This is a genomic window from Pseudarthrobacter sp. NPDC055928 (assembly GCF_042270935.1).
GTDB lineage: Bacteria > Actinomycetota > Actinomycetes > Actinomycetales > Micrococcaceae > Arthrobacter.
Map to the genome: position 1 here is coordinate 146,463 of NZ_JBHJZH010000006.1, position 86,229 is coordinate 232,691.

76 protein-coding genes, 3 pseudogenes and 1 riboswitch are annotated in these 86,229 nt (G+C 61.9%); of the genes and pseudogenes, 39 read left to right on the forward strand and 40 right to left on the reverse strand.

Annotation, left to right across the window (positions count from 1 at the left end):
- Positions 1-35: 35 nt before the first annotated feature.
- From ACFC25_RS10240 to ACFC25_RS10290, 11 genes are all read right to left on the reverse strand, one after another.
- Complete coding sequence (locus ACFC25_RS10240; RefSeq protein WP_376045042.1) at positions 36-599, reverse strand: gluconokinase; 564 nt, start codon at positions 597-599, stop codon at positions 36-38.
- On the reverse strand, positions 596-1,663 hold the full coding sequence (locus tag ACFC25_RS10245; protein ID WP_376045043.1) for an L-idonate 5-dehydrogenase: 1,068 nt from the start codon (positions 1,661-1,663) through the stop codon (positions 596-598). Before ACFC25_RS10245 ends, ACFC25_RS10240 begins: the two co-directional genes overlap by 4 nt.
- Complete coding sequence (locus tag ACFC25_RS10250; protein WP_376045044.1) at positions 1,663-2,433, reverse strand: SDR family oxidoreductase; 771 nt, start codon at positions 2,431-2,433, stop codon at positions 1,663-1,665. Before ACFC25_RS10250 ends, ACFC25_RS10245 begins: the two co-directional genes overlap by 1 nt.
- A complete protein-coding gene (locus ACFC25_RS10255) occupies positions 2,430-3,353 on the reverse strand; it encodes an NAD(P)-dependent oxidoreductase (RefSeq protein WP_376045045.1) in 924 nt (307 codons plus the stop codon). The genes ACFC25_RS10250 and ACFC25_RS10255 overlap by 4 nt, the downstream gene beginning before the upstream one ends.
- A 13-nt stretch (positions 3,354-3,366) precedes the next feature.
- Complete coding sequence (locus tag ACFC25_RS10260; protein ID WP_376045046.1) at positions 3,367-4,539, reverse strand: MmgE/PrpD family protein; 1,173 nt, start codon at positions 4,537-4,539, stop codon at positions 3,367-3,369.
- A complete protein-coding gene (locus ACFC25_RS10265) occupies positions 4,536-5,378 on the reverse strand; it encodes an ABC transporter ATP-binding protein (RefSeq protein WP_376045047.1) in 843 nt (280 codons plus the stop codon). The genes ACFC25_RS10260 and ACFC25_RS10265 overlap by 4 nt, the downstream gene beginning before the upstream one ends.
- Positions 5,375-7,171, reverse strand: coding sequence for a dipeptide/oligopeptide/nickel ABC transporter permease/ATP-binding protein (locus ACFC25_RS10270; RefSeq protein ID WP_376045048.1), 1,797 nt, complete (start codon positions 7,169-7,171; stop codon positions 5,375-5,377). The genes ACFC25_RS10265 and ACFC25_RS10270 overlap by 4 nt, the downstream gene beginning before the upstream one ends.
- Positions 7,171-8,112: an ABC transporter permease gene (locus tag ACFC25_RS10275; protein WP_376045049.1), complete on the reverse strand. Its 942-nt coding sequence runs from the start codon at positions 8,110-8,112 to the stop codon at positions 7,171-7,173. Before ACFC25_RS10275 ends, ACFC25_RS10270 begins: the two co-directional genes overlap by 1 nt.
- Before the next feature lie 37 nt (positions 8,113-8,149).
- The gene (locus ACFC25_RS10280; RefSeq protein WP_376045050.1) at positions 8,150-9,787 is read right to left on the reverse strand and encodes an ABC transporter substrate-binding protein; all 1,638 of its coding nucleotides are present in this window, start codon (positions 9,785-9,787) and stop codon (positions 8,150-8,152) included.
- 69 nt (positions 9,788-9,856) lie between these two features.
- Positions 9,857-10,564 (reverse strand): enoyl-CoA hydratase/isomerase family protein, encoded by a 708-nt coding sequence (locus tag ACFC25_RS10285; protein ID WP_376045051.1) that lies wholly within the window; start codon positions 10,562-10,564, stop codon positions 9,857-9,859.
- A gap of 201 nt (positions 10,565-10,765) precedes the next feature.
- Entirely contained in the window at positions 10,766-11,557 is a 792-nt protein-coding gene (locus ACFC25_RS10290; RefSeq protein ID WP_376045052.1) for an IclR family transcriptional regulator, read from the reverse strand.
- A 111-nt stretch (positions 11,558-11,668) separates the two neighbouring features.
- On the opposite strand from ACFC25_RS10290, the gene ACFC25_RS10295 reads away from it, so the two are divergent.
- The 4 genes from ACFC25_RS10295 (at position 11,669) to ACFC25_RS10310 (ending at position 16,866) form a co-directional block, all read left to right on the forward strand.
- Positions 11,669-12,772: a 2-hydroxyacid dehydrogenase gene (locus ACFC25_RS10295; protein WP_376045053.1), complete on the forward strand. Its 1,104-nt coding sequence runs from the start codon at positions 11,669-11,671 to the stop codon at positions 12,770-12,772.
- A 20-nt stretch (positions 12,773-12,792) separates the two neighbouring features.
- Positions 12,793-13,668, forward strand: coding sequence for an oxaloacetate decarboxylase (locus ACFC25_RS10300; RefSeq protein ID WP_376045054.1), 876 nt, complete (start codon positions 12,793-12,795; stop codon positions 13,666-13,668).
- A gap of 282 nt (positions 13,669-13,950) precedes the next feature.
- A complete protein-coding gene (locus ACFC25_RS10305) occupies positions 13,951-15,378 on the forward strand; it encodes an MFS transporter (RefSeq protein WP_376045055.1) in 1,428 nt (475 codons plus the stop codon).
- A gap of 1,254 nt (positions 15,379-16,632) precedes the next feature.
- Positions 16,633-16,866, forward strand: a complete 234-nt coding sequence (locus tag ACFC25_RS10310; protein ID WP_376045056.1) for a hypothetical protein — start codon at positions 16,633-16,635, stop codon at positions 16,864-16,866.
- 82 nt (positions 16,867-16,948) lie between these two features.
- On the opposite strand, the gene ACFC25_RS10315 is transcribed toward ACFC25_RS10310, so the two are convergent.
- Both ACFC25_RS10315 and ACFC25_RS10320 read right to left on the reverse strand, forming a co-directional pair.
- Entirely contained in the window at positions 16,949-17,236 is a 288-nt protein-coding gene (locus tag ACFC25_RS10315) for a hypothetical protein (RefSeq protein ID WP_376045057.1), read from the reverse strand.
- Between the two features lie 6 nt (positions 17,237-17,242).
- On the reverse strand, positions 17,243-17,536 hold the full coding sequence (locus ACFC25_RS10320; protein WP_376045058.1) for a hypothetical protein: 294 nt from the start codon (positions 17,534-17,536) through the stop codon (positions 17,243-17,245).
- Positions 17,537-17,737: 201 nt separating this feature from the next.
- Here ACFC25_RS10320 and ACFC25_RS10325 point away from each other — a divergent pair, with 201 nt between their 5' ends.
- The gene (locus ACFC25_RS10325) at positions 17,738-18,106 is read left to right on the forward strand and encodes a hypothetical protein (protein WP_376045059.1); all 369 of its coding nucleotides are present in this window, start codon (positions 17,738-17,740) and stop codon (positions 18,104-18,106) included.
- A gap of 471 nt (positions 18,107-18,577) precedes the next feature.
- Here ACFC25_RS10325 and ACFC25_RS10330 read toward each other — a convergent pair whose 3' ends face one another.
- Both ACFC25_RS10330 and ACFC25_RS10335 read right to left on the reverse strand, forming a co-directional pair.
- Positions 18,578-18,895: a hypothetical protein gene (locus ACFC25_RS10330; RefSeq protein WP_376045060.1), complete on the reverse strand. Its 318-nt coding sequence runs from the start codon at positions 18,893-18,895 to the stop codon at positions 18,578-18,580.
- 187 nt (positions 18,896-19,082) lie between these two features.
- Positions 19,083-19,511 (reverse strand): hypothetical protein, encoded by a 429-nt coding sequence (locus ACFC25_RS10335; protein ID WP_376045061.1) that lies wholly within the window; start codon positions 19,509-19,511, stop codon positions 19,083-19,085.
- Between the two features lie 83 nt (positions 19,512-19,594).
- Between ACFC25_RS10335 and ACFC25_RS10340 the strand changes: the two genes are divergently transcribed.
- From ACFC25_RS10340 to ACFC25_RS10385, 10 genes are all read left to right on the forward strand, one after another.
- Positions 19,595-20,266 carry a helix-turn-helix transcriptional regulator gene (locus ACFC25_RS10340; RefSeq protein WP_376045062.1) on the forward strand — a complete coding sequence of 224 codons (672 nt, stop codon included), beginning with the start codon at positions 19,595-19,597 and terminating at the stop codon, positions 20,264-20,266.
- Between the two features lie 1,243 nt (positions 20,267-21,509).
- Positions 21,510-22,520, forward strand: coding sequence for a nucleotidyltransferase (locus tag ACFC25_RS10345; protein ID WP_376045063.1), 1,011 nt, complete (start codon positions 21,510-21,512; stop codon positions 22,518-22,520).
- Positions 22,517-23,989, forward strand: a complete 1,473-nt coding sequence (locus ACFC25_RS10350) for a ThiF family adenylyltransferase (protein ID WP_376045064.1) — start codon at positions 22,517-22,519, stop codon at positions 23,987-23,989. The genes ACFC25_RS10345 and ACFC25_RS10350 overlap by 4 nt, the downstream gene beginning before the upstream one ends.
- Positions 23,989-25,782 carry an SAVED domain-containing protein gene (locus ACFC25_RS10355; RefSeq protein WP_376045065.1) on the forward strand — a complete coding sequence of 598 codons (1,794 nt, stop codon included), beginning with the start codon at positions 23,989-23,991 and terminating at the stop codon, positions 25,780-25,782. Before ACFC25_RS10350 ends, ACFC25_RS10355 begins: the two co-directional genes overlap by 1 nt.
- Positions 25,783-25,986: 204 nt before the next feature.
- A complete protein-coding gene (locus tag ACFC25_RS10360) occupies positions 25,987-26,727 on the forward strand; it encodes a DUF6602 domain-containing protein (protein WP_376045066.1) in 741 nt (246 codons plus the stop codon).
- Between the two features lie 164 nt (positions 26,728-26,891).
- Positions 26,892-27,458: a recombinase family protein gene (locus ACFC25_RS10365; RefSeq protein WP_376045067.1), complete on the forward strand. Its 567-nt coding sequence runs from the start codon at positions 26,892-26,894 to the stop codon at positions 27,456-27,458.
- Between the two features lie 156 nt (positions 27,459-27,614).
- The gene (locus ACFC25_RS10370) at positions 27,615-28,007 is read left to right on the forward strand and encodes a hypothetical protein (RefSeq protein WP_234760184.1); all 393 of its coding nucleotides are present in this window, start codon (positions 27,615-27,617) and stop codon (positions 28,005-28,007) included.
- 3 nt (positions 28,008-28,010) lie between these two features.
- Positions 28,011-28,715, forward strand: coding sequence for an RES domain-containing protein (locus tag ACFC25_RS10375; RefSeq protein ID WP_376045068.1), 705 nt, complete (start codon positions 28,011-28,013; stop codon positions 28,713-28,715).
- 560 nt (positions 28,716-29,275) lie between these two features.
- A complete protein-coding gene (locus ACFC25_RS10380) occupies positions 29,276-29,554 on the forward strand; it encodes a hypothetical protein (protein WP_376045069.1) in 279 nt (92 codons plus the stop codon).
- A gap of 78 nt (positions 29,555-29,632) precedes the next feature.
- A complete protein-coding gene (locus tag ACFC25_RS10385) occupies positions 29,633-30,040 on the forward strand; it encodes an STAS/SEC14 domain-containing protein (RefSeq protein ID WP_376045070.1) in 408 nt (135 codons plus the stop codon).
- Between the two features lie 353 nt (positions 30,041-30,393).
- Here the strand turns inward: ACFC25_RS10385 and ACFC25_RS10390 are convergent, their stop codons facing one another.
- The 5 genes and pseudogenes from ACFC25_RS10390 to ACFC25_RS10410 all read right to left on the reverse strand — a co-directional run bounded on the left by ACFC25_RS10390 (position 30,394) and on the right by ACFC25_RS10410 (position 33,665).
- On the reverse strand, positions 30,394-30,738 hold the full coding sequence (locus ACFC25_RS10390) for a hypothetical protein (protein ID WP_376045071.1): 345 nt from the start codon (positions 30,736-30,738) through the stop codon (positions 30,394-30,396).
- Positions 30,738-31,058, reverse strand: coding sequence for a hypothetical protein (locus tag ACFC25_RS10395; RefSeq protein WP_376045072.1), 321 nt, complete (start codon positions 31,056-31,058; stop codon positions 30,738-30,740). Before ACFC25_RS10395 ends, ACFC25_RS10390 begins: the two co-directional genes overlap by 1 nt.
- A gap of 116 nt (positions 31,059-31,174) precedes the next feature.
- Entirely contained in the window at positions 31,175-32,485 is a 1,311-nt protein-coding gene (locus ACFC25_RS10400) for an ISL3 family transposase (protein ID WP_376045073.1), read from the reverse strand.
- 268 nt (positions 32,486-32,753) lie between these two features.
- Positions 32,754-32,870, reverse strand: a pseudogene (locus ACFC25_RS10405) (glyoxalase); the annotation flags it as partial.
- A 69-nt stretch (positions 32,871-32,939) separates the two neighbouring features.
- Complete coding sequence (locus tag ACFC25_RS10410; protein WP_376045074.1) at positions 32,940-33,665, reverse strand: sulfite exporter TauE/SafE family protein; 726 nt, start codon at positions 33,663-33,665, stop codon at positions 32,940-32,942.
- Positions 33,666-34,351: 686 nt separating this feature from the next.
- Here ACFC25_RS10410 and ACFC25_RS10415 point away from each other — a divergent pair.
- From ACFC25_RS10415 to ACFC25_RS10450, 8 genes are all read left to right on the forward strand, one after another.
- Complete coding sequence (locus ACFC25_RS10415; RefSeq protein WP_376045075.1) at positions 34,352-35,251, forward strand: transporter substrate-binding domain-containing protein; 900 nt, start codon at positions 34,352-34,354, stop codon at positions 35,249-35,251.
- Between the two features lie 62 nt (positions 35,252-35,313).
- Positions 35,314-36,171 carry an amino acid ABC transporter permease gene (locus ACFC25_RS10420; RefSeq protein ID WP_376045076.1) on the forward strand — a complete coding sequence of 286 codons (858 nt, stop codon included), beginning with the start codon at positions 35,314-35,316 and terminating at the stop codon, positions 36,169-36,171.
- Entirely contained in the window at positions 36,164-37,000 is an 837-nt protein-coding gene (locus ACFC25_RS10425) for an amino acid ABC transporter ATP-binding protein (RefSeq protein ID WP_376045077.1), read from the forward strand. Before ACFC25_RS10420 ends, ACFC25_RS10425 begins: the two co-directional genes overlap by 8 nt.
- Before the next feature lie 1,014 nt (positions 37,001-38,014).
- Positions 38,015-39,400 (forward strand): MFS transporter, encoded by a 1,386-nt coding sequence (locus ACFC25_RS10430; protein ID WP_376045078.1) that lies wholly within the window; start codon positions 38,015-38,017, stop codon positions 39,398-39,400.
- Positions 39,401-39,406: 6 nt separating this feature from the next.
- On the forward strand, positions 39,407-40,108 hold the full coding sequence (locus tag ACFC25_RS10435) for a hypothetical protein (protein WP_376045079.1): 702 nt from the start codon (positions 39,407-39,409) through the stop codon (positions 40,106-40,108).
- A 284-nt stretch (positions 40,109-40,392) separates the two neighbouring features.
- Entirely contained in the window at positions 40,393-41,793 is a 1,401-nt protein-coding gene (locus ACFC25_RS10440) for a DUF6421 family protein (protein ID WP_376045080.1), read from the forward strand.
- The gene (locus ACFC25_RS10445; RefSeq protein ID WP_376045081.1) at positions 41,790-42,551 is read left to right on the forward strand and encodes an SDR family NAD(P)-dependent oxidoreductase; all 762 of its coding nucleotides are present in this window, start codon (positions 41,790-41,792) and stop codon (positions 42,549-42,551) included. Before ACFC25_RS10440 ends, ACFC25_RS10445 begins: the two co-directional genes overlap by 4 nt.
- Positions 42,548-43,639, forward strand: a complete 1,092-nt coding sequence (locus ACFC25_RS10450; RefSeq protein WP_376045082.1) for a threonine aldolase family protein — start codon at positions 42,548-42,550, stop codon at positions 43,637-43,639. The genes ACFC25_RS10445 and ACFC25_RS10450 overlap by 4 nt, the downstream gene beginning before the upstream one ends.
- Before the next feature lie 1,155 nt (positions 43,640-44,794).
- Here ACFC25_RS10450 and ACFC25_RS10455 read toward each other — a convergent pair.
- From ACFC25_RS10455 to ACFC25_RS10485, 7 genes are all read right to left on the reverse strand, one after another.
- Positions 44,795-45,775, reverse strand: a complete 981-nt coding sequence (locus ACFC25_RS10455) for a LysR family transcriptional regulator (protein ID WP_376045083.1) — start codon at positions 45,773-45,775, stop codon at positions 44,795-44,797.
- Between the two features lie 63 nt (positions 45,776-45,838).
- Complete coding sequence (gene dapE, locus ACFC25_RS10460; RefSeq protein WP_376045084.1) at positions 45,839-46,918, reverse strand: succinyl-diaminopimelate desuccinylase; 1,080 nt, start codon at positions 46,916-46,918, stop codon at positions 45,839-45,841.
- Positions 46,919-46,928: 10 nt separating this feature from the next.
- Positions 46,929-48,359, reverse strand: a complete 1,431-nt coding sequence (locus tag ACFC25_RS10465) for an aminobutyraldehyde dehydrogenase (protein ID WP_376045085.1) — start codon at positions 48,357-48,359, stop codon at positions 46,929-46,931.
- Between the two features lie 113 nt (positions 48,360-48,472).
- Positions 48,473-49,702: an NAD(P)/FAD-dependent oxidoreductase gene (locus tag ACFC25_RS10470; RefSeq protein ID WP_376045086.1), complete on the reverse strand. Its 1,230-nt coding sequence runs from the start codon at positions 49,700-49,702 to the stop codon at positions 48,473-48,475.
- Positions 49,699-50,958: an NAD(P)/FAD-dependent oxidoreductase gene (locus ACFC25_RS10475; RefSeq protein ID WP_376045087.1), complete on the reverse strand. Its 1,260-nt coding sequence runs from the start codon at positions 50,956-50,958 to the stop codon at positions 49,699-49,701. The genes ACFC25_RS10470 and ACFC25_RS10475 overlap by 4 nt, the downstream gene beginning before the upstream one ends.
- Positions 50,912-51,259, reverse strand: a complete 348-nt coding sequence (locus ACFC25_RS10480; RefSeq protein ID WP_376045088.1) for a (2Fe-2S)-binding protein — start codon at positions 51,257-51,259, stop codon at positions 50,912-50,914. Before ACFC25_RS10480 ends, ACFC25_RS10475 begins: the two co-directional genes overlap by 47 nt.
- Positions 51,216-51,527, reverse strand: a complete 312-nt coding sequence (locus ACFC25_RS10485; RefSeq protein WP_376045089.1) for a (2Fe-2S)-binding protein — start codon at positions 51,525-51,527, stop codon at positions 51,216-51,218. The genes ACFC25_RS10480 and ACFC25_RS10485 overlap by 44 nt, the downstream gene beginning before the upstream one ends.
- A 184-nt stretch (positions 51,528-51,711) precedes the next feature.
- On the opposite strand from ACFC25_RS10485, the gene dapD reads away from it, so the two are divergent.
- Positions 51,712-52,707: a 2,3,4,5-tetrahydropyridine-2,6-dicarboxylate N-succinyltransferase gene (gene dapD, locus ACFC25_RS10490; protein ID WP_376045090.1), complete on the forward strand. Its 996-nt coding sequence runs from the start codon at positions 51,712-51,714 to the stop codon at positions 52,705-52,707.
- 317 nt (positions 52,708-53,024) lie between these two features.
- The gene (locus tag ACFC25_RS10495; RefSeq protein WP_376045091.1) at positions 53,025-55,181 is read left to right on the forward strand and encodes a glycogen debranching N-terminal domain-containing protein; all 2,157 of its coding nucleotides are present in this window, start codon (positions 53,025-53,027) and stop codon (positions 55,179-55,181) included.
- A gap of 150 nt (positions 55,182-55,331) precedes the next feature.
- Here ACFC25_RS10495 and dapC read toward each other — a convergent pair whose 3' ends face one another.
- Genes dapC through lysA form a run of 3 tightly spaced genes read right to left on the reverse strand, consistent with a single transcriptional unit; the run spans position 55,332 to position 59,035 of the window.
- Complete coding sequence (gene dapC / locus ACFC25_RS10500) at positions 55,332-56,519, reverse strand: succinyldiaminopimelate transaminase (RefSeq protein WP_376045092.1); 1,188 nt, start codon at positions 56,517-56,519, stop codon at positions 55,332-55,334.
- Positions 56,516-57,532, reverse strand: a complete 1,017-nt coding sequence (dapF, locus tag ACFC25_RS10505; protein ID WP_376045093.1) for a diaminopimelate epimerase — start codon at positions 57,530-57,532, stop codon at positions 56,516-56,518. The genes dapC and dapF overlap by 4 nt, the downstream gene beginning before the upstream one ends.
- Before the next feature lie 60 nt (positions 57,533-57,592).
- Positions 57,593-59,035 carry a diaminopimelate decarboxylase gene (gene lysA, locus ACFC25_RS10510; protein ID WP_376045094.1) on the reverse strand — a complete coding sequence of 481 codons (1,443 nt, stop codon included), beginning with the start codon at positions 59,033-59,035 and terminating at the stop codon, positions 57,593-57,595.
- 230 nt (positions 59,036-59,265) lie between these two features.
- Positions 59,266-59,364: riboswitch (glycine riboswitch) on the forward strand.
- A 147-nt stretch (positions 59,365-59,511) separates the two neighbouring features.
- Here lysA and gcvP point away from each other — a divergent pair.
- From gcvP to ACFC25_RS10555, 9 genes and pseudogenes are all read left to right on the forward strand, one after another.
- Positions 59,512-62,364: an aminomethyl-transferring glycine dehydrogenase gene (gene gcvP, locus ACFC25_RS10515; protein WP_376045095.1), complete on the forward strand. Its 2,853-nt coding sequence runs from the start codon at positions 59,512-59,514 to the stop codon at positions 62,362-62,364.
- A 12-nt stretch (positions 62,365-62,376) separates the two neighbouring features.
- A pseudogene (gene gcvT / locus ACFC25_RS10520) lies at positions 62,377-63,514 on the forward strand (glycine cleavage system aminomethyltransferase GcvT).
- 52 nt (positions 63,515-63,566) lie between these two features.
- A complete protein-coding gene (gene gcvH / locus ACFC25_RS10525) occupies positions 63,567-63,950 on the forward strand; it encodes a glycine cleavage system protein GcvH (RefSeq protein ID WP_376045096.1) in 384 nt (127 codons plus the stop codon).
- The gene (gene glyA / locus ACFC25_RS10530) at positions 63,947-65,281 is read left to right on the forward strand and encodes a serine hydroxymethyltransferase (RefSeq protein WP_376045097.1); all 1,335 of its coding nucleotides are present in this window, start codon (positions 63,947-63,949) and stop codon (positions 65,279-65,281) included. The genes gcvH and glyA overlap by 4 nt, the downstream gene beginning before the upstream one ends.
- A gap of 88 nt (positions 65,282-65,369) precedes the next feature.
- On the forward strand, positions 65,370-66,797 hold the full coding sequence (locus ACFC25_RS10535) for an L-serine ammonia-lyase (protein WP_376045098.1): 1,428 nt from the start codon (positions 65,370-65,372) through the stop codon (positions 66,795-66,797).
- Between the two features lie 13 nt (positions 66,798-66,810).
- Positions 66,811-67,851: a lipoyl synthase gene (gene lipA / locus ACFC25_RS10540; protein ID WP_376045099.1), complete on the forward strand. Its 1,041-nt coding sequence runs from the start codon at positions 66,811-66,813 to the stop codon at positions 67,849-67,851.
- A complete protein-coding gene (locus ACFC25_RS10545; protein WP_376045100.1) occupies positions 67,832-68,620 on the forward strand; it encodes a methylenetetrahydrofolate reductase in 789 nt (262 codons plus the stop codon). Before lipA ends, ACFC25_RS10545 begins: the two co-directional genes overlap by 20 nt.
- Positions 68,617-69,519: a pyridoxal 5'-phosphate synthase lyase subunit PdxS gene (gene pdxS / locus ACFC25_RS10550; RefSeq protein ID WP_376045101.1), complete on the forward strand. Its 903-nt coding sequence runs from the start codon at positions 68,617-68,619 to the stop codon at positions 69,517-69,519. Before ACFC25_RS10545 ends, pdxS begins: the two co-directional genes overlap by 4 nt.
- A gap of 7 nt (positions 69,520-69,526) precedes the next feature.
- A complete protein-coding gene (locus ACFC25_RS10555; protein ID WP_376045102.1) occupies positions 69,527-69,793 on the forward strand; it encodes a hypothetical protein in 267 nt (88 codons plus the stop codon).
- Between the two features lie 669 nt (positions 69,794-70,462).
- Here the strand turns inward: ACFC25_RS10555 and ACFC25_RS10560 are convergent.
- Positions 70,463-70,599 (reverse strand): annotated as a pseudogene (locus ACFC25_RS10560) (TraM recognition domain-containing protein); the annotation flags it as partial.
- Between the two features lie 85 nt (positions 70,600-70,684).
- Between ACFC25_RS10560 and ACFC25_RS10565 the strand changes: the two are divergent.
- The gene (locus ACFC25_RS10565) at positions 70,685-71,794 is read left to right on the forward strand and encodes an ATP-binding protein (RefSeq protein ID WP_376045103.1); all 1,110 of its coding nucleotides are present in this window, start codon (positions 70,685-70,687) and stop codon (positions 71,792-71,794) included.
- A 458-nt stretch (positions 71,795-72,252) separates the two neighbouring features.
- On the opposite strand, the gene mobF is transcribed toward ACFC25_RS10565, so the two are convergent.
- A complete protein-coding gene (gene mobF, locus ACFC25_RS10570) occupies positions 72,253-76,710 on the reverse strand; it encodes a MobF family relaxase (RefSeq protein WP_376045104.1) in 4,458 nt (1,485 codons plus the stop codon).
- 413 nt (positions 76,711-77,123) lie between these two features.
- Between mobF and ACFC25_RS10575 the strand changes: the two genes are divergently transcribed.
- Entirely contained in the window at positions 77,124-77,540 is a 417-nt protein-coding gene (locus ACFC25_RS10575; protein WP_376045105.1) for a hypothetical protein, read from the forward strand.
- A 478-nt stretch (positions 77,541-78,018) separates the two neighbouring features.
- On the opposite strand, the gene ACFC25_RS10580 is transcribed toward ACFC25_RS10575, so the two are convergent.
- The 4 genes from ACFC25_RS10580 to ACFC25_RS10595 all read right to left on the reverse strand — a co-directional run bounded on the left by ACFC25_RS10580 (position 78,019) and on the right by ACFC25_RS10595 (position 79,402).
- Positions 78,019-78,240 carry a chemotaxis protein gene (locus ACFC25_RS10580; RefSeq protein WP_376045106.1) on the reverse strand — a complete coding sequence of 74 codons (222 nt, stop codon included), beginning with the start codon at positions 78,238-78,240 and terminating at the stop codon, positions 78,019-78,021.
- A complete protein-coding gene (locus tag ACFC25_RS10585) occupies positions 78,237-78,446 on the reverse strand; it encodes a helix-turn-helix domain-containing protein (protein ID WP_376045119.1) in 210 nt (69 codons plus the stop codon). The genes ACFC25_RS10580 and ACFC25_RS10585 overlap by 4 nt, the downstream gene beginning before the upstream one ends.
- Before the next feature lie 88 nt (positions 78,447-78,534).
- Complete coding sequence (locus ACFC25_RS10590; RefSeq protein ID WP_376045107.1) at positions 78,535-78,801, reverse strand: hypothetical protein; 267 nt, start codon at positions 78,799-78,801, stop codon at positions 78,535-78,537.
- A complete protein-coding gene (locus ACFC25_RS10595) occupies positions 78,794-79,402 on the reverse strand; it encodes a DNA-binding protein (protein WP_376045108.1) in 609 nt (202 codons plus the stop codon). Before ACFC25_RS10595 ends, ACFC25_RS10590 begins: the two co-directional genes overlap by 8 nt.
- A gap of 319 nt (positions 79,403-79,721) precedes the next feature.
- On the opposite strand from ACFC25_RS10595, the gene ACFC25_RS10600 reads away from it, so the two are divergent.
- Positions 79,722-80,132, forward strand: coding sequence for a hypothetical protein (locus ACFC25_RS10600; protein ID WP_376045109.1), 411 nt, complete (start codon positions 79,722-79,724; stop codon positions 80,130-80,132).
- 170 nt (positions 80,133-80,302) lie between these two features.
- On the opposite strand, the gene ACFC25_RS10605 is transcribed toward ACFC25_RS10600, so the two are convergent.
- Entirely contained in the window at positions 80,303-80,821 is a 519-nt protein-coding gene (locus ACFC25_RS10605; protein ID WP_376045110.1) for a single-stranded DNA-binding protein, read from the reverse strand.
- Positions 80,822-80,903: 82 nt separating this feature from the next.
- Positions 80,904-81,185, reverse strand: a complete 282-nt coding sequence (locus tag ACFC25_RS10610) for a glutaredoxin family protein (protein WP_376045111.1) — start codon at positions 81,183-81,185, stop codon at positions 80,904-80,906.
- A gap of 464 nt (positions 81,186-81,649) precedes the next feature.
- On the opposite strand from ACFC25_RS10610, the gene ACFC25_RS10615 reads away from it, so the two are divergent.
- Positions 81,650-81,877, forward strand: coding sequence for a DUF2188 domain-containing protein (locus tag ACFC25_RS10615; protein ID WP_376045112.1), 228 nt, complete (start codon positions 81,650-81,652; stop codon positions 81,875-81,877).
- Positions 81,878-82,210: 333 nt separating this feature from the next.
- On the opposite strand, the gene ACFC25_RS10620 is transcribed toward ACFC25_RS10615, so the two are convergent.
- Positions 82,211-83,557, reverse strand: coding sequence for a ParB/RepB/Spo0J family partition protein (locus tag ACFC25_RS10620; protein ID WP_376045113.1), 1,347 nt, complete (start codon positions 83,555-83,557; stop codon positions 82,211-82,213).
- Positions 83,558-84,157: 600 nt separating this feature from the next.
- On the reverse strand, positions 84,158-85,066 hold the full coding sequence (gene dprA, locus ACFC25_RS10625; RefSeq protein WP_376045114.1) for a DNA-processing protein DprA: 909 nt from the start codon (positions 85,064-85,066) through the stop codon (positions 84,158-84,160).
- A 440-nt stretch (positions 85,067-85,506) separates the two neighbouring features.
- Between dprA and ACFC25_RS10630 the strand changes: the two genes are divergently transcribed.
- Complete coding sequence (locus ACFC25_RS10630; RefSeq protein WP_376045115.1) at positions 85,507-86,106, forward strand: hypothetical protein; 600 nt, start codon at positions 85,507-85,509, stop codon at positions 86,104-86,106.
- Positions 86,107-86,229: the final 123 nt, after the last annotated feature.

The window sequence follows — 86,229 nt, forward strand, 5'->3', positions numbered from 1 at the left end:
GGCAGCCTGCAAGTCCACCTCAGGGCACCTTTGACTCATTGGAAGATGGACTTTGTAGGGCCTGGCTCCCCGCTGGGAGGGTCTTCCTCGGCCGACGGTTTCAGTGCCTTTTCGATCCTGCGGATCATCGACTCCGGATCCTGTTGGATGTCCACGAGAACGTGGGCCTCGTCGGAAGCGAGCGGTTCAAGAGTGGCCAGCTGGGAGGCGAGCAGGCTTCCGGGCATATACTCGTGCACCCTGCTGCTGAGCCGGGCGGAGATTGTTGTTGCATCCCCGGATAAGTGGATGAACACAGTGTCTGGGACGAAGCTCCGGAGAAGGTCCCGGTAGCTGCGCTTCAGCGCGGAACAGGCGATGATGCAGGTGTTCGCTCCTCCAGCCGGTTTCGCCAGAGCTGCGCCGATCTCGGCTAGCCATGGTGCCCTGTCATCGTCGTTCAGGGGTACACCGGATGCCATCTTGACCTTGTTCGCTGCAGGGTGGAAGTCGTCGCCGTCGAAAAAGGGCACGCTTAGCCGCTTCCCGAGCAGGGAGCCAACTGTGGACTTCCCGCACCCGGAAACACCCATCACCACCAGCGGCGGCAGCGGCCTCACGACCCGCTCCCGGCGCCGAAGCTCAGCAGGACCTTTCCGGATTCAGCGGAATTCCGTGCCGTCTCAAAGGCTTCCAGCGCGTTGTCCACGGTGTATTCGTGGGTGATGACGGGCCCGATGTGGAGTGAACCGTCGGCGAGGGCGGCGATGACGTCGTCGATCTCGTCGTTGAACCGGAACGAGCCCTTCAGCTCCAGCTCGCGGGTGATCGCCAGTGAGATCAGCACCGGCTGCGGCCCGGTGGGCAGCAGCCCCACCATCACCACGGTGCCGCCGCGGGTTGCACCCTGGATGGCGGACGCCAGGCCGTGGTGGTTTCCGGAGGACTCAATCACGACGTCGGCCTCCACGGCCGCGATAGCCTCGGCATCTCCGGCCATGATCACCTGGTCCGCCCCCACGGCTTGGGCGATGTCCAGCGGCTTGGTGTGCACGTCGACAGCGGTGATGCGGCTTGCGCCGGCCCGCTTCAGGACCGCGACGGCAAGGGCGCCGATGGGGCCGCTGCCGATCACCAGCGCAGACTTCCCGGCCACGTCCCCCGCCCGCGCCACCGCGTGCCACGCCACGGAGGCGGGCTCGATCAGCGCCGCGGTGCGAAGGTCGATGCTGTCCGGCAGGACCCGGAGCATCCGGGTAGGGAGGTTCACGTACCGGCTGAACGCGCCGTCCTTGTGCGGGAACCGCGCCGCGCTGCCCAGGTAGGTGCAGCCCGGGGAGAGGTTAGGCCGATCCACCGGGTAACGGGCCGCACCGGGACCGGGAGTGGCCGGGTGGACCGCCACAGGGGTGCCGGCTGCGGGGCCGGTCCCGTCAGCCGCCGCACGGACCACTTTCCCGGAAATTTCATGTCCGAGCACCAGCGGAGCCTTCAGGATGGATTCACCCGCGGCTCCGTGCAACCAGTAGTGCAGGTCGGAACCGCAGATGCCGCCGTAGTGCACCTCGATCACGGCCTCGTCGGAGGCAGGGGCCGCGAGGGTCAGTTCGTCGATCCGGAGGTCGTTGGCGGCGTGGGCCACCACCGCCGGGCCGGTAATAGGGAGAGCTGTATCCAGGGTCATTAGACCACCACCGTCATTCCGCCGTCGATAAAAATGGTCTGGCCGTTCACGAAGTCGGACCCGCTGGAAGCCAGCCACACGGCCGGTCCGGCGAGGTCCTGCACCGTCCCCCACCGGTTGGCCGGGGTGCGGCCCAGGATCCAGGAGTTGAACTGTTCATCATCCACCAGGTTCTGCGTCATCTCCGTATGGATGTACCCCGGCGCGATCCCGTTGATCTGCAAACCCGATGCCGCCCACTCGGCCGTCATGGCCCGGGTCAGGTTCCGCAGCCCGCCCTTGGCCGCAATATACGGGGCGATGGTGGGTCGGGCCAGGTCCGTCTGGACCGAGCAGATATTGATGATCTTCCCGTGCCCACGCCGAATCATGAACCGCGCCGCCTCCCGGCCCACCAGGAACGCGCTGGTCAGGTCCGTAGAGATCACCCGTTCCCAGTCCTTCACATCCAGGTCCAACATGGGCACCCGGTGCTGGATCCCGGCGTTGTTCACCAGGATCTCCAGCGGCCCCACCTGCTCCTCCACCCAGGCGATACCGCGGGCGGCTTCGGCGTCGCTGGTGACATCAAAGACGACACTATTGATGAGTCCGGGGGCATAGTCGCCAGCCATCGCGGCAGCGGCATCCTTGAGCCGGTCCCCGTTGACGCCGTTCAACACCACGGTTGCACCGGCGTCGGCCAATGCCCGGGCAAGCGCGTTTCCGATTCCTCGGCTGGAACCGGTGACCAAAGCTACCCGTCCCGTCAGATCGAAAAGTGAACTCATGATGTCGCTGTTCCTTCCGCCACGGGGGCGTGGCTGAGTTGTGAGATCGTTTGACGGACCACCGCAAGATCCTGGTCACCCAGTCCTTGCCGGATGAGTTCGGCATAGAGCTCGATGCTGGCGCTTGTCATCGGCGTTGCGGCGCCGTGCTGCCGGGCCGACTCGAGGACGAACGAAAGGTCTTTGTGCATGAATTTCGCCGGCCCGGTGGGTGTGTAGTCTTTCCGGATCAGGCGGGGTCCGACGACTTCAAGGACTCGGCTGCCTGCCAAGCCGCCGGAGAGGACGTCAAAGAGTGCACCGGCGTCCATGCCCGAGTGTTCGGCTAGTTCGGCGGCCTCCGCCAGTGCTGCCGTGGTGGCTCCCACGATCAACTGGTTACAGGCCTTGGCAAGTGACCCTGTACCCAGGCTGCCCATGTGGCGCACGGTCGTGCCCATGGCGTCAAAGAGCGATTCAAGTCGACGGACATCACTTGCTGCGCCGCCGGCCATGATGGCCAGGGTGCCGTTCTCGGCGCCAACGGTACCGCCGCTGACAGGAGCGTCGACCACGGTAGCGTTACCCTGGCTGGCACGCTGCACCTGAAGGCCGAAGGCTTGCACGCCCGTCGGTGAAACACTGCTCATAACGACGACCGTGGTGCCCGGTGCCGGAGGGTTGTTCCACCAGCTCTCCAGAAGACGGGCTGAAGCCTCTTTGATAAAGGGCAGATCCGGCAGCATGAAAATGATCACCGGGAGGTCTCTCATATCCGCTACCTCTTGGACCCGGGTTCCACCCAGCCGCTCGAAATCGTCTAGGGCGCCGGCGGAACGGTTCCAGGCCGTCACGTGCCAGCTGCTGCGCAGAAGGTTCGCGGCCATCGGCGCGCCCATCAGCCCCAGCCCTACAAAACCGGCAGTCCTTTGCTGACCCACTAATATTCCTCCCTCAATTCATGTGTGGTGTTGAAACTTCAGATTGCGCGGCAGCGGCCCGGTCCTGCAGTTCAACGAGGGTCATTGACTCGGGGTCTTTGCACACAGCCACGGCACCAGACGCCGTGCTGACCACGGCCTGCAAGCCACTCAGGGAGGGGTCTGAAACAAGTTGGATCTTCGTTGCGACACCGATGATGGCGTCAGTCTGTGCCGGATCGATGAAGCCGGTCCAATGGACAGCCCGGCAGAGTTCGGCCGCAACGGCAAACTGGATGCTGAGGATCCTTCTCTGGCTCGATGCAAGAAGACCCGGGTCGTTGCAATTGCAGCCGGGATACTCAGCGATCCAGGGCGCTACTCTCACTGTGACTGGGAAGTGGTCGTCACCGCCGTCGTGGGCCGCCGAGATCTCCCGCGCGGCCTGTGCAGCCGACTGCGCAAAGAGACAGGCCTGGACGCGTTTATGGAAGAGGGAAAGAATAACCGGATGCCTCCCGGTTGGAACAGCATGGCCGCTGCTTAGACCGAACCCTCGTATGCCCTCGAGGAGGGTAGCAGATCCGAGAAATCCGGATTCGGCATAACGGATTCCGTCGCGGGCGGCCGTGAGAGCCGCACCGGCGTGCACGATTTCGTCGTCTGTCCCTTCCAGCGCCCATTGATTTCTGCCGTTTGCGGCTTGAATGGCGAAACTCATCGCGCTGGCAGTCTGCTCCAGGTGGAGTCCAAGCACTGTACCGATGGCGGCGGCGGCGCCAGCCGCTCCGGCGATGGAGGTCATCCTCATTGCGGCCGGCAATTGGGGTCGTGCAAGTTCACCAAGCCGGCCGCACACTTCGTATCCGACTATCAAGGCGCGGCGCGCGAGATCGGCATCTGTGCTCAGCTGCTGCTGCTGCGCCCACGTCACGGCCGGACTAATAACGGTGCCTGGGTGGGTACCGCTGGGTGTGTGGGTATCTGCCAATGAGGTTACCGCTATGGACAAAGCTGCCGCGACTGGCTGATCGCCGGTTGCCTCCAAAAAGGCCCGGACGCGTTTGTCCCGTAATCCAAATTCAGCCAATGCTGAAGCATCCGCGATCGCGAGGTCGGCGCGGCGAAGCAGGTCTGAAGAAGCGGTCCAGGCAACTTCACGCCCGCTCGACAGCAGACGCTGCAGGGTTGGCCGTGACGAGGTCACGCAGTCTTTCCTGCAAGCTGTTCGGCCATGACGACTTTGCGCCATTCGCGCCGGCGGTGGGCCTGAAGAGTGGGGTCAGCGACTGGCGCTGCCGCTGCCAGCTTGCGTGTGTAGGCGTGGGAAGGATTGCCGGTGACCGCTGCCCCGGGGCCGAACTCGACAATGTCTCCCCTGTAGATCACGGCGACCCGGTGGCTGATCTTGCGTACAACCGAAAGGTCGTGTGAAACGAAGAGGTAGGAGACTCCCGTCTTCCGCTGGATGTCAATCAGCAGATCCAGGACGCGCGCCTGGGTTGTCAGGTCCAGCGCAGAGACGGGTTCGTCGCAAATGATCAGCTTAGGGTCGAGGGCCAGCGCACGGGCAATGGCGATCCTCTGCCGCTGGCCGCCGGAAAACTCCCTGGGCATGCGATGTTCGCTTCCGGCCGGCAGCCCGACTTCGGACAGGAGGTACCGGATCCTTTCATGTGCGGTCTTCTTGTCCACGCCGTGGATCCGCATCGGTTCGGCAATGGTGTCTTCGATGGTCCGCGTTGGATTGAGCGAAGAGTACGGATCCTGAAAAACGACCTGGATCTCGGAACCCAGGTTGCGTCGTTCCTTCTTCCCCAGGTGGGTGATATCTCTGCCGTTGTAGGTGATGGTCCCTGCCGAAACGGGCGTCAGGCCGAGGACGGTCCGGCCGATGGTTGTCTTACCTGAGCCTGATTCACCGATCAGGCCGACGGTTTCGCCTTCTTTGATATCCAGTGACACACCATGCAGGACTTCCAGGGACCGCCTTCCGGCACCCCGGTAGCTCACCCTTAGGTTGTCGATTTGAAGGAGTGATGTCATTTCTGGGCCACCTTCTGGTCTGATGCGGATGGGTGGTCAAGGACCTCTCGGGGTTCGCAGTTGTCAAGCCCTGCGGCCAGCAGGTCGCGGGTGTAGGGGTGCTGCGGGGATTCGAACAGCGTGACTACATCTGCCCGTTCGACAACTTCGCCGCTCTTCATGACCACTACCCGATCGCAGAGGTCCGCGACGACTCCGAAGTTGTGCGTGACCATCAGAATGGTCAAATCGTGCTCGTCCCGCAGTGCCCGGAGCAGTTCCAGGATCTCGGCCTGGACTGTTACGTCCAGTGCTGTCGTTGGCTCGTCGGCGATCAGGAGTGACGGATTGCCCGCCAGAGCCATCGCAATGACAACGCGCTGGGCCATCCCACCAGAGAGCTCGTGTGGATATTTACGGAACACGGCCTCCGGGTTGGGCAGCCGGACATCGGCCAGTAGTTGCAGAACAATGTCACGGGCGGCGCTTCGGCCAAGCCTTCGGTGTCGGCGGACCAGTTCACTGAGCTGGTTGCCAACGGTATAAGCCGGATCGAGGCTGACGAGCGGCTCCTGCGATACGAGGGCGATCTCCTTGCCCCTTAAGGCGGCCAGTTGCTGGAGCGACATCTGCGTCAGTTCTTCGCCGCGGAACCGGATCGACCCGGAGGCGAGGTGTGTTGACGGGGGAAGAAGACCGAGGATCGCCGATGCTGTCATCGACTTTCCGGAACCGGATTCGCCGACGATTCCTAGGATTTCGCCCTTCCGGACTGACAAACTCACATTGCGGGTAATGAAGGCGTCGGGATTGGCGTCGCGTGAGACGGACACGCCCGAAACCTCAAGAAGGCTCTCCTGGCCGGCTGGGCCGGTTTGTTCCGCCGGCATTGAAGGGCTTGACGCTTTGCGCTTGGTCGGAGCCGTATGGGCGACCGACCAGCCGCCGACCGTTGCGTCACGAACCGCATCGCCCATAAGGGAAAGCGCCAGGACGGTGAGGCCAATCGTGGCGCCGGAGGGGACCAGAAGCCAGGGCTGTTGGGAAACGAGCGTCCCGGCCTCAGCCACCATACCGCCCCAGCTGGGGGCCGGTGGTGTCTGGCCCAAGCCCAGGTAGGCCAGTCCGGTGACTGTGATGACCGCAGATGCGGCGACGAGGGCCGATTGGACGATCACGGGCCCGATGACGCGGGGGAGGATGTGGCGGAACACGATGCGGGGGTCACCGAAGCCGGCCACCTTGGCAGCGTCGATGTATAGCTCATGTCGCACCGCGATGGTTGCCGAGCGTACCACCCGCAGCAAGCGGGGGGCGAGGAGCATGCCCAGGACTACCATCGCGACGAAGACATTGTTCGAGAAAACGGCCAAGACAACGAGAACAATGACGAGCATGGGCATGGAGAGAACGATGTCAACGATGCGCATCGTGGTGCTGTCGAGCCATCCGCTTCGATATCCGGCGACCAGGCCGAAGGGGACACCGACGACCATGGCGACCAGGGTCGCAAGCCCGACAGCACCCAGCGTTGCCAGGCCGCCGAACATCAGCCGCGAGAGAACATCGCGCCCCAGACCGTCGGTGCCAAGAAGATGGGACGCGCTCGGGCCGGAGAGGACGTTCAACAGGTCGGAATCGGCGATGGGGTCGTACGGAGCCAAAACGGGTGCGAAGAGCGAGCCGAGCAGCACCAGAAGCAGCCAGGACATCGCAGTGATCGCGAGCGGATTGTGCAGCAGGACTTTGAGAGGAGATTTCCCTTGGCTGACCTCAGGGGCAGTGTTCCCCGGGATCTGGATGACCTCGGACATCAGGACTTCCTTTCCTTAGGGTTGAGCCAGCCGTAGGCAAGGTCGACGGCAAGGTTGACAACGATGACGATGAGGGTGAAATACACAACGACGCCGGTGATGACCGGGAGGTCGTGTCTGGTCGTTGCGCTCACGGCCAGGCTGCCGAGGCCGGGAAGGACGAAGACCTGCTCCACCACGACGGCACCGGCCGTAAGCCCCACCGAGATAAGGCCGATAACGGTGATGACAGGAGCCGCGGCATTTTTCAGGGCGTGCTTCCAAACAATTGACCGTTCTGACGCGCCGTTGGCGCGAAGCACTTTGATGTAGTCCCGGCCCATGGCATCGAGCATCGATTCGCGGGTCTGCTTAGCGATGTTGGCAACGACCGGCCCTCCGAGCGTCAGAACGGGGAGCACCAGTGACCTGAACCATTCGCCGGGCGATGCTGCGAAATCCACATATCCTGTCGCGGGGAAGAGCGGGATGCTGACTGCAAAAGCAGCGATAAGCACAAGCCCCAGCCAAAAGTTGGGGATCGCGTAGCCTACGAGCGATATCACGTCCGCGAGCCGGGCGATCCGGCCCCGGCCGACGGCGCTGAGTACGCCGAAGGCGACACCCACCACCGATGAGAAAAGGATCGTGAGTCCAACCAGGGAAATCGTTACGGGCAACTGGCCGCTGAGCGCCTGGCTGACGCTCGAGCCGTCATAAATCGAGGCGCCCAAGTTGCCGCTGAGCGCGCTTGTAAGCCAGTTCCAGTACTGCGTTGTGATCGGCAGATTCAGCCCAAGCTGGTCCCTAAGGGCATCGATCTGTTCCGGTGAGGCCTGGGGGCCCAGCAGCTCGGCTGCCGGGTCCCCAGGGATGAGGTTCACCAAGAGGAAGGTGAGGAACGACACCACGAAGAGGAGAGGTATCGCGAGAAGCAATCGTGAAAGGACTATTCGGTACATAGGTTCTCCACTGCGTACTGGTCAGCCGGTGGCGCGGTCACTTCGTTGCGGCGGGCTGCCAGCCGCCGTCCTTCGTGGGTGCAACAGGGTTCGGCAGGTTGTTGTGCTCGCTGATCCTGACGTTGGCGACTTTCGGTCCGACGTACAGCAGCTCCTGGGACCAGTAGACGGGGGCGAACCAGGCGAGGTCCAGAACCCGTTCCTGGGCCCGCTTCAAGGCCGCGTCACGGGCGGCCGGGTCTGTGGTCGCGGCTGCCTCGTTGAGCGCGGACGTGACCTGCTCGTCCTTTGCGCCAAAGGGGTTGAACGTCGTGTTCGGTGCCATGTAGGTGGATGCGAACTGGGCCATGCCGATGCCGGCCAGCGGGGACCACACGGTTGCTGCGTATTTCTTGTTCATGAGATCGCCCCGGAACTGCTGAATGGTCGGAGCGTTGTCAATGGTGATCTTAATTCCGATTTTTCCGAGCTGGGTGGCAAGCGCCTGGCCCAGGGCAGTGTTCGGGTCAAGGAGAGTGGTGTCAGACACGGTCAGCGCGAAGCCGTCTGCATAGCCGGCTTCCTGCATGAGGGATTTTGCCTTGTCAAGATCGAATGAATAGGTCATGTCGTCCAGCGAGCCGGGCATCGAGGGGGAGAGCACTTGATCCGTGGTGCCGCCGTACTCGCCGATAATTGCTTTGCGGATCGCGTCGCGGTCGATGGCGTAGTTGATTGCCTGGCGGACCCGCTGGTCTCCGAGCTGGGGGGCCAGCGTGCCGTCACGATCGAGGAGCAGCAGACCGCTCCAGGTGTATGGGGCCGCGACCACTTCAAGGCCTGCGCTTTTCGCAGCGGCAGCTGTGGTGCTGGTTCCTGACAGCGCCACGTCGATCTGACCGGTGCGTGCTGCCGAAAGGATGGCGTTGGGTTCTGCGATGCTTTGGATTACGACGTGCTTGTAGTGGATGGCTTCCTGGTTCCAGTACTTGGGGTTCGCGTCGAACACGTACTTTTGTCCGTTGACTGTCGTAGAGGTGTTCAAAACGTACTGGCCCGCGCCGGCTGTTGAGGACTCGAGCGACTTCGGGTTCGTAAGGGCGCTGGGGTTGATGATTTGGCCCGCGAGTCCCACCTGGCTGAAGACCTGCTCGAGATTCGGTGTGGGCGCTGAGAACTTCAGGCTGATCTTGTTGGCTTCAGCCGTGTCGATGGACGTGAGTGCTGCCAAGTCGCCTGACTGGGGACCTTTGGCATCCTTGAAGTACTGGATCGATTTAGCCACTGCCTGGTTGTCCAGTGGAGTTCCGTCCGCGAACGTTACCCCTTCGCGGAGGGTAAGGCTGAAGCCCGTGTTGGTCGAGTCGGTGTATTTCCACTCGGTCGCAAGGTCCGGCTGGTATTTGCCGTCAGGATCCTTAAAGATCAGGGGCTCGTAGGCGAGATCAACGAAAATCTGGCCGGGCCCGATGCCGGTCTTTGCAGGATCCATGCTGATGGGTGAGCTCAGGAACTGGACGGTAAGAGTTTCTCCAACTTCGCCGCTGGGTGTCTTGGCCGAGCCGGTCGTCGTTGTGGCTGATGGTGCACCACCTCCGCATGCGCTGAGCGTAAATGCGATGGTCGCCAGGACGCCAATGAGCGCAGCCCGCCCTGTCTTGCGTCCCCGACTCCTTGTTGAGGCACTGGTCTTCATGTCACTCCTTTGTGTGAAGCCGTCGTCCGACGGTAAATGATGCGATCTCTCTGATGTATGGTGTGGCAGCTATTTCCGAAGAACGCTTTGCAGGATTTCCTTGCCGTACTTAAGACGGGACTCCGCTGACATTGGCTCCATGCCGTAAAAGGCTCGCCGGCCCAGCGCCATCACTTCGGGCGGCCGGGACGTAATTGTCTCTATGTACTCCTTGACCGTGGTTTCCAACGATCCGCGGGGGACGATGCTGGAAACCAGGCCCAACTGGTGGGCCTCCTGGGCAGTCATGTCCCTGCCGGAGTAGTAGAGGTCAAAGGCGATCTTCGGTGGCAGCAACGGCATCGTGCTCGCCATAGCCATCACCGGGAATCCACCGTGAGTAATCTCTGGAAAGCCGAAATTGACGTCGTCTGCCGCTATCGCAACATCTGTTGCAGCCAGGATGGCCATGCCGCCTGCCCGGCAGTGACCGGAGACTACTGCAATCACGGGCGGGCGGACCTGGGCAAGCTTCTCGTGCAGGTGGGTGATCGCCCGCCCATAACGAGCCTTCTCCAATTCGGTGGACGCGGTATCCACACGGCCCCCGGAGCAAAAATACTCATCGGAGCCGGTGATGATGACCACCGCAATCTCCGGGTCTTCGTCGATTCGGTCCAGGGACTCCGTCAGGATCTCCATCGAATTGCGGTCGATCCGGTTCTGGTCGTCAGGACGGTTGAACCTGATCCACAGTTCCTTGCCCTGCTTCTCTGTAAGCACTGGTTGCTCTGTCACGTCCTAGGCCCTTCGTGGGTATCTGGGTGCTTTGAATATCGGTTCGAAAAATGCGGCCGCCGAGGGACGTTTACCGAACTACTGGCGTGGGCTGGGGCTTCATCGCACTCGAGCCCCGAAACCCCCGTCGACCAATATTCTGTCCTAAAACCAACTGGCTGGTCAATAGGTCAGGCAAACGCTTTCGTCGGGGTGAGGCTTTTACAGTGAACTGGCGCTGAGTGGGTTGGCCAAGGCCCGGGCAATGTTCTGGAGTTCGTTTACAATTTCTGTTTTGTCGACTTCATCCGCCTTAGCTTTGAGCATGGTCGCACTCACGGCAAACTTTGCGGGCTCCCCGGGAATATTGATGACTGGCACCGCAAAGCAGACGACACCCACATTGGTTTCCTCGTCATCCATGGTGTAGCCGCGGAGCCGCGATTCCTCCAGGTCCGCCATCAGCTCGGTGGCGCTCTTGAGGGATTTGGCCGTAAACGAAACAAAGGACTTACCCCGGTAGCGGTCCTCGACCACGGCATCGGGCAGCGTGGAGAGAATCGCCTTGCCTGTCGCGGTCACATGGGCTGGAAAGCGGTCCCCGATATTTGCCGTAAGCCGGATCGGATTGCTGCCCTCGTAGCGGGCCAGATAAAGCACATCCGTGCCGTCGAGCAAGGCGAGGCGGGCCGCCTCGCGGGAGATGAGCCGTGCTTTGCGGCACAGATCGTAGAACTCCGCCAGCTGGTCGGCGGAGCGGAGATAGTCGCCCGCCAGGGACAAAATTCTACGACCCAGCGCAAGCCGGCCCTCGGAGCGCCTGAGCATTCCCTCAGCCTCCAGGGTGGCGCAAATGTTGGCCGTAGACGACTTTGCAAGATCCATCGACTTAGCAATCTCGGGCACGCTCAATCCGGCCTGACCTGCGGCAGCAACCAGGTCCAGAACGGCCATGGCCCTGGTAATCGCGGGGACGGGGCTATGGGCATTGTGATTGGGTTCTGCGAACGACATAATCTACTCCTAGTCCAAAGGGTTGACTTTAAACCAGTATATTGGCTTACGATGATCGCACCAGACTGGACAGCATGTTGATTCCTGTGCTGTATGAAGAACAGGCGGACGATGAAGATCAATAGCAACTACCGCATCGGGTTCAGCGGGGACCTTCGCGATGATCTTGGCGGAATTACGTGGGGAGATATCTCCACGGGCCTGCTGGAGGATGCGAGAGCACCATGGTCCTTCATGGAGGGGCCCAGCGATGCACTAACAATTAAACAGCTTGAATCATTCGATGCGATGCTGATCGCAGCCCCACATGTAAGTGGGGATGCTGTCTTGAAGGCCTCGAACACTCCCTCAATAATCGCCCGCTTTGGAGTAGGCGTCGACGCGATCGACCTTGATGCGTGCACCGAGCGGGGAATTATTGTCACAAATACCCCCGACGGAGCACGGCAGCCCGTCGCCCAGGCGGCCCTGGCGCTCACCCTCGCCACAGTGCATCATTTGTCCGCTAAGGATCTGATGGTCCGGTTGGGAAACTGGCAAGAGAAGCTCTTGTGGAACGGCCGTTCGCTGAACGGGGCAGTTGTTGGCTTGATAGGCCTCGGGAATGTCGGTACCGAGTTCGCTCGTCTCGTCACGGTTTTCGACGTTACGTTGCAGGCCTACGATCCGTACCAAAAACCAGAGGTCTTTGCAGAGGTAGGTGCGGCACGCTCCGGACTTGAAGAACTGCTGCGCACATCGGACGTCATCGTTGTTTTCACGCCGTTGACGTCCGAGACCCACCACCTTCTCAACGGGTCGAACATCGGGATGATCAAGCATGGCGCGTACCTCGTGAACATCTCCCGTGGAGAGGTCATAGAACACGGTGCACTCGTCCGTGCACTCAAAGAACGTCGGCTCGCCGGCGCGGGCCTGGATGTTTTCGAAGTGGAACCTCTTCCCATAACCGACCCACTCATTAATATGCCGAACGTTGTACTGGCGCCCCATGCCCTGTCATGGACCGATGAGATGGCCCGCGGCAACGGAGGGAGCGCGATCAGGGCCATCCTCGATGTCCGCGACGGATATCAACCAAAGTTCGTGGTCAACCGTGCAGTACTTAGTCACCCCCGAACCGCCCACCTGCGACCTCGCGAGGAAAAAGCTGTCACAGCTACTGCTCCTGTGACCGCAGAAACATCAACTGTCACTCACGCCCTGCAGGCGTGAAACTAGGAAGGAAGCTCCCAATGGATAACAATGTGCTGCTAACAGACCTGCTCGATCAAGGCCAAGTCGTCATGGGTGGTGCCTACGACTGCATCTCAGCTGCCGTATGCGAAAGCGCCGGGTTCCCCGTTCTGATGCTGGGAGGCGCCGGCCTTTCGGCGTCATTCCTTGGACTGCCTGACGTCGGCCTGCTCTCCTTGGGCGACCTCATCCCCATCGTGAGCAATATTGTCTCCAGCGTAAACATTCCCGTCGTCGTGGACATCGACACCGGGTACGGAAACGAACTGAACGTCACCCGCACCTGCGAGCGGCTGGCCCTCACCGGCGTAGCCGCCGTCCACCTTGAAGACCAGACCTTCCCCAAAAGGTGCGGACACATGGCCGGCAAGACCGTCATTGAACGCACTCCATATCTGAGCAAGGTCCGCGCCGCGGTCAAAGCCCTCGAAGGGACCAAGACCCAGCTCATCGCGCGGACAGACAGCTACGGAACCCACGGACTCGAAGAGGCTATTGCCCGTTGCAACGGCGCACTGGATGTCGGCGCCCACATCACATTCGCTGAGGCTCCCACCAACCGAGAAGATATCGAAAAGCTGGGACGAACAGTCCCGGGCCACAAGATGTTTAACCTGGCAACCGGAGGCAACAGTCCCTCCCTCACACTGGCCGAACTCGCAGAACTCGACTTCAACCTTGTATCCGTGCCAGGTGTGACCTTCATGCCTGCAATCGCCGCCATGAAAGAAACTGCAGCCGCGGTTCTCCGTGAGGGAAGCGATGCTGCGGTGGCAAAGTTCAACATGGGACCACGCGATCTCTTCGAAACCGTCGGCCTGAAGCGGTGGCTCGCCATCGAAGAGGACGTCGCCGCCTGGACCGCCTCTCACTAAATATCCGGCGGGAGCGGCGCCCTGGCAGCACCCCGGCGGCGTGGTCACATAATTGCTCCATTTTCAGGTCCTTGGGCGTTGCCGAGCGCGCTCAAGGGCCTGATCTGGGTCCGTCCGCAGTGGGTCTTCGCTGGACATCTCATGACCTACAGGAATGCCCATGTCGCGCGTTGATGAAATATCCGGCCGGGCTCCTTCTGTTCGACACAACAGGAGCCTCAGTCAGATGGCAGGCGCGCTCCCCATGTCCTTTTCACCGTTGATTGGCCGTGCAGCTGGTGCATGACCGACAGCTGCGAGGCCGTCGCTCCACGGAAGGGGATTGTAATTCCGGTTCATTCACCATCCGCCAGAGGTGTTTTGACTGCGGCCGTTCTTGCAGTCTTCGCATTTTCAGCTTCTCAAATGGCTGTCGCGCCACTGCTCTCCCGTATCCAGAGTGACTTTGATGTCACCGCCTCCACTGCCGGCTGGACGCTTTCTGCCTTTAGTCTCGCCGCCGTGGTTACCACCCTTGTTGGGGGTAGATCAGGGGACGAGATCGGACATGCGCGCGTCCTCGTCTTTTCGTTGACAGTCTTCGTGGTCGGCGCTGTCATTTGTGCCGTTGCAGTCAATGCAGGCATCCTGATTGCGGGCCGGGCCGTCATGGGCTGCGGCGGGGCCATATTTCCGCTGGCTTTAACTGTGGCCGCGAAGCGTCTTCCTCCTGGGCGCCGAACATCCGGCATAGCTCTAGTGAGCGGTACGCTTGGCTTAGGGTCCACGGTCGGGGCTCCGGCGGGCGGCGTTCTCGCAGACGTTGCAGGAATCCCTGCCGTATTCATAGGCTGCGCCATAGTGGCGGCCGTTGCCCTGATTGCCGTCGTCAAGGTGATCGGTTTTGAGCCTCGGAGCGGTCCGTTCCAATTCGACTCTGCAGGCATCACCGTCTATGGGACAGGCATCACGTGCCTTCTTGTCGCGTTGAGCTCGGCCGGCAATGGGGGATTCGCCCAGCCCCTTACGCTTTGCACCTTCGCAGTCGGAATCGTGCTTCTGATTTCACTGGGTTGGGTGGAATCCCGGGTCGCGTTTCCCGCCCTCAACTTTAAGTTGCTCACAGCCAAGCCAATTGCGGTTGCGAATGTTACCAGCGCTCTCCTGAGCACCGGTATCTCAGGAATGCTCGCCCTTTTGCCGATGGCGGCCCAGGATGCGCATTTCGGGGGTCAGACACTGCTGTCCGTTGGGCAGAGCGGGGCCCTTTTGGTACCCCATACCATAGCGGTGGTCGCGGCTTCCTGGCTTGCCGGGCGTGGGTTCATGCGTTCAAAGTCTTGCATCATACTGGGGTGCCTGATGAGTGGCTTCGGCCTTGTCGTTATGGGCCTCATGGGCAGCACGTGGTGGGCGGTTGCCGCAGGAGGCGTGGTTGCCGGAATAGGGAGCGGCTTCGCCTTTACAGCAATACCTATTGCCCTCGAGAACGTTGCACCAAGAAACCACCTCGGTCAGGCGAATTCCCTGACGTCTATACATCGGATGTTGGGAGCAGCCTTCGGTACACAAATCGGAATGCTGATGGTCTCGGTTATCGGCTCACATCCCCTGAACTTAGTGACCCCCAATCCCTTTCTGCTTCTGTATTTGCCACTTGCCGCCAGTTGTTTTGTGGCTTCAGCTGTGGCTCTGAATCTTCAAGGTGGAACCAGCCCCCGTCAGGACTGAAATCTCCCGGACCCACCGGACCAGCTCCTACTTATCTGGCTGGCTACCTCAAGATTCCGTGTCATCGCGCATGGATATCCATGGGGAAGGCAATGATCTGCAGTTCCGCTTGTCAACTGGTGCATGGATGAGCGGGCTCCTGGGTATGTTCCGGTGCCACTCAGATCGCGGTCATATATGTTCTGACCGCTGGAACTCGCTGGCCAGTGACCGGCACCATTGTGAGTTGAGTGCGACCGCGGTGGACGTTGACTGGCTTGGTGCTGTTCATCGAGGCGTCCCCAGTGCGGTGCAGCCGGGGCATCTTTCAAGGGACCGAATGCGGGTCGTCGGCGCCTCAAGCTCGAACGGCCGCATAATGCGGTACCTCTGTGCCCGGCGTGGAGGGTTCGGTGCACCTATGTGACTTTGATGAGTAGTTTAGGGGCACGGATATTCCCGGCCTCGATGATCCGGCTTTGGTCCCGGGTTGGCCGGAGAATTTCTCGCTTGGACCAGACCAGTATTGCAGCTGGTCGATGGAGCGCTGAAGAGAGTGCAGCCCGATCGTAAGGCCAGTCCTTGGGCATTCGTGAGCTGACGTCATTCACCGGTGCGTAGTGCAGGGCCGCCGCTGTACGCGGCTGCCGGCGCATCTACGATGCTCACCAAGTGTGCGGACTGGTCGAAGTGCTCGGGTTAGGAGTCTTCCTCGTACCAGCCAACCCATGCCGATGAAGTAAGTATGACTTTGGGGGCGGAGAGTTCCTTCTCCCAGGCCGCGAAGTCCCAAATATGCTAGTAGAGCAAGAGGGCCAGGTTTTTTGGCAGGTTCAACATGGCTGGCTTCCTTTCAGGTTATGCGTCAGTATCATTTATTTCGGTCCCAGAATGTTTGGGACCGACCGACACGCGTGCGGCACTTGACGGGGCACGGTTTCGGCAGTTCGGTCCCGAAGTGAGACATAGATTCTGCGATGAATCTCGAAATGCGGCGCGGGGCTTCCTAAAGCTTGAGCCCGAGTGGGTCCTTCGAGTTCTGCGATCGCGGCCACTGTTTCCTGTGGCCGCAGACGCTCGATGAAATCAAGTGCCGGATCCAGATTCTTCCCTAGGAACGGCACCCAGGTACCGGGCGAGGACGCCAAAGACGAACTCAATCCGGTGGGAATCCACAGTGAAAAATCGGATGGGATGATCGCCTTGGTTTAGGCCGGAATCAGCGGCCACCGCCCCGGCGTCCGCTAGCTTGTTAAGGCATTGCGATGTGTAGCCGTGACTAAGGCCGAGGCCGAGGCTGTCGGCGACGTGGTGCCGGGTGGACGGGCCGTTAGTCCGGAGGAACCGGATGATCTGAATCTGCGCAGCCTGACCAAGGACGCGGACGCCGTTTTGAGCTCATCTGACCACGCGGCATCCAAGCGGCCCCTCTTCCTTGTAGCCAAATTCATCGGTGGTGGTCCTTTGCTGTCCTGCCGTTTCTCGGCCGCGACGTTCTGGTTGGCTTGATTTTGATGCCCAGTTGAGGCGTTGAGGATGAGGGGCTGCCCGGACTTGCCCGGCCAGCCCCTCCAGGTCGAAAAACGTCCCGCTAGAAGGCCATCAGATTTTCCCTAAACGTCGGGTGGTCATATTCCGTCCGGGTGAGTCCCTTCCGCTGCAGTGCCGGCACGAGGCCGTCTGTAATCTGCGAGACATATACCCGGCTCAGAGGGCCGTTGATCAGGAAGCCGTCCCCGCCGATTTGATCCATGGCGTCGCCCATCTGGCCGGCGACTTGTTCGGGTGTGCCGATCAGGTCCAGGCATGACACCGTCCAGCTTGCGGCGGCTTCGCGCAGGGTCTTGCCACCGTCGCCCCGCTTCACGAAGTTGTTCAAGGCACTTTAGTGGCCGTTGGTTGTCAGCCCATCGGGGATTCGCTCATCCAGATCAAACCTGGAGAAGTCGATCTCAGTGAATGCTGAAAGGTGTGCGAGGGCTTCTTCGGCGCGCCAATCTGTAGCCGCGTGCGTCCGATCAAAGAGCGACTGGGCCTCTTCCCGGGTGTCTCCGACGTAGGGCGTGACGACAAACAGGACCTTGCAGGAGTCCGGATCCCGTCCGATCCGTTCAAGCGTTCCCGGATGGCGTTGCGGTAGTCCCGCATCGCGGGAATCCCGCCACGGACGATGGTGCATCGTTGATAACGCTTTCGCTACAGCTGCTCTTGTGCCTTGCTCGGCCGATAGTCAGCAGGCTTACTATAGGCGTAGTCGATCGGAACGGCTGCGAACGGGGAGAGATCGAAGAGGGTGCGCTCAGCGAACGGGGCGCACCTTTTTCGTGCCCTCGGATGGGCAAACGTCAAGGAGTTGAGTAGGTAAGTGCAGCAGGGAGCCATGCGGACGAAAAGGAGGCGCGCGAGGGAGCGCGAGTCAGGGACGGGCTACATCGTTTCTGGTGTCATCCTCCTTTGCGCCACGGTGGCCTTCGTCGTCTTCGGACGCCTTGCTGCGCCGTGGCCTGCGTTCGTCGCCCTGGGTGCCGGGGCAACATTGGGAGTCTGGCTGTTCCGCTCTGGTTCCCGTCGCGTGTGGGTGTCGCAGATATGTTTGTTCGGGGCACTGGCCGTCTGCGTGGCACTTTTTATGGCTGCTAACACCGTGGGATCTGCTGGAATCGCCTGGATTGGATCCTTTGTCGCCGGAACGAACCTTGGTACTGGCTGGAGGCTCGAGGCCACCCGCCGGGCCCCCTCTCACGCCTGAGGACCAGCTAGACACCTTACAGCCGGGATGCTTGAAGGGGCTGTCAGCCATCGCCGGGAAGACGCGTCCTTCTGGTCGGGGTGTCATGCCCCGGACGGGCCCGCCCACGCACTGAAGTCGCCCCTTCGCCCCTTCCCACGTTCGTCGTCATCCTTGCCACACCGACGGCACCGCCTATACACCGCGCCGTCCTCAGCGTGTTCAAGATGCCAATCGTGCCGGATATTCAGCTTGCATAGCAGGGCCCGAAACATGGCAGCCTCCGATCAAAATCGCAAGACTCTGCAACCTCAATAATGCTCCTCATGACCCCCGGAAGAAACCGGCAAGTGGTGGTGATACGGCTACCCCAGGAACCTCTGGACCCACCAAGTGCAACGCGGAATACAACGGGTACAGGATGCCATCGGGAGCTATCTCGGTTCCATCGCCCGCGACGATGGTGCAGGGTTGTCGGCAGATGGTTCAGGCTCATGGCCCCACCAGTAGCCCCAGGACTGTGCCGTACGCGAAGTGGGAAACCACGGCTACCAGGGGAGTCTGGGTCCCGTAGCTGAGCCCGAGCAGGCCCGGAGGTTCCAGGGCCGCGGTGGAGGCCAGGCCGGCCCTCGCGGAAGCCATCCGGGGATGAACGCCAGGCAGCAACGGAAGGATGACGGTCATCGCTACACCGGCGTGCAGCAGCCCCAGAAGGGCTCCGGCCCACCACGTGGCCTGGCCCAGAAGGGCGAAGGTGGCGGCATAGCCCAGGGCGAAGGCCGGCGGCGATGTGAATGAAGAACCCGGCAATACGTGCCTTGTCCGGGTCGGGGGTGATCATGGTGCCAAGCACCAGTGGCAGGTCCAGGCGGGTAAGTCCCGCCATCTGCGCCCCGATCATGACCAGTGTCAAAACAGAGGTTGCCAGCAGGCCGAACAGGGCCCACCCCTGCCAGTTCATCTCGCACCTCCTGCCGCCGCCGGCGGTTAGCGGTTCTTACTTCCGAGATGCCCGGGGCCCGGCGGGGGAGAGCCGGTTCAGGGCGAGGGCGCTGATCAACAGCCCGAAGTCACGAAGCGCGACATCGTAAAAGCTGCCCAGAACCAGCAGGTTGATGATGATCCCCAGAAGCCAGGCAGCAACCAGCAGGGAACCGAAGCGCGGCCGTACGGCAACGGCGACCCCGGCGATGATTTCCACTACCCCCACGGCGTACATGAAACTCTGCGCCGGCACCGGCACCACGGAGGTGGCAACCGGGGCGAGGTACACGGTCCAGTCGGCGAGGAAGTTGGTGAACTTATCCAGGCCGAAGAGGATCGGTGCAACGGTAAACACTGTGCGCAGCAGCATGAACGCCTGATGAGTTCCTGCCCGGTCCGGCACCTGAAGGGGAAGTCCCGCTGCGCTTGCTGTTGTTTTCATGGTGCGCTCCTTCTAAAAGTAGGTATAGTAATTTTAGAAGGAGCTGCAGGGTTAAACAAGGTTTTTGTTTTTAGAAAGGCGGGTTGATCTTGATCAGGCTTCCGTGGGCGCAGCGCCTTACAGCCGTCGCATCGCTCGGCGATGCCAAACGCCGGGACTTGTACGACTACGTTTCGTCGTCGACGGCTGCTGTGGGCCGGGATGCTGCGGCCGAGGCGCTGGGTATGGCGCGGAGCACCGCGTCCTTCCATCTGGACAAGCTCGTCGAGGACGGGCTGCTGGCGGTCGAGTTTCACAAGCCGGCCGGAAAAACCGGCCCCGGCTCGGGCCGGCCGGCAAAAATGTACCGGGCCGTGATTGGGGAAGTCGGAGCCTCCGTCCCTGACAGGAATTACGACCTGGCCGGAGAACTGCTGGCGACAGCTATCGAGGAGGCAGCGCAGTCCGGCACCGAGGTCCGCCAGGTCCTTCTGACATCGTCCTACCAAAGGGGCAAGGAACTGGCCTCGGGCGATTCAACCCTGGAAGCGTTCCTGGTGAACCAAGGGTACGCCCCCCGGTCCGACGGACAGGGCGGGTTCGTGCTGCCAAACTGCCCCTTCCACCGGCTCTCGGCACGGCACCCGGGCGTTGTCTGCGCAATGAACGGCGCCTTCCTCCGCGGAGCAGCAGCCGGCTGCGGCGAAGCAGAGAAAAGAATCACCGGAAACCAAACAGCCGGACAATGCTGCGCCCACATCACAGCGGCGCCATAACTAGGGACCCCGACGCCAGCCACGCACCCCCAGCCTCCATTGGCGGTTCGGCCTACAGTGCTGTGAGCGGGCCAGCCTGCTACGAGCCCTGCGTCCACTGGCAAAAGGCGGCTGGTTATGTATCTGCGCAAGGTTCTGCGGTGATAATCGCTCGTCCCTTAGATTTTCGGGACTTCAGCGGCGGCCGGAGGAGTGGTGCCGGTAACTTCCACCCACCGCAATGACGATCCTGGTCAGCACGACATGCGAGAGGCCCCGTGGCATTGGGGGTTGCCGCGGAGCCTCTCTATGACGCACTCCCCAATTGGGGGAACTGGAAAGCCGCCTCACCAAAGTTACTGGCAGGTAGCGGCGCCGGCAACAAGCATTTTCGCAGGTATGGCCTGCATCCACGCACAGTGGATTCCGTCTCATGGCGGAGCATTCATGAAACGCCGCCACGCAACGGCCCCGCGTCTTGCGACATCTACCGGAGATGGCGAAACTCCGGCCAAATAGCGGTGGCCGAAGTTCCACCCACATCCTGCACGCTGAACCTTGAAGTTGGCTGGGAAGCAGTGGCCGGCTTTCCCCGGGCAGCGTCCGGCGTCTCCCTGTCGGGGGTTTCCAGGCAATGCGGGCGGATTACACCCGGGCCAGCACGCGGTCGTTTCCGGCGCACTATGACCAATCGACGCGGCCGCAGACCGAGCTTGTCCGGCCTCTAGGAACCCGTCGGCGGCGTTCATTGACGACGACCCGGTGGGGTCCCGCTGCCGGCCGACAGAACTTTAATCGGCAGGTAGAAAGAGGGCTTTTAGGCCTCTCCCCCACGGATCGAAAACGCCGATAACCTATGTTACGTAAAGTAAGCAGGCTGATAGTTGCAGACGACTCCTATTTCAGGTGTAGCTGGCATGCTTGATCGACACCCCACTGCGTGGATCCAACGAGGCTCTTGCGTGAGCCGAAGCAGCGCGCCCGGTTATAAGGGGATCCGCGCGCGCACCCGCCGCCCTCCCACGACATTTATCGCCGAGAAGCCAATCCCTTACTCTTACCGCAGGACTTCTTGAGTCAATCTTGAGCCGATTCGTGAGAGCTATTGAGAAACGTTTGCAAGTATGGAATAACACGGATGTAACACATCATGTGGTGTTCAAGCGCCAACGCGAATACTACATGTAGTATCAGCTCGAATGTCGGTCGTATATGAAAGGCTCGACAGCATCCATCGCTCCTACCGAGATCGGAGGGCCTCTTCGTGGCTCACCTCATACAGCAGTTCAAGGATGCCCTGAGCTCAATCGAGCCCGGCGACGATAAGGCGAACGCCCCAGAAGCTCACCACCTCGTACGCCAGGCTCTGGGGACGGATGCCAAGCTGGCCGGGTACGGAGTCGACCCGGTCCTCATTGGTTCGTATAAGCGCAGCGTGTCCATCAAACGTGTCAAAGACGTCGATGTGTTTATCCGGCTGCCAGACCTTCCGAGCGACGTGACGTCCAAGGACATCCTCGACCGGTTCTTCAAAGTGCTCCACGCTGAATTTGGTGTGGATGCCAATGGTCGCCGTCGCACAGTGCGCCAGGACCGGAGCCTCAAAATTGCGTTCCCTGAATACGACCTTGATGTGGACGCTGTGCCGGCACGTCCACACTGGGACGGGACGACATGGGAAATCCCTCAAAAAGGCCAGGAAGACAAATGGGTGCAAACCAACCCTGAAGCTTTGACCAGCCTTTCCAGCGAAATGAACGCTACCCACGGCGGCTACTACGTCCCTACCGTCAAACTTCTCCGACAAACTCGCCGCGCTCTGCTTCGCAGCGGTGCGAAGCCCGGAGGCTTTTTCATCGAAGTGGCAACCTACCAGGCCTTCAAATCCGGCCTTGTTTCAGGAAATGACCACGCAGAGTACTACGTGTCAGCCCTTGAAGAGGTCACCAAAATCATCAGCAACTACGTCGTTTACGGTATCGGCGTGACCGACCCAACTCTCTGGGGAAAAACCATCAGCATCCGCGCAACCGAGGACGAGCTTGAGACCGCGAGGGTCCGATTTGCTGACGCGGCTGCCTCAGCCCGCTCAGCTCTCAACGAAGAGGACGCGGGTAAGTCTGCCCTGGCATTCCAAAGCCTGCTCGGCAAAAACGGCGACGATGACACCGTGTTCAAAATGCCGCCCGGGTTCAACGAAGACGGCACCAAACGCGCAACCGCAATTTCTGCAGGCGCACGAACCGTCCCCGCCGGAACACGGACATTTGGGTGAACCTTGACGCATACACCGACTCTGTAGCCCACGCCCGCCAGCACTTCGAGGAAGGCCTCATCCGAGCTGGCTATAAGGAGACAAAAGAGGGGTGGACAGGGGTGACTGGAAACCCTGAGGACCCGACCGAGGTCCTGATTTCCCTCCCGGAACGCTTTCCCTTTAAGCCCCCAAGGGTAGCCCCGGTTGCAGAGGATGCAGTGCCCTGGTCTTGGCACCGCGAGTTGGACGGCGCCCTCTGTTTGATCGCCGAGGACGATCACGAGGGGCTCTGGTGGAGTGAGGCCTCGGCATTCCTTGAACATGTCACGGAATGGTTGGCGCAAGCAGCAGCCGGCTGGCCGGACGATCGCCCTGATCTGGATCTAGACCGGTATTTCCACCGTTCAGAGGAAGACACCAGGATTTACCTCTACGACGAGCTTGATTCGCTGCGTGAGGGCTTAATTCGGTTCCGACCAGCCAAAAACAACATCATGCGGGCAAGCAAGGGTGCAATTCCGAAGAAACTGGTGAAAGCCGGCAACGACCGGTCGGCGTATGTGGTCGACGCCGGTGAAATCGACGTACCGCCACGGACCTGGGCAGACATCAGCGTCCGAATCCGGCCCGAGAACAAGCTCGATGCCAGAATCCTGCGCCAGGAGATCTCGGTGGTGCTGCTGAAGTACCGTCGCGGCAATCACGATGGCGCCATCGCGCTGGAAGTTTGGCCAACAGTCGGCGGCGACATCAGCGTACGGCGACTGATATCGGCAGCCGATACGACAGCGGCCCGAACCGCCCGCGCCGGTGTCCAAAAGGCAGAACTCATGAACAGTAGCGTGGCTATCATCGGGCTAGGCGCGCTCGGTTCCTTCGTCGCAGACATGCTGGGGCGCGCAGGAATCGGACGGATGACATTAGTGGACGGAGACCTGGTCCTCCCCGGCAACATCGTCCGGCATCTCGTGGGACCCGACACAATCGGGTTGCCAAAGAGTGAAGCTGTAAAACGTCACCTCGTCGCCAGAAACGAACTCACGCATGAGGACATCGGCCTGAGTACGCAGCCACTCACGTCCGCCGCGGAGGCAGCCGTTCTCATCAGCAGTCACGACCTGGTCGTGAACGCCACCGGCGACTTCAACACGACAGCCCTTCTCCACGTCGTGGCCGAGTCCATGGGCACGAGGATTCTCTCGGTTTCACTACATCATGACGGAACCGCCTATCGTGTCGACATCCTCCCCCCTGCCAACGACGCCTCCCCCGTGCCGCCTTTGGCGACGTCACCGGGTACCGGCGTTCAAGCCCCAGAGTTGTTCGAGGCTGGATGTGGAAGCCCAATCTCCCCAACTCCGCCGCACGCTGTGATCGAAGCAGCAGCCGCCGCCGTACGGCACAGTATCGGTCTGCTTACCGGGCGTATCCTCCATCCAGCGGGAGAATCACGAGACCTCACTGCTGTTCCTGAAAGGCATCACTAGTGACCCGGCAACCTACCCGTATCGAACTACGACATGAGGCACATGAAGTCATCGATGCCGAAACAGCGAAAAGCCTGCCGACGGAAATCGGAGGTATCCTTCTCGGCTACCACGAATCCAATACCATCGTGGTCACAAATGCACTGACCATCGGCAGCGACCAGGCAACAACGAACCAGTACGTCCGCGACGACCTCAAAGCCAACAAGCTGCTCAAAGACTTCCTCGCGGATCGGGCCATCGATGATCCGACAGGATACGTCGGGGAATGGCACAGCCACCCGGCTCCAGCAGGACCGAGCCCCATAGACGTCAGCTCACTTCGTGCAATTGCGAAAACCAGCGACGGTCCGATTGCCTTGATCGTGCGCTCCACGTCGCACTCGACACCGTTCCACGGAGTCACCGCACAGCGTCAACAGTTTGGTCGCGTCACCAGCGGAAATGTCCCAGTCATATCGCCCGAGCCCAAATTCCAGCCCCTGGGCCCCCTGCCTCTAACCGCTGTACGAGGCGACGGGCCTGTCTTCATCTCCTACCGCCAAACAGACGGAACCGACCAAGCCGCACGGCTGGAACACCTACTCAGAGCAACCGGCCTCGTGGTCTGGCGTGACTACCGCGATCTGCGCGCCGGCACAACGATAGACAGACTCGAGCAAGCCCTGACCCAAGGCCTCTCGGCGGCAGTGCTCATCGTAACTCCCGACATCGTCCACAGCGAGATCGTCCGGGAGCGTGAACTCCCACGCCTACTTCAACTCGACGAAGACCGTGACTTCAGCCTCAGCATCGCGAATACAGTCCCTAGGCGCGGGAGCTCTTCCAAATGTGATTATGACGCCCCTGACCGGCTCCTGCGCCTCACACCACAGCGCACACTTGCTGATAAGAAGCAGAGCAACATGCTCGACAGCACGGGTGACCTTGACATAGCACGTGACTTGCTCATGCACCGCATCGAGCAACGCAAGCCATCACTCCGGGCAGAAAATCGAGCTTTCACCATTCGTGTGCAGAGCCGGCCGACATCATTCGCCATCGACGCGGACGACGAGGACCTGCACATCCGGGTCAACGCCGCCGAGAACGGACGCCTTCCCTCAGCCGAAGGACTCCATCTCCTCCAAGAAACGCTGCCCCTCATTAGCGACGCCATTTACGCAGCACGGGCACCGCGCGTACAGATCTTAGGCGGAGCCCACCTTTCAATCGCTCTGGCACTGGGCGCAGCGCTACCCGAGACCAAACTCGGAACAGTCGAAGCAATGGACACGCGCAATGCGGCCTGGGCCTCGGAGGCGTGCGAAGATGACCCGCTCGATAACGTCATTAGCGTGGAAGAAATTGCCTTCCCAGCCCAACAATCCGCCGTTACCCAAAACAAGATCGCAATCTTCGTCAGTCTCACGCACGGAGCAGATTCCACCGCCTTCCAACAACTCATCAGCACGTCCCCCCACACATTCGCTAAGGCGGCAATGCTTACCACAACCACCACTCAGATTGACGCTCGTGAAGCCGGACGCCTCAGTTCATTGATCGGCCAGCACATCAAACAACTCGCGGCCGACAGTGGACGCGCTGAGGTCCATCTTGCCTTCCACGGCCCGTACACAATGGCCGTATTGATTGGACGCCATTTGAACACGCTCCGAACGGTGGCCTATGAATGGGAAGACGACGCCGACAACGGTCCCAAGTACCGTCCGACCCTCGTTCTCGACCCCGGCCGTGCCAGCGGACCTATAGCCGAAGTGCTGCTTGAAATTGAGGATTCAAAAGGTGCCTAAAACCTCGGATACTCTGTGCCCGGCGAGTAACGAAGTGGGGCCAGATATAACCGTCCTACCGGGGCCATCCAAACCTGTCACAGCCAGGGGTACATCCAGCTTCGACACGGCCCGCAACATGCTTATAGACAAATAGAGTGATCACACCTGACACGCAGGTCCCATTGGCCCACCGATGGAACCCGAGAGCGGAGCAGCTGCACCATGAGCACCTCGTTTGACTTGAGAGAGGCATTTGCGGCCAAGCAAAAACATATGCTGTCCGGGCTCGGCCTCATGCCCAATTTCACCAATCATCCAACAGCCAAGGGCGACGCAACGGAGGAACACTGGATACGCATGCTCAGCGATTTCCTCCCCCGGCGCTACGGAGTAGGCAGCGTCTTCGCGATCGATTCGTACGGAAAGCAGAGCCAACAGATAGATGTGGCTGTCTACGACCGCCAGTACTCACCCCTGTTCTTCGAGCAAGGCGACATGACATTTGTCCCCGTCGAGAGCATCTACGCGATATTCGAGGCCAAACCGGAGTTGAGCAAGGGCTACGTTGACTATGCACGGGAGAAGATTGCCAGCGTCCGCAGCCTTCGTAGGACCTCCGTAGGCATCCGGCACGCCGGGGGAACGTATCCACCTCAAGAGCCAGCGAACAAGCCCATACTGGGAGGCCTCCTTGCCACCGAGACATCCTGGACGGACATCCAGGGAAAGGCCGCACGTAATGCCCTTCTGACCGGAAATCAATCCGACCGGCTGGACTTCGCGATAGCCGTCAGAGACGGTGCGGTCGAAAGAGTCGGGGACGAACTTGTCTTCGCACCATCGGACCAGCAGCTCATTTGGTTTGCAATGCGGCTGTACAAGAGGCTGTCCATGCTGGGCACTGTACTAGCACTCGATTTGGACGCATATGGGCACTACATCGAGGACGTCCAAGAGAGCTGAACTACCAGGCGAGGCGTAGGCACGGCTGTGCCGTCATAGCTAGCAGGTCACGAGTACGTCCACTCAGGGCAGCCCAAACCTCACGGATAGGACCCCGCGTGTCTTGACTTTCTTCTGGAAGGAGCCTAGAACTCAACCTGACAGCACGAGGGTTGGAGGCGCAGGTGGCTGGACAGCGGATCGGGTACGTGCGCGTGAGCACGTTGGACCAGAACGAGAAACGCCAGCTCGACGGCCAGGTTCTGGACCGGGTCTTCACGGACACGGCCTCCGGCAGGGACACCGCCAGGCCACAGCTCACGGAACTGCTGCGGTTCGCCCGCGAAGGGGACACCGTGGTGGTGCACAGCATGGACCGGCTGGCCCGCAACCTGGATGATCTTCGGGCTCTGGTCCAGGGCCTGACCCGGAAGGGCGTGCGCGTGGAGTTCGTCAAAGAAAGCCTGGTCTTTACCGGCGAGGACTCCCCCATGGCCAACCTCATGCTCTCCGTCATGGGTGCCTTCGCCGAGTTCGAACGCTCCCTCATCAGAGAACGCCAAAGAGAAGGCATCGCCCTGGCCAAACAACGCGGCGCCTACAAAGGAAGGAAAAAGACCCTCACCCCGGACCGAGCCGCCGAACTTGTCCAGCGCGCCGGCACCGGTGTTCCAAAAGCCCTCCTTGCCCGTGACTACGGGATCAGCAGGGAAACCGTCTATCAGTACCTGCGCCAGGCCAAGCTGGAGTGAACCGCTCCCCTGCCGGCGCCGTCGACGGGCAATAGTCTGCGCGGCCATAGCTTGACGGAATATCCGTTATCGGCTTTTCATGCATGTGATTTCGGGTGTGATCAGTGGCGTGTTCTAGCCGTTGAAACAAAGTGTCATTCGTGACAGCATGGAGGCATGACAGCAGTTGCAGGAGCCCGGGGAGGGCTGAAGGCCCATCAGGATTCCATCCGGCTGCCCGAGGCCGAGCTAGTCCGCGACCTCAGGGACATCCTGGGCGCAAAACTTGTCGCCTACATCGGCTCGGTCAAGGAAACCCGCGCGGTACGCCAATGGGCAGACGGTGAACGGAAACCCTCCGCAGAAGTCATGACCCGGCTGCGGCACGCTTACCATGTCGCTGCCTTACTGGCCGAGCGCGACTCCAGGGCCGTTGTCCAGGCATGGTTCCAAGGCATGAACCCGCAGCTGGACGATGTCCCGCCGGCCAGGCTCTTGCGTGAAGGCCATGTCGACGAGGCCGCACAATCCGTCCTTGCCGCTGCCCGGGCCTTCGCGGCCGCCGGCTGACGGATGGACCAGAACGCACTAGCCATCATCCCAGCGGCCGGCACTGTATGGCGCATCGGGTTCCGCCCCGAACCCTGGGCGTGGAGCGGCTGGGAATGGGCCACGGACGGCCGTTTCCCCGGACGCTGGGATGACCTGCACGGCAACTTCCGCACCGTCTACGCCGGCTCAAGCTTGAAGGCATGCCTCCTGGAAGTCCTGGCCGGCTTCCGCCGCGACGCCAGGCTGGCCGCGGAACTGGACGAAATCGTCGAAGACGATGAAGACCAGGCGCTGCACCCAACCATCCCGCCAGGAGAAGTTCCACGTGAATGGCTGGAGCCACGCGCCGCGACCCGCGCCGAACTCTCCGGGCACTACTGCGCCGTCACCGCCTCCCAAACCATCGCCGCCCTCTATCCGAACTTCATCGCTATTGCCTTGAGTCTCGGACTGGCCGATTTCGACGCGGCGGCGTTGAAAGACGCCCGCCCCAGGCAACTGACTCAAGGGGTCGCCGCCTGGCTATATGAAACAACCACCGTCGATGGTGTCACCTTCAACTCCCGGCACGGCGACGAGCTCCGGTTGTGGGCTATCTTCGAGCGGCCCGGGAATCCCCCGATCAGCCCCAAGCTTGACCGGACCCAAGTGGTTGACCTCCACTACGATGCTGCGGCCATCAAGGAAGCATTCGAAATCCTCAAGCTCAAGTGGCAAGAAGAGTAGAGCCCTCCTCAAGAAGCCTCTGCAGTCGGCTCCAGCTACCGGCTAGCTGACGAAAGGTCCATTATCGGCGTTCGGTCTTGAGCGGGGGAGTGGCCCGTCAGACGGGGAAATCAGCTCCAACAGGGTCACCGGCTTGCCCGACGTCGCGAGTACCAACTTCCTCCAGGAAACGCACTATCCAGAATCGCCCCCTGCCCGCGCCATGAATCGGGCGTCGAAAGAGATCCCTGAATAGTCGGCCAGTACGTGGTCACACCATTCCGTTCACCACCGATCCTTAGGGTTCTTTCCAACCCGCGGCTCTTCCCTTACGCTGTGATTGTTGCCCCGGACCCTGGCAGCGCCATCTTTTCGGCGCAGTTGTCCAGGGAGGAACTCCTCACATCGAAGGCACCCGAACACTCAACGCCTTGAGGCGTTGGGGCATCCCTGCACATCGCAGCCATCTGCGGCGACTTCCGCCTCATAACCTCGTGGTCCCGTGCCGGACACGACTGCCTTGGAACTCACGTATGTCGAGACCGCCATCCCCCACCTGCCCGGCGGGCGGAAGGCTGACCATGATTGCTTCAACCTATTCACTTTTCCTTGCCGATTCCATCGCCCCTGCCGAACCAAACCACGGTCTAAGCGACGACGAACTGTACGGGGTGTACACCAGCTGGTGTCTGCTCCGCCGGGAATTTCCCACAGCCTCACCGGCCTTCTGGACCGCCATGCGCGAGAGGGGAATCCCCGATCGGTGCAGGATCGCCAAAAGAGTCATCCGCCCGGGACTGCGCATGACAGGGCCAGCTGCGGTTGACTACATCCTCACCAGCCAACCCAGCATGCTCTGACGCCTTCGTCCGGTTGCCGTGGAGACGGGAACCGGGCTAAAGCCAGCCGATTAGACGTGAAAAAGTTAGGTGCGGAACATGACATTGGCGGAAACAGGTAGCGTGCTCACCCCCATTGAAGGCGGCAAGGGTGTGGTTCGCCTTGAAGCCGGCACGGTTTTGCACCTGGTGTGGGACGCGGGGGTGAGAATTGAGGTCGCAGATGCTCGGGCCGCCATGGAAGCTGTGAATCTTGTCGCCGCCGGCTCCTCATATCCTTTGCTCGTTGACATGGCCGGTACGGAGTACGTCAGCAGACAAGCGCGTACGGTCTTTGCCGCACCGTGCGCTGCCTCCAGAATTGCCCTGCTTGGCGCAAGCCCGGTCGACCGCGTGCTTGTCGATTTTCAACTCGGCAGCCAGGAGCCGCCGTGCCCTACCCGCTTTTTCATATCAAGGGTTGAAGCGACGGCTTGGCTTCACGAAGCTTTGGACCGGCCGGCCTGAATTCTGGAGCCCGGCGGTCGTCTGCCCGTGCCGGTGCTAAGGGCCAGCGGGGTGGTCTTCCTGCGCGGCTGAAGGTACGCACCTGCGGAGCAGGTCACGGTCCGCCAGGCCGGCCTCTCAATATCCCGGTTCATACAGGTCCCTTGAATCGCACCGGGTCCGATCCGACCAAGAATCAGGTTTACGGGATATCCGTTATCGGCTGCCAGTCCGGAATGGGCGGGGCGCCCCAGCCGCCTTGGAAAGCTGCTTCAAATAGTGGTGCGGGCCACACCTATCTGGGGCACGACGAGCTGCGGCCCTTCGATGCTGCCCGAGGCGGAATTTGTCAAGGTGAATGAGGCCAGCGGGAGTTAGGCTGCTGCTTTTGTGTCGTTGTTCTCGGCTGGTTTGTTGATCCAGGCGGTGTCGGGGATGGCGAGGATTTTGGGGTCGTTGTTGGTGGTGAATCGTTCGGGTGTTTTTGCCCGTGCGATTGCGAGGGTTTTGGTGCGTTCAAGGGCTTTGCCGGAGTTCACGGTCGCCAGGATGTGGGCACGCTCTGCCGTTGAGAGCTTGTTTGCCGGTGCCGGGGCAGGCAGCGGGTCTTCCGCCGGGGTTCGGACTTTGCGGGTCGCCGTGGCCCTGGGGACCCCCGCAATCACGGCCGCTTCCCTGGTTGAGATGTCCGCCTGGGTGAGAGCGGTGTAGGCGGACATCAGGGTTTCTTGTACCAGGGCTGCTGCTCCGCGCTTTCGGAGATATCCTCCAAAAGTAGTCGTGCTTTTTCCATTATCGACAACGCAGCTTCAGTCCGTGCCAGCTTGCGTTCACTCACCTCAAGCTGCCGACGTAGACGCCCGATTTCTGCCTGTTCAGCAGTGGGTTTGCCGATCTTTTCCCCAGGTTTCTTGCCGTCCAGGACACCGGCGTCGCGGAGCTTGCGCCATTCGGTGATTTGGGATGAATACAGGCCCTCGCGGCGCAGGTAAGCCCCGTCGCCGGTACCGTCGTCACAGGCCTGCTGATACGCATCCAAGTACGCCAATTTTTGTGCCGGCGTGAACGACCTTCGAGAGGACGGCCCACCGGCGCGGGGGCCAGCATTGCTCATGGACCCATCTTCCCGCACAGGGGAAATCGGGCCCTTCGCATTTAGGCATGGTTGGTCTGTTTGATCCGGTAGGGCCGGTGGCCGCCGGCACTGAGTAGGCATCTGAGTCGGTAGTTGGTGAAGTTTCGGAAGCCTCTGGCGATGCGGCGTGTGGTTTCGATGACGCCATTGATCGCTTCGGTAGGCCCGTTGGAGGCGCCGTCTGTGTCGAAGTAGGCCAGGACCGCGCTCTTCCATTGTTTGAGGGTCCGGCCGAGGCGGGCGACTTCCGGGACGGGGCAGGTTGGGAATGACGCGATCACTTCCTTGACCAGTTCCCTGCCCCGTTCAGGCCGGGCATGATAGATGTTCCGGAGCTTCTGATAGCACTGCCAGGCCAGGGTGACTTCGTGGTCAGGGTCCCCAAGGGCGAGTTTGGCATCGAGCCTGGAGGCTTGTCTGTCGGTAAGGTGTTCGGCGCCGATCTGCAGGGTCCTTCGGATCCCGTAGAGCGGGTCTCCCTTGCGTCCGCGGTGTCCGAGGGTGTCCTGCTGGACCCGGCGGCGGACCTCGTCAACCATGGACGATCCGAGCTTCACGACTTGAAAAGCGTCCAGGACGGTGATGGCTTCGGGGAGCTCATCACGAATCGCGTTGGCGTAGCCGCGGAACGGATCCAGCGCGGCGGTCTTGATCCCCGCGGTGAAGTCAGGGCCGCGGGTTTTGAGCCAGTCCGCGTAGGCCTTCCCGGACCGGCCCGGAACGAGGTCCAGCAACCGTGCATGCACCACGCCGTTCTCGTCACGGGTGTGGTCCACGATCCCGGTGACCATCCCGGTGCCGGGCGGACCGGTGTGGGACCAGACATGTTCATCCACGCCGAGCGCGTCCACACCTGCCAGCCTGCCGGACGCTGAGATCCGCCCAGTGGCCTCACTCTTCACCGCGTCCCAGACCGTGTGCCAGGAGACGCCGAGCTGGTGGGCCAAGGCCGAGACCGAGGTATCGAAATGTTGCAGCGCGTCCGTCGCCCAAGCCGCAGCGCGGGCAGTGAGTTTCGCCCTCGGACCGGCCAGTGCATGATCCTCGGTGAAGGTCGTTCTCGGGCAGTCGCGGTCCGGGCAGCGCCAGACACGCTTGGCCCACAACAGCATCACGGGCTTGCCGAAACATGGGATGTCATGAAGCCGAACCCGCCGGCGTCCATGGCCCACGGCAACGACTCCGCAGTCCGGACAACCGGTGATGTCCTCGCCGGTCTCGACGCCCAGGACCAGGCCCCTTCCGGTCGCCATAACAGAGCTGACGTGAATGCCCGCGACGCCGAGCAGCGCGTCCGCGCGCGTGCACCACCGGCCATCGGAACAAGACATAGAGTTATTCATGTCGGGGTCTCTTTGGTTATTGGTTTGCTTGGTCGCTACCAATTCAAAGAGGCCCTGGCCTCATTCCTCCCGCACCACGCCGCACTATAAGCGGCAGCAACTACGGCGTCAGCCTCAGACGGCCCTAACCATGCTCATCTGCGAAGGGCCGGAAATCGTGGAGACAGACATCGGTGATGTTCCTGATTCTCGCCCTACGGATTAGCGAAGTTGCTACGAGCCGCTGGCCTCATCCAACCCTGACATGTAGGGAGGTCATCGACGTCATGCCGGTGCCGATGACGATTGATGCGGCAGAACCGGGCGGGGTGAGCTGGACGACGCGCATGCCCGGGATGTGCTCAACGTCGTGGTCAACAATGAACCCGAAGCGCGGCAAGTGCTGCCAGGTTCGTTGATACGGAGGGTTGTAGCGTGGCCAGAACGCGCACCGCATGAGCCTCTAAAGCAAGAGCAAAAGCTGTTGAGTTACCAGCAATGTGAGTCCCAGAGACGAAGCTGCGAAAGCCACAGCGCGTGTTCTCCGTGGGCTAAGTATTCGGTTGACGTAGCGCGATAGAACATAGCCACCCGCGACAGCGGGAAGCATAACGAGGGACAGCTGCAACGCCTCCTTGTTAATTGCACCTGCCACAGCCAGTGCAACTATCGACATACAGGAGCCAACTAAAAAGAAGGCGCTCATCGTTCCACGTAGCTCAGCACCGACGGAGCGTTGCCAGATGATGGCCATTGGCGTGCCACCTATCGACGTAGTCGTTCCCAGGACGCCGGACGCAGCGCCGGCCACTATCAAGTTACGTTTGACAGGCAGAGGCGCCCAGCCGTTTAAAGCCGCGGCCAGACCAACGAGGACTGCGATGGCTACTAACCAGACAAGGGCGGTTCCTGGCAGAACGACGACGAGCCACGCCCCAAAAATGCTGCCCGGTATCCTTCCTACGAGGGCCCAGCTGGCACCGCGAAGATCCAGATGCTCACGTTCACGTATCGTGACGACGAGAGTGAGTAGGGCAGCTAATAGAACAACCAAGGCGGGCAATAATGAGGGGTTAATTACCGCAACGACAGGGGCAGCAATCATTCCCATGCCGAACCCCACAGATCCCTGAAGACAGGCTGCCGCGCACAAGGCGGCAGCAATTATGCCGAATTCGAAGTAGTTCACTTATTACTCTCTAGTCCTGCCGCGGATCATGTGGTGGTTGCAACAAGTCTCATGCGGTTGATTGTTCCAGAATTTGTTGGAGGGCTTGTGCGGGTGTTTTCCGCCCAAGGGTTTTACGAAGCCGGCCTTTGAGCCCGTCAGCGGCGTAGTCGAGGTCTTGACGGGTCACCGTGGTGAGATCCATGGCTATGGGGAAGTAGGGAGCTCCGCGCCACCTCGCTGGAATACTTCCCCGGCTCTCGAGCGCACGTTCGACTATTCGCCACGATGGCCGAAAGGGCACTGATGGCAGCGAACTCCTAGCACGCCGTCCTGCCTACAGGCCACAAGCCCTGCCCTGGTCATACGGCTGGCCGAGCAAATCAGCACTTTCGATGCAGAGATTGCTGACGTCGACGTGCAGATTACCGAGCTGTTTCGGCAGCATCACAGCGCCGATGTTCTGCGTAGCTCCGTGGCCTCACGGCTCTGTTCCAAGTGATGTTGAGCTTAAATCATGTTCGACCTAGTGTCCCCAAATGCTGCTGCTTAATTTATTGGCCGGCACCCCTCGTCATGGTGACATAAGTCATAGGCCTACGGCTCGGCGTGTAGGACGCGGACAAGGTCCTCTGAGCTGAACATTAGCGACATACCGCACCGACTGGTGCATCAAGTAAATTCCACGAAAGCAGAAGGTGTATATGATGCAGAATCTTCACTTTGGAAGCGGCCTTGCAATGGCTGCGTTGCTCACCCTCACGCTCACAGGGTGTAACACAAGTGGCGCTACAGAGCCGGCCGCTTCCGGCAAGGCTTCGGCGGGAGCAACCTCCGAGATGTATAGCGCGAAGCTACATGATTCTCTCCCCGCCGATATCCGAGATCGAGGCACTGTACTGATGACGGCGGACGCATCGAGGCCACCGAAGGCTTTCCATGATGAGACCGGGGCGCTTGTTGGGTATGTGCCCGACCTCAGTGCGGCTCTCAGCGACGTTCTCGGAGTCGAGTTCGTCTTTCCCGAGCTCGCCAAATTCGACGCAATCCTGGTGGGAGTCGACTCCGGACGGTTCGATTCCGCCGCCTTCGATAACACTGTCGAGCGCCGCGCCAAGTATGACTTTGTAGATGTGATGGACACGGGCTTCGGGATCGGAGTCGCGAAAGGCAACCCCAAGAACCTCAGCATTGACAACCTCTGTGGTGCGTCAGTTGCCAGTGGCAAGGGTGACATAATGACCACAGTAATTTTGCCTGAAACGAGCGGCAAGTGCGAGGCTGCCGGCAAGCAGCCGATTACTATCCTCACCTTCGACGACGCCAGCCAGGCGACGCTCTCAGTGCATGCGGGTCGCGCCGATGCTTTCGCTCAGGACGCGGTGACCGTCGGATATATGGCGCAGGCGGATGCCGATAAATACGAGGCTCTAAATGGCTCCATCAACACACACACTTGGGGCTTCGCCTTTAAGAAGGGGTCTGATATAGCTCCTCAGGTATACGAGGCGATGAAGATTCTGAAAGAGAATGGGACTCTCACCAAGATCCTCGGCAAATATGGGGTCGAAGACCTCGCGATCGACGAGATCCAACTCTATAACTAGATCCTTATAGGGCCGCTCTCTGCAGACAAGCGCGAGCGGCCCGATCGATATCGGAGAAGCCCTTGATAAACGTTGAAACGACTAAGGTCGCCCTGCTCCAGCTCCCGGACAAGCCGCGTCGAGAACCCTTCAAGCATACGATCGGTGTAGCGTTCGGACTCGTCCTCGCCATGGTTGGTATTCAAACCTTTCTAAACCCGAATTTCCAGTGGGATGTGGTTGCGAAGTACTTATTTTCACCGTTGGTGTTTCATGGACTGGGTAACACGATTGCACTGACGGTGATTTCGATGGTAATTGGCACGATCCTCGGACTTATCAGTGCATCGATGCAGCAATCAAGAATCCTCGCGTTCCGAGCAGCTGCCGGCCTCTACATCTGGTTCTTCCGCGGAACACCGCTACTTGTCCAATTAATTTTTTGGTATAACCTGGCCATTGTCGTACCCCAAGTGTTGGTGTGGAGTGCCGGCGGTGGGTTCGAGATGGTCTCAACCAACACTGTCATTACACCTTTCCTCGCAGCAGTTCTCGGTCTGAGCCTCAACGAGGGGGCGTACATGAGCGAGGTCATCAGAGGCGGATTGCTCTCAGTATCGAAGGGACAGCGCGAAGCCGGGTACGTCCTTGGGATGAGTTCGCGAACATCGTTCGTGCGAATCATTCTGCCCCAGGCCATGCGAATCATCATCCCCCCAACCGGCAATCAGCTGATCGGGATGCTCAAGACGACATCCCTCGTAAGCGTCATCTCCACACCCGACCTCCTGTACAGTGTGCAGGCGATCTATGGGAGGACGTTCGAAACCATTCCACTTCTCTTGGTCGCATCCATTTGGTATCTCGTCGTAACGACGGTGCTTACGGCCGGACAGCACGTTCTCGAGAAGCGGCTATCTCGCGGGAGTACCCATGCATAACACTATTGAATCAAACGATCCGCAACCTACCACCGCCCTCACGTCGATCGTCGACAAAGCGACAGCAGCGTCAGTCGAAATCGTGGATGTCCATAAATCCTTTGGTGACAATGCCGTCTTGCAAGGCGTATCGCTGTCGATCGACGCGGGTTCGGTGGTGTGCGTCCTCGGTCCATCCGGCTCCGGTAAGTCGACACTATTGCGCTGCATCAATCGTCTCGAGAAGCCCGACCACGGCCATGTGTACATAGGTGGTGAACGCGTCGGATACCTGAAGGAGGGCGACCACTATCGAGAGATGAAAGAGTCGCAGGCGATTCTTCAGGTACAGAAGTTCGGGATGGTTTTCCAGCACTTCAATCTCTTTCCGCACCTCTCCTCCTTGGAAAACGTCACCATCTCACCGCGCCTTGTCAAACGCGAGTCGAAACGCGAATCCAGAGAGAGGGCCATCGAACTGCTGGAGCGCGTCGGTCTCGGAGATAAAATCGACAGCTACCCCGCTCAGTTGTCGGGCGGTCAGCAGCAGCGGCTCGCGATCGCCCGCGCTCTCGCGATGAAGCCTAGCGTCATGCTCTTCGATGAGCCGACGAGCGCACTGGACCCTGAACTCGTACACGAGGTCTTGGACGTGATGCGGTCGCTCGCTCGAACCGGAATGACGATGGTCGTTGTGACGCACGAAATGGGCTTCGCACGGCAAGTCGCGGATAAAGTCGTTTTCATGGATTCGGGGCGCATCATCGAATCCGGATCTCCGAAGGAGATCTTCGGCGCGCCCCGCAACGACCGCACCCGTGAGTTTCTTGGAAAGATCCTACAGGCGTGATTCCTTATTGGCGTAGCCAGATCAGGACCGAGTAGAGGATGACCCGGAGCGGTACGTGATGGCGAGTTTGTCGTGCTCCGCCATTGCTTGAAGAGGTTGAAGGACTGCTCGACCGACGGACCTGCCTTTGTAGGCCTCGCTGTCGAAGGCCACCGGTCGGCCCCCGCCGTGTTACGCGTCGCGGTCTTTGGCAGTAGGCGCGTCTCTGGCGATGACGATGCAGGGTTTTGCCGTGCTGTCTTGATTTAGTGCCGTCGGCGGCGCCAGGCTGACGACGTCCGGATCAGGCGAACGGCCGGCGTGGGCGTTCGAAGCACCATGCCGGCCGTTCTGACGCGTACAGGCCGCTGATTGCTCACGGTGAGTCGTGAGGCTGTCTCTGTCGAGTTGGATCTGGCTGGCGGGCGGTTGGTCTGTCCGGGGTGCAGGGGCCAGCTGCGGCCGTGGGGCTGGGAGCGGGAATGGCTGATCCGGCACGGCGCCGGCGCGGATATGGCCGTGGTGCGCGGGCGTCCGCCCCGGGGGGCGATGTGCGGATTGTTCGGCCACGCATATGCTGTTGGGCGTGGATCTGGCGGCCAGACGGGCCGATACGGCCGAAGGTTGAACCGGGTCGCCGCCGGGCTCGGCGACGCGGACCAACCACCCAAGTCGATCTATGGCCAAATTTTGAACAGGTTCAGTCCCCGGCGCGATAGTCAGTTCCCCTGTGTTGGCGGGGAGTCTTGCGGCGGAGCTTCGCTGTGTGGTCAAAAGCGTTACCAGACTAAATAGCGGGAGTAGGCGTGGTCCGTCAGCTTCCGCCATCCCTTATGTCCCGTTCCCGGGAGAGCCAATATGGTTCCGGAAGGAATGAGCTTCAATGATGCTGAAACTAACGTCCCCAAGTGCTGAGGCTTGGTTCCTTGCTCGCACCCGCCGAGCCGTGGTGATCTGAGTCATAGACGTCTTGGCAATAGAAGGATGGCCGGACAGCATCCCCGGGAGTACTCCCCGATGAGGGTTCCCGCTGAGATGACTGACTACTATATTTCCCGTTTCATCACCCGAAGGGACTCCGTGATGGCATCAACTCAAGAGCAAAGTGGCTCCACACCTGTCGGTGTTGTGCCACCGAGCATTGACCGGAAAACAGCCATGCAGGTTGCACGCGCCAGCTTCACCGGCACTGCAATTGAATGGTACGACTACTTCTTGTACGGAAGCGCGGCAGCTCTTGTCTTCCCTCAAGTCTTCTTCTCCGGTCTGGGCACAACCGCGGCCCTGCTGGCTTCTTTCGCAACCTTCGGTGTTGCGTTCCTTTTCCGTCCGCTCGGTGGAATCATATTTGGCCACTTCGGTGACAAGATGAGCCGCAAGCAGGCTCTTGTCATCACCCTGCTGATTATGGGAATAGGTACTTTTGCGATTGGCCTTCTTCCGACGACAAGCCAGGTTGGTATTCTTGCTCCGATCCTGCTGGTCATTCTGAGGCTGGTCCAGGGCATTGGGCTCGGCGGTGAATGGGGTGGCGCCGCGTTGATGGTTGTGGAGCACGCTCCAGCGGGTAAGCGAGGCATTTATGGCGTGGCTTGTCAGCTGGGTGTACCGGCAGGACAGCTTGCCTCTGCCGGTATCCTCGCGCTCATGGCGGCGATCCTGCCCAGCGAAGATTTCCTGTCTTGGGGCTGGCGCGTTCCCTTCCTGTTCAGCGGCGCGCTCGTCCTGGTAGGCCTTTACATCCGCGCCAAAGTTCCGGAGTCTCCGAAATTCCTCGCTATTAAGGCCGCCAACAAGCAGCCGAAACTTCCGATCTCAGAAGTATTCCGGTACGCAAAGAAGACGACTTTGCTGCTCATTTTTGTACAGGCAGCTTCGACGGTGGGCTACTACCTTTTTACCGTTTACTCTCTGTCCTATGTCGCCACAGATCTGAAGCTTCCCCGTGAATGGGCTCTTACCGGCGTGCTAGTCGGTGCCGGCTTGCTTCTGGTCGCGATGCCCCTCTATGCCCTCTTGTCTGACAAAATCGGACGGCGCCCAGTCTATGCAGCCGGAACTCTTTTCATAGGTCTGTACGCTGTGCCATTCTTCTGGCTCCTTGACACGCGAAACAGCGTCCTCGTTATCGTTGGCATTGCGGCGGCGATCGTGTTCGGTTACGGACCCACTGGTGCCCTCCACGGGCCGCTGTACGCGGAACAGTATCCAACTCGCTACCGCTACACTGGCGCCTCAGTGGCATACCAGTTCTCGAGTATGGTGGCAGGGGCGCCGGCCGCACTCGTCGCAGGAGCCTTGGTGGCTGCCACCGGAACCACCATGGCAGTCTCGTGGTACGTCATTGGAGCCGCCGTGATTTCGCTCCTCTGCGTATTCTTCCTAAAGGAAACATATCGCGCTGACCTGACGAAGGAGTAGCATCCCGTGTGCCCTTCAGAAATAGGAATTGTGATGCTGGACAACGAAATTCCACGCGTTGTTGGTGATGTCGGGAATCCTGCCAGCTTCCCGTTCCCAGTATCCCTGGCGGTGTGCGAGGGCGCCCGTACTGATCAGGTACTGGAACACGCGGCTGAGGGGTTGCTCCCAGCAATAACAGAAACAGCCCAATCCCTTGTGAATGAAGGTGCTTTAGGTCTCTCCACATGCTGTGGTTTCCTCGCCATCCACCAACAGGAGCTGGCGGCCTCACTCCCGGTTCCGGTCGCCACCTCAAGTCTGCTCCAAGTGCCCCTGGTGCTTCAGCTGTTGCAACCCCATCAATCAATAGGGATTATGACCGCTAACGGAAGTACACTGACGTCGACCCACTTGGGCGCTGTCGGAATCGATACCCACCTCCAACAGCGTGTGAAAGTGATTGGAATCGAGCACACTGCGCACCTCTACGGTGTCCTCACTTCGAATGGCGCGAAACTAGATCAGAGTGTTGCCCAAGCCGAGGTTGTAGGCGTTGCCAAGCAAGCGGTCGAAACTAACCCTGATATCGGAGCATTCGTCTTAGAGTGCACGAACCTGCCTCCTTACTCCGAAGCCATCAAGGAATCGACGGGTAGACCCGTGTGGGATGCGATTAGTCTCATTCGCTGGCTTCAGCTCGGGGTCACAGGTTCCCAACCCGAATAAGCATTATGCCCGGTGGTGCCGCCAATTACGGCACTACCGGGCATAGCCCTGCGGCCCGCTGACTGGACGCGTCTGAACGAAGGTTTACTGATTTCTTCTGGAACCTCAATTGATGGCCCTTTACTAAGGCCAACCCTGTAGTGCCGACCTCCAGTTGTTATCCCATATGACCAGGCAAAAGTTTTCTAAAAGCAGCATCAGAAATGCCGCTGCTCGTGCCCTGTCGCTGGAGTCGGGGCGCTTTGTAGTCTCATGGCACCCACCCCACTGGAAGGACAAAAGCAATGTCATTGAAAGCGCAAGAGGAAGTGCAGCTTCAGGCTGCAGACATCAGGTCGCTGCCTGCATGGAAGAACTTGAAGGAGTCAGTCATTGACTTGCAGCAGGTTCAGGTCGAGGACGGTTCCGTCTCCGATAGCGCGAACCACGCCCGTTCCAACGCGGACATCGACAACATCATTTCGTCGATCCAGCAGATTCAGCCACACCTGCCGCACGACCACGAATACCTTGAGCGTGTAGTGCAGGATTTCCGGAAATGGCAGTCTGCAGGCTTGGGCGTACCCGATTTCCTGGACTCTCTGCTGGCCTTCCAGCCCCAGCAGTGGCGAATCAACGGGCTGCCCCATCTGGTGGTGTTCCCCATGTACACGCAGAACGGAAGCACCAACCGGTTCGTAGAGGCAGTTCTGATCGATGTGATCTGGCCGGAGTTCATCGATGAGTTGGAATCGACCAGGTACTCGAACAAGCTCTTCGTGCCCGTACATTTCTGGGACTTCACGCCCGGCTACGACACCAATTCAGCTGTCCTCTTCCCGGAAAGCGTCGCTGTCCGTTCCACCCCCAAATTCACATGGGGCGCCATCTTCGCCGACCGCGAGGCGGCCCGCTTCCGGCGCGTTCTCAAAGCCGCCGCGGAGATCACTTCCCTTGAACTCCCGGATGATGCTGCGGCGCTCATTGACGACCAGACGCTGTGCCAGGAAACGTTTGTCATGTGGGACCTTATCCACGACCGTACCCACATGCGGGGGGATCTGCCTTTCGATCCGTTCATGATCAAGCAGCGCATGCCTTTCTTCCTTTATTCACTGGAAGAACTGCGGTGCGACCTCACGGCATTCAAAGAGTCCGTCCTCATCGAGAGGGATGAAACGTCGTCTGAAGAAGCCCGCAGGCACGCGAAACTCGTTCAGTACGCCGTCATTTTTGACAGGATCTTCCGGTTCGCCATCACCGGTAGCCGCGTCCGTAATTATGACGCCCTCGGCGGCCAGCTACTCTTCGCATGGATGCACCAGCACCGGGTCCTTCACTGGACCGACGGAAAGCTGAGCATCGACTGGAAGGACGTCGCCAAAGTTGTTGTAGAGCTCGCGCTGCGTGTCGAGGAACTCTACTGGCGCTCGATCGACCGCCCCAAGACGGCGCACTGGCTGGCTGCCTACGACCTCATCTCCGAGACGCTGACGCCCAACCCTGCTTCTGTATGGGCAAAGGGTCCGGATGCCCTTCCGCTTGACGGACCGCCAAAGGGACTCACGGACCAGGTCCTCGACGATGAATTCCCGCTTTCCATGTTTTACGAGGCTCTCGAAAAGAAGATGCGGACCGTCATCGAGTCAACGGCCGGCATTACCGGAGAAGCCTCCGCTAAATTCGCAAATGAGGTGGCTGAATGACCGACGCATTGGCAGGACGAACTGTAGTCGTGGCCGGATCCACGAGTGCCGCGGGCGCGGCAGTTGTCAGCGCCCTCTCCAAGGCTGGCGCCCGTGTAGCAGCCGTCGACATTCTTGAGGACCGGGTCCGTGAGCTTGCTGCTGCTCACGACAACGTCACCGGCTACACGTGCAACCTTGCAGATATGGATTCGGTCGACAAGCTCGCCGCTACCGTGAGAAGCGAACTCGGTCCTGTAGACGGACTGATCCACCTCGTCGGAGGTTGGCGGGGCGGAAAGGGTATAGCGGGCCAGTCGGATGAAGACTGGGATTTCCTCCATACAGGGATTATGACCACTCTGAGGAACACCAGCAGGGCCTTCTTCGATGATCTGGCCGAGTCTCCGGTCGGTCGGCTAGCAATTGTGTCAGCAGAATCCGTGGCAAGCCCCACGGCTGATAATGCCGCCTACGCCGCCGTAAAGTCTGCGGCCGAAGCATGGACGCTGGCAGTGGCAGACGGGTTCGAGAAGGAGCCGGAGGGTGCGGTTACTTCGGCGGCCCTGGTGTTTGTGGTCAAGGCGCTGCTCGACGAACGCATGCGTGCAGCCCAGCCGGAGCGCAAGTTCCCCGGTTTCACCCATGTCGATGTAGTGGCCGAGGCCGTACTCGAGATTTTCGCCACGGACGCCGGAGAGCTGAACGGCAGGCGGATCCGCCTGGGAACTTCGTCGAAGGCCAAAGCGGACGAAGCTCTCAGCGGGGCCCAGCGATGAGTGGGCCCCTCCACAATCCCGGGGTGAGGGGGTTTGCCTCTGACAACTACGCTGGAGCCCACCCGGAAATTATCGAGGCCATCCGCTCGGCCAATTCCGGTCACGTGGTGGCATATGGCGAGGACGAGTACACGGAACGGTTGCAGGAAGTCATAAAGGCACACTTTGGGCCTGGTGCAGCCGCCTACCCTGTTTTCAATGGCACCGGTGCCAACGTGTTGTCGCTGCAGACGTTGCTCCCCCGCTGGGGAGCAGTGGTCTGCGCTGACACGGCCCATATCAACACGGATGAGAACGCAGCGCCCGAACGGGTTGCCGGAATCAAGCTTCTTCCCGTGTCTACACCGGACGGCAAACTTACTCCTGAGCTGATCGACAAGGAAGCCTGGGGCTGGGGCGACGAGCACAGGGCGCAACCGCTGGCCGTGTCCATAACCCAGACAACAGAGGTCGGAACCTGCTACTCCCCCGAGGAGGTCCACCGCATAGCCGAACATGTTCACTCCCTCGGAATGAAGCTTCACATGGACGGCGCCAGGCTCGCTAATGCCGCGGCCCACCTCGGAGTTCCGTTGAAGACGTTCACGACGGACGCCGGTGTGGATATTCTTTCCTTCGGGGGAACCAAAAACGGGCTCCTGTATGGGGAAGCGGTTATCGTTCTGGATCCTGAGACAGGCACCGGAATGAAGCACCTGCGCAAGATGGACATGCAGCTGGCGTCAAAGATGCGTTTCGTCTCCGCACAACTGATCGCGCTTTTGGAGTCGGACCTCTGGCTACGCTCGGCCGCGCACGCAAACAAAATGGCATCCCGTCTACGGCAGGGCGTTGAGGCCATCGACGGTCTCCAGGTAACCAGGGAAACCCAATCGAACGGCGTCTTTGCGTCGTTGCCGCCCGAAGCAGCCGATATCGTCCGCCGGGCATTCAGGTTCTACGACTGGGACAGGGCAAACGGCGAGGTGCGGTGGATGTGTTCATTCGACACCACTGATGAAGATGTTGACGGACTCGTGTCCGCCGTCAAGGAAGCAGTCTCCGAAGTCAGCCTCTCGCTCTCCCTTGAGACCGCTGGCGGGCTTTGAGCCATCGCGGAGTGGTGACTTCATCGAAGTGCCCTTAGAGCTAGTCGACAAATCAAGGCTGCTGGCTGCGCAGCTGATCTCAAAGGCGTCCGTAGTCCAAACGATGAAGTCACCACTCCGCTAGCAAGGAAAAGTCCCACGAGCGGATTTTAGGCCCCGCAAAAGTACTAGATAAACCTAGAAGCACAATTCCGTGCAGCGTTTCTGTAAGTGCCGGTCCTGGCTTACATTCCCGCCACCGGGACTTGTCATCATGCACAGAATTACCGGTGGACGGACTCTTTACGGGCATCACTAGGAGTGCTGATGTTGGACAGGGTTTTCCCATGGCTCCCCTGGCGGCATCGGCAACGCTTACCTGGCCCTTCCCGGTGCGATACAAGATCGTAGAGTGCCGGCGGACTGATCGGATGATGGGACCCAGTCCCGACCTGGCATGCTGGAGCCTTTCATCGTCGCGTGCGAAGGAGCTTAGGGCACAAGGCGTCCGCGCCATCACCACGAGCTGCGGATTTGCTCGCGGCTTTTCAGCGGGAGCTCGCCGAAGCGGTATCAGTTCCTGTCCTGACCTCAGCTCTTTTGCAGGTGCCCATGGTGTCCCAGAAGTTAGGACCCTCCAGCAGCGTAGGAATTCTGACTGAACGGCCAAATCTAACGGAGAGCACTTCAGTGCTCAGGCTGGAGTTCGGATCAGTTTTGGGTCCATGTGAACGCGCTGCCGCCGGATGCGGTCTTCCCGACCGTGTTCATCGACGGCGCCCAGGAGGCAGATGTGGACGTACTCCGCTCGGAGATGGCCCACGCAGCGCATGATCTTGTCCAGCGGGCGTCCCGACGGGAGCGATCGTTTTGGAGTGCACTAATTTCGTACCCTTCAGCGCTGCGACCCGGGAAGCATCTGGCTTGCCGGTGCACGCATCTACACGCGCTCGTCATGCAGCCCTATCTGGCGACCGTCGGGCGGTCTTTTCCTGTCCATCTGGGATGGCCACAGACAGGTGGAGCGCCGGCGACGCGCTTCCACCGGCACTTTCCGGCATGGCTTTTGCCACGTACAAAAGCTCACTCGGAGGTCGGGTCAGGTTCCTCGTTCCAGGCGAGGACCTTTGGAAAGGATCATTGTGGAGCCCGGGCTGGGCCAAGTAGCCCTACGGGCTAGTTGGAAACGATGGATGCAACGGGGCTGTCCAGGTGGACTTCAAAGGCGTCGGTGGTCCAGTCAATAAAGTCCTCGGCGGCTTCGCGTAGAGCGGCGATGGTTACGGCGAGGAGGGGATTAACGTCTGAGGCACGGTGTGCGACATGGATGGTTCGCCGTGGCGGGTCGAGAAGCCGGTGAAAAGCAATGCCCCGGTCGATACCCAACGCCAGGGCCGGCACGAGGGCAACACCTATCGTCTCCTTGACCAGGCCCCTGATGACATCAAAATCGTTGCTGTGGAATCCGATGTTCGGTTCAAAGCCTGCCTCTTGGCACATTTGAATGAAATTTTCTGCGCCCGCAGACCCGGCCTCGTTCGTAATCCAGTTCTCGTGTGCGAAGTCCGCCAGTGGGACCTTGTCGCCTGTCTTCCCTGCTGCGTGCGCTGCGCTGAGGACCACTAGCTCTTCATCGAGAATGGGTTGGAGTATCAAGCCTTCCGGACGTGGAATCGGCACCCGGGCGTACTCATAGATGATGCCAAGATCCGTGAGTCCCTCTAATACGGAGTTTGCCAGTCCCTTTTGGAGACTAATGTCCTCAAGCGAGATGTCGGCGGTCGAATAACGCATCGCCAGGCGTGATAAAGCCCTGGGCACAAGCTGGGCGGCCGCTGTCCCGGACGCGCCGATTCGGAGGCTCCCCTGAGACCCGGAGGCAAATGCATCCATCTCGTCTTCGGCCCGGGCCACCTGTCTCAGGATCGCGTCAGCGTGCGCGCTCATGGCCAGACCGGCAGGTGTCGGCCACAGGCTCCTGGGGCCGCGCTCGAAGAGGTCCACACCGAGAGCTTTCTCCAGAGCGGCTATTTGCTGGGACACAGCTGATGTGGTGTAGCCGAGTTTCTTCGCCGCCGCGGTGTGCGAGCCGGTATTGATCACCATCTGCAAGGTTCGCAGGTTGATGATATTCAGGTTTCCTTTGACCCACCGCATGATTTTCTCCTTGCATCAACCCGGTGTCGGCGGGCCTGCTAATTCTATTTGGCCACATGCCTGTTACGTCAGCCAGTCGAGCAGTGCGCCCAGGCACTTCCTGACGTCTGATGCTAGGACATGCTCATCATCGGTGTGTGCCAGAAGGGCATTACCCGGTCCAAAGTTGACGGCGGGGATGCCCATCTGGGCGAATCTGGCCACATCCGTCCAGCCGTACTTCGGTTGTGGAGCACCGCCGACTGCGGCGATAAGGCTTTGGACGGCAGGGGTTCCCAGCCCCGGCCGCGCGCCGGCAGCGGCATCCGTGCGCACCAGATGGTACCCGTTCAGGAGCCGGCGAACGTGGTCTTCGGCCTCGTCCACGGACTTGTCAGGGGCGAAGCGGTAATTGATGTCGACGTAAGCAGCATCCGGGATGACGTTGCCCGCGATGCCTCCTCCGATTCCGACGGCGTTCAGCCCTTCACGGTATTCCAGCCCGTCCACGTAAATGGTGCCCGGTTCGTAGTCACGCAGAGTCGCCAGCAATGCAGCCAGCTTGTGGATGGCATTGTCTCCCATCCACGCTCGGGCGGAGTGCGCGGCCGTTCCTTCAACTGTTGCCCGCAGGCGCAGGGTTCCGTTGCAGCCGGCTTCTATCAGGCCGTTTGTCGGTTCCAGGAGAACCGCCAAATCTGCGCTCAGGAGATCCCTTGCCTGCGTGGCCACTCTTAGGAGTCCGCTCTTGGCTGCCTCCACCTCCTCATGATCGTAGAAGACGAACGTGAGGTCCTTCTCCGGGAGGGTCAGGGCATTGGCCAATGCAAGCTGAACGGCGACCCCGCTTTTCATATCTGTGGCGCCGCGCCCGTAGAGGGTCTCTCCTAACCATCGGCTTGGGACAGTGCCCCGCGCCTCGCCGGCGCTCGGAAGTGGAACGGTGTCGAGATGCCCTGCAAGCAGGATACGTTCTGACCGTCCCAGTTCAGTACGGGCGACGATCGAATCACCGAAGCGGGTCACATTCAGGTGCGGTTGCCTTTTCAAGGACTCCTCGATGACATCCGCAATGGTCTTTTCACAACCGGAAACACTGGGAACGTCGATAAGGTCAGCGGTCAACTCGGCCACATCCTTGCTCAAATCAAAAAACTTAGTCATACCATCACCTTCATGCCTCGAGCGCGGACATGACGTGCTTGATGCGCGTGTAGTCCTCGACGCCGTACAAGGAAAGATCTTTGCCGTAGCCGGACTGCTTGAAGCCGCCGTGGGGCATTTCGGCGGTAAGCAGGATGTGCGTGTTGATCCATACCGCCCCGAAGTCCAGGTCCCGGCTTAGGCGCATGGCAGTGCCGTGGTCGGACGTCCAGACGCTGGAGGCCAGGGCGTAGTCCACGTCGTTGGCCAGTTCCACCGCTTCTTCCTCGGTGCTGAACTTCTGCACGGTGATGACCGGGCCGAATGTTTCCTGCTGGACGATGCTGTCGGTCTGCTTCGCGCCCGTGATGATGGTGGGCTCGAAGAAGAAGCCCTTCTCCCCCGCACGCTGCCCCCCGGTTTCAATCTTGCAGTGGATAGGGAGGTTATCGACGACCGACCTGATGGCGTTGAAGTGGTTCACGTTGTTCAGCGGACCGAAGTAGTTGTCTTCGTCGTTCTGGGAGCCGGTGTGCAGCGTCTTGGTGTGTTCCACCATGGCGTTCACCAGATCGTCGTGCACGGTTTCCTCCACCAGCACCCGGGTGATGGCGGTGCAGTCCTGGCCGGCGTTGAAGAAGGCGAACTCCGCGATGGCGGCGGCGCTCTTCTTGATGTCGGCGTCCTTGAACACGATGGCAGGCGCCTTGCCGCCGAGTTCCAGGTGCGCGCGTTTGAGGCTCTTCGCGGCACCGGAGGCGACGGCGATGCCGGCGCGCACGGAGCCGGTGATGGACACCAGGCCGGGGACCTTGTGGTCAACCATCATGGCGCCGGTCTGGCCGGTGCCGAGCACAACGTTCAGGACTCCAGCGGGCAGGATCTCGCCGGCCAAGCGGGCCAGGACAAGGGTGGATTCGGGTGTGGTGTCCGAGGGCTTCAGGACCACGGTATTGCCGGCCGCCAGGGCGGGACCGATCTTCCAGATGGCCATCAGGAACGGGTAGTTCCACGGGGCCACCTGGGCCACAACACCGATCGGTTCGCGGCGGACGTAGGAGGTGTGGCCCTCGAAATACTCACCGGCGGACTTGCCCTCGAGGACGCGGGCTGCTCCGGCGAAGAAGCGCAGCTGGTCGGCGCCGGCCGCGACTTCCTCCGAGGCGATCAGGGAACGGACCTGGCCCGTGTTGCGATGCTGCGCCTCCACCAGTTCGTCGCTGTTGGCCTCGACGGCGTCCGCGAGCTTGAGCAGCATCAGCTGCCGCTGGCCCGGAGTGGTGTGCTTCCAGGCCTTGAAAGCCTCCTTGGCCGCGGCCATGGCCGCGTCCACATCATGCTGGTTGGAGACGGGCGCGTGGGCCATCACTTCCCCGTTGGTAGGGTTCACGATCTCCAGCAGGTCAGTACCGGCAGGGGTGACGAACTCGCCGTTGATGAAGTTTTTCAAAATCTGGGGCATGTTGAGGAGATCCAATCTGCGTGCCGGATTGCGGTGCTTAGCTGTGCTGCTGCACGGATGTTGCTTCAGGGTCAGTGACCTCATGTTTGGGGCATGCGGTACAAGACATTGCTTCAGGCGGGCGCGGGAAGCTGAGGTTCGACGGTGAGGGTAGCTTCTGATGTGCCGATCGGTGCAGCATCCTTGGACGGAGTGAACCGGTCGACCCGCAGTCCGGAGAGGAAATGGTGTGTTGGCCCGGAGCCTTTGAGGAGGTCGACCACCAGTTGGCCGGTCAGGGGCGCAAGTGCCAGCCCGTCCCCTTCGTGGCCCGCGGCGATGATATAACCGTCGACCCCTGGTGCCCGGTCGATGATTGGTAGTCCGTCTCCTGTGTAGGGTCTGAAACCAGTCATGGTGCGGATGATTCGCGTTGATGCAAGTTCCGGAGCGATGCGGGCTGCGTGGGCTGCGATGGTGGCGATGACGTCCTGGTTTGGCCGCTTGTCGAAACCGGCGAATTCGCGGCTTCCGCCGATGAGGAGGTTTCCTGAAACGGTTTGGCCGAGCGAAAACCCCACCCCGTAAGGGGGCGCATCATCGTTATCCGAACGCAGGTGTTTGGACGCAATGTACTGTGCATCGAGTATGCATCCGGTCACCTTCTTGGGAACAGACTCAGAGATGAGAATTGTTCCACGGCGCGGCTGTACCGGGACGTCAATGTTAGAGAGTGCCCCGACCTTTTTTGCAAACGGGCCCGCAGCATTGATGACCAGTCCGGTAGAGATACTTCCACGCGTTGTATCGACCCGTGTCACCTTCCCCCGTTCAGTGTGAACCGCTATCACTTCACTGTGGGTTTGGTGCACAGCTCCATGCCTTTTGGCGGCCCGGAAGAAGGCGGCGTTCAGTGCGAGCGGGTTGACGTCCGCATCGTCGGGACTGAAGGAGGCGCCCAGGATGTGGGGGGCCAGGAACGGCTGGGCTTCGCGGGCCGCGTCCCCATCGATCAAGGACACAGAGATGCCGGCATTGCGCTGCTTCTCAATGAAGTCCTTCATAAACTCCATATGGCGGGGAGTCTCGATGACGACCATGCCGCCGTCGCTCTCAAACTCCACACACTGATCCAGCTCCGCCTCAAGCGTGTCGTACATTCGACGGCTCGCCAAGGCCAGCTCCATATGCAGACCTGGACGTTTGGACTGCATGAAGATGGCCTTATCACAGGAGCCGGACGCTCCGGATCCTGGTCCGTTCTTGTCCACGATGACTACCTTCAGACCTTGCTGGGCAAGGCGGAAAGCGATGGAACTACCCGATACTCCTGCGCCGATAACGACGGCGTCTGCCGTTTTCATGCGTAACTCTCATCCTTTTGAGTCAGTAAATTTTCGCTGCCGCGTTTGAGCCAGAGATCGTCTGCGATCCGCCGGCCTTCCTCGATATCGGGCATGAAGGTGATGGCGCTCGATTTGCGGGCGGACCGCACCGCTTCTGCTGCCTGGTCTATGGCTTTTTTGCCCTGGATGAGGCCCAACCGCGAGGCGATAACAGTACCGGCGAGATTGCCCTGCGCCATGGCGATTTTTGCGCCTTCAATCCCGGTGACGTTGCCGGCAACAAAAAGGTTGTCCTGAGTCGTTTCCAACTCCTGGCTATAGAGGGGAACGGTCCCGCCCAGCTGGTCGATCCGCACCAGTTCGCAGTCGCGGGTGAGCTCCTGCACCGGATAAAGCCCGCCGGATATGCAGACACAGTCGACTTCAACGGTTTGGATCTTTCCCGGGTTACCCTGCTTGTCGATTGCTGCAGTTTCGATGTGCTGGACGCGGCCATCCCCGCCAATTGAGATGAGGCTCTTCCTCAGATTGAGACGTGTCCCCATCAAAGGGATGCCGCTCTTTGGGAAAAATGTCAGCGCAAGGCTTCGGAGGGTTGGGTTTGCGGCCAGCCGTCCTCCCCACCGGAGGAAAGCGTTCGGTGCCAGCTCGGACATTCCTGCCAGATACTCCAGATTCCGGTCAGGATCAGCTTGTGAACCAGTGAAGACGCTCTTGCTGGGCAGATAGATTCCGACGACATCCGCGCCGGCCATGCTCAATTCGTGTGCAACTGTCAGCGACAGGGGGTCGATCCCGACAATCGCTATGCGGTCGCCTGGCCTTACCCGATAGTAGTTCGTGAGGGTCTGGGCAGCTCCGATGGCCATCACGCCCGGCATGGACCAACCTGGAATGGGAAGCGGACGTTCGGCCGCGCCGGTGGCCGCAACTGCGTACTTTGCGCTCACGGATTCGCCGTTGTCCAGCGCCACCTCCCACCCTGGCGAGAGATTCCAGACCTGCCGGTTGGTCAGAATACGCACACCGGCGTCTGCAGCCCGCTCAGCCAGCTTCTTTGAGATGTCCGCACCAATCCACCAGCCCGTGCCTGGTTCCTCATGAAGCTGACCGAGGAGCTTTCCGCCCGCTCTGGGGTTCTCGTCGATGACCACAACGCTGGCACCGGCTTCGGCGGCAGCGATGGCTGCGCTCAGTCCGGCCGGCCCGGCGCCAATTACGACTACATCAGAAATCATCACGGCCCTCCCTGCGGTTCTCACCTTGGATTTCAAGAACGTCCCCGTCACAGGCCTGCGTGATGCAGGCCCTCACGCTCTGTACACCGTTAACGGTCATCCTGCATTCGAAGCAGTGACCGATACCGCAATAGATTCCTCGGGGTTCTCCATCACGATTGGAGTACCTGAGGGTTCGCACGCCATTCGCCAGCAGGGCAGATGCGATGGAGTCACCCTTGATCCCCTGGTAAGACTTGCCATCAAGTTCGAACTCAATTTCCTCTTGATTCAAGGGCCCCAGAACGGGATGCTCACTTATTCGCTTCAATGCACTCACTCCTCGGTTCCGCGTCATTGCGGGATGCCGCAAGATCCAACAAAGTCATCGGCCTGGCCGGTGCATTGCTGCCGGGCCCAAGCTGGCCATCGGCAAGCAACTCGGAATGGCCACGCAACAGCGCATGGATCAGCGGGCCGCACGTGCGTCCCTGGCAGATACCCATGCCAGCCCTGGTCTGCAGCTTCAGCTCGTGCGCTGACACCGGTCCGTCGGCGTCGGCGAGGGAAGTTTCGACATCGTCGAGGTACACGTCCTCGCATCTACAAACAATTACTCTTTCCATCTTTCCTTCGCCCATTGTGGGTTGACCCCGGCGTGGTGATGTGAAACACCTTTGACCCAATCAATCAACCGCAGTACGGGCTGGGGAACAACCCTTGCAGGACCAGAAGGTGAGCAACGAGGCTCCAGAAATTCTTTATCTCGATCCGGGACGGGTGTGCCGGTGCCCCCCTAAAGTCTTTCCCATGACACAGACCATCCCTCAAGATACCCCTGCAGTGACCGCACCCCGTTCGGCCCACGCCTGGGGATTAGCGACGGTGTCCAGCAACGGCACCGTATTGGACACCTGGTACCCGGCCCCTCGGCTCGGGGAGCCTGGAACGTCGGCAACCCCTCCACGCGAGCTACCCGTACTGGCCGCCAACGGGACCGACTCTGAGAGACAAGTACACCTCAAGGTCGTTCTTACTGAGGTGAACCTCGATGATCCACCGCGGGACACTGCAGACGCCTACCTGCGGCTTCACCTGCTGTCCCATCGCCTGGTTCGCCCGAACGAGCTGAACCTGGACGGAATCTTCGCCGTTTTGCCGAATGTGGTCTGGACGAATTTCGGCCCGTGCGAAGTCACGGAGTTTGAGACAACACGTGCCCGCCTGCGGACCCGTGGGACTGTGACAGTCTTCGGTGTAGACAAATTCCCCCGCATGGTGGATTACGTTGTTCCCGCGGGAGTTCGGATCGCTGATGCGGATCGGGTCCGCCTTGGGGCGCATCTGGCCGAAGGCACCACCGTGATGCACGAGGGCTTCGTGAATTTTAACGCCGGTACGTTGGGAGTATCCATGGTGGAGGGCCGCGTCTCGGCTGGAGTGGTCGTGGGAGATGGCTCGGATGTCGGAGGAGGTGCCTCAGTGATGGGGACGCTTTCTGGCGGTGGACGCGAACGGGTATCTCTTGGCGAGCGTGTCCTCCTGGGAGCTAACTCCGGGGTTGGGATCTCCATAGGGGACGACAGCATCGTCGAAGCCGGGCTGTATGTAACGGCCGGAACAAAGGTGCGCGTTGTGGGCACGACCGGCGGAGAGAGCTCAGAGCAGGATAGGGTCCTCAAGGCCGTAGAGCTTTCCGGAACGCCCAATCTGCTGTTCCGCAGGAATTCGTCCTCCGGGCAGGTCGAAGTGCTCCACCGTGGTGGTCGAACAGTCGAGCTCAATGAATCCCTGCACGCGAACTAAGACGTTCAGCAAATAGAAAAGATTCGGCCCTATTGGCCGATCCTCACTTCCCTTCGCAACGGCAAAGCGGGCCGGAGCCCTCATCGAGGCTCCGGCCCGCTTTGCCGTTGCTGGGAGACCGGCAGATATTGTGTCAGGTTGGATGGCTTCCTCAGCGGGCACCACCGGTCCAGGGTTGCGAATCAATCGTCAACTGCCGGCTCTGGATGACAGGAAAGGACAGGGGTAACGTCCATTAGAGCGGTGTACGCCGTGTCGGGAAAACTGCGAGTGCCTCGACGCACGGCCACACCACCGTCCGCGTGGAGGAGCCGGAAATGGCAGGATGGAATGCCGATACAGCTGCCGGGCCGCTGGGTGCTGGGACAGTAACCCTGGTCGAAGGATCAAATTTTTGTATCTCACAGCCCAATGGGGACATCCAACCCGAGCAGCCTCACGGGGTTTTCTTCCAAGACACCCGCATCGTGTCCCGTTGGAACCTGACCATCAATGGCCAACCGGTGGAGCCCCTGGTGGCTGATATGACGGAACCATACAGGGCCGTGTTCGCTGGGAGGGTGCCGCGCCTGGACGGTTATGCGGACAGCCCGCTGCTTGTGGAACGACAGCGCGATGTGGGCGCCGGCATCCAGGAACTGGTTACTATTCGCAACTATTCGCTGAAACCTTCTGAATGCGTGATTCGCCTTAGTGTCGAAGCGGACTTCGCTGACCTCTTCGAGGTCAAGGAAGCGCGCATCCAAAGGCAGTGGCACGAGACGCGGCAGCCCGACGGCGATTCGCTGATCATCCGTGCCGTATGGCAGGACGTCTACAAGGGTGTCGTCATTAGCGCTGAGGGGGCACAGGTCACAGCCGACGCGTTGACATACGACGTGGTAATACCGGCAAAGGGACACTGGAGCACTCGTTTCAGCGTGGTGCCCTCCGCTGACGGCCAGCGTCCTGCGGGGCCTTTCATACATCCTGTGCCCGGCGAAGTGTCCCAGCGGGATGTACGGCAACGGGAGTGGGTGGCAAAGATTCCGGTCGTGCGTATGGGCAACCGCTCCATTGAACGGACTCTGCGGCGCAGCTACGACGACTTGGGTGCCCTGCGGATTGAGGATCCGGAGCATCCGGAGCGGGTCGTCGTGGCCGCCGGGGCGCCCTGGTTCATGACCCTGTTCGGCCGCGACTCATTATGGGCATCGGAGATGGCGCTGCCGGTGGACCCGTCCCTGGCCTTGGGAACGCTGCAGACGCTGGCCGAGCGTCAGGGCAAAGTGGTGGACCCAATGAGCGAGGAGGAGCCTGGCAAGATTCTGCACGAGGTCCGGCTTGGTGTCTCCGGTGGGTTGTCCCTGGGTGGAAAGAGCACCTACTACGGCAGCGTCGACGCCACGCCGCTGTTCATCAACGTGTTGGGGGCAGTGAGCCGCTGGGGATTCGCCAACGAGACTATCGCTGCACTGCTGCCCCACGCGGATCGCGCGCTGACGTGGATCCGGGACTACGGCGATAAAGACGGGGACGGCTTCGTCGAATATCAGCGACTCAATGATCAGGGTCTGCTCAACCAGGGCTGGAAGGACTCCTGGGACGGGATTACTTATGCCGATGGGCGCTTGCCGGAGGCACCCATCGCCCTGTGCGAGGTGCAGGCGTACGTCTACAGCGCGTACATGTCCCGGGCCTGGATGGCCTACGACGCTGGCGACCGTGACTTGGCAGCGGACCTGGCTGAACGTGCGGCGCGGTTGAAGCAGCGGTTCAACGAGCAGTTCTGGCTGCCCGACAAGGGTTACTACGCCCTCGCTCTTGACAAGGACAAGCGCCCAGTCGACGCATGCGCGTCCAATATGGGCCAATGCCTCTGGTACGGCATCGTGGACGACGACAAAGTGCCGATGGTGGTCGAGCGCCTGATGTCCCCGGAGATGTTCAGCGGCTGGGGAGTGCGGACCCTGGCCTCGGACATGGGCGCCTACAACCCGGCTAGCTACCACAATGGCTCGATCTGGCCGCACGACAACGCGGTCATCGTTGCGGGCCTGATGCGCTACGGGTTCGTGCGCGAAGCGCAGCGGATAGCCACGGCCCTCCTCGAAGCTGCAGATTACTCAGACGGCCGGTTGCCGGAACTGTTCTGCGGCTTTGACCGCGGACAGTTCCGGCAGCCCGTCCCCTACCCGACGGCTTGCTCTCCGCAGGCCTGGGCATCAACTACGCCGATTTTCCTGATGACGAGCCTCATGCGCTACGACGCGTACGTTTCCCTCGGCGGCCTGTGGCTGGATCCCGTTCTCCCGGAATCCTTCGGCGACCTGCACATCAGCAACGCGCCGACAGGCGCCGGACCTGTCACCATAAACGCATCCGGTAGGGACGCCTCCGTCGATGGCTTGCCCGAGGGAATGGTTCTCCACCGCGGGGCCCGGCCGTGGATGACCGAACTTATGGAGCAGGCATATCTGGGCCCGGAGACGTAGCGAATGCATGCACTCACTGAGAGGTCCGGCCTGGCGCAGCAAGCCACAGTTGCCCTGCCAGTTGTTCCCAGCAAACCTAAGCGAGCCGGGTCCTTCTTGGTGCCCTCGGGCCACCACAGTAACCGGAAGGGCAATGCGGTACGTACCCGTTCAGGAATGGTTGGCTATCGGCAGTTGAGCGGCTTTCAGCCTTTGAGCAGCGGAAGCGACACGTTCATCGGACCCGGTGATCGAGAACCTCACATAGCCGTCGCCGGCTAGGCCGTAGAAGCTTCCCGGGCCAACTATGATTCCCAGTTGCGCCAGGAACTGTACGGTCTGCCACGTGTCCTGGCCGGCGGTGGCCCAGAGATACAGCCCTGCCTCTGAGTGCTCCACCTTCAGGCCGGATTCCCGTAGTGCCGGCAGCAGGATTTGCCGGCGCCGACGGTAGGCATCTTTTTGGATGCGTACGTGCTCCTCATCATCCAGAGCCGCTTCCATCGCTGCCATGACCGGAGAGGGAACGATCATGCCTGCATGTTTTCGGGTGTTGAGGAGACTGGCCATAATCTTGTCGTCACCAGCGACGAACGCGGCCCGGTATCCGGCGAGGTTCGATTGTTTGCTCAGCGAATACAGTGAGAGAAGGCCCTGGTTGGAGCCTTCGGAAACATCGGGGTCCAGTACACAGGGGACGCGCCTGCCGCCGTTACCCATGTCCCAGGAATCCCAACCGAGCTCCGCATAGCACTCGTCGGAGGCAACGACGGCCCCAATCTCCCGCGCCTGGGCGACGATGGTCTTCATCGACTCCGCATCGCGGACCTGGCCTGTGGGGTTCCCCGGGGAGTTGATCCACACCAGACGGACCCTTCGCAGCAACGCCGGGTCCAACTCCTCCAGAGAGTCGCAGGCCACTGAAGTAGCCCCGCACAACTTGGCTCCGATGTCATAGGTTGGGTAGGCGATCCTTGGTCGTACGATGACGTCCTGTGGGCCAAGACCCAGCATGAACGGCAACCAGGCGATGAGCTCTTTGGAGCCTACCGTGGGCATGATGCTCTGGGGGTCGAGGTTTTCGACTCCACGGCGCCGGGCAAACCACTGCGCAATGGTTTCCCGAAGGGAAGCGGTGCCGTGCGCCCCGGGATAGCCAGGGGCGTTAGCTGAACGGATCAGCGCCTCGCGAACCACATCCGGGGTCGGGTCCACGGGCGTGCCCAGAGAGAGGTCTACCGGCCCGTCCGGATGCTTGGCCGCTATGGCTTTATAAGGGGCCATGGCATCCCATGGGTAGTCAGGAAGACTGAGCCCGAATTGTCTGCTTGGCGCCAATGAATCCGGCTGGGTGCTCATCCTGCCACCTCGAGGAGTTCTTCTGCATTGTCAGTGCCAGTTTGCGGAAAGTCCCACATTTCGGGGTCAATGGTGCCGTTCGCGACCATCTTGGCGGGACCGCGCAGGAAGACATGCTCGCGTACGGCTCCTCCCCTCCCCCGTTCCTTCTGGAAGCGCACCAGTACAGGTCCACCGGGCATGTGTACTGTCCACTGGGCATCCTGAAGACCCGATACGAGACGAACGGCGATCGCTGTCGCACAGGCCCCTGTTCCGCAGGCCTGCGTTTCTCCAACGGAACGCTCGTACACCCTCATGGTGATAACCCGGGGAAGTTCCGGGTTCTCCGGTTCATCCAGTGAGGCGAATTCCACGTTGGTTCCCCGCCGCGGACGTGGGCTGACGTGGGGCTCGACCGTCAGGTTGAGTGGAGCAAGGGGTGTATCGGGAGGCAGAATCACAACCGTGTGCGGGTTACCCATGTCGATGGAAACCCCACGTTGCACTTCAATACCGGGAACAGAGACTACAGAGTCAGTGCCGTCAGCGGTGCTCCGCTCCGGGAAGGCTTTTCGCCAGGGCCCCATGTCGATCTCATAGTCCGTCCCGACCAGTCTGACTTTCTTAGCCCCGGCCCGGGTTCCCACTGTGATTGCAGAACCGGCAGGAAGGTCTGCCAGCCCGGTTGTAAGCAGGAAATGAACAAACACACGGACGCCGTTGCCGCACATTTCGGCCAGTGTCCCGTCGGCATTGCGGTAGTCCATAAACCACTCCGCCTCGGGTGCATATGTGAGGAGCTCCTGTCCTTCAGGAATATGTTTGGACCGGACGGCGCGGATGAGACCGTCTGCGCCTATTCCCCTGTGCCGGTCGCAGATCTGGGAAGTCATCGCGGCGCTGATCTCAAGATCGCTTTCCGGATCTGCTATCAGAACGAAGTCGTTCCCTGTTCCGTGTCCCTTCCTATAAGAAATGCTCTGGGACAGACGTGATGATCGGGATTCAGATGCGGCTAAAAAGTCTGTCATTTCAGGAGTCGGCCTTTCGAACCAGCGAAGTAATCGGGAAAGCGGCTGGGGCGGACGGAGTCAGCACGAGACATCACGGAGGAAAAGGTCCTCCTCGGTTTCACCGCGGACGATGAGACGCGCTTTCCCTTCCGAAACGGCGACGACAGGAGGCCGTGGGGTGTAGTTGTAATTGCTTCCCAAAACCCAGCAGTACGCGCCGGTCCCGGGGACTGCAATGAGGTCTCCTGGCCTGAGGTCGGAGGGAAGATAAGTGTCTTTGACAACGATGTCGCCGCTCTCACAATGTCGTCCGACTACCCGTGACAGCACCGAAGGTCCGTCTGAGCGCCGGGAAGCCAGGGCGGCGGAGTATGCCGCTCCGTAGAGCACAGGCCGGGGGTTGTCACTCATGCCGCCGTCCACGGACACGTAACGGCGCTCGAACACATCTCCGCTGTGTTCAACCTGGATAGTTTTCAGGGTGCCGATTTCGTAGAGAGTGAACGTCGAACTTCCCACGATGGCGCGACCAGGCTCGATGGAGATTCGCGGAACATCGATTCCCAGCTGCCGGCAGGTCTTGCCCACTACTTCCGCCATCGCCTTCGCCAGTTCCTTGGGATCTTGGGGATGATCCACTTCGGTGTAGGCGATTCCGTATCCACCGCCTAGGTCCAGCTCCTTCAGGGATACGCCGTGAAGGTCCCGGACTGAGGCGATGAAGGTCAGTAGCTTCTCTGCGGCAAGGGCAAAGCCTGCAGGGGAAAAGATTTGGGAGCCGATATGACAGTGGACACCGAGCAGCTGGAGGCTGGGATGTCCCAGAGCAGTGGCGACAGCCTGCTCGGCGGGGGAAGTATCACTTCGGACTGAAGCCATGGACAAGCCGAACTTCTGGTCCTCATGGGCAGTTGCAATGAACTCATGCGTTTCCGCGTGTACGCCGGGGGTAAGCCGCAAGAGGATGGGAGCCCGGACGCCCCGAACCCGTGCAATCTCCGCGACGCGCTCAAGTTCCTGAAGGCTGTCGACGACAATCCGCCCGACGCGCATATCGAGCGCCCGGTTTATCTCGCTGTCAGACTTGTTATTGCCGTGAAGACCCAGCTTGGAACCGTCGATTCCTGCTCGGGCTGCCAGCGCCAGCTCGCCTGCTGAGCACGTGTCCAGTCGCAGCCCTTCCTGCGCCACCCACTTGGCTACCTCTGTGCAAAGGAACGATTTTCCCGCGTAATAGACATCTACTCCGCCGCAGAGAGAGGCAAACGCCTCGTTGAACGCGTCGCGGAAAGCCCGGGCACGGCTGCGGAAGTGGTCCTCGGAGACGATGTATGCGGGAGTCCCGAATTGTTCAGCCAGCTCAGAGACGGGCAGGCCGGCCACTGTAATTTCTCCTGCCTCCGATCGAGACACTCCTTGGGCCCAAATCGAGGGATTCAGGTGGTTTGAGTCGTTGGGAACCGTGAGCCACTCCGGCGCAAGTGGAGAATCTAACTGTTGGGTTTCTTCTGTCGTCGACATAATTCGATTAAGGCCTCGTTCTGGGTTTTTACCGCTGGTCGGTTTGGAAGCGGCCAGGGGACCTTGGGCATTCAGGTGACTGCCAGTACAACAAGTACGGCCCGACTTGATCAATGAGGGTAGATGAAAGGGAATATTCACAAGGTACAGAAGTGCTAAACCTCGTTTGCGTACGTCCTTGTGCCTCATCTACGGTGTGAAGCGAATCACCTAAAATTTCAATAGCCTTTTGAACCGTGGCGGGAGAGTCCTCCCGTCATCACCGGGCAGGCGCCGTAGGAGCAAATCCTCCCCAGGAATCTCTCAGGCCCACGTACCGCCACGGCTAGGCAACTCTGGAAAGCAGCCCGGGCAGCCGGGCTCACCGTCGGTGCAAGCGGACTACCACGTTCGCGGAATCTCTCAGGTCCAATACAGAGCGGGGAGGAACCCAACCATGTTGTGCCACCCGTGGCCGGCCAGACCTGGAGTTCCTCATGACCATTCAATCCAATCCAACGACCTTCGCAGACCGCCATATCGGCGCCCGCCGTCAGTCCGACATCGACACCATGCTCAAGGCCGTCGGCTACGACAGCGTTGATGGCCTCGTTGACAGCGCGGTCCCTGATTCCATCCGCCAGGAAAAGCCCCTCACCCTGGACAGCGCACTCAGTGAAGTCCAGGTCCTCGGCGGGCTCCGCAAGCTCGCGGCCAAGAACAAAACCGCTGTGCAGATGATCGGCCAGGGCTACTACGACACCGTCACCCCGCCGGTGATTCGCCGCAACATCCTCGAAGCCCCCGCTTGGTACACCGCCTACACCCCCTACCAGCCCGAGATCTCGCAGGGCCGGCTGGAAGCGCTGCTGAACTTCCAGACCATGGTCCAGGACCTCACCGCCCTGCCGGTCGCCAACGCGTCCCTGCTCGACGAAGCCACCGCCGTCGCCGAAGCCGTGCTTCTGATGCGCAGGGCCAATAAGAACAAGACTGCCAAGGACGGCAAGACCGTCCTGGACGCCGACTGCCTCCCGCAGACGATCGCCATCGTGCTGGGCCGGGCTGAGGCGCTCGGTTTCGAGGTGCAGGTCGCGGACCTGACCAACGGGTTGCCCGACGGCGACATCAACGGCGTGGTCCTGCAGCAGCCCGGCGTCTCCGGCCGGGTCTGGGACCAGTCCGCCGTTATCGCCGAGGCCAAGGACCGCGGCGCCCGGGTCACCATTGCCGCCGACCTCCTGGCCCTCACCCTGATTACCCCGCCGGGCGAGCAGGGCGCGGATATCGCCGTCGGCTCCACTCAGCGCTTTGGCGTGCCGTTGTTCTTTGGGGGACCGCACGCCGCTTACCTGGCCGTCCGCGATGGTATGGAACGCACCCTCCCGGGCCGCATCGTCGGCGTGTCGAAGGACAACGCCGGGGTGCCCGCGTACCGGCTGGCGTTGCAGACCCGCGAGCAGCACATCCGCCGCGAGAAGGCCACGTCCAACATCTGCACGGCGCAGGCGCTGCTGGCCATCGTCTCCTCGATGTACGCGGTGTACCACGGTCCTGATGGTCTCAAAGCGATAGCGGAGACCGTCCACAGCAACGCCCGTGCCCTCGCCGCCACGCTGAAGTTCGCCGGCCGGGAACTGGTGAGCGACTCCTTCTTCGACACCCTCACCGTCCGCGTGCCCGGCAAGGCCCACAAGGTGATCACGGCCGCCGAGGCGCGGGGAATCAACCTGCGCTTCATCGACGCGGACACCGTGGGCGTGTCGGTGGATGAAACCACGACGCCGGAGGTCCTCGCCGCGGTCGTCGTCGCCTTTGGCGCCGGTCCAGTCGTGCAGGCTGACGGCTTCGAGTTGCCGGAGTCTGTGCTGCGCACCTCCTCCTACCTGCAGCACCCGGTGTTCAACACGCACCGCTCCGAGACCCAACTGCTGCGCTACATCCGCCGCCTCTCCGACCGGGACCTGGCGCTGGACCGCACCATGATCCCGCTGGGCTCGTGCACCATGAAGCTGAACGCCACCGCCGAAATGGAAGCCATCTCCTGGCCCGAATTCGCCTCCATCCACCCGTTCGCACCGGACTCCCAGACCGAAGGCTGGCGCGAACTCATCACCGGCCTGGAAGCTGACCTCGCCGAAATCACCGGCTACGACCAGGTGTCCATCCAGCCCAACGCCGGCTCCCAGGGCGAACTCGCCGGGCTGCTGGCCATCCGCGGCTACCACCACTCCCGCGGCGAGGCGCAGCGCACCGTCTGCCTGATCCCGGCCTCGGCCCACGGCACCAACGCCGCCTCCGCCGTTCTGGCCGGCATGAAGGTGGTTGTGGTGGCCACGGCGGCCGACGGCACCATCGACCACGCCGACCTCAACGCCAAGATCGAGCTGCACAAGGACGCACTGTCCGCGATCATGATCACCTACCCATCCACGCACGGCGTGTACGACGCCGATGTCCGAGAAGTCTGCGACGCCATCCATGCCGCGGGCGGCCAGGTGTACGTTGACGGCGCCAACCTCAACGCCCTCGTCGGGCTTGCCCAGCCCGGAAAGTTCGGCGGCGACGTGTCCCACCTGAACCTGCACAAGACCTTCTGCATCCCCCACGGCGGGGGCGGACCCGGCGTCGGACCGGTCGCAGCCAAGGCGCACCTGGCACCGTTTATGCCGGGAGATGCCAACAAGGCCGCCCACGAGACAGGGCACGGTGTTGCCATCTCGGCCTCCCGCTTCGGCTCCGCCGGTGTCCTGCCGATCTCCTGGGCGTACGTGAAGCTGATGGGCGGTGCGGGCCTGACCGAAGCCACCAAGTCCGCGCTGCTCGCCGCGAACTACATCGCCTCGCGGCTGAATGAGCACTTCCCGGTCCTCTACACGGGGGAGAGCGGCCTGGTGGCGCACGAGTGCATCCTTGACCTACGCGACCTGACGGCCCTGACCGGCGTCACCGCGGAGGACGTGGCCAAGCGGCTCATCGACTTCGGCTTCCACGCCCCCACGCTCTCGTTCCCGGTGGCGGGCACCCTGATGGTGGAACCCACCGAGTCCGAGGACCTCGCGGAGATAGACCGCTTCATCGAAGCCATGACCACCATCCGCCAGGAAATCGACCAGGTGGCCAACGGCGATTTCACCGTGGAGAAGTCCCCGCTGCGCAACGCACCCCACACCGCAGCCGCCGTCGTCTCCTCCAACTGGGACCGTGCCTACCCGCGCGAGCAGGCCGCCTTCCCAGTCCACACACTCCGGCAGGACAAGTACTTCCCGCCCGTGGGCCGCATCGACGGCGCCGCAGGGGACCGCAACCTGGTCTGCTCCTGCCCTCCCCTTTCCGAATTCGAAAACTAAGAGGATTCTGTGATGACAGAGAACTACACCGCTTCTCTACGAAGAGCACAAGAAAGCCGGCGCCTCCTTCACCGACTTCGGCGGCTGGCAGATGCCCCTCAAATACGCTTCCGAGCTGTCCGAGCACCACGCCGTCCGCAACGCCGCCGGCCTGTTCGACCTCTCCCACATGGGTGAAGTGTGGGTGACCGGCCCGGACGCCGCAGCATTACTGGACTACGCCTTGGCCGGCAAGCTGTCAGCCGTGCCCGTGGGCAAAGCCAAGTACTCGCTGATCTGCCAGGAAGACGGCGGCATCATCGATGACCTGATCTCTTACCGTCGGGCCGACGACAGCTACCTTGTGGTCCCGAACGCCGGCAATGCCGCAGTGGTGGCCGCCGCACTCGCCGAGAGGGCCCGTTCCGGCAAAGAAGGCGGCTTCGACGTCACCGTTGAAGACGTCTCCGCCCAGACTTCCCTTATTGCTGTCCAGGGTCCGCATGCCGAGGCCATCCTACTGACCCTAGTCCCGTCCGGGCAGCACTCACTGGTGACTGAGCTGAAGTACTATGCGGCCGTTGAGGTGGAAATTAACGGACAGGATCTGCTGCTGGCCCGCACCGGGTACACCGGCGAGGACGGCTTCGAAATCTACATCCCCAACGAAGACGCCCCGGGTCTGTGGGAGGCACTGCTGGAAACTGGTGCCGGGCACGGACTCATCCCTGCCGGTCTCGCTTCGCGCGACTCGCTGCGCCTAGAGGCCGGCATGCCGCTGTACGGCAATGAACTCTCCCGCGAGGGCAACCCCTACGCCGCGGGCTTGGGCCCGGTTGTCTCGCTCGCCAAGGAATCTGACTTCATCGGCAAGGCCGCCCTGGCCGAACTCAAAGCAGCCGGCGCCGGTGCCACCGCCGGACGCAGGCTCGTGGGCCTCAAAGGTCTTGGCCGCCGCGCCGGCCGCAGCCACTACCCGGTCCTCAAGGACGGCGCCGTGGTCGGCGAGGTGACCTCCGGCCAGCCGAGCCCCACCCTGGGTTACCCGATCGCCATGGCCTACGTCGATGTCGAATACGCAGCACCCGGCACCGTCCTCGACATCGACCTCCGTGGGAAAGCCGAGCCCTTCGAAGTAGAGGCGCTGCCGTTTTACAAGCGCACCGAGTAACCCCTCCGACGCTCTCTCACTTTTGACATCAAAACGCTAAGGATTGAACAACATGAGCAAAGTAGTTGCTGAACTGAAGTACTCCGCCGAGCACGAGTGGGTTGCCTTTGACGGGTCTGGCCCTGTTGGGATTGGTATTTCCGCCGTGGCTGCCGATGCACTCGGCGACATCGTCTACGTCGACCTGCCCGAAGTAGGGTCCACTGTTACGGCCGGTGAGACTTGCGGCGAGGTGGAGTCCACGAAGTCCGTCTCGGACTTGTACGCCCCGGTGACCGGCGAGGTCACCGAAGTCAATCCCGCCGTCGTCGATGACCCCGCCCTGATCAACAACGATCCATACGGTGCGGGCTGGCTGTTCAAGGTGGCCGTGGAGTCCAAAGGCCCACTCATGTCAGCTGTAGAGTACGCAACTGCCAACGGCGGCGAGCTGTGAGCGCCGCCGGGGCAGCAGTCACACGCACGGTCCTATTTGAGCAGGTTGTCTCGCCCAGCCTGGATGCGGACCTGTCCGTCCTGGACCCGGAGCTCGCGGCCAAGATCGACGACGAACTGGGCCGCCAGCGTGACGGCCTGGAAATGATCGCCTCGGAGAACCACACTGCCGTGGCAGTGATGCAGGCGCAGGGCTCGGTCCTGACCAACAAGTACGCCGAGGGTTACCCGGGCAAGCGCTACTACGGCGGCTGTGAGCACGTTGACGTGATTGAGCAGCTGGCCATCGACCGGGTCAAGGCCCTTTTCGGTGCCGGGTTCGCGAACGTGCAGCCGCACTCCGGGGCGCAGGCGAACGCGTCGGTGATGCACGCGCTGATCAAGCCGGGCGACACCATCATGGGCCTGAACCTCGCCCACGGCGGCCACCTGACCCACGGCATGAAGATCAACTTCTCCGGCCGCCTCTACAACGTCATCCCGTACCAGGTGCGCGAGGAGGACCACCGGATCGACATGGCCGAGGTGGATCGCCTGGCCCAGGAGCACAAGCCGCAGCTCATCGTCGCAGGATGGTCCGCGTACGCCCGGCAGCTGGACTTCGCCGAGTTCCGCCGGATCGCCGATTCCGTGGGTGCCTACCTGATGGTGGACATGGCGCACTTCGCCGGGCTGGTCGCTGCCGGGCTGCACCCCTCCCCAGTGCCGCACGCGCACGTCACCACCTCCACCACGCACAAGACCCTCGCCGGTCCGCGCGGCGGCATCATCCTGACCAACGACGCCGACATCGCCAAGAAGATCAACTCGGCAGTGTTCCCGGGCCAGCAGGGCGGGCCGCTGGAGCACGTCATCGCCGGCAAGGCCGTGGCGTTCAAGATCGCCGCGTCCGCCGAGTTCAAGGAACGCCAGGAACGCGTCCTGGCCGGCGCCCGGATCCTGGCCGACCGCCTGGTCCAGCCGGATGTCACCGCCAAGGGCATCAATGTGATCTCCGGCGGCACCGACGTGCACCTGGTCCTGGTGGACCTGCGGAACTGCGAACTGGACGGCCAGCAGGCCGAGGACAGGCTCGCGGAAATCGACATCACCGTCAACCGGAACGCTGTGCCGTTCGACCCGCGCCCGCCGATGGTCACCTCCGGGCTGCGGATCGGCACCCCGGCGCTGGCCACCCGGGGCTTCGGCGAAGCAGCGTTCCGCGAGGTCGCCGACATCATCGCCGAGGCTTTGATGGCCGACGCCGGCACGGACCTTTCGGGCCTGCGTCACCGCGTAGAGGCCCTCGCCAAAGCCCACCCGCTCTACCCCTCGGTTGCCAACCTCGCCTAGATTTCAACGGTCCCACCGGGCTAGTGCCTGGGTGGGATCGCTGCTCCTCACCTCACCTGCAACGATCATCCAGTTAGGAACCAAGCGCATGGCTGTTGGTGTCTTTGATCTTTTTTCGATCGGGATTGGACCTTCCAGTTCACACACTGTGGGTCCCATGCGGGCTGCTGCAGTGTTCGCAGAGGAGCTTCAGGCGTCAGGGAAGCTGGGGGACGTTGCGAGCCTGCGGGTTGACCTGTACGGCTCCCTCGCCGCGACGGGCCACGGGCACGGGACGATGACGGCGATCCTTCTCGGCTTGGAGGGCTTCCATCCCGAGAAGATCCTCCCTGACGAGGTGGAGGAGCGGCTGGCTGCCATCGCCGAGACGGGCACCCTGCAGCTGGCCGGTGCTGGGCAGGGCACTGGTGTGCCGCTGCCCTACGGCGTGAAGAACATGGTGCTGCGGCCGTTGACCATCCTGCCGCGGCACACCAACGGCATGACTTTCGCCGTCTCCGATGCGGACGGAAATGTACTGCACACGGCCACCTTCTTCTCCGTGGGCGGCGGGTTCATCGTCCGTGAGGGCGAGGAGGATGCGGCACAGCAGGAGCTCGAGGAGTCCAAGAAGGAGCTTCCGCTGCCGTTCCGAACCGCCGCCGAACTGCTGGGCCGCTGCCAGTCCAAGGGGTTGTCCATCGGCGAGGTCATGTTCGTCAACGAACGAGCCTCCCGCTCCGAGCAGGAGATCCGGGAAGGACTGCTCCACATCTATTCCGTCATGGAGAGCTGCGTTCAGGTGTCCCTCAAGCGCGAAGGCTTGCTGCCCGGCGGGCTGAAGGTCCGCCGTCGTGCGCCTGACTGGCATGAGCGGCTGCTGAAGGAAAGCCGGGACCATGACCCCGAGTACCGGGATCCGAAGTACTGGCAGGAATGGGTGAACCTGATTGCCCTGGCCGTGAATGAGGAGAACGCGTCCGGCGGCCGGGTGGTCACGGCCCCCACCAACGGTGCTGCCGGGATCATCCCCGCGGTGCTGTACTACGCGCTGCATTTCGCGCCGGGGATGGAGAACGCCACGCAGGAGGACCGCGACGACGTCGTGGTGAAGTTCCTGCTGACGGCCGGTGCCGTCGGGGTGCTGTACAAGGAGCAGGCATCGATTTCGGGTGCTGAGGTGGGCTGCCAGGGCGAGGTTGGGTCGGCGTCGTCGATGGCCGCGGCGGGCCTGGCCGAGGTGATGGGCGGGTCCCCTGCACAGGTGGAGAACGCGGCGGAGATCGCGATGGAGCACAATTTGGGCCTGACGTGCGATCCGATCGGCGGGCTTGTCCAGGTGCCGTGCATTGAGCGGAACGCCATTGCCGCGGCGAAGGCCATCAATGCCGCGAAGATGGCGCTCTGGGGCGACGGCACGCACCGGGTGTCCCTCGACGAAGTCATTGTGACCATGCGCGAAACCGGCAAGGACATGAGCTCCAAATACAAGGAAACCGCCATGGGCGGCCTCGCCGTCAACGTCGTCGAATGCTGAAGGAAAGAGAACAATGACACTGGCACCAGAAGGCCGGAAGATGCTGCGTATTGAGCAGCGAAATGCGGCCACTCCGGTGGAGCGTAAGCCGGAGTGGATCAAGGCCAAGGTCCAGATGGGCCCTGAGTTCGTCCAGCTCAAGAACCTCGTCAAGAAGGAAGGCCTGCACACGGTATGTGAGGAGGCCGGCTGCCCCAACATTTTCGAGTGCTGGGAAGACAAGGAAGCCACCTTCCTGATCGGCGGGTCCGAATGCACCCGGCGCTGCGACTTCTGCCAGATCGACACCGGCAAGCCCTCCCCGGTGGACATGTTCGAACCCACCAAGGTGGCCCGCTCCGTGCAGGCCATGCAGCTGCGCTACGCCACCGTCACCGGTGTGGCCCGCGACGACCTCGCCGACGAAGGCGTCTGGCTCTATGCCGAGACCGTACGCAAGATCCACGAACTGAACCCGGGCACCGGCGTCGAGCTTTTGATCCCGGACTTCTCCGGCAAGCCTGAGCACATCGAGGCGATCTGCGATTCCAAGCCCGAAGTTTTCGCGCACAACGTCGAGACCGTGCCGCGGATCTTCAAGCGCATCCGCCCGGCATTCCGGTATGACCGGTCGCTGGATGTCATCACGCAGGGCCGGAAGCTGGGCATGGTCACCAAGTCCAACCTGATCCTGGGCATGGGCGAAACCCGCGAAGAGATCTCCGAAGCCCTCCGTGACCTGCACGAGGCCGGCTGTGACCTGATCACCATCACCCAGTACCTGCGCCCGTCCGAACGCCACCTCCCTGTGGACCGCTGGGTCAAACCGGAGGAATTCGCAGACCTCCAGCAGGAAGCCGACCAAATCGGGTTCCTCGGCGTCATGTCCGGGCCGCTGGTCCGATCCTCCTACCGCGCCGGCCGGCTCTGGGCCACCGCAATGCGCAAGAAAGGCTGGGAAATCCCCGCCGAACTCGCCCATATCGAAAGCTCAGGCACTACCCGCCAGGAAGCCAGCACGATCATCCGGAAAGATTCCAGGAAAGGATCCTCCCTTGGAAAATTATCGGTTTAAGATCGCGCCCTCCCGTGATGCCGAGGAAATGGTGAAACGCTTCCTACCTTCCCGATCAGAACTCACCATTTCCTGCGTGCCCGCTCACGGAATCAGCGAGACTCTGGAGACAGCGGCGAGGTTGTCGGGGCAAGGCTATCGGGTCATTCCTCACCTGCCGGCCCGGATGATCCCCAGCACAAGCTTTCTTCGAAAAATTCTGGCCATCCTTGCTGGCTCCGACATCGGACGAATCCTTGTCATGGCTGGAGATGGGGCACAGGAAGGACCATACGCTGAAAGTCTCCACTTGATGGAAGACATATCTGAGTTGAGCAACGGATCATTCCAGCTCGGAATTGTCGGCCATCCTGAAGTCCATCCGCATGTTCCGAACCCGGCCCTCTACGACGCACTGCTTGCCAAACAACATCTGGCCGCCGACATCACGACACAGCTCTGCTTCGACGTAAAGATCCTCCGAAGCTACCTTCAGCGGCTTCGGAACGACGGGATCAACCTTCCAGTCTGGGCAAGCGCACCATGCCCACTTGGGCGGGATGAGCTCATAGATGCTGCTTCCCGCCTCGGCGTGGGTGCGTCCCTCCACACGATAAAGAGGTTGGGTCCTCTTGCGAGGCGGCAGTTCAGACACGGCGCATTCGATCTCGAGCAGTTCAGTCTCGCCCTTGGACCGGACTTCGCCGGGTTACACATCAATACCTTCAACAGGCTCAACGCCCTTCCGCTATCTCTGATGGCTTCTCACCTGACAGGAGCAACACAATGATTCAAACCCCAGATCTTCAAACCACAGGCAGCAGCCGCGTGAAGCGCGGCATGGCTGAGATGCTCAAGGGCGGCGTCATCATGGACGTCGTCAACGTCGAGCAGGCCCGCATCGCCGAAGATGCCGGTGCCGTGGCCGTGATGGCGCTGGAACGCGTTCCGGCCGATATCCGTGCCCAGGGCGGCGTGTCCCGGATGTCCGATCCGGACATGATCGAGGCGATCATCGATGCCGTGTCCGTGCCGGTCATGGCCAAGGCCCGGATCGGCCACTTCGTTGAGGCGCAGGTCCTGCAGTCCCTGGGCGTGGACTACATTGACGAGTCCGAGGTCCTGACCCCGGCCGATTACACCAACCACATCGACAAGTGGAACTTCACCGTTCCCTTCGTCTGTGGTGCCACGAACCTGGGTGAGGCGCTGCGCCGCATCAACGAGGGCGCGGCGATGATCCGGTCCAAGGGCGAGGCCGGCACCGGAGATGTCTCCAACGCCACCACGCACATGCGCCAGATCCGTGCCGAGATCTTCAAGCTCGCGGCCCTGCCGGAGGACGAGCTGTACGTCGCGGCCAAGGAACTGCATGCCCCGTACGAACTGGTCAAGGAAATCGCGGCCACGGGCAAGCTTCCCGTGGTGCTGTTCACCGCCGGCGGCATCGCCACCCCGGCCGATGCGGCGATGATGATGCAGCTCGGCGCGGACGGCGTGTTCGTCGGCTCGGGCATCTTCAAGTCCGGCAACCCGGCCCAGCGTGCCGCCGCCGTCGTGAAGGCGACCACCTTCTTCGATGACCCCGACGTGATCGCCAAGGCCTCCCGCGGTCTGGGCGAGGCCATGGTGGGCATCAACGTCGACGAGATCCCGCAGCCCCACCGCCTCGCCGAGCGCGGCTGGTAATGTCGTCATGACGCCGCTGGACAAGCGCGAGCTCTTAGCCCCCGTCTCCTACGAGAGGGGCACGGAGCTTCCGTCCAATCAGTGGGACCAATTGGAAGAGGGCCACTACGTCATAGTCCAGCGCGGTGCCTCTGCAATTTCAGTCGGAGAAGTTGAAGAGCGAACTCGGGACGCCTCCGTCTTTTGGGTTTGGCTGGACGGCGGTCGGGGACGGATCGCGGTGTACGACGATGAAGCCACGTGTGTCTGGCTGCCCAAGGGCTATCGACTGTGAACATCAGTGGGAGCCATACATGCCAACCACCGTTCATATGTAAGCGGCAGCTCTCCCAAGATCCACCGAGAGGGTTGCGCTGCAATTCCCCGACATTTGACGGGTCAAAGATCCCAAGTGTTATCAATTTTGGGACTCGGCCTCTTCCGTGGAGCGTGACCAGGTGATCCAAGGCGCCTCTATGAGCCAACAGCCAGTTACCGGGAATCGCGTCTTTGAAAATGCGAACCAATTGTAGGAAAAAGAGCGTGCAACAAAATGAGGTAGCTCCAAAGGATGCAATGGTGATTCGTCGCCGACGTCCGCATGAACTTCGGCGGCCGCGTGCTAAAGCGAAGGATGCTATCGAGGGTTGGTTTGTAGGCCTTCTAGGCACCACTGCCTTACTCGGGTTAATGTACGCGTCCGCCCAGTACTCGGGATGGCAATTGTGAAATTAAGCCCAGCGGCGCACACATTGTGCGTCTGCTCCTTGCCAAGTTTGGGCACACCCCATTCTGACGTCAGGCAGGGAGTAAAAAGGTCGTCAGAATAGCGTCCGGAAAGCCGTTCCTGCACGTGTCCTCTGCACAGTCTTAGATTCAAACCTGACAGCTGGCCACGCTGAAGTACTTCGGCAATTGCGCAACAGCTTGTTGCACAATTGCCGGCGTTGGGTGATGGCCCGAATTCAGAGACGCCGCCACCGTAAATTTGACATTGGATGCTGACCAGAACTTCCGCTTTCCTTCGAGGTTGCAGACTTCCACGCCCTGGGACCAGGACTGCAGGATGGTCATGAGGTTGATGCCCCGGGAGCCGTAGTCGCCAAGACCAGTTCGGAGTTCACCAAATTCACCCGAACTACCAAATTCACCAAATTCACCCAAATTCACCCGTAGACTTGTTGGCATGATCAACGTGGAGAATCCATTCCGTCCGACTGCCGGAGCCACTCCGCCCGAGGTCATCGGCCGGGCCGGGCTTCTGGATGAATTCGCGTATGGTCTGCGGCTGGGCTCCGGTGCGCCAGGTCTGCTCTCCATCTTCACTGGTGCCCGGGGCATCGGCAAGACCGTCATGCTGGGAGCCGCCCATGACGTAGCCCGGGAACATGGGTGGGCTGTGGTCTCCGAGACCGCCACGGGAGCGTTTATGGGGCGAATCGGGGAAAAGATGCGCCGGCTTGCCCAAGAGCTCGGCGACGGTCCCGAGTCCCGTCGCCGCATTACGGCGGTGACGGTCGCCGGGTTCGGCCTCACCACACAGCTCACGCCCGAACGGCAGGTGGACTGGCGTGACCTGGGCGAGAGCCTCCTCAGGCTTTTGGACGAGCGCGGGACCGGTTTGCTGATTACCGTGGATGAGATTCACGCCGCCGATCGGGCTGAACTTGCCCAATTAGCGGCCAATGTCCAACATTTCATCCAGGACGGGCTACCCATCGCGCTGATCTTTGCCGGCCTGCCGTCCGCGGTGTCGGACCTTCTGAACGAGGGCGTGGCGACGTTTCTTCGGCGGGCCGATAAGATCGACCTCCATGCCGCAGCGGTCCGCGATGTCGAGAGGTCTTTCTCCGAAACGTTCAGCAACGCCGGAATCGGGATCACGCCCGACCTGGTGCGCAGGGCAGCCGCTGCCACCGGAGGCTACCCGTTCCTGATCCAACTCGTTGGCTACTTCCTGTGGAGGGAAGCCGAAACCCATGATGCGTCTCTCTCCTCCGATGCCGTCGACCGAGCCATCGCAGCCGCCGTACGACGCAACGAACGTGTAGTCATCGAAGCGGCACTCGCCACAGCCTCCGAAAAGGACCTGGAGTTCCTGCACGCCATGGCCGTGGATGACAACACCTCAACAGCCGCGGACCTGGTACAGCGGACCGGTTCGCGGCCGACGCTCGTGGCGAAATATCGCACCAGGCTCATCGCGGCGGGACTTATCGAGTCTGCTGGACATGGAAAGGTCGGCTACGCCATTCCTGGTCTCCGCCAGTACCTGCGGAAGAATCCTCCATCCTGAGCCTTGTGCCCACTCTGACGTCCCACGGGCTGCGTCGAAAGCATCTGCTGGATGGAGGAGGTGCAACTGCGGACTGTTGTCGATCCCGACACCGATCGCGATGCCATGACGGAGGGATCCGCATGAGGCTCGCGAAGGCAGGTATCCTCGCGGGATTGCCGGCCCTGGCTGCCAGGGTCTTCCTGCGCCGGGCCAGGTTTACGGACTTTCATCAGGAGTGGGCCCTGCGCCCTTCTCTCACAGGAAACGCAGAATCGAGGGCGGAAAACCGGCTGACGCCGCAGAGTCAGGACCGAACGTGCGCCGGTCCAGCCCGAGAACTGGCGTACGGACCGCTCACCAAACACCACAAAAGGGGATGGCCAGCACCAGCCGGGACATCCCCTCTTTGCTGCAACCAAGCCATCGGCCTCATAGCTTGCTATTTCTTGTCATCCATCCAGAACAGACGTCGACGGCTACAGGTCGAGGTCACTGGACCGGTCGCTGTGTTGGCGGTCCCTGACGGCCTGTTCCGCTGCCAGTCTGGCCTGGCGCTGGGCATCAGTTTCCGGAGCCTTGGCTTCAGACGTTTTCTCTTCCGCGGCCTTCCGGGCTTGCTGTTCGGCGACCATCTTTTCCATGCGGGTCATGAGGCGCGGCTTTTCTGTTTGCGGCGGTGTGATCGCGGTAGGTTCCTGGCCGTTGGCCTGGCGGTCCGCGTCGGAGGCCTGCTGCGCAGGGGTGGTCGGGGCGTGCGTGTCTTTGGTGCGGTCCACGGCGCTGAGGGCGCCCAGGGCACGGTCCTGGTCGGTGGCTGAGTCTGGCAGGACGCGGGAGCGTTTGCTGACGGTGACGGCCTGTTCGTGCAGCTGCCGGCCGGTGCCTTCTTCTGCCCTGAAGCGTTCGGGCACGGGGGTGGTTTCTGTTTCGGGGACGTTGTAGCGGGCGCGGAACAGTTCGATGTGCGCGGCGGTGTCGCGCCACTGCTGCGCGGCGTCCGGGCGTTCGGGGACGGGCCCGAGCTTCTGGGCCCAGGCCGGTGGTTCGGCGGCGAGGAGGTGGCCGCGTTCATCGATTCGCGCGGCGAGGATTGTCCGTCGTGCTTCGAGCTCTTCACGCCAGGTTTGGGGCAGGTGGGTGCTGAATGCGGCGCGTGAGGGGGCGAGCCATTCGGGCAACCTGTCCGGCGCCTCCACTGCAGTGGCGGGGCGGGGGGTGAGGGTGCGGAGGCGTTCCTCAGCGCGGGCGCGGGCGGCGATGGCTTCGTGCCCGCCGGCGCGCAGGGTGGCAGCCCGGGCGGCGGGGTTGTCGTTGCCGTAGGGGGTGCGGGTGCCGCGTTCGATGGTTTCGGCGGCGCGTTGGGTGTCTTTGAGTTGCTGGGTGCGGATGCGGTGTTCGTGTTGGAGCGCGCGGAGCTGGTGGTGTCCGCGGCGGGCCGCGGCGGGGTCGTTGATGGAGGCCTGTTCGCGGGCGGTGAAGCGGGTGGTGAAGATGCGGCGTTCCAGTTCCGCGTCGGTGAGGCGTCCGTAGCGGCGGTTGGTCCAGTGCCCGGCCGGGTGCGGGCCTTCTTGGGCGGCGATATCGCGGGCCGCCCGGGCGGCGTCTTCGGCCTGGGCGCGGATGGCCGCGAGCTGGGTGTCGGTGAGGTCCTGGAGCGGCCGTTCACCTGCTTTGGCGAGGAGTTCGGGGGCTTTGTCGATGATCCTTTCGACGCGCCAGGCGAGGACGGCTGACTGGTCATCGGCGGTGGCGAAGTCGCGTTCACCGGCCGCGGTGCGGAGCAGCCCGGCGGGGTCCCAGCCGTTGGTTTCGGCTGTGGAGAGGTGGGTGGCGACGGCTCCCCATGATTCGGCGGTGATGAAACGGTCCGCGTCGGGACCCAGGACGTCGCGGGCGATGGCGGCCATGCGGATGCTGTCTGCTTCGTCGGTGAGGTGGCGGTATTGGTCCGCGAGGGTCAGGGGTGAGTTGATGCGGTTGTATTCGGTGGCCATGGCTTCGTGGGCTGCGTGTTCGGTGCCGTGGTTGGCGGCGATGGCCGCGAGGACGCTGTCGCGGTCCTGGCCAGGTTCAATGGCGACGAAGAGGGTGTTGTCGTCCTTGCCCCGGGTTGCGGCGACGTAGGCGTTGGCCCGGGTGGTGGCGGCATCGAGGATGGGGATCCCGGCGTCCCGGGTCATGCCCTGGGCCCGGTGGGTGGTGAGGGCGTAGCCGAGGTGGACGTGTTCGGCCACGTATTCGGCGGGAAGCCGGACAGTACCGCCGTGGCCGAGGTGGGAAACAGACAGCGAGCCGTCGGTGTGGGTCTGGTTCACGGTCCAGAGGTCGCCGTTTTTGACGATGTCGCGGCCGCGTTTGGTCTTCAGTTCGGAGTTGTTCTGGCGGGTCACGATGTGGTCCCCGGCCCAGGCCCGGGACCCGTCGCGGAGTTCGACTCCGATGCCGGTGCCGGTGACGTTTCCGGCGGCGATGCGGTAGGCCTGGGCGCGTTCGGAGAGCCGTTGGGCGCTGTCGTTGGTGGGGGCCATGATGACGGCGGCATCGCCGTTGTTCAGGCGGGTCTGCCAGGCGCCGAAGGCCAGTCCTTCGATGGTGTCGATGTCGCCGGCCTGGACGCGGCCGTTGTCCTTGTACCAGGCGAAGGGGTCTGTTTCCCGGTCCGTCGGGGTGCGCAGCAGCAGGGAGGCGTGGGCTTCTTCGGGGCTGGAGAAGCGGTGGATGGTTTCCAGTTCGGTGGCGCCGATTTCGTTCACGAGCAGGCGCAGCGCGCCGCCGGCCTGCACGGCGGAGAGTTGCCGGTCATCGCCAATGAAGCGGACGAGCCCTCCCCCGGCTTCGACGACCCGGACGATGTCGGCGAGCTTGGAGGTGCCCTGCATCCCGGCTTCGTCCACGATTACGACGGTGCCCGGGGTCACCGTGTAAGGGCCCGCCGCTCCCCCATCTTTGGCGGTCTGGTTGGTGTTGGTGTCCTGGTTGATGAGCAGGAATTTTTCGGTGGTGGCTGCGGTGACGCCGAGTTGTTCGCCGAGGTTGGCGGCGGCGATGGCCGAGGGTGCCAGGCCGATGACGCGGCCGCCGGCGGCGGTGATGGCGGCACGGACCAGGCCCATCGCGGTCGATTTGCCGGTGCCGGCGGCGCCGATCCCGATACCGAGGAGGGCCGGGGAGGTCGCGAACTGGCGTGCCAGTTCGATCTGTCCGGCATCCAGCGGGTGGGCCTTCTCCCCCGCTTCGACGGCTGCGTTGTACGCGGCGACCGCGGCCTCGAAGTCCTCCTCGGAGGCTGCGGGGATGACGGTTGTCCGGCCTGCGCGGAGGAGCAGGTTTTCGTCCTGCAGGATTTTCGCGGAGGTGTAGAGGGTGTCGGTGCGGTGGACGAATTCGCTGGTGCCGGCGTTGCGGGCGAGGGCCTCGAAGGTGCCGTGGACGTGGTCCGGGGTCAGGCGGAGTGAGACGTTGACCAGACCCCGGGACACGACGGCTTCGACGCTTCCCGGGGGCAGGGGCCCGTGGGCGGAGGCGTATTCCTTGGCCCAGCGGTTGGCTTCGGCCATGACGTTCTGCACGGTCCATGTCGATCGTTTGTCCGAGACGGCGGTAATGATCTGTCTGGCTGCTTCGTCCAGGTCAACGCCGGTCGCGGGGGTCCGTTCGGCAATACTGCGGGCCGAGGTGATCGCGGCCAGTTCCTTCTCGGTGAACAGCGTGTGGGCCTCTGAGCGCCAGTGGGCGGCGTGTTCGGCGAGGGTTTTCGCGGCGGCTTTGTCGGGCCGGGTGTCGAGGGTGGCGGCCTGGGCGAGTTTGATCAGGGCGGCCTGGTCCGGGGTGTGGCCGTGCTGTTCTTCGTAGGCCTGGCGCAGTTCGGTGAGGGATTCGCGGATCCCTTCGCTGCGTTTGGAGAACAGCGCAGTGAGCTCCCTGGGGACGGCCGCGATCTCCATGACGGGTTGTTGGGAGCCGTTGACGTGGCGGGCTTCGAAGTCGATGCCCGCCGCTTCGAGGTGGGCCTGCAGGCGGGTGTTGTAGTGCTCGGACACGGCGACGGCGCTCCGGTGCAGGAGCTTTCCATCGATGGTTTTCCAGTTGCCGTTGGCGTCCTGGACCTTGTTGGACACGACGACGTGGTGGTGCAGGTTCGGGTCTCCGAGGCGGGAGTCGTGGTGGCGGAAGCTGGTGGCGATCACGCCGCCTTTGACGGACGCCTGGGCGATGCCGTTGGTGCCCAGCCGGGTCGCGAGGGCGTGGTCTTCAAGGTAGGTGATGGCGTCGTTGATGGCCGCGTTCTGGGCGTCTTCGACCATGCGGCGGGTGTCAGCGTCCCCGAGGGCCCAGAGCACGGAGACGCTTTTGACGGGGGTGAAGGTCAGGTCGAAACCGGCGACGGCGCTTTGCTGGGGGCGCAGCTGAGCGGTGATGTATTTGCCCAGTTCCTCTGTGGAGACGGGGTTTCTCCCGTGGCTTTCCCTGAACATGACCGCGGCGGCCGTGGAGCGCATCCGGTGCCGTTCGCCGGCGGTTGGTTTGCGGTGCTGCATGCGTTCAAAGTCGCTCTCCCGGGTGCGGATGGCCAGGGCGAGGGCGTTGTCCTTGGGGCTGTATTCGTAGTACTTCCGGCCCAGCTTCGCTGCCTTGTCGGCGGCCTTGGTAGCCGCCTTCTCCGTCAGCCCGCTCCCCTGTTCGGCGGCGAGGATGGCCTCGTACTCGGGGTGCCGGCCCAGGCCGAAGAGGTTGGCCATCTGCGCCTCGGTGACGTTCCCGGACACGCCCAGTGCCGCGGTGCCGCGGCCCAGCCACTGGCCCGGCGGGAGGCCCTCGACGGTGTAGTAGTCCCCGAGCTGGCGGCCTTCAGCGCGCGGTTCATCACCGCTGGCGGTCTCCTGCACGTAGTACAGGTATCCGGTGCCAGCACTGAGGACGTGCAGCGACATCATGACCCCGATCCTACCGGGATCGGCCTCGTTTATTCGAAATGCAAGAGGTGTGACTGGATTTGGCGTTTTGAGCTGATGTGAGCGCGCGAATACCGGTTCGAGAAACGTCGGATTCGGTCCATCCGAAATCATGCGAGTATCCACATGAAAAGCGTCAGCTTTGAGGTGTGGGTACTCGTGCGGCTCGGGTTATGCACAGGCCGTCCGTGACCGCGCGTCCAAGGGCCCGCATGGGGCGGGGTGTGGCCGGGCCGGTGGCGCCGCGGTCCACGCGGCGGCCGCCCAGGGCGCACGGTCGTGGACGGGCGGGGTGCGGCACGCCGTGGTCTAGCCGTGAGGCGGGCGGGGTCGGTGGTCTCTGCCAGAATGGGTGGCGACAATCGAATCAAGGGGACCACCCGGGGGGAACAGCAATGGCAGGGAAAGCACGCAACTCAGTGATCGTTCAGGCGCGGCGTAAGACCGAGGAGCTGGCAGCGAAGCGGCGCGAACGCGAGACCACGCTGCAGGCGCTGGCCACGGACTACCACGCCGCCCAGATGACAGCGGAGCGGCTGGTCCTGGACGCTGAGCGTGAAGCCGCGGAGCTGATCGCGAAAGCCAAGCGGGACGCGGAGGCTACGGGTGAGGCTGCGAAGGTCACCGTGAGGAAGATGCTCGACACCGGAGAAACCCGCCAGGGCATCGCCGAGCTGCTGGACGTGAGTGTCTCCTTCGTCCGCGGCATCGACATCGCGACCGCAAAGACGAAGAAGACTGACGCCGCCGGCGACGGCGGGCAGGGTGCTGACGTGTCAGAAGAGCGTGGGGGCGTCCGGGTCGACGCCTGACATCAGGGGCCGGTGACTCGTCCCAGCCATGCTCTTTCGGGGCATCGCGGAGTTCCGGTGACCGGGTGGCGAAGTTGGTCGCGCCAAACGGCCATGAGTGGGCGTTGGCGTGGCGTCTTTTGTGTGAGCGGTCGATGAGGTGCATCGCCTGGGTGCCAGGGACCAGGTGTGAGTCCTGGTTTTCGGTGGCGCGGGCGCACAACGGATTGTCGCAGACACGCATAAGTATCACGTGGGCCGGCAGCTGCTCACCGGTGAGCAGTTCGTGCGCGTGGCGCTGCGGGCGGACCGCCTGTTGTCGGCCCGGCGTCCTGATCCGGTAGCGGCCATGGCCGTCATAGGCGTCCGCGCCGGTCCACAGCCAGCAGTCCCCCGGGCGGGGCCTCTTGATGACCTTGGACCGAACCGGTCCAAGCCATCGGCCCCTTCCCGCGGGTATGTCTTACGCCCGGTGCCAGCGCAGTTCGAGCCGGTTCGCTCAGACGAAGAATGCTCCGGCGAGAAGGAACGGCAGGACCGCGGCCAGCAGGTCCTGTCCCAGCCACACCACCACCCCGGCGAGCACTGCGGAGACGCCGGCGGCCTTGCACAGGAAGATCAGCGCTCCCCTGCCGGCCAGGACCGGGTGCGTGAGGGCATGGATGATCCAGCCGATCAGGAACACGGCCAGGAAACCGGCGATGAACCAGAGGAAGATCATGCCGGTCCCGTGTCCTCGGCCGCCTCATCCCCGGGCGGGATCTGCCCGGAGGCGATCCGTTCCTGAGTGTCCTTGTAGGCCTGCTCGAGGTAGGCGGCGAGATCGTCCTCGCTGATGCGCCAGTAACCGCGGCCGCCGATCTGCACGCCCCGCAGTTCGCCGCTGCGAAGCAGCGAATACAGCATGGGCGTTCCGATGTTCAGGATCTATTTGACGTCCTCGAACGTGAGCATCCTGGAAAACCTTCCACCTGCCTCCGGCGTTGCCGTGGGCTTCCCTGTCCTTGGCGCCATCTCAGAGGCCTTCCTTCCGGTGTTGGAGTTCCCCGCGTGTTCTTTGCCCGGGGCGCAGTGTCCCGGCCGGGACCGGATCCCATTTCCGGCCCTCGTTGTGCCGGCGCTGCAGCCGCCGTACTTCCCGCATCGTACCGGCCACGATCAGGTCGGAGATGGAGGCGAAGCCTTCGGCTTCCCCCGCGGCCAGGAACGCCGCGCGGACCTGCCCGGCCTGCTCTTCGGTGTAGTACGGCGTGAACGCCGCGACCTTCTTCGCCTTAGGCATCCGGGCTCCCCTCCGGCGTTGACTCCTGAGTAGGGGCTTCGGGCGTGATGCGCTGCAGCAGCGCGTCATGGGCCTCCTGCAGGGCCCCGGCCCTGGCCTCGGCAGCCGCTGCCCGCGTGCCGGCCTCGGACGCGGCGGCCGCCGCGTCGCGTTCCGCGGTCCGGGCCTGGACAAGTTGCTCCCCCATCGCCGCGGCCTGGCTTTCCAGTTCTGCTATCCGCGCCGCGGACTCCGCTGCGGCAGCTTCCTTTTCGCCCGTGACCCTGTCCAGGTCAGCGACCAGCTCGGCGACCTCCTGGTTCAGGTCTTTCTTCTCCTGCACCCAGACGGCTTCGGCCGCGGCGTGCCGCTCATTCGCCACCCCGGACGCTTCAGCCCAGACCGCGCCGGCGAGCCGGGCCGCCTGCTCAAGCAGCACCGCCGGCGTCGCCGCGACCTGTCCCCCCGCGGCCTGCTTCTCCTCGATCCATTCCTTCAGATAGCGGGTGGCGTCGGCGTTGCTCACCCCGGCCGCCGCCCGCACCGTCGACACGGTTGGGCGGCGCTCCGCACTGATCTGCTCCGCAGCAGCAAAGACACGGTCTTTCACACTCAACGTCACGGCGGCGACCCTTCAAAACCAGAAATAGTAGTAGGAGTAGTAGTAAAACTACTACTCCTACTACTGGGACGCAATGCCGCCGCAGCTGTGGCCACCGCGCTCGGCAGCATACGGGCGCCCGTGGGGCCCAAGGGCGCGGGCGGCGGCTGGGCGGGGCCTTGGGAACATCAGCGTGGGCCAGCCAGGATCCCCCCTTCCCCTCTCTTTCAGTTCCAGGGACGGGAAGGCTCAGAAGGGAAGGGGCATAGGGAATGCGCGCGGACGGTGCTCGCGTCAAGGTGACTTGACGCGCGCTGGCAGGTCAAGCTATCTTGACGTCATGAATGAGCCACGTTCTGTCGAAGAGACGCTTGCGGCCGGCGATGTCCGGGACCTGATCGGGGTGTGGGATGCCTTCAACAGCGCCGAGACGAGGCGCGAGGTTGCCGCGAAGACCGCAGGCACCGAGCACGCCGCGGTGGCGGCCGGCGCGCTGGACCAGTTGCCCGAGGCCACCGCGCTGGACGCGCTCCGCGCGAACGTCAGGGCGGTCGATTTGCTCACGGCCCGGCGGTGGTACGTCATGAAATCCGCCAGGGAAGCCGGTGCGACCTGGAGTCAGGTCGGCGAAGCGCTGGGGATCACGAAACAGGCCGCACACGACTTCTACCGCCGCAAGATCGAGGAGCAGGAGACCTACGTGCCGGATCTCCACGACGCGGCCGGGGCCCGGGCAGTACTGGAGGATTGAGAACGCCCGTCCCGACGGGGGTATTGCCACACCCGCGTCCTGGGCTTCGTTACAGCCCTGATGCGCTGCAGAGTTAGCCCTGCAGCGCCTGGACGATCAGCAAAGTGACTGGGCGGCCCCTGCAAGGGGGTCCTCAGTTGCTTGTCAGCTAAGCGGCGGCTCTGACGTCGTCAGTCGCGGCGTGCGGCGTTGATCAGTCCCTCGGGGTTGGCGTCCTTGCCGAACCACGGGTCATCGTCGGCGTAGCCTGTGCTGCTGATGGTGAGATTGTCGGCCGGGTGCGGCCCATCCTGTTCGGCCTCGTTTGCCGGTTCCGTCCGGCTGCCGTGGGAGCGGGTGACGGTGACGTTCGCGTGGCGGAGCGAGGCGCCGATGTCTTCGACTTCGAGTTCGATCACTGTGCGCTTCTCCCCCGTCCTGGTCTCGTAGGTGCGGGGCTTCAGGATGCCGGTGGCGATGACGCGGGTGCCTTTGGTGAGGGACTGGGCGACGTGTTCGGCGGCTTCGCGCCAGACCGAGGCGCGGAGGAACAGCGTGTCCCCGTCTTTCCATTCGCCGGCCTGCCGGTCGAAGGTCCTGGGGGTGGAGGCGATCGTGAAGTTGGCGACCGCTGACCCGGCCGTTGTGTACCGGAGCTCCGGATCCGAGGTGAGGTTACCTGTCAGGGTGATGCTGGTTTCGCCGGTCATGGTTTCGTTCCTTGTCTGCTGGTTGCGTATGGGCGATGAGAGTCGGTGGATAGTGCTGGCCGATGGATTCTCAGCTGGGGGCTTAGTGGGTGGCGGTGGCCAGTGCGGTGTGGTTCATGTTTGCCTGGACGAGTTTGTCGCGGCGCAGGCCGGACCAGTGGTCCTGGTCATCGGAGTTATTGACCACGACGGGCGCCTGGGAGTAGCCGAGCTCGGCGGTGATGTACTCCAGCGCGGCCGGCACTTCGGTGATGTCCACGGCGGTATAGCTGATGCCCTTCTCGTCGAAGTAGGACTTGGTCCTGTCGCAGTTCGGGCATTCAGGTTTGGTGTAGACCGTGTATCCGGTGGGTGAGGAAGTCATTTTCAGTACCTGGTTTCGTATCTCAATTAGTTTCGTTCGCCTGCCTGACTTGCTGCTTCCATTCTAGCAATCATTCAACTGAATGAATAGAGGTTTAATGGCTAATTCTAGGCATTTTTGTTGTCATTTTTAGAGATTAACCGCAGTGATTTGATCAGGTGGGTCCGTCAGCTGACGGGCGTTTAGCCCCGCGCTCCTGGTCCTCGGAATAGAGCCTGCGGTAAGAGCCGCCACTCCCCCGCCGGATGATGGCCACCCGCCCCGTCGCCGGATTCTTCGCGGTCGTCCATGGCCATGTCTTGAAAAGTAAGCTTGCTTTCTATTAGGGTTTGGGTGAGCTTCTCCGCATAACCCCCAATATGCGGAGCCGGCGCTTAGGAAGACCCCGCATAACTTGACTCGTGCTGCGGGGTTTTCCGCTGTCTGCACCATTCATGAAAGTTCGCTTGAGAGGGAGATAACTAATGGCCCAGAGTGATATCGAGACGTACTACGAAGACGGCGCATGGAAGAACAAGCGCGAAGGCACAAGCCGGGCGTTCGGCGCCGGCTACGCCACCAAGGATGAAGCGGTCGCCGCAGGCCGGGAAGCGGCCCAGGCTGACAAGGTGGAGCAAGTGATCAGGAACCAGGATGGCCAGATCGGCTCCAAGAACAGTTACGGCAACGATCCCCGGAACGTCCCGGGCTGAAATCAATATGGGGCCCGGCTCTCCCCGTTAACCCGGAAAGGAGCCGGCGTGTGCCGGCTCCTTTCGGGTTTCTCTGCAAGAAATCTATGGATCAGTCTAGCTGAAGTGATGGCCGCGTTCTTGCCCCAGCCTCGTTGCTGGAGCGCGGCTCCTGTTCTATGTTCCTGGCTGCTGGCGCAGACGGCGGTCCGCCGCTGGTGAGTGGATGCGGTGGTTCGCCCTGGGCGGCGGACCGCCCGAATTCTGGAAGGTTCCGGGCCTTCCTGCGGTGATTGGCCTGGGGCCTGTGCCGGGCGGGGTTCGGGATGCGCCGCCCGGCACAGGAGCCGTGGTCTATCCGGCCGTCTCGGCCTTTTCTCCGCTGTCGATGATGATCTGTTCGACCTCGCTTGCCGTGTAGCCCCAGAGGACCAGCTGGTTCAGGTAGTCCCGGTGGGTTTGGCTGGGTGAGCGCCACGAGTCCTTTTGGATGGTCTTTTCATACCCAGCGCAGACCAGCGCAATCAGTGCGAATTCCGGCCGTGCGGTCGTCTTGGCGACGTGGTCCCTGAGCGGATTCCACGCCCACTGGTTGGACTCTTCGAACTTCACCCCGGCCATCTCGGCGGCAACCTTGCCCTCGTATCCGCTGGCGGTTTCGGAGTGGTGGGTGATCGCGTGGACGGTGAAGTACTGCCAGCCCTTGGGGGCCTGCTTCTTTGCCAGCAGGTTTTTGACCCATTCGCGCCGGACCACAGTTGCGGACTGCATCAGCTTATTGTTCTCGATCAGCGTCTTCCGCTCGGCCTTCTGCTCCTCAGTCATAGGGCCTTTCGGAGCCGATGACGTGCCGTAGCCGCTGTAGTAGCGGAGCGTGAAGCCCCGTTCTTTCCAGCCCGTGACGACCGCGACGGCGGAATGCTCGCCGCGATAGTCCGTTTCGATGTAGACGGCATTTGCGTCCTCGTCGGTGGCCGGTTCCCCGTCTGCCCTTTTCAGGGACGTGACACGGAGCGTTTCACTGTCCTCCCCGTAACCGCATTCCGGAACAACAATCGTTCCGGCCGCTTCCAGCTCAGCGCTAAGTGCCGCCAGCGCGGCGGCGCGGTCCCGCTTATCGCGCAGCTGCTGGGTGACATGCAGGAGCATGTCGGGTTCGTCCATGATGACCGACTCGAGCTCGGCAGTGGCTTCCTCATCCGACTCAAATTCCGCGAGGATCAAAGCTTCTTCGATGGTGTAGCCATTACCCAGGGCGGCGGCCCCGGTCTCGGTGGACTTGGCTTTGAGGGCGCTCTCGACGGTGGTCTTGGTCCGTCCGGTCTTCTTGGCGATCGCGGCTGCCGAGACGCCGATCAAGGACAGCTGGTGGTAGGCGTCGGCTTCGTCGGCTTCGGTCAGTTCGGCGCGCTGGATGTTCTCCACCACCTGCGTGACGATGCGCTCGGCTTCCTCGGGTGAGTCGATGATCATGACCGGGATCAGGGGCCGTCCGGCTTCGACGGCGGCGCGGGTGCGGCGCTGGCCCATCAGGACGTGCACGGTTCCGTCGTCCTTGCGGTGGGCGATCACGGGTTCCATCACGCCGTGTTCCTTGATGCTGGCGATGAAACCGGCGGTCAGGGCCGCGTCCTTCCGGACGTTGATATCGACGGTCAGGGTTGCCGGGTCGAGCATTTCGAGCGTGGGTGTTGCGTTCATGGTTTTGTCCTTGCAGAGACGTGAGGGGTGTGGGGCGGCTTAGGTGACCGGCCAGCTCCCCTTCTCCCCCCGTTGTTTTTTGGCTGCTGGCGAAGCTTGCGGAGCTGTGCCCGTGCAGGCCCGTCTACCCGCAGGGCAAGACCCGGAAAATCTTCGGAGGAAATCAGCGACGAAGGAGCGCCGGAGAAGACTTTTTCGGGGCGCAGGCCCCGGGAGGAACGACAGGGGCTAGAGGGGCCGGAACGGGCACGTACAATCCGAAGGACAGCAGCCAAAAAACGTCGTAGACACACAGGGCCAGGGGGTCCGGAGCTCTGCGACGGCGGCCCCTGGACCCAACAGCCGGCCGCGCCAGCGGACGCCCATCAACTGGTTGGAGCGCAGCGCAAACCAGGGCGAGCCCAGCGAGCCTACCTTCCGCTCCGGGCCACGGACAGCCCAACGAGACTGCCAGTCCTGGCTTGCCGCCGGCGGCCGCCACCCGGCACCTGGTTACTGCGGTATTGGCGGTCCGCCGCCGGCGACCACCAGCACAAGCTGGCCACGACGGCGGACCGCCCCGCGGTGACCGGCCCCGTAAGACCGGCCACCCCGGTGGGTTTAGCTGGCGAGCAGTTCGGTTAGTTCTGCCGCGTCGGTGACCAGTGCCGCGCCTCCTTCTTTCAGGAGCCGGTGGCATCCTGCGGAGTTGGCGCTATGGACGCTGCCGGGGACGGCAGCGACGTGCCGGGCGATGGTTTTGGCGTGATGGGCGGTGTTCAGTGCCCCGGAGCGCCAGCGTGCTTCCACGACGCAGGTCACCCCGGCCAACGCCGCGATGATGCGGTTTCTCTGGAGGAAGCGGTACCGGGTGGGCGCGGATCCTGGGGGCAGCTCGGAGAGTGTGAGTCCGTTGGCGCGGATCGCGGCCGCGAGGTCGGCGTTTCCGGACGGGTAGTCCCGGTCCAGTCCCCCGGCCAGGACGGCGATGGTGGCCGGTCCGTTGCCGGTGCTTCCGGCCAGTGCGGCGCGGTGGGCGTGGGCGTCGATGCCGTAGGCGAGTCCGGCGATGACGCAGATTCCGCGCTGGGCCAGGCTGTAGGCGATGTCTCCGGTGACGGCCGCGCCGTAGCTCGTGCAGTCCCGTGAGCCGGCCAGTGCCGCGCAGTTGGTCGGGTCGGGGATTCCGTTCCCGATGGTGCCCCGGTGCCAGAGGCCAAACGGCGCGTCCGAGAGGTCGTCCAGCCCGGTGGGCCAGTGCTCGTCGCCGGGGATCAGGAAACCGCCGCCCAGGCGTTCGATGGTGGCCAGGTCCTTCTCCGGGGCCAGATCCGGGACGCGGGGCGCCCAGCGCTTCAGCGCGTCGGCCAGTTCTTCGGGTGTCACGTCCGGGAGGGTGTGGGCGGGTTGGGCGCCGGTGGCGAGCCGTAGCGCGGCGTACGCGCCGAGCCTGCCAACAAGGGTCCGTCCGACTGTGTCGTTTGGGTCGAACAGGCGGGTCAGGGCTGCGTGTGCAATGCGATCGTTCATGGTTTTGTCCTTGCAGAGACGTGAGGGGTGTGGGGCGGCTTAGGTGACCGGCCAGCTCCCCTTCTCCCCCCGTTGTTTTTTGGCTGCTGGCGAAGCTTGCGGAGCTGTGCCCGTGCAGGCCCGTCTACCCGCAGGGCAAGACCCGGAAAATCTTCGGAGGAAATCAGCGACGAAGGAGCGCCGGAGAAGACTTTTTCGGGGCGCAGGCCCCGGGAGGAACGACAGGGGCTAGAGGGGCCGGAACGGGCACGTACAATCCGAAGGACAGCAGCCAAAAAACGTCGTAGACACACAGGGCCAGGGGGTCCGGAGCTCTGCGACGGCGGCCCCTGGACCCAACAGCCGGCCGCGCCAGCGGACGCCCGAATCAGTGTGAGCCCCGGCGAACACGCGTCCTGCACGATTGCGGAATGTGAGGCTGAGTACCACAGAATTGTCGGATGACTTGGGGACAAAATGAGTGGTTATGGCTGATTGGCATCGTTATAGCCGTAGTTGGGATAGTTATTGGCTTCGCCGTTGCCAGGAGGTACGGCACCAGGAGAAGGCGGCTGCTCTTCACGTGGGATGCTGTACAGCTCATGCCTGGGACAGGTTTGGCACCAGGAGTCCTGCAGGTCTCTTACTCAGGGGTGCCTGTCACCGATCCCTATCTAGTGCAGATTACGCTGAAGAATATCGGCCCTGCTGACATTGCATCAGCTGATTTCGATGACAAGCGTAATCTCAGAATCTCCTTTCCAAACGGCTACCTGACGATGGTGTCGGCACACTCTTCCGGGGTTACCCCGTCAATTTTGTGTTCGCCTAATTGCATTGAGATCGCACCTGTTTTGTTGCGGAGGCAATCCTCGATTTCGTTGGACGTGTTGGTGGACGGCCCGCCCAAGATAGACCCACTTTCCTCGCCCCTGGTCAACACGGATGTGGTGAAGGTCGATGCGGCCGCCCGAGCCCAAGCCTTGCTGGATCAGTCGGGCGATCCAATTGGACTAGCCATAGGACTCGTGAGGCTGCTAATCGAAGGGCGCTCAAGGTAGAGCGGGAACACGAAGAGCCGGCACATAGTGAACTGCTCCCCGAAAGTTGGACTGAGAAATCAGTTCTGACTTTCGGGGAGCAGTTCTATGCATGGAAGAAGTACGTTGTCCGAGGAGCAGCGC

What these genes read in the sequence shown, in the direction of transcription:
- ACFC25_RS10245 (WP_376045043.1), bottom strand. Translation starts at nt 1,663, where the DNA reads ATGACCCTGGATACAGCTCTCCCTATTACCGGCCCGGCGGTGGTGGCC.
- ACFC25_RS10250 (WP_376045044.1), bottom strand. Translation starts at nt 2,433, where the DNA reads ATGAGTTCACTTTTCGATCTGACGGGACGGGTAGCTTTGGTCACCGGT.
- ACFC25_RS10265 (WP_376045047.1), bottom strand. Translation starts at nt 5,378, where the DNA reads ATGACATCACTCCTTCAAATCGACAACCTAAGGGTGAGCTACCGGGGT.
- ACFC25_RS10270 (WP_376045048.1), bottom strand. Translation starts at nt 7,171, where the DNA reads ATGTCCGAGGTCATCCAGATCCCGGGGAACACTGCCCCTGAGGTCAGC.
- ACFC25_RS10275 (WP_376045049.1), bottom strand. Translation starts at nt 8,112, where the DNA reads ATGTACCGAATAGTCCTTTCACGATTGCTTCTCGCGATACCTCTCCTC.
- ACFC25_RS10280 (WP_376045050.1), bottom strand. Translation starts at nt 9,787, where the DNA reads ATGAAGACCAGTGCCTCAACAAGGAGTCGGGGACGCAAGACAGGGCGG.
- ACFC25_RS10290 (WP_376045052.1), bottom strand. Translation starts at nt 11,557, where the DNA reads ATGTCGTTCGCAGAACCCAATCACAATGCCCATAGCCCCGTCCCCGCG.
- ACFC25_RS10295 (WP_376045053.1), top strand. Translation starts at nt 11,669, where the DNA reads ATGAAGATCAATAGCAACTACCGCATCGGGTTCAGCGGGGACCTTCGC.
- ACFC25_RS10300 (WP_376045054.1), top strand. Translation starts at nt 12,793, where the DNA reads ATGGATAACAATGTGCTGCTAACAGACCTGCTCGATCAAGGCCAAGTC.
- ACFC25_RS10305 (WP_376045055.1), top strand. Translation starts at nt 13,951, where the DNA reads ATGACCGACAGCTGCGAGGCCGTCGCTCCACGGAAGGGGATTGTAATT.
- ACFC25_RS10320 (WP_376045058.1), bottom strand. Translation starts at nt 17,536, where the DNA reads ATGCACCATCGTCCGTGGCGGGATTCCCGCGATGCGGGACTACCGCAA.
- ACFC25_RS10325 (WP_376045059.1), top strand. Translation starts at nt 17,738, where the DNA reads ATGCGGACGAAAAGGAGGCGCGCGAGGGAGCGCGAGTCAGGGACGGGC.
- ACFC25_RS10335 (WP_376045061.1), bottom strand. Translation starts at nt 19,511, where the DNA reads ATGAAAACAACAGCAAGCGCAGCGGGACTTCCCCTTCAGGTGCCGGAC.
- ACFC25_RS10360 (WP_376045066.1), top strand. Translation starts at nt 25,987, where the DNA reads ATGAGCACCTCGTTTGACTTGAGAGAGGCATTTGCGGCCAAGCAAAAA.
- ACFC25_RS10370 (WP_234760184.1), top strand. Translation starts at nt 27,615, where the DNA reads ATGACAGCAGTTGCAGGAGCCCGGGGAGGGCTGAAGGCCCATCAGGAT.
- ACFC25_RS10375 (WP_376045068.1), top strand. Translation starts at nt 28,011, where the DNA reads ATGGACCAGAACGCACTAGCCATCATCCCAGCGGCCGGCACTGTATGG.
- ACFC25_RS10380 (WP_376045069.1), top strand. Translation starts at nt 29,276, where the DNA reads ATGATTGCTTCAACCTATTCACTTTTCCTTGCCGATTCCATCGCCCCT.
- ACFC25_RS10385 (WP_376045070.1), top strand. Translation starts at nt 29,633, where the DNA reads ATGACATTGGCGGAAACAGGTAGCGTGCTCACCCCCATTGAAGGCGGC.
- ACFC25_RS10390 (WP_376045071.1), bottom strand. Translation starts at nt 30,738, where the DNA reads ATGTCCGCCTACACCGCTCTCACCCAGGCGGACATCTCAACCAGGGAA.
- ACFC25_RS10400 (WP_376045073.1), bottom strand. Translation starts at nt 32,485, where the DNA reads ATGTCTTGTTCCGATGGCCGGTGGTGCACGCGCGCGGACGCGCTGCTC.
- ACFC25_RS10415 (WP_376045075.1), top strand. Translation starts at nt 34,352, where the DNA reads ATGCAGAATCTTCACTTTGGAAGCGGCCTTGCAATGGCTGCGTTGCTC.
- ACFC25_RS10425 (WP_376045077.1), top strand. Translation starts at nt 36,164, where the DNA reads ATGCATAACACTATTGAATCAAACGATCCGCAACCTACCACCGCCCTC.
- ACFC25_RS10430 (WP_376045078.1), top strand. Translation starts at nt 38,015, where the DNA reads ATGACTGACTACTATATTTCCCGTTTCATCACCCGAAGGGACTCCGTG.
- ACFC25_RS10440 (WP_376045080.1), top strand. Translation starts at nt 40,393, where the DNA reads ATGTCATTGAAAGCGCAAGAGGAAGTGCAGCTTCAGGCTGCAGACATC.
- ACFC25_RS10445 (WP_376045081.1), top strand. Translation starts at nt 41,790, where the DNA reads ATGACCGACGCATTGGCAGGACGAACTGTAGTCGTGGCCGGATCCACG.
- ACFC25_RS10450 (WP_376045082.1), top strand. Translation starts at nt 42,548, where the DNA reads ATGAGTGGGCCCCTCCACAATCCCGGGGTGAGGGGGTTTGCCTCTGAC.
- ACFC25_RS10455 (WP_376045083.1), bottom strand. Translation starts at nt 45,775, where the DNA reads ATGCGGTGGGTCAAAGGAAACCTGAATATCATCAACCTGCGAACCTTG.
- dapE (WP_376045084.1), bottom strand. Translation starts at nt 46,918, where the DNA reads ATGACTAAGTTTTTTGATTTGAGCAAGGATGTGGCCGAGTTGACCGCT.
- ACFC25_RS10465 (WP_376045085.1), bottom strand. Translation starts at nt 48,359, where the DNA reads ATGCCCCAGATTTTGAAAAACTTCATCAACGGCGAGTTCGTCACCCCT.
- ACFC25_RS10470 (WP_376045086.1), bottom strand. Translation starts at nt 49,702, where the DNA reads ATGAAAACGGCAGACGCCGTCGTTATCGGCGCAGGAGTATCGGGTAGT.
- ACFC25_RS10480 (WP_376045088.1), bottom strand. Translation starts at nt 51,259, where the DNA reads ATGACGCGGAACCGAGGAGTGAGTGCATTGAAGCGAATAAGTGAGCAT.
- ACFC25_RS10485 (WP_376045089.1), bottom strand. Translation starts at nt 51,527, where the DNA reads ATGGAAAGAGTAATTGTTTGTAGATGCGAGGACGTGTACCTCGACGAT.
- dapD (WP_376045090.1), top strand. Translation starts at nt 51,712, where the DNA reads ATGACACAGACCATCCCTCAAGATACCCCTGCAGTGACCGCACCCCGT.
- ACFC25_RS10495 (WP_376045091.1), top strand. Translation starts at nt 53,025, where the DNA reads ATGGCAGGATGGAATGCCGATACAGCTGCCGGGCCGCTGGGTGCTGGG.
- dapC (WP_376045092.1), bottom strand. Translation starts at nt 56,519, where the DNA reads ATGAGCACCCAGCCGGATTCATTGGCGCCAAGCAGACAATTCGGGCTC.
- dapF (WP_376045093.1), bottom strand. Translation starts at nt 57,532, where the DNA reads ATGACAGACTTTTTAGCCGCATCTGAATCCCGATCATCACGTCTGTCC.
- lysA (WP_376045094.1), bottom strand. Translation starts at nt 59,035, where the DNA reads ATGTCGACGACAGAAGAAACCCAACAGTTAGATTCTCCACTTGCGCCG.
- gcvP (WP_376045095.1), top strand. Translation starts at nt 59,512, where the DNA reads ATGACCATTCAATCCAATCCAACGACCTTCGCAGACCGCCATATCGGC.
- gcvH (WP_376045096.1), top strand. Translation starts at nt 63,567, where the DNA reads ATGAGCAAAGTAGTTGCTGAACTGAAGTACTCCGCCGAGCACGAGTGG.
- ACFC25_RS10535 (WP_376045098.1), top strand. Translation starts at nt 65,370, where the DNA reads ATGGCTGTTGGTGTCTTTGATCTTTTTTCGATCGGGATTGGACCTTCC.
- lipA (WP_376045099.1), top strand. Translation starts at nt 66,811, where the DNA reads ATGACACTGGCACCAGAAGGCCGGAAGATGCTGCGTATTGAGCAGCGA.
- pdxS (WP_376045101.1), top strand. Translation starts at nt 68,617, where the DNA reads ATGATTCAAACCCCAGATCTTCAAACCACAGGCAGCAGCCGCGTGAAG.
- ACFC25_RS10555 (WP_376045102.1), top strand. Translation starts at nt 69,527, where the DNA reads ATGACGCCGCTGGACAAGCGCGAGCTCTTAGCCCCCGTCTCCTACGAG.
- ACFC25_RS10565 (WP_376045103.1), top strand. Translation starts at nt 70,685, where the DNA reads ATGATCAACGTGGAGAATCCATTCCGTCCGACTGCCGGAGCCACTCCG.
- mobF (WP_376045104.1), bottom strand. Translation starts at nt 76,710, where the DNA reads ATGATGTCGCTGCACGTCCTCAGTGCTGGCACCGGATACCTGTACTAC.
- ACFC25_RS10575 (WP_376045105.1), top strand. Translation starts at nt 77,124, where the DNA reads ATGGCAGGGAAAGCACGCAACTCAGTGATCGTTCAGGCGCGGCGTAAG.
- ACFC25_RS10580 (WP_376045106.1), bottom strand. Translation starts at nt 78,240, where the DNA reads ATGATCTTCCTCTGGTTCATCGCCGGTTTCCTGGCCGTGTTCCTGATC.
- ACFC25_RS10590 (WP_376045107.1), bottom strand. Translation starts at nt 78,801, where the DNA reads ATGCCTAAGGCGAAGAAGGTCGCGGCGTTCACGCCGTACTACACCGAA.
- ACFC25_RS10600 (WP_376045109.1), top strand. Translation starts at nt 79,722, where the DNA reads ATGAATGAGCCACGTTCTGTCGAAGAGACGCTTGCGGCCGGCGATGTC.
- ACFC25_RS10605 (WP_376045110.1), bottom strand. Translation starts at nt 80,821, where the DNA reads ATGACCGGCGAAACCAGCATCACCCTGACAGGTAACCTCACCTCGGAT.
- ACFC25_RS10610 (WP_376045111.1), bottom strand. Translation starts at nt 81,185, where the DNA reads ATGACTTCCTCACCCACCGGATACACGGTCTACACCAAACCTGAATGC.
- ACFC25_RS10615 (WP_376045112.1), top strand. Translation starts at nt 81,650, where the DNA reads ATGGCCCAGAGTGATATCGAGACGTACTACGAAGACGGCGCATGGAAG.
- ACFC25_RS10620 (WP_376045113.1), bottom strand. Translation starts at nt 83,557, where the DNA reads ATGAACGCAACACCCACGCTCGAAATGCTCGACCCGGCAACCCTGACC.
- dprA (WP_376045114.1), bottom strand. Translation starts at nt 85,066, where the DNA reads ATGAACGATCGCATTGCACACGCAGCCCTGACCCGCCTGTTCGACCCA.
- ACFC25_RS10630 (WP_376045115.1), top strand. Translation starts at nt 85,507, where the DNA reads ATGACTTGGGGACAAAATGAGTGGTTATGGCTGATTGGCATCGTTATA.